At 57.1% G+C, this 110509-nt stretch carries 120 protein-coding genes, 5 tRNA genes and 1 pseudogene (1 of these 126 cut by a window edge); 78 read left to right on the top strand and 48 right to left on the bottom strand.

The features are described 5' to 3' along the window. Positions 1-652: the beginning of a heavy metal sensor histidine kinase gene (locus CQ009_RS05710; RefSeq protein WP_105705159.1), read on the bottom strand. 695 nt of this gene lie to the left of the window's left edge; the window shows 652 of its 1347 coding nt (coding positions 1-652); its start codon is at positions 650-652; its stop codon lies beyond the left edge, outside the window. Next, positions 652-1332 carry a heavy metal response regulator transcription factor gene (locus CQ009_RS05705; RefSeq protein WP_064392816.1) on the bottom strand — a complete coding sequence of 227 codons (681 nt, stop codon included), beginning with the start codon at positions 1330-1332 and terminating at the stop codon, positions 652-654. The genes CQ009_RS05710 and CQ009_RS05705 overlap by 1 nt, the downstream gene beginning before the upstream one ends. Before the next feature lie 165 nt (positions 1333-1497). On the opposite strand from CQ009_RS05705, the gene CQ009_RS05700 reads away from it, so the two are divergent. Next, entirely contained in the window at positions 1498-2031 is a 534-nt protein-coding gene (locus tag CQ009_RS05700) for a plastocyanin/azurin family copper-binding protein (RefSeq protein ID WP_105705158.1), read from the top strand. A gap of 61 nt (positions 2032-2092) precedes the next feature. Next, positions 2093-2923, top strand: coding sequence for an NADPH-dependent 7-cyano-7-deazaguanine reductase QueF (queF, locus tag CQ009_RS05695; protein WP_105705157.1), 831 nt, complete (start codon positions 2093-2095; stop codon positions 2921-2923). Positions 2924-3095: 172 nt separating this feature from the next. Here the strand turns inward: queF and CQ009_RS05690 are convergent, their stop codons facing one another. Both CQ009_RS05690 and CQ009_RS05685 read right to left on the bottom strand, forming a co-directional pair. Continuing rightward, positions 3096-3359, bottom strand: coding sequence for a DUF4404 family protein (locus CQ009_RS05690; protein WP_105705156.1), 264 nt, complete (start codon positions 3357-3359; stop codon positions 3096-3098). 108 nt (positions 3360-3467) lie between these two features. Continuing rightward, complete coding sequence (locus CQ009_RS05685; protein ID WP_105705155.1) at positions 3468-4088, bottom strand: phosphatase; 621 nt, start codon at positions 4086-4088, stop codon at positions 3468-3470. A 198-nt stretch (positions 4089-4286) separates the two neighbouring features. Here CQ009_RS05685 and CQ009_RS05680 point away from each other — a divergent pair, with 198 nt between their 5' ends. Further along, positions 4287-4976 (top strand): VacJ family lipoprotein, encoded by a 690-nt coding sequence (locus tag CQ009_RS05680; protein WP_064392808.1) that lies wholly within the window; start codon positions 4287-4289, stop codon positions 4974-4976. A 52-nt stretch (positions 4977-5028) separates the two neighbouring features. Here CQ009_RS05680 and CQ009_RS05675 read toward each other — a convergent pair whose 3' ends face one another. Next, the gene (locus CQ009_RS05675) at positions 5029-5328 is read right to left on the bottom strand and encodes a PilZ domain-containing protein (protein WP_105705154.1); all 300 of its coding nucleotides are present in this window, start codon (positions 5326-5328) and stop codon (positions 5029-5031) included. A gap of 276 nt (positions 5329-5604) precedes the next feature. Here CQ009_RS05675 and rssB point away from each other — a divergent pair, with 276 nt between their 5' ends. Further along, positions 5605-6786 (top strand): two-component system response regulator RssB, encoded by a 1182-nt coding sequence (rssB, locus tag CQ009_RS05670; RefSeq protein WP_064392805.1) that lies wholly within the window; start codon positions 5605-5607, stop codon positions 6784-6786. Continuing rightward, a complete protein-coding gene (rssC, locus tag CQ009_RS05665; protein WP_042560140.1) occupies positions 6786-7268 on the top strand; it encodes an anti-sigma factor antagonist RssC in 483 nt (160 codons plus the stop codon). Before rssB ends, rssC begins: the two co-directional genes overlap by 1 nt. Positions 7269-7483: 215 nt before the next feature. Here the strand turns inward: rssC and tal are convergent, their stop codons facing one another. Together tal and CQ009_RS05655 are read right to left on the bottom strand one after the other, a co-directional pair. Then, positions 7484-8410: a transaldolase gene (tal, locus tag CQ009_RS05660; protein ID WP_064392803.1), complete on the bottom strand. Its 927-nt coding sequence runs from the start codon at positions 8408-8410 to the stop codon at positions 7484-7486. Between the two features lie 202 nt (positions 8411-8612). After that, entirely contained in the window at positions 8613-9569 is a 957-nt protein-coding gene (locus CQ009_RS05655; RefSeq protein ID WP_064392800.1) for a cellulase family glycosylhydrolase, read from the bottom strand. A 293-nt stretch (positions 9570-9862) separates the two neighbouring features. Between CQ009_RS05655 and CQ009_RS05650 the strand changes: the two genes are divergently transcribed. From CQ009_RS05650 to CQ009_RS05615, 8 genes are all read left to right on the top strand, one after another. Then, on the top strand, positions 9863-10303 hold the full coding sequence (locus CQ009_RS05650) for a low molecular weight protein-tyrosine-phosphatase (RefSeq protein ID WP_064392799.1): 441 nt from the start codon (positions 9863-9865) through the stop codon (positions 10301-10303). A gap of 39 nt (positions 10304-10342) precedes the next feature. Beyond that, positions 10343-12571 (top strand): polysaccharide biosynthesis tyrosine autokinase, encoded by a 2229-nt coding sequence (locus CQ009_RS05645; RefSeq protein ID WP_105705153.1) that lies wholly within the window; start codon positions 10343-10345, stop codon positions 12569-12571. 40 nt (positions 12572-12611) lie between these two features. After that, positions 12612-13694: a glycosyltransferase gene (locus CQ009_RS05640; RefSeq protein WP_105705152.1), complete on the top strand. Its 1083-nt coding sequence runs from the start codon at positions 12612-12614 to the stop codon at positions 13692-13694. Between the two features lie 15 nt (positions 13695-13709). Next, positions 13710-14822, top strand: coding sequence for a polysaccharide pyruvyl transferase family protein (locus CQ009_RS05635; RefSeq protein WP_064392793.1), 1113 nt, complete (start codon positions 13710-13712; stop codon positions 14820-14822). After that, positions 14819-16051, top strand: a complete 1233-nt coding sequence (locus tag CQ009_RS05630) for a phosphoribosylaminoimidazole carboxylase (RefSeq protein WP_105705151.1) — start codon at positions 14819-14821, stop codon at positions 16049-16051. The genes CQ009_RS05635 and CQ009_RS05630 overlap by 4 nt, the downstream gene beginning before the upstream one ends. Then, a complete protein-coding gene (locus CQ009_RS05625; RefSeq protein ID WP_064392790.1) occupies positions 16042-17145 on the top strand; it encodes a hypothetical protein in 1104 nt (367 codons plus the stop codon). The genes CQ009_RS05630 and CQ009_RS05625 overlap by 10 nt, the downstream gene beginning before the upstream one ends. Before the next feature lie 12 nt (positions 17146-17157). Next, a complete protein-coding gene (locus CQ009_RS05620) occupies positions 17158-18204 on the top strand; it encodes an acyltransferase family protein (protein ID WP_105705150.1) in 1047 nt (348 codons plus the stop codon). Between the two features lie 186 nt (positions 18205-18390). Continuing rightward, a complete protein-coding gene (locus CQ009_RS05615; RefSeq protein ID WP_105705149.1) occupies positions 18391-19521 on the top strand; it encodes a GDSL-type esterase/lipase family protein in 1131 nt (376 codons plus the stop codon). Between the two features lie 142 nt (positions 19522-19663). On the opposite strand, the gene CQ009_RS05605 is transcribed toward CQ009_RS05615, so the two are convergent. Both CQ009_RS05605 and galU read right to left on the bottom strand, forming a co-directional pair. After that, a complete protein-coding gene (locus CQ009_RS05605; protein ID WP_064392785.1) occupies positions 19664-20068 on the bottom strand; it encodes a mannose-1-phosphate guanylyltransferase in 405 nt (134 codons plus the stop codon). Between the two features lie 29 nt (positions 20069-20097). Continuing rightward, on the bottom strand, positions 20098-20931 hold the full coding sequence (galU, locus tag CQ009_RS05600) for a UTP--glucose-1-phosphate uridylyltransferase GalU (RefSeq protein WP_042560129.1): 834 nt from the start codon (positions 20929-20931) through the stop codon (positions 20098-20100). Positions 20932-21322: 391 nt separating this feature from the next. Here galU and galE point away from each other — a divergent pair, with 391 nt between their 5' ends. The 6 genes from galE to CQ009_RS05570 all read left to right on the top strand — a co-directional run bounded on the left by galE (position 21323) and on the right by CQ009_RS05570 (position 27523). Next, complete coding sequence (gene galE, locus CQ009_RS05595) at positions 21323-22339, top strand: UDP-glucose 4-epimerase GalE (RefSeq protein ID WP_105705148.1); 1017 nt, start codon at positions 21323-21325, stop codon at positions 22337-22339. 231 nt (positions 22340-22570) lie between these two features. Next, entirely contained in the window at positions 22571-22807 is a 237-nt protein-coding gene (locus CQ009_RS05590) for a hypothetical protein (protein ID WP_007910552.1), read from the top strand. Between the two features lie 144 nt (positions 22808-22951). After that, on the top strand, positions 22952-24013 hold the full coding sequence (locus tag CQ009_RS05585; protein WP_105705147.1) for a polysaccharide biosynthesis/export family protein: 1062 nt from the start codon (positions 22952-22954) through the stop codon (positions 24011-24013). A gap of 11 nt (positions 24014-24024) precedes the next feature. Beyond that, a complete protein-coding gene (locus CQ009_RS05580; protein ID WP_105705146.1) occupies positions 24025-24690 on the top strand; it encodes a YjbF family lipoprotein in 666 nt (221 codons plus the stop codon). Further along, positions 24690-25448 (top strand): capsule biosynthesis GfcC family protein, encoded by a 759-nt coding sequence (locus tag CQ009_RS05575; RefSeq protein ID WP_105705145.1) that lies wholly within the window; start codon positions 24690-24692, stop codon positions 25446-25448. The genes CQ009_RS05580 and CQ009_RS05575 overlap by 1 nt, the downstream gene beginning before the upstream one ends. Beyond that, positions 25445-27523, top strand: a complete 2079-nt coding sequence (locus CQ009_RS05570; protein ID WP_105705144.1) for a YjbH domain-containing protein — start codon at positions 25445-25447, stop codon at positions 27521-27523. The genes CQ009_RS05575 and CQ009_RS05570 overlap by 4 nt, the downstream gene beginning before the upstream one ends. A 781-nt stretch (positions 27524-28304) precedes the next feature. Here the strand turns inward: CQ009_RS05570 and CQ009_RS05565 are convergent. The 3 genes from CQ009_RS05565 to CQ009_RS05555 form a co-directional block, all read right to left on the bottom strand. After that, positions 28305-29699, bottom strand: a complete 1395-nt coding sequence (locus CQ009_RS05565; protein ID WP_064392775.1) for an undecaprenyl-phosphate glucose phosphotransferase — start codon at positions 29697-29699, stop codon at positions 28305-28307. Between the two features lie 392 nt (positions 29700-30091). Continuing rightward, a complete protein-coding gene (locus CQ009_RS05560) occupies positions 30092-30733 on the bottom strand; it encodes a winged helix-turn-helix domain-containing protein (RefSeq protein ID WP_064392773.1) in 642 nt (213 codons plus the stop codon). Positions 30734-31010: 277 nt separating this feature from the next. Next, a complete protein-coding gene (locus CQ009_RS05555; RefSeq protein WP_105705143.1) occupies positions 31011-31748 on the bottom strand; it encodes a winged helix-turn-helix domain-containing protein in 738 nt (245 codons plus the stop codon). A 588-nt stretch (positions 31749-32336) separates the two neighbouring features. Here CQ009_RS05555 and CQ009_RS05550 point away from each other — a divergent pair. After that, positions 32337-33170, top strand: a complete 834-nt coding sequence (locus tag CQ009_RS05550; protein WP_105705142.1) for an undecaprenyl-diphosphate phosphatase — start codon at positions 32337-32339, stop codon at positions 33168-33170. Positions 33171-33221: 51 nt separating this feature from the next. Here CQ009_RS05550 and dusA read toward each other — a convergent pair whose 3' ends face one another. Further along, complete coding sequence (dusA, locus tag CQ009_RS05545) at positions 33222-34241, bottom strand: tRNA dihydrouridine(20/20a) synthase DusA (protein ID WP_105705141.1); 1020 nt, start codon at positions 34239-34241, stop codon at positions 33222-33224. 102 nt (positions 34242-34343) lie between these two features. Here dusA and CQ009_RS05540 point away from each other — a divergent pair, with 102 nt between their 5' ends. From CQ009_RS05540 to CQ009_RS05530, 3 genes are all read left to right on the top strand, one after another. Continuing rightward, positions 34344-35495: a site-specific integrase gene (locus CQ009_RS05540; RefSeq protein ID WP_105705140.1), complete on the top strand. Its 1152-nt coding sequence runs from the start codon at positions 34344-34346 to the stop codon at positions 35493-35495. A 178-nt stretch (positions 35496-35673) separates the two neighbouring features. After that, positions 35674-36561 carry a sce7726 family protein gene (locus tag CQ009_RS05535; RefSeq protein ID WP_158260950.1) on the top strand — a complete coding sequence of 296 codons (888 nt, stop codon included), beginning with the start codon at positions 35674-35676 and terminating at the stop codon, positions 36559-36561. Then, a complete protein-coding gene (locus CQ009_RS05530; protein ID WP_105705138.1) occupies positions 36522-37439 on the top strand; it encodes a sce7725 family protein in 918 nt (305 codons plus the stop codon). The genes CQ009_RS05535 and CQ009_RS05530 overlap by 40 nt, the downstream gene beginning before the upstream one ends. 34 nt (positions 37440-37473) lie before the next feature. Here the strand turns inward: CQ009_RS05530 and CQ009_RS05525 are convergent, their stop codons facing one another. The 7 genes from CQ009_RS05525 to CQ009_RS05490 all read right to left on the bottom strand — a co-directional run bounded on the left by CQ009_RS05525 (position 37474) and on the right by CQ009_RS05490 (position 40205). After that, the gene (locus tag CQ009_RS05525) at positions 37474-37740 is read right to left on the bottom strand and encodes a pyocin activator PrtN family protein (RefSeq protein ID WP_105705137.1); all 267 of its coding nucleotides are present in this window, start codon (positions 37738-37740) and stop codon (positions 37474-37476) included. A 426-nt stretch (positions 37741-38166) separates the two neighbouring features. Further along, positions 38167-38409: a pyocin activator PrtN family protein gene (locus CQ009_RS05515; RefSeq protein ID WP_105705135.1), complete on the bottom strand. Its 243-nt coding sequence runs from the start codon at positions 38407-38409 to the stop codon at positions 38167-38169. Further along, positions 38406-38789 (bottom strand): hypothetical protein, encoded by a 384-nt coding sequence (locus CQ009_RS05510; RefSeq protein ID WP_105705134.1) that lies wholly within the window; start codon positions 38787-38789, stop codon positions 38406-38408. The genes CQ009_RS05515 and CQ009_RS05510 overlap by 4 nt, the downstream gene beginning before the upstream one ends. Continuing rightward, on the bottom strand, positions 38786-39061 hold the full coding sequence (locus CQ009_RS05505) for a hypothetical protein (RefSeq protein ID WP_105705133.1): 276 nt from the start codon (positions 39059-39061) through the stop codon (positions 38786-38788). Before CQ009_RS05505 ends, CQ009_RS05510 begins: the two co-directional genes overlap by 4 nt. Before the next feature lie 10 nt (positions 39062-39071). Beyond that, positions 39072-39446, bottom strand: a complete 375-nt coding sequence (locus CQ009_RS05500) for a hypothetical protein (RefSeq protein ID WP_105705132.1) — start codon at positions 39444-39446, stop codon at positions 39072-39074. Next, the gene (locus CQ009_RS05495; RefSeq protein ID WP_105705131.1) at positions 39443-39649 is read right to left on the bottom strand and encodes a hypothetical protein; all 207 of its coding nucleotides are present in this window, start codon (positions 39647-39649) and stop codon (positions 39443-39445) included. Before CQ009_RS05495 ends, CQ009_RS05500 begins: the two co-directional genes overlap by 4 nt. A gap of 205 nt (positions 39650-39854) precedes the next feature. Continuing rightward, complete coding sequence (locus CQ009_RS05490; protein ID WP_105705130.1) at positions 39855-40205, bottom strand: hypothetical protein; 351 nt, start codon at positions 40203-40205, stop codon at positions 39855-39857. Positions 40206-40437: 232 nt separating this feature from the next. On the opposite strand from CQ009_RS05490, the gene CQ009_RS05485 reads away from it, so the two are divergent. Continuing rightward, complete coding sequence (locus CQ009_RS05485; protein ID WP_146117526.1) at positions 40438-41379, top strand: hypothetical protein; 942 nt, start codon at positions 40438-40440, stop codon at positions 41377-41379. After that, a complete protein-coding gene (locus CQ009_RS05480) occupies positions 41380-41766 on the top strand; it encodes a hypothetical protein (RefSeq protein WP_105705128.1) in 387 nt (128 codons plus the stop codon). 218 nt (positions 41767-41984) lie between these two features. Here CQ009_RS05480 and CQ009_RS05475 read toward each other — a convergent pair whose 3' ends face one another. Continuing rightward, entirely contained in the window at positions 41985-42662 is a 678-nt protein-coding gene (locus CQ009_RS05475; RefSeq protein ID WP_105705127.1) for a S24 family peptidase, read from the bottom strand. A gap of 102 nt (positions 42663-42764) precedes the next feature. On the opposite strand from CQ009_RS05475, the gene CQ009_RS05470 reads away from it, so the two are divergent. From CQ009_RS05470 to CQ009_RS05310, 34 genes are all read left to right on the top strand, one after another. Further along, entirely contained in the window at positions 42765-42962 is a 198-nt protein-coding gene (locus CQ009_RS05470) for a hypothetical protein (protein ID WP_105705126.1), read from the top strand. 316 nt (positions 42963-43278) lie between these two features. Beyond that, a complete protein-coding gene (locus tag CQ009_RS05465; RefSeq protein WP_105705125.1) occupies positions 43279-43767 on the top strand; it encodes a phage regulatory CII family protein in 489 nt (162 codons plus the stop codon). After that, entirely contained in the window at positions 43760-43966 is a 207-nt protein-coding gene (locus tag CQ009_RS05460; protein ID WP_105705124.1) for a TraR/DksA C4-type zinc finger protein, read from the top strand. The genes CQ009_RS05465 and CQ009_RS05460 overlap by 8 nt, the downstream gene beginning before the upstream one ends. Further along, positions 43963-46659, top strand: coding sequence for a DUF5906 domain-containing protein (locus CQ009_RS05455; RefSeq protein WP_105705123.1), 2697 nt, complete (start codon positions 43963-43965; stop codon positions 46657-46659). Before CQ009_RS05460 ends, CQ009_RS05455 begins: the two co-directional genes overlap by 4 nt. After that, complete coding sequence (locus CQ009_RS29765) at positions 46656-46994, top strand: hypothetical protein (protein ID WP_146117525.1); 339 nt, start codon at positions 46656-46658, stop codon at positions 46992-46994. The genes CQ009_RS05455 and CQ009_RS29765 overlap by 4 nt, the downstream gene beginning before the upstream one ends. A gap of 4 nt (positions 46995-46998) precedes the next feature. After that, the gene (locus CQ009_RS05450; RefSeq protein WP_256585376.1) at positions 46999-47469 is read left to right on the top strand and encodes a hypothetical protein; all 471 of its coding nucleotides are present in this window, start codon (positions 46999-47001) and stop codon (positions 47467-47469) included. 191 nt (positions 47470-47660) lie between these two features. Beyond that, positions 47661-48005: a phage holin family protein gene (locus tag CQ009_RS05445; RefSeq protein WP_034156347.1), complete on the top strand. Its 345-nt coding sequence runs from the start codon at positions 47661-47663 to the stop codon at positions 48003-48005. A 133-nt stretch (positions 48006-48138) separates the two neighbouring features. Beyond that, a complete protein-coding gene (locus tag CQ009_RS05440) occupies positions 48139-48729 on the top strand; it encodes a terminase small subunit (RefSeq protein WP_105705121.1) in 591 nt (196 codons plus the stop codon). Between the two features lie 4 nt (positions 48730-48733). Continuing rightward, complete coding sequence (locus CQ009_RS05435; protein ID WP_105705120.1) at positions 48734-50764, top strand: phage terminase large subunit family protein; 2031 nt, start codon at positions 48734-48736, stop codon at positions 50762-50764. Between the two features lies 1 nt (position 50765). Beyond that, the gene (locus CQ009_RS05430) at positions 50766-50972 is read left to right on the top strand and encodes a phage head-tail joining protein (RefSeq protein WP_008087653.1); all 207 of its coding nucleotides are present in this window, start codon (positions 50766-50768) and stop codon (positions 50970-50972) included. Then, a complete protein-coding gene (locus CQ009_RS05425; protein ID WP_105705119.1) occupies positions 50972-52453 on the top strand; it encodes a phage portal protein in 1482 nt (493 codons plus the stop codon). The genes CQ009_RS05430 and CQ009_RS05425 overlap by 1 nt, the downstream gene beginning before the upstream one ends. After that, complete coding sequence (locus tag CQ009_RS05420; protein WP_105705118.1) at positions 52450-53604, top strand: head maturation protease, ClpP-related; 1155 nt, start codon at positions 52450-52452, stop codon at positions 53602-53604. Before CQ009_RS05425 ends, CQ009_RS05420 begins: the two co-directional genes overlap by 4 nt. Then, a complete protein-coding gene (locus CQ009_RS05415) occupies positions 53601-53945 on the top strand; it encodes a head decoration protein (RefSeq protein WP_105705117.1) in 345 nt (114 codons plus the stop codon). The genes CQ009_RS05420 and CQ009_RS05415 overlap by 4 nt, the downstream gene beginning before the upstream one ends. A 62-nt stretch (positions 53946-54007) precedes the next feature. Then, entirely contained in the window at positions 54008-55003 is a 996-nt protein-coding gene (locus tag CQ009_RS05410) for a major capsid protein (protein WP_105705116.1), read from the top strand. A 2-nt stretch (positions 55004-55005) separates the two neighbouring features. Continuing rightward, entirely contained in the window at positions 55006-55326 is a 321-nt protein-coding gene (locus tag CQ009_RS05405) for a hypothetical protein (protein ID WP_105705115.1), read from the top strand. Then, a complete protein-coding gene (locus CQ009_RS05400; protein WP_105705114.1) occupies positions 55323-55988 on the top strand; it encodes a hypothetical protein in 666 nt (221 codons plus the stop codon). Before CQ009_RS05405 ends, CQ009_RS05400 begins: the two co-directional genes overlap by 4 nt. Further along, positions 55981-56493, top strand: a complete 513-nt coding sequence (locus CQ009_RS05395) for a hypothetical protein (RefSeq protein WP_105705113.1) — start codon at positions 55981-55983, stop codon at positions 56491-56493. Before CQ009_RS05400 ends, CQ009_RS05395 begins: the two co-directional genes overlap by 8 nt. After that, positions 56490-57065, top strand: a complete 576-nt coding sequence (locus CQ009_RS05390; protein ID WP_105705112.1) for a phage baseplate assembly protein V — start codon at positions 56490-56492, stop codon at positions 57063-57065. The genes CQ009_RS05395 and CQ009_RS05390 overlap by 4 nt, the downstream gene beginning before the upstream one ends. 51 nt (positions 57066-57116) lie before the next feature. Next, positions 57117-57368 (top strand): hypothetical protein, encoded by a 252-nt coding sequence (locus CQ009_RS05385; protein WP_064391007.1) that lies wholly within the window; start codon positions 57117-57119, stop codon positions 57366-57368. 5 nt (positions 57369-57373) lie between these two features. After that, positions 57374-57700 (top strand): GPW/gp25 family protein, encoded by a 327-nt coding sequence (locus CQ009_RS05380; protein ID WP_105705111.1) that lies wholly within the window; start codon positions 57374-57376, stop codon positions 57698-57700. Then, complete coding sequence (locus tag CQ009_RS05375) at positions 57697-58584, top strand: baseplate J/gp47 family protein (protein ID WP_105705110.1); 888 nt, start codon at positions 57697-57699, stop codon at positions 58582-58584. Before CQ009_RS05380 ends, CQ009_RS05375 begins: the two co-directional genes overlap by 4 nt. Then, a complete protein-coding gene (locus tag CQ009_RS05370) occupies positions 58581-59189 on the top strand; it encodes a phage tail protein I (RefSeq protein ID WP_105705109.1) in 609 nt (202 codons plus the stop codon). Before CQ009_RS05375 ends, CQ009_RS05370 begins: the two co-directional genes overlap by 4 nt. Continuing rightward, a complete protein-coding gene (locus CQ009_RS05365; RefSeq protein WP_105705108.1) occupies positions 59182-60735 on the top strand; it encodes a phage tail protein in 1554 nt (517 codons plus the stop codon). Before CQ009_RS05370 ends, CQ009_RS05365 begins: the two co-directional genes overlap by 8 nt. A gap of 8 nt (positions 60736-60743) precedes the next feature. Further along, positions 60744-61286 carry a DUF4376 domain-containing protein gene (locus CQ009_RS05360; protein ID WP_064391012.1) on the top strand — a complete coding sequence of 181 codons (543 nt, stop codon included), beginning with the start codon at positions 60744-60746 and terminating at the stop codon, positions 61284-61286. Positions 61287-61389: 103 nt separating this feature from the next. Continuing rightward, positions 61390-62556, top strand: a complete 1167-nt coding sequence (locus CQ009_RS05355; protein WP_105705107.1) for a phage tail sheath family protein — start codon at positions 61390-61392, stop codon at positions 62554-62556. A gap of 12 nt (positions 62557-62568) precedes the next feature. Further along, the gene (locus CQ009_RS05350) at positions 62569-63072 is read left to right on the top strand and encodes a phage major tail tube protein (RefSeq protein WP_105705106.1); all 504 of its coding nucleotides are present in this window, start codon (positions 62569-62571) and stop codon (positions 63070-63072) included. 11 nt (positions 63073-63083) lie between these two features. Then, entirely contained in the window at positions 63084-63395 is a 312-nt protein-coding gene (locus CQ009_RS05345) for a phage tail assembly protein (RefSeq protein ID WP_105705105.1), read from the top strand. Between the two features lie 145 nt (positions 63396-63540). Further along, a complete protein-coding gene (locus CQ009_RS05340; protein ID WP_105705104.1) occupies positions 63541-66213 on the top strand; it encodes a phage tail tape measure protein in 2673 nt (890 codons plus the stop codon). Positions 66214-66225: 12 nt separating this feature from the next. Further along, positions 66226-67071: a phage tail protein gene (locus CQ009_RS05335; protein ID WP_105705103.1), complete on the top strand. Its 846-nt coding sequence runs from the start codon at positions 66226-66228 to the stop codon at positions 67069-67071. Next, a complete protein-coding gene (locus tag CQ009_RS05330) occupies positions 67046-67252 on the top strand; it encodes a tail protein X (protein ID WP_064391018.1) in 207 nt (68 codons plus the stop codon). The genes CQ009_RS05335 and CQ009_RS05330 overlap by 26 nt, the downstream gene beginning before the upstream one ends. A gap of 98 nt (positions 67253-67350) precedes the next feature. Then, positions 67351-68400 carry a phage late control D family protein gene (locus CQ009_RS05325; RefSeq protein WP_105705102.1) on the top strand — a complete coding sequence of 350 codons (1050 nt, stop codon included), beginning with the start codon at positions 67351-67353 and terminating at the stop codon, positions 68398-68400. Between the two features lie 57 nt (positions 68401-68457). Continuing rightward, positions 68458-69021 carry a glycoside hydrolase family 19 protein gene (locus tag CQ009_RS05320; protein ID WP_105705101.1) on the top strand — a complete coding sequence of 188 codons (564 nt, stop codon included), beginning with the start codon at positions 68458-68460 and terminating at the stop codon, positions 69019-69021. After that, positions 69003-69539 carry a lysis system i-spanin subunit Rz gene (locus tag CQ009_RS05315; RefSeq protein ID WP_105705100.1) on the top strand — a complete coding sequence of 179 codons (537 nt, stop codon included), beginning with the start codon at positions 69003-69005 and terminating at the stop codon, positions 69537-69539. The genes CQ009_RS05320 and CQ009_RS05315 overlap by 19 nt, the downstream gene beginning before the upstream one ends. Before the next feature lie 148 nt (positions 69540-69687). Then, a complete protein-coding gene (locus CQ009_RS05310; protein ID WP_105705099.1) occupies positions 69688-70482 on the top strand; it encodes a DNA adenine methylase in 795 nt (264 codons plus the stop codon). 666 nt (positions 70483-71148) lie between these two features. On the opposite strand, the pseudogene CQ009_RS05305 reads toward CQ009_RS05310, so the two are convergent. Then, positions 71149-71832: pseudogene (locus CQ009_RS05305) on the bottom strand (SOS response-associated peptidase family protein). Between the two features lie 95 nt (positions 71833-71927). Between CQ009_RS05305 and CQ009_RS05300 the strand changes: the two are divergent. Continuing rightward, positions 71928-72353, top strand: a complete 426-nt coding sequence (locus CQ009_RS05300) for a LexA family transcriptional regulator (protein ID WP_105705098.1) — start codon at positions 71928-71930, stop codon at positions 72351-72353. Then, positions 72346-73623 (top strand): translesion error-prone DNA polymerase V subunit UmuC, encoded by a 1278-nt coding sequence (gene umuC / locus CQ009_RS05295; protein ID WP_105705097.1) that lies wholly within the window; start codon positions 72346-72348, stop codon positions 73621-73623. Before CQ009_RS05300 ends, umuC begins: the two co-directional genes overlap by 8 nt. A 568-nt stretch (positions 73624-74191) precedes the next feature. Here the strand turns inward: umuC and CQ009_RS29760 are convergent. Together CQ009_RS29760 and CQ009_RS05285 are read right to left on the bottom strand one after the other, a co-directional pair. Further along, positions 74192-74566, bottom strand: a complete 375-nt coding sequence (locus CQ009_RS29760) for a hypothetical protein (protein WP_146117524.1) — start codon at positions 74564-74566, stop codon at positions 74192-74194. A 523-nt stretch (positions 74567-75089) separates the two neighbouring features. Then, positions 75090-75320, bottom strand: a complete 231-nt coding sequence (locus CQ009_RS05285) for a hypothetical protein (protein WP_105705095.1) — start codon at positions 75318-75320, stop codon at positions 75090-75092. Between the two features lie 553 nt (positions 75321-75873). Between CQ009_RS05285 and CQ009_RS05280 the strand changes: the two genes are divergently transcribed. Beyond that, the gene (locus CQ009_RS05280; protein WP_105705094.1) at positions 75874-76809 is read left to right on the top strand and encodes a hypothetical protein; all 936 of its coding nucleotides are present in this window, start codon (positions 75874-75876) and stop codon (positions 76807-76809) included. Further along, on the top strand, positions 76806-77369 hold the full coding sequence (locus CQ009_RS05275; protein ID WP_105705093.1) for a hypothetical protein: 564 nt from the start codon (positions 76806-76808) through the stop codon (positions 77367-77369). The genes CQ009_RS05280 and CQ009_RS05275 overlap by 4 nt, the downstream gene beginning before the upstream one ends. A 412-nt stretch (positions 77370-77781) precedes the next feature. Here the strand turns inward: CQ009_RS05275 and CQ009_RS05270 are convergent, their stop codons facing one another. Further along, entirely contained in the window at positions 77782-78879 is a 1098-nt protein-coding gene (locus CQ009_RS05270; RefSeq protein WP_105705092.1) for a hypothetical protein, read from the bottom strand. A 501-nt stretch (positions 78880-79380) separates the two neighbouring features. Beyond that, positions 79381-79593: a hypothetical protein gene (locus CQ009_RS05265; RefSeq protein WP_105705091.1), complete on the bottom strand. Its 213-nt coding sequence runs from the start codon at positions 79591-79593 to the stop codon at positions 79381-79383. A gap of 610 nt (positions 79594-80203) precedes the next feature. Between CQ009_RS05265 and CQ009_RS05260 the strand changes: the two genes are divergently transcribed. Next, positions 80204-80566 carry a DUF6124 family protein gene (locus tag CQ009_RS05260; protein ID WP_105705090.1) on the top strand — a complete coding sequence of 121 codons (363 nt, stop codon included), beginning with the start codon at positions 80204-80206 and terminating at the stop codon, positions 80564-80566. 86 nt (positions 80567-80652) lie between these two features. On the opposite strand, the gene CQ009_RS05255 is transcribed toward CQ009_RS05260, so the two are convergent. The 3 genes from CQ009_RS05255 to CQ009_RS05245 all read right to left on the bottom strand — a co-directional run bounded on the left by CQ009_RS05255 (position 80653) and on the right by CQ009_RS05245 (position 84333). After that, positions 80653-82068, bottom strand: coding sequence for an amino acid permease (locus CQ009_RS05255; protein WP_105705089.1), 1416 nt, complete (start codon positions 82066-82068; stop codon positions 80653-80655). A gap of 127 nt (positions 82069-82195) precedes the next feature. Further along, complete coding sequence (locus tag CQ009_RS05250; RefSeq protein ID WP_105705088.1) at positions 82196-83248, bottom strand: ornithine cyclodeaminase; 1053 nt, start codon at positions 83246-83248, stop codon at positions 82196-82198. Positions 83249-83298: 50 nt separating this feature from the next. Beyond that, positions 83299-84333 carry a histone deacetylase family protein gene (locus CQ009_RS05245; RefSeq protein ID WP_105705087.1) on the bottom strand — a complete coding sequence of 345 codons (1035 nt, stop codon included), beginning with the start codon at positions 84331-84333 and terminating at the stop codon, positions 83299-83301. 119 nt (positions 84334-84452) lie between these two features. Between CQ009_RS05245 and CQ009_RS05240 the strand changes: the two genes are divergently transcribed. Further along, positions 84453-84953: an Lrp/AsnC family transcriptional regulator gene (locus CQ009_RS05240; protein ID WP_093433799.1), complete on the top strand. Its 501-nt coding sequence runs from the start codon at positions 84453-84455 to the stop codon at positions 84951-84953. 77 nt (positions 84954-85030) lie between these two features. On the opposite strand, the gene CQ009_RS05235 is transcribed toward CQ009_RS05240, so the two are convergent. Both CQ009_RS05235 and pseH read right to left on the bottom strand, forming a co-directional pair. Beyond that, positions 85031-85399, bottom strand: a complete 369-nt coding sequence (locus tag CQ009_RS05235) for a hypothetical protein (RefSeq protein WP_256585375.1) — start codon at positions 85397-85399, stop codon at positions 85031-85033. A gap of 17 nt (positions 85400-85416) precedes the next feature. Beyond that, positions 85417-85968: a UDP-4-amino-4,6-dideoxy-N-acetyl-beta-L-altrosamine N-acetyltransferase gene (gene pseH / locus CQ009_RS05230; protein ID WP_105705086.1), complete on the bottom strand. Its 552-nt coding sequence runs from the start codon at positions 85966-85968 to the stop codon at positions 85417-85419. 133 nt (positions 85969-86101) lie between these two features. Between pseH and CQ009_RS05225 the strand changes: the two genes are divergently transcribed. Further along, complete coding sequence (locus CQ009_RS05225) at positions 86102-86314, top strand: hypothetical protein (RefSeq protein ID WP_064389097.1); 213 nt, start codon at positions 86102-86104, stop codon at positions 86312-86314. A gap of 3 nt (positions 86315-86317) precedes the next feature. Here the strand turns inward: CQ009_RS05225 and CQ009_RS05220 are convergent, their stop codons facing one another. The 6 genes from CQ009_RS05220 to CQ009_RS05195 form a co-directional block, all read right to left on the bottom strand. Further along, positions 86318-87109 carry a transporter substrate-binding domain-containing protein gene (locus CQ009_RS05220; protein ID WP_105705085.1) on the bottom strand — a complete coding sequence of 264 codons (792 nt, stop codon included), beginning with the start codon at positions 87107-87109 and terminating at the stop codon, positions 86318-86320. A 58-nt stretch (positions 87110-87167) separates the two neighbouring features. Next, on the bottom strand, positions 87168-88037 hold the full coding sequence (gene copD / locus CQ009_RS05215) for a copper homeostasis membrane protein CopD (protein WP_105705084.1): 870 nt from the start codon (positions 88035-88037) through the stop codon (positions 87168-87170). Between the two features lie 3 nt (positions 88038-88040). Beyond that, a complete protein-coding gene (gene copC / locus CQ009_RS05210) occupies positions 88041-88415 on the bottom strand; it encodes a copper homeostasis periplasmic binding protein CopC (RefSeq protein ID WP_105705083.1) in 375 nt (124 codons plus the stop codon). 31 nt (positions 88416-88446) lie between these two features. After that, entirely contained in the window at positions 88447-89316 is an 870-nt protein-coding gene (locus CQ009_RS05205; RefSeq protein WP_105705343.1) for a copper resistance protein B, read from the bottom strand. 11 nt (positions 89317-89327) lie between these two features. Next, complete coding sequence (locus CQ009_RS05200; RefSeq protein ID WP_105705082.1) at positions 89328-91025, bottom strand: copper resistance system multicopper oxidase; 1698 nt, start codon at positions 91023-91025, stop codon at positions 89328-89330. Between the two features lie 102 nt (positions 91026-91127). After that, complete coding sequence (locus CQ009_RS05195; RefSeq protein ID WP_016984581.1) at positions 91128-91598, bottom strand: hypothetical protein; 471 nt, start codon at positions 91596-91598, stop codon at positions 91128-91130. A gap of 165 nt (positions 91599-91763) precedes the next feature. On the opposite strand from CQ009_RS05195, the gene CQ009_RS05190 reads away from it, so the two are divergent. After that, positions 91764-92429, top strand: coding sequence for a ribonuclease T2 (locus CQ009_RS05190; RefSeq protein ID WP_064389102.1), 666 nt, complete (start codon positions 91764-91766; stop codon positions 92427-92429). 70 nt (positions 92430-92499) lie between these two features. Here the strand turns inward: CQ009_RS05190 and CQ009_RS05185 are convergent, their stop codons facing one another. Then, positions 92500-92829 (bottom strand): hypothetical protein, encoded by a 330-nt coding sequence (locus CQ009_RS05185; protein WP_105705081.1) that lies wholly within the window; start codon positions 92827-92829, stop codon positions 92500-92502. 240 nt (positions 92830-93069) lie between these two features. Next, the gene (locus tag CQ009_RS05180) at positions 93070-93456 is read right to left on the bottom strand and encodes a hypothetical protein (protein WP_256585374.1); all 387 of its coding nucleotides are present in this window, start codon (positions 93454-93456) and stop codon (positions 93070-93072) included. Positions 93457-93756: 300 nt separating this feature from the next. Between CQ009_RS05180 and CQ009_RS05175 the strand changes: the two genes are divergently transcribed. Then, positions 93757-95325 (top strand): GGDEF domain-containing protein, encoded by a 1569-nt coding sequence (locus tag CQ009_RS05175; RefSeq protein WP_105705080.1) that lies wholly within the window; start codon positions 93757-93759, stop codon positions 95323-95325. A gap of 53 nt (positions 95326-95378) precedes the next feature. Here CQ009_RS05175 and CQ009_RS05170 read toward each other — a convergent pair whose 3' ends face one another. Together CQ009_RS05170 and CQ009_RS05165 are read right to left on the bottom strand one after the other, a co-directional pair. Then, entirely contained in the window at positions 95379-95690 is a 312-nt protein-coding gene (locus CQ009_RS05170) for a hypothetical protein (RefSeq protein WP_064389105.1), read from the bottom strand. Between the two features lie 85 nt (positions 95691-95775). Then, positions 95776-96357, bottom strand: a complete 582-nt coding sequence (locus tag CQ009_RS05165; RefSeq protein ID WP_105705079.1) for a GNAT family N-acetyltransferase — start codon at positions 96355-96357, stop codon at positions 95776-95778. A 122-nt stretch (positions 96358-96479) separates the two neighbouring features. Here CQ009_RS05165 and xth point away from each other — a divergent pair, with 122 nt between their 5' ends. Further along, a complete protein-coding gene (gene xth / locus CQ009_RS05160) occupies positions 96480-97274 on the top strand; it encodes an exodeoxyribonuclease III (RefSeq protein ID WP_105705078.1) in 795 nt (264 codons plus the stop codon). Between the two features lie 101 nt (positions 97275-97375). Further along, the gene (locus tag CQ009_RS05155; RefSeq protein WP_064389108.1) at positions 97376-98203 is read left to right on the top strand and encodes an arylamine N-acetyltransferase; all 828 of its coding nucleotides are present in this window, start codon (positions 97376-97378) and stop codon (positions 98201-98203) included. A 3-nt stretch (positions 98204-98206) separates the two neighbouring features. Here the strand turns inward: CQ009_RS05155 and CQ009_RS05150 are convergent, their stop codons facing one another. Both CQ009_RS05150 and CQ009_RS05145 read right to left on the bottom strand, forming a co-directional pair. Continuing rightward, on the bottom strand, positions 98207-98536 hold the full coding sequence (locus CQ009_RS05150; RefSeq protein ID WP_064389109.1) for a BrnA antitoxin family protein: 330 nt from the start codon (positions 98534-98536) through the stop codon (positions 98207-98209). Positions 98537-98539: 3 nt separating this feature from the next. Next, positions 98540-98824 (bottom strand): BrnT family toxin, encoded by a 285-nt coding sequence (locus tag CQ009_RS05145; RefSeq protein ID WP_105705077.1) that lies wholly within the window; start codon positions 98822-98824, stop codon positions 98540-98542. Between the two features lie 254 nt (positions 98825-99078). Between CQ009_RS05145 and CQ009_RS05140 the strand changes: the two genes are divergently transcribed. After that, the gene (locus CQ009_RS05140; protein WP_105705076.1) at positions 99079-100602 is read left to right on the top strand and encodes a nucleobase:cation symporter-2 family protein; all 1524 of its coding nucleotides are present in this window, start codon (positions 99079-99081) and stop codon (positions 100600-100602) included. 226 nt (positions 100603-100828) lie between these two features. Here the strand turns inward: CQ009_RS05140 and CQ009_RS05135 are convergent. Next, positions 100829-100904 (bottom strand) — tRNA-Asn (locus tag CQ009_RS05135). Between the two features lie 220 nt (positions 100905-101124). Here CQ009_RS05135 and CQ009_RS05130 point away from each other — a divergent pair. After that, positions 101125-101355 (top strand): hypothetical protein, encoded by a 231-nt coding sequence (locus tag CQ009_RS05130; RefSeq protein ID WP_064389112.1) that lies wholly within the window; start codon positions 101125-101127, stop codon positions 101353-101355. On the opposite strand, the gene CQ009_RS05125 is transcribed toward CQ009_RS05130, so the two are convergent. Next, positions 101352-101552 carry a hypothetical protein gene (locus CQ009_RS05125; protein WP_016983541.1) on the bottom strand — a complete coding sequence of 67 codons (201 nt, stop codon included), beginning with the start codon at positions 101550-101552 and terminating at the stop codon, positions 101352-101354. The genes CQ009_RS05130 and CQ009_RS05125 overlap by 4 nt on opposite strands. 225 nt (positions 101553-101777) lie before the next feature. Then, complete coding sequence (locus CQ009_RS05120; RefSeq protein WP_105705075.1) at positions 101778-102974, bottom strand: amino acid aminotransferase; 1197 nt, start codon at positions 102972-102974, stop codon at positions 101778-101780. 337 nt (positions 102975-103311) lie between these two features. Between CQ009_RS05120 and uvrB the strand changes: the two genes are divergently transcribed. Then, entirely contained in the window at positions 103312-105327 is a 2016-nt protein-coding gene (gene uvrB / locus CQ009_RS05115; protein ID WP_007913411.1) for an excinuclease ABC subunit UvrB, read from the top strand. Between the two features lie 113 nt (positions 105328-105440). Here the strand turns inward: uvrB and CQ009_RS05110 are convergent, their stop codons facing one another. Together CQ009_RS05110 and CQ009_RS05105 are read right to left on the bottom strand one after the other, a co-directional pair. Beyond that, the gene (locus tag CQ009_RS05110; RefSeq protein ID WP_177431013.1) at positions 105441-106931 is read right to left on the bottom strand and encodes an MDR family MFS transporter; all 1491 of its coding nucleotides are present in this window, start codon (positions 106929-106931) and stop codon (positions 105441-105443) included. 49 nt (positions 106932-106980) lie between these two features. Beyond that, the gene (locus CQ009_RS05105; protein WP_064389115.1) at positions 106981-108030 is read right to left on the bottom strand and encodes an HlyD family secretion protein; all 1050 of its coding nucleotides are present in this window, start codon (positions 108028-108030) and stop codon (positions 106981-106983) included. 228 nt (positions 108031-108258) lie between these two features. Here CQ009_RS05105 and gltX point away from each other — a divergent pair, with 228 nt between their 5' ends. The 5 genes from gltX (at position 108259) to CQ009_RS05075 (ending at position 110508) form a co-directional block, all read left to right on the top strand. Further along, positions 108259-109740: a glutamate--tRNA ligase gene (gene gltX, locus CQ009_RS05100; protein ID WP_105705073.1), complete on the top strand. Its 1482-nt coding sequence runs from the start codon at positions 108259-108261 to the stop codon at positions 109738-109740. Between the two features lie 256 nt (positions 109741-109996). After that, positions 109997-110072 (top strand) — tRNA-Ala (locus CQ009_RS05090). Between the two features lie 79 nt (positions 110073-110151). Beyond that, positions 110152-110227, top strand: a tRNA-Glu gene (locus tag CQ009_RS05085). 53 nt (positions 110228-110280) lie between these two features. Next, a tRNA-Ala gene (locus tag CQ009_RS05080) sits at positions 110281-110356 on the top strand. A gap of 79 nt (positions 110357-110435) precedes the next feature. Then, positions 110436-110508 (top strand) — tRNA-Glu (locus CQ009_RS05075). The last annotated feature ends 1 nt before the right edge of the window (position 110509 follow it).

Raw genomic sequence — 110509 nt, 5'->3', positions numbered from 1 at the left:
TGGCGTTGAAGCTGTGGGCCATTTCCGCAAGCTCGGTCGGCATTTGCGCTTCCGGCAGTCGGGCATTCAACGATTGAGCGGAGATCCCACGGGCGACTGCACTCATGCGTCGCAATGGCCGCAAGCCGCTGCGTGCGGCCCAGGCACCGAGCAAAGCGGTGGCCAGCGCTGACAGCCCGACCGTCAGCCAGATCAGATGCTGCATGCGTTGCAGGAAATGCTGGTGATGGGTGATGTCCAGCAGCAAGGTCAGTTGCGGGGAATCGGCTTTGTCCGGGTAGAGCGGGGCGTTGAGCACGCGGTAATCGGTGCCGTCATGGCTTATGGTCGACAGGCCGGATTGTTGCGGCAAATCCTTGGGGATTTGCGTCGAACTGTCATACCAGCGCTGGCCGTCAGTGCCGGTAATGCGCAGCGACAGATCGGCCTGACGACTCAGCTCATCCGCCAGTCGCGCTTCACGCTGAGCAGGCTGAAGATCCTGCAGTGCGCGGCGCAGGCCGATCAGCTTGCCGTCCAGTTGTTGCTGGTCGAGTTCAATGAAGTGCGCTTCGCTGGCGCGGTTGAACAGCACCCCGGCGAACAGTGAAACCACAGCGGTGCAAGCGGCGAACAACAAGGCCAGGCGCGAGCTCAATGACAGCCGACGCATCAGGCGCCACGCTCTTCGAGCACGTAACCCATGCCGCGCACGGTGTGGATCAGTTTATTGGGGAACTCGTCGTCGATTTTCAGGCGCAAACGGCGGATCGCCACTTCAATGACATTGGTGTCGCTGTCGAAATTCATGTCCCAGACCTGTGAGGCGATCAGCGATTTCGGCAGCACCTCACCCTGACGGCGCAGAAGCATTTCCAATAGCGCGAATTCCTTGGCGGTGAGATCAATGCGTTGGCCACTGCGTTCGACCCGACGGCGAATCAGATCCAGGCGCAGATCGGCCAGTTGCAGACTGGTTTCCTGGGTTGTAGCGCTGCCACGACGCAACAGGCTGCGCACCCGCGCCAGCAGTTCGGAGAAAGCGAAGGGCTTGACCAGATAGTCGTCGGCACCGAGTTCGAGGCCATGAACCCTGTCTTCCACGGCGTCTTTGGCCGTTAGAAAAAGTACCGGCGTATCCAGTCCGGCGCTGCGCACCGCTTGCAGAATCTGCCAGCCGCTGCGACCGGGCAGCATCACGTCGAGGATCAGCAGCGCGTAATCACCGCTCAGCGCCAGTTGCTGACCGCTGTTGCCGTCGGCCACCAGTTCCGTATTGAACCCGGCCTCGGTCAGGCCCTGGCGCAGGTATTGGCCGGTTTTCGCTTGGTCTTCGACGATCAACAGTTTCATGGGCGACTCGGGTTTGTTCGGGGGTGTAGAAACGAAAGCTTTATACCGTGAGCGCAGGCGACAAACGCCAACCTGACAAAGTTGTAATCTGCCTGTCAGGTAGATGCCAGCGCAGGCCGGCTAAAGTTTCCCATAAGCTGAACCTTATCTTGTTGGAGAACGACCATGTTTTTACGCCAATCCGTGACGTTGGCAGCTTTCCTGTTGGCACTCGGTTCGCCAGTGTGGGCCGCGCCAGCGCACACCTACGATTTCGGCCAGCCAGCGCCTGCCGCCCAAGCCACACGCAGCATTGAAGTGGTGCTAAACGATATGTCCTTCGATCCCAAGGCCATTCAGATCAAGGCCGGTGAGACCGTTCGTTTTGTCTTGGTGAATAAAGGCCAGTTGTTGCACGAATTCAACCTCGGTGACGCGGCGATGCACGCCAAACACCAGCAGGAAATGTTGCAGATGCAGCAAAGCGGCATGCTTACGCCTACCGGCATGAAGGAAATGTCCCACGATATGGCCGGCATGGATCACGCAGCGATGGGCCATGGCATGAAGCACGATGATCCGAACAGCGTGTTGGTCGAGCCAGGTAAAACCGCCGAGCTGACCTGGACCTTCAGTAAGGCCACCAGTCTGGAATTTGCCTGCAATATTCCCGGGCATTATCAGGCGGGTATGGTCGGCAAACTGACGGTCAGTCAGTAAGCACTCAAAGGCGCGGGCAAAGGCTGGTAGAATCCGCTGATTATTCAGTCAGGTTTCCGCCATGCATCCCGCAGCCGAACATTCGCCGCTGGGCAAATCCAGCGAATACATCGCCACTTACACGCCGTCCCTGCTGTTCCCGATTCCGCGCACCGCGAAATGGGCCGAGCTGGGCCTGACCGCCGAAACCCTGCCGTATAAAGGTGTGGATTACTGGAACTGCTTCGAGTTGTCGTGGCTGCTGCCATCCGGCAAACCGGTGGTGGCAATCGGCGAATTCAGCATCCCGGCGGATTCGCCGAATATCATCGAGTCGAAGTCGTTCAAGTTGTATCTGAACTCGTTGAATCAAACGGCATTTGCCGACATCGCGACCCTGGAAGCGACCCTGATCAAGGATTTGTCGGCCGCCGCCGGCAAACCGGTGGGGGTGCGCGTTCGCAGCCTGAAGGACGTTGAATCGGAAGGCGTTGTGGCGTTGCCGGGCGTATGCATCGACGATCTGGATATCAGCGTCAGCAACTATGAACATCCGCGCCCGGAATTGCTGCGTTGCGATGATTCGCGGATTGTCGAGGAGACGGTGTATAGCCATCTGCTCAAATCCAACTGCCCGGTCACCAGTCAGCCGGACTGGGGCAGCGTTGTGGTGGAGTACCGTGGTTCGGCGCTGGATCATGCGAGTCTGCTCGAATACATCGTCAGCTTCCGCCAGCACTCGGACTTCCATGAGCAGTGTGTGGAGCGGATTTTCCTCGATCTGCAGCGCTTGTTGAAACCTGAGAAACTCACGGTGTTTGCCCGTTACGTGCGTCGCGGTGGCCTGGATATCAACCCGTATCGCAGCACCGAAAGCGTACAGCTGCCGAACCACCGGCTCGTGCGTCAATAAAGATCAACTGTAGGAGTGAGCCTGCTCGCGATAGCGGTGTGTCAGCAGACGATGATGTTAACTGACACACCGCTATCGCGAGCAGGCTCACTCCTACAGGGGAATGCATTGCCAAAGTTGAAATGAAAAAGCCCTGCCAGTGATGGCAGGGCTTTTTGTGTTTCGGGGGGAGTCAGATCCCCATGCTGCCCAGCGCGTTGACGATGTTGCGCAAGGTGCCGGCAATGGCCGGGTGTTCGAGTTCAAAGCGATCAACCGCCAGATTGACGCCGTCAGCGATGCTGGCGTCTTGTGTGGCAGTCTCCAGTTGAATTTCGGATTCAATCTGCGCCATCAGCGCATGCAGGTCTTCACGTTCGACTTCCGACAGCGGCGGATTCTGCTCCAGCTGCTCGCGCAGGGTATCGAGCTGTTTTTGCAGTTCTTGGGCGGGCATGGTGGTTTCCTTTTATCAATAGGCACTGGCATTGACCGCAGCCGCGCGCCAAAGGTCTATGGCTGACCTTTAGATTAATCCACTCCCGGCAAACCTGCATGATCCCGATCAGGGCTTTTCGCCTTTGAACCGGCGCAAGCTGATATCCGCCAGGCAAGTGTCGAGTTCGCCCAGATGATCGATCACCGAATGCACGCCCAGCCCGAAGAGTTGCACGGTGGCCTTGCCACGCAGGTGTTCGCGTTCTTTCTGGCTCAAGGCTTGCCATTCACCTGGCGCCAGGCCACACAGCGAGCCGCAGGAGGCCAGGCCGATGGTCCACAGCCCGGCATTCAGGCCAGCCTGCAACAGCCGCGGCTCACCGCTGACCAATACGCAGCCGTCCAGACTGGCGACGTTCAACTCCATCAGGGCTTGCCAGCAGGCATTCGGCGCAGGCCACGGATTGAGTGTTGCCGAATGTTGCGCAGGTTTGATTGACGCCGGCAGTGAGGCCGACAACGATTGGGCGAGGGCAGGGGGCAGTTCATCCAGCCAAGCACAGGGAATCTGCTGGCGCTGCAAACTGTGCAGACTGTCGAGCGCGCCCGGCGTGGCCTCGGCATATTCGGGCCGGGCGACGGTATTTAGACGAGCGCGAGCACCGAAATCCACCAGACAACCGCTGAGTCCAAACAGTACGGCGGTCAGGCTGGACGCAGTGAGGGGCAAGGTTTCGGCGTGAGTCATGGCAGCGTCCCTGAAATACCGATAAGGCTAGTCATTGCAGGTGACAGTAGCGTGACGGCTATGTGAAGCGCGGCGTGGGAAGCGTCCTACAACTTTGCACAATTGGCCGACTGTCCAAACCGGCGTTTACGCTTATACTAGCGACCTTAATGCCCGGGCCCCGATGTCCGCGACAGTACAAATCCAAGGAGTTTTTCTATGCGCTGGAGCTATCCGCTCGCTCAGCTAAGTGTATGTGCCGGCCTGTTGCTGGCGCCGTTCGCCACTCAGGCGGCAACAGAAGAAGACCCTTGGGAAAGCGTCAACCGCCCGATTTTCCAGTTCAATGACTTCGTTGACACTTACGCGCTGAAGCCTCTTGCGCAGGGTTACGAGTTCGTTACTCCGCAGTTTCTGGAAGACGGCATTCACAACATGTTCCGCAACGTTGGTGACGTCACCAACCTGGCGAACAACGTTTTGCAGGGTAAACCGGCTGCTGCTGGCGTCGACACCGCACGTCTGATCTTCAACACCACGTTCGGTCTGCTCGGCTTCTTCGACGTCGGCACCAAGATGGGCCTGAATCGCAGCGACGAAGACTTCGGCCAGACTCTGGGCTACTGGGGTGTGGGCAGCGGTCCGTACGTGATGCTGCCGCTGATGGGCCCGAGCACTCTGCGTGATGCGCCGTCGAAATACGTCGACAGCTACACCGGCATGTACCGCTACATCGACCACGTACCTACGCGTAACTCGATCTTCGGTCTGAACATCGTCGACACCCGCGCCAGCCTGCTGTCGAGCGAGAAGCTGATCAGCGGCGATAAGTACACCTTCATCCGCAATGCTTACCTGCAGAACCGCGAGTTCAAGGTGAAGGATGGCCAGGTCGAAGACGATTTTTAATCTCGACCGGTAAAAAGAAAGGCGACCTTCGGGTCGCCTTTTTTGTGTGTAGCTATTTCATCTTTACAATGATCAGGCCGAGCTTCTGGCCGCCGCCGTCCTGTGCCCGGACCCAGACCACTTCGGTGTCAGCTTCAAGGCCGCTGAGTGCCGCGTGATCGGAGTCGATGCGTACGCTCAATCGGTCGCCGACCGCAAAGAGCTGCGGCGCTTCGACCTGCATGCCGCTGCTGGAGAGGTCGATGCAAGCGCCTGAAACTTCATCTCCTTCATGAATCAACACGACATCGGCATCGACCCGCATGCGGATGAAATCGCGCTTTTCGCTGTAGTCCCGACCGGTTTGACTCATAGGTTCGTCCTTCCATTGGGTTACGGTTTGAGCTGTTCTTATAACTCTCGGTGATTTGACAAGTAAAGTCGTCAAGCGACCATCGGCGCATGCTTGAAACGCTCTGCGGATGGGAGTACCGTCTGCGCCTTAGAAGGGCACCTCTGGTGCAACCGCGTTCAAGGCCTATGCCCGAAAGCGGTGCAGCAGAGAGGCTAGAAAGCGAATCCAGTAGTCAGTGCAGGGCCATTAAGCTCCGCCAACTACGCCAACCTAATTCTGGCGCCGTTTGCCCACATGCCAAAAACCAGTGCCACGCTGCTGATAATCGATGATGACGAAGTAGTGCGCGCGAGCCTCGCGGCCTATTTGGAAGACAGTGGTTTCAGCGTCCTGCAGGCCAGCAACGGCCAACAGGGTCTTCAGGTATTCGAGCAAGACACGCCCGACCTGGTCATCTGCGATCTGCGCATGCCGCAGATGGGCGGTCTCGAACTCATCCGTCAGGTCACCGAACTCTCACCGCAGACACCGGTGATCGTGGTCTCGGGTGCCGGCGTGATGAACGACGCGGTCGAAGCCCTGCGCCTGGGCGCAGCGGATTATCTGATCAAGCCTCTCGAAGATCTGGCTGTGCTCGAGCACTCTGTGCGCCGGGCCCTGGATCGTGCGCGTCTGCTGCTGGAGAACCAGCGCTACCGCGAGAAGCTGGAAAAGGCCAACCGCGAGCTTGAGGCCAGCCTGAACCTGCTCCAGGAAGACCAGAACGCCGGTCGCCAGGTGCAAATGAACATGCTGCCGGAAAGTCCGTGGAGCATCGACGAGTTCAAGTTTGCCCACCAGATCATCCCGTCGTTGTACCTGTCGGGTGATTTTGTCGACTACTTCCGTGTCGACGAGCGCCGGGTCGCATTCTACCTGGCGGATGTATCCGGGCATGGCGCCTCTTCAGCCTTCGTCACCGTACTGCTGAAGTTCATGACCACGCGCTTGCTGTTTGAATCCAAGCGCAACGGCACATTGCCGGAATTCAAGCCTTCGGAAGTCCTTGGTCATATCAACCGGGGGCTGATCAGTTGTAAGCTGGGTAAACACGTCACAATGGTCGGTGGAGTCATCGACGAGGAGACCGGTTTGTTGACCTATAGCATCGGCGGCCATCTGCCGTTGCCTGTGTTGTACACGCCTGACAGTGTTCGTTATCTGGAAGGACGTGGTCTGCCGGTGGGGCTCTTCAATGAAGCCACCTACGAAGATCACGTGCTTGAGCTGCCGCCGACGTTCAGCCTGACGCTGATGTCCGATGGCATTCTGGATCTTTTGCCAGAACCTACGCTCAAAGAAAAAGAAGCCGCTTTGCCTCAACGGGTGAAGTCGGCGGGCGGCAGCCTGGATGGTCTGCGGCAAGTGTTTGGATTGGCCACGCTAGGGGAGATGCCGGATGATATCGCCCTGTTGGTGTTGAGCAGGAATCTTTAATGAGTACCGGTAGAATCCAGTTCGCCGAGCAGGACGGCACCTTCGTCCTGAAGTTCGTCGGTGAAGTTCGCCTGACCCTGTGTTCGGCGTTGGATGCGACTATTGAGAAAATCTTCACCGCGCTGAATTTCAACGCGATCGTGATCGATTTGACCGAAACCCGCAGCATCGACAGCACGACATTGGGCCTGCTGGCCAAACTGTCGATCCTGTCGCGGCAGAAGGTCGGGCTGTTGCCGACCGTCGTCACCACCCACGATGACATCACTCGTCTGCTGCAATCGATGGGATTCGAGCAGGTGTTCAACATCGTCAATCACCCGGTGCCATGCCCCGAGTGCCTGGACGACCTGCCGGATCAGGACCAGTCGGAAGAAGTGGTGCGGATCAAGGTGCTCGAAGCGCACAAGATCCTCATGGGCCTGAACGATTCCAATCGTGAGGCGTTCCATGACCTGGTGAATGCCCTCGAAAGACATTAATGGCCTGAAATGGGGTAGGGGCTGCTGGCCCTATCGCGAGCAGGCTCACTTCTACAGGGTTCTTCATTCAACACACAATCGCAATCACTCCACAGATCCCCTGTAGGAGTGAGCCTGCTCGCGATAGCTTCGGCAAGAACACCGAATATTTCCAGCAGCCACTAAAAAGGGCGAACCCTCACAGGTTCGCCCTTTTTGCATTTCACCAACTCAAATCACAGCTTGGCTTGCAACAACGCCTCAAGCTTCTCCTGGTCGCGAGCGAACTGACGAATGCCCTCAGCCAGCTTCTCGGTGGCCATCGCGTCTTCGTTGGACAACCAGCGGAATTGCGCCTCGTTGAGGCTCAGACGCGCTTCACCGGCATGTCCCGGCGCCAGTTTGCGTTCCAGCTTGCCGGTATCGGCTGCCAGCTTGTCGATCAGGTCCGGGCTGATGGTCAGGCGGTCGCAACCGGCCAGTTGCTCGATCTGGTTGAGGTTGCGGAAGCTCGCGCCCATGACCACAGTCTTGTAGTCATTGGCTTTGTAGTAGTTGTAGATGCGCGTCACCGACTGCACGCCCGGGTCATCGGCGCCGGTGTAGTCGTTGCCGTTGGCCTTCTTGTACCAGTCGTAGATGCGGCCCACGAACGGCGAAATCAGGAACACGCCGGCATCGGCGCATGCAGCGGCCTGGGCGAAGGAGAACAGCAGGGTCAGGTTGGTCTGGATGCCTTCCTTCTCCAGCACTTCGGCGGCGCGGATGCCTTCCCAGGTGGAGGCGATCTTGATCAGTACGCGATCACGGCCAATGCCGGCCTTGTCGTACAGCTCGATCAGGCGATGCGCGCGTTTCAGCACGGCATCCTTGTCGAACGACAGGCGCGCATCCACTTCAGTGGAGATACGGCCCGGAATCACTTTGAGAATTTCCTGACCTACCGCGACGCCGAAACGGTCGCTGGCCAGGCCGACATCGCCCTTGCAGTCGCTGACGCAAGCATTCAGCAGCTCGGCATAGGCCGGAATCGCCGCGGCTTTGAGTAGCAGGGAAGGGTTGGTGGTGGCGTCTACCGGCTTGACCCGGGAGATCGCTTCGAAGTCGCCAGTGTCGGCAACAACGGTGGTGAACTGTTTGAGTTGTTCCAGCTTGGAAGTCATGGGCGTGCTCTATCCTATGGGTCTGATGACATTACCCGAGCGTTGGCGGTCACTCAAGGGCGTGTGCGTGTATCGATGGCCCCTGCGGCAACAACCTGAAAACAATTGTTTGAAAGGCGGGGCGCGCTATCGATGAATACGATGCCAAAACGACCAACAGGTTCAAAGCAACCGACCTGCGTATAGATCGGTTGCACAAGCGCTATTGGGCGTTCAGCAGGGTTTCGACCGACATTCGCGCCGGTTTGGGTTGCCCATCGGACGTCAGCAGGCCGAAGTTCTTCTCGCGTTCATTGCTGCCCGAAGCGCTGTTCTTCCATTCATAGATGGACGTCAGCGGGATGTTGAGTTTTTTAACATCGCCGATAAACGCGTTGATCTTGCTCGCCTGACCTTCGGCACCGCCATTGGACGCGAGTGCCGAGATGCCCCATTCACTGATGACCCCCGGCAGATGAAAGTTCTGCTGAATGAATGCCTGCGCATTGCTGATCTGCGTGGCCGTCATGCCATACGGGTGATAGGACACGGCATTCAGGCATTTCGGGTATTCGCTGACGATACGGCTCAGTGCCACGGTGGAGGCCGAACCTGCGCTGGGTGGCCGGGCGAAGCCGTAACCGACCACCGGCGTCGATGACGGTTGTCCTTGCAGCGTCTTGCATACGGCGCTCATGAACGGCACAAACGTGGTGTCGAACTTGCCCGTCGGCCAATAGGTTTCCAGATCGGGTTCATTCCATAGTTCGATCGCCACCAGTTGCGCGCTGTACGACTGTTGCAACCCCGTCACTGCTTTGGCAAAGCCTTCACCGGCCGTCGCCAGATCGGCAGCAGACCCGGCGGGCAACGGTTTGATGGCGCGAACCGTCAGCAGAACCGGCAGGCCCGCCGACCTGGCCGCGGCAAAAGCGTCACTGACTTGTTGCTGATAAGCCTTGGCCGTCAGGCTGTCGCTCCACACACCGAAGCGTACAAAGCCGAAGCCAGCCGTTTTGATCTGCGCAGCATCGGCGGCGGAGAAGTTCTGAATCTTCACCTGAACGCCGATGTTCTTTGCAGGGAGATTGGGGAACGTTTCACTGGCGTGAAGTTGAGTCGTTGCACCCAGTGTCATCAGCGCCAGCGCGCCGAGTCGTTTGAGATGTGCTGATTTCATGTCTGCTCTCCCGAAGAGAAGTGACAACTACGAATATTGATCTCGTTACCCCGTTTTCGAACAAGATGATGGCACTTAGTGCGCGAATGTTATTTTTTGTCGGAAATCAAACAGCCGAAAATCACAGTTATTTTTAGTCCGTTAATTGTGGTTGGGGTGCTTTTAAACGCTGTGGTACTTAATGCTTCGGTACTAACAGGGCGAATCTATTTCTGAGTACAGGAAGTTCTTGAGGGTTCACTCAAATGCTCTCTGGATGTTGGCCGTTTGACATTACACAGGAAAGTAAAACCTTGTTCAGAAAGATCCTAGTCGTCTGCGTTGGCAATATATGCAGAAGTCCGACGGCAGAGCTGTTATTGCGCAATGCGTTGGCCTCCTCGGCGATTACCGTGACGTCTGCAGGCCTTGCCGCACGGGTCGGCGAAGGTGTCGAGGCGTCGGCCCGGCAGGTCCTCGAAGATCACGGGCACAGTGCCGAAACGTTCAAAGCGCGGCAACTCACAGCCGACATCGTCAATGAATCGGATTTGATTCTGGTGATGGAAAAGCAGCATGTAAATCAAGTGCTGAACATTGCCTCTCACGCCAGAGGTAAAGTGTTTCTGCTCGGCAAGTGGCAGAGCGAGCGCGAAATACAAGATCCGTATCGTCAAGGCAAGGCCGCTTTTATTCATGCCCATGCATTGATTGAAGATGCTGTCAGCTCATGGGCACAACGCCTCGCGCGTTGATGAATATTCTTCAGATCAATGAATGGTAAGAACAGACTTATGCAGTTACCGTCCGTAATCGGCACCCGCGACAATGATCAAGACAGTATTGATCTGCTCGGTATATTCGGCAGTTTGATCGACCAGAAATGGTTGATCGGCGCACTGACCGGAGCCTTTATGGTCACCGGTGTGGCCTACGCGGTGTTGGCCACGCCCGTGTACCTGGCGAACGCGCTGGTGCAGGTCGAACCGAAAAAGAACGACATGCTCGGTTTCTCCGACCTCAACAGCATGCTCGGTGGGCAATCGCCGTCGGTGACCGAAATCGGCATCATCAAATCCCGCGCGGTGATCGGCAAAACCGTCGACGACCTGCGCCTGGACATCGATGTCACCCCCAACACCTTCCCGATGATTGGCGGTTTTCTCGCCCGGCGTTATCGCGGTGAAACCGAGACCAGCGTCGCCGCGCCGCGTTTCGGCTTGAACAGTTACGCCTGGGGCGGTGAGCGTCTGGAGTTTGCCCGACTGAACCTGCCGAAAGAACTGCTGGGCAAGAAACTCACCCTGATCGCTGGCGAACAGAAGCACTTCCAGTTGCTCGATGACAACGACAACCTGCTGGTCGACGGCGTCGCCGGTGAAGCCTTCGCACAAGACGGCGTAGAAGGGCAGATCACCCAACTGCAGGCCAACCCCGGCACCCGTTTCGAAGTGGTGCGCAACCCACGAATCGTGACCATTCAGGGTTATCAGGACGCGCTGGATATCTCCGAGCAGGGCAAGGAATCGGGGATTATCAAACTGGCGCTGGCCAGCAGCGACGCCGCTGAAGCGGTGAAGATTCTCAACAAGATCGCCGCACTTTATGTCGATCAGAACGTGCGTCGCACCTCGGCGGAAGCGGCGCAGAGTCTGGCCTTCCTGCAAAGCCAGTTGCCGCAGGTCAAACGTGATCTGGCCAAGGCCAGCGATGCGCTGAACGCCTACCAGACCCACGGCAAAACCGTGAACATCTCCCTGGAAACCCAGTCGGTACTCGGTCAGTCGGTGGCGCTGGAAACACGGATTTCCGAGCTGAAAATGCAGCAGGCGGAGATGGATCGCAAGTTCACCAAACAGCACCCGGCCTATCGCGCGTTGATGAGCCAGATCGGCGAACTGACCCAGCAACAGAAGTCGCTGGAAGGCAAGGTCGGCGATCTGCCCGCGACACAGCAGGAATTGCTCAACTTGACCCGCGATGTCGAAGTCGCCTCGCAGATCTACACGCAGTTGCTGAACAAATCCCAGGAGCTGGACATCGTCCGCGCCGGCGCCGTGGGTAATGTGCGTTTGGTCGATGCGGCGGATGTCGACCTGACCAGCCCGGTCAAACCGAAAAAAGCCCTGATCGTGCTGATCGCCACCTTCCTCGGTGCCTTCGTTGGGGTGGCGCTGGTGCTGCTGCGCAAATCCCTGAGCCGTGGCCTTGAAGGCCCGGAAGCCATCGAACAACTCGGCTTGCCGGTGTATGCGTCGATTCCGTACAGCGCCTTGCAAGATGAAGAAGACAACAAAAAAGGTCGCGCCCGCGACGGCGTCGATAAGCCGGCGTACTTGCTGGCCCTGCGTAATCCCACGGATCTGTCGATCGAATCGATCCGCAGCCTGCGCACTTGCCTGCACTTTGCCGGGCTCGATTCGACCAACAACCGCATCATGATTTCCGGGCCGAGCCCGCAAGTCGGCAAGACCTTTGTCTCGTCCAACCTCGCCGCGGTCATGGCGTTGAGCGGTCAGCGCGTGGTGCTGATCGATGCCGACATGCGCAAAGGCCACCTGCATAAAACCCTCAACACGCCGATCACCAACGGCTTGTCCGACCTGCTGGTCAAGCGCTGCAGCATCGATCAGGCGATCAACAAAGTCGAAATCGACAACCTGCACTTCATCAGTCGCGGCCAGGTGCCGCCGAATCCTTCCGAGCTGTTGATGCACGCCAACTTCCGCGATTTGCTCGCCGAACTGAGTGAGCGCTACGACCTGGTGATCATCGATACGCCGCCGCTGTTGGCGGTGACCGATGCGGCCATCGTTGGCCGTGAAGCCGGGATCAGCCTGATCGTCACGCGCTTCGGGGTGAACCCGGCCAAGGAGATCGAACTGACCATTCGCCGCTTCGCGCAGAACGGCATCGAGTTGAAAGGCGCGGTGTTCAACGGCGTCGAGAAGCGTGCGGCCAGCTACTACGGCAACGGCGGTTACGGCTATTACAACTACGAATACGCGTCCGACAAATCCTGACTGTCAGCGACTGTTTTTTCCTGTTTGAAGTGGGTGATTTGTGAAGAAAATACTGCACGTGGCAGAGACGATCAAAGGTGGCGTCGCGACCGTTATCCGTACGATTTCGGCTTCACCGGAAGGCGATGCGGCGAACTACGAACTGGTGTATCTGGTGCCGGAGGATCAGGCCAAAGAGTTGCACGGCATTGGCGCGCAACAGATCCGCACCTTCCCTCGCACCGGGCGCAACGTGCCGTCGTTGCTGCGTTTCGCCTGGCGCCTGACGCAGGTGATGCTCAAGGAAAAACCCGATGTGGTGCATTTGCACAGCACCTTTTCCGGGGTCATCGGCCGTTGCGTGTGCGTGCTGTTGCGACCGTGGCGCAAGCCGAAAATCGTTTACTGCCCGCATGCGTTTTCGTTCTTGATGGAAAGCTCGCCGATCAAGCAGAAAGTCTATGCGTGGATCGAGCGAGTGCTGCAGAAAGTCACCGACGTGATCATTTGCGTCAGCCAGTACGAGCTCGACAAAGCCGCGCGTTTTGGCATCGAGCGCAAGCGCATGAAGCTCATCTATAACGGCATTCATCACCGCGATGACGCGCCGAAGGCTGACAGCCCTGCGCCGATTCATCTGCTGTTCGTCGGTCGCCTCGATTATCAGAAAGGCTTCGACGTGCTGCTCAAGGCCTACGCCAAGGTTCAGCGCAGCGATATGAAGCTGACCGTGGTCGGTAGCGCCGTCAACGAGGACGCGGTCGAGTGCCCGCCAATGGACGGCGTCGAGTACCTGCCGTGGGTCACCCCGAGCGAAGTGCAGGCGCTGTATCAACAATCCGATGCGCTGATCGTGCCGAGTCGCTGGGAAGGGTTTGCCATGGTGCCGCTGGAAGGCATGGCCATGGGCTTGCCGGTGATCGCCAGCAACTGCACCTCGCTGCCCGAGTTGGTCACCAACGAGGTGTCCGGCTACGTCTTCCCGTCCGGTGATTACCAGGCGCTGGCCGACGTGCTGAAAAAAATCCAGAAGCCGCGCCTGCTCGACCTCGGCAACGAAGGGCGCAGCATCGTCCGCGAGCGTTTCAGCGCTGCGTTGATGATTCGCCAGACCTACGACCTGTATCGCGCTCCCACTTTTTAAGTAGAACTCAAGCATATGAACGTAACGATTTTGCATGGCTACAGTGCGTCCAACTCCGGTGACGGCCTGCTCGTCGATCTGGCCATCGCCCTGGTGCAGCGCAACTTTGGCGAAGACACCGCGATCAGTGTGGTGGCTTCCGACCCGGACTCTTTCAGCTACTTGCCGCACCCGCGTTTCGATGCGCCGGTGATGGCGGCCAAAGGCCTTGGGCGGGTCAAACAAGCGGTGTTTCTCAACCAGTCCTACGCCGGGCTGGCGGATCTGTTGAAAAAAACCGATCTGATCGTCGGCGTCGGTGGCGGCTATATGCGCTCGAAAAGTGCCTTCGAACACGTCAAGTTGAAACTCGGCCACGCCAAACAACTGGAAACCGCGATCCTCAGCAAAGTGCCGTCGGTGTACTTGCCGCAAAGCATCGGCCCGTTCCATGGCGAGAGCAGCAAGATTGTCGAGCACTACGCCAGCGCTGATGCGGTGTTCGTGCGCGACAATCGCTCCTCGGCGATTTTCGACGCCTGCGAAAACGTCTATCGCGCACCGGATCTGGCGGTGCAGTCGCTGGCGAGCAAGATCCTCCTGCAGCCAAAATTCACCCGCTGCGCCGCTTCGCCGGCCACGGTTTGCGTGGTGCTGCGCAAGCCGCCGGAGTGGAGCAAAGACAAGAAAGTCGCTTACGTTGCCAACCTGAAGTTGCTGCTGCAGCGCCTGAAGCAAAAAAGCAAAGTGGTCTGCGCGGTGCAGAGCGCGGTGCGCGGCAACGATGACGGCGCGTTCTATCGCGAGTTGGGCATCACTGAAGACCTGCTGTCGTTGAAGGCGACGATTGCCAAGTATCAACCGGACCTGGTGATTTCCGTGCGCTTGCACGGCGCCATCGAATCGCTGCTCTCCGGCGTGCCGGCGTACCACATCAGCTACGAGCGCAAAGGCTTTGGCGCCTATCAGGACATGGGCGTCGAGGACTGGGTGATCAATGGCGGCGACATCGATGTCGATAAGATCATCGACACGGTATATGCGCCCAACGCGCTGTCGAATTTCGGCAAACGCCTGACCGACACCTGCCGGGAAATCGAAGCGAAAACCGTGGCCATGGACGAGATCATCAAGGGTGTCGTTCGATGATATTTCGGCTGCTGCTTCGCGGCGGAGCGTTAGGCGCGAAGTTTTTGCTGGTGTTGGCGATCACCCATTACCTCGGTTATGAGGCGCTGGGCTTTTACGGCGTGGTGGTCGCGGCCTCGTTGATCGCCTCGAAGTTCTACAGCGTCGGTTTCAGTTCCGAGATCAATCGGCTGATCAGCGTCGGCGGCAGTTCGCGCCGGGTGGTCGACAAAGTCCTGCTGCTGTATCTGGCGGTGGGATTGCTGCTGTCGGTGGTGACAGTGCTGATTTATTCACTGTTCCAGCAGGTTGCAGCGACGGCCATGCTGATTCTCTGCGTGACTTTGGCGTTGCTCACTGAGCACCTGTCGTTCGAGATCAACTCGTTCGTGTTTTCCGCGCAGAAAGCTACCGCCGGCGCGCTGCTGTTTTTCATCAAGACCGGCCTGTGGGCGGTGCTGGCGGTGGGCGGGATGATGCTCGGCTGGGTGTCGGGCATCGCCAGCGTGTTGTGGCTGTGGGTCGCCGCCAATGTGCTGGTGATCATTGCCGGTTACCTGATTGTGGTGAACGTGCACAAGGGCCGCGAAAGCGGCACGTTGGCGACGGGCACTGTGTGGAAGGCCGGCTTACCGTTCTACCTCGGCACCGGGCTGATCGCGTTGAGTCAGTACGCCGAGCGCTTTCTGATCATCGACCTGGAACCCTACGCCAGCCTCGGTAAATACGTGTACGCATGGTCGGCGGCGAACACCTTGCAAGCGTTGTCGTACGCGGTGGTGGCGGTGGTCGGGATTCCGGTGCTGGCCAAGCGTTTTCAAGCTGATCAGCAGGCGTTCACGGTCAAGCAGTTGTTCGTCAACAAGTGGGTGATGCGCTCGCTGGTGGTGTCGGCGGCGGTGGCGGTGGCGATCTATCTGTTCTTCAACGTCGTGCTCGATTACGTCGCCACCAGCGTGCCGCGTCCGGACAACGCCATTCTCGGTGTGCTGATTTTTTCCTTCGCCTTGCGCGCGATTGGCGACATTGTCTGGGGCGGTCTGATTGCTTCGAAAAACAGCCGGGTGTCACTGGCTAGCGCGGCCATTTGTTTGTTGATTTCGGTGCCGGTCAGCTATCTGTTGATCAAGCACTATTCGATTTATGGCGCGGCGTGGGGCAACGTCTTCGCGATCATCGTGCAGCTCGTGGTGATTGCCGTGCTGACCCGCGCAACCGCTGCGAAAAAGGCTGCGTTGTCATGGGCCTGAAACTGCCGTGCATCGAGTTTCGTGGCAAGCGACTCGATTCGTATGTGTCGTTCCTGATCCTCTTCACCGGGCTGTTTCTGTCGGTGGCGATGCCGCTGCTGATCCCCCGTGATCCGGGCCCGGATGCGATGACCTTGTGGTCGTCTTACGCCCGTGCCGACAACTGCAATTTCTGGAACCCGTTCTCGCCGGATCGCTCGTCCTACGAGTGTTCGGCGTTCCTGCTGCGGCCCACCGGGATCAACCTGACCAATGCCTGGGCCTACGGCATGTTCTGCAACTTTTTCCTCACGGCGATTCCGGTGGTGGTGTTTCGGCGCATGCCGTTGGCGATCTTCGGCACCTTGTGTCTGTGGGGCATCGTGCGCTCGTTTTTCCTGGAGAACCTGACCAAGGAAATCATCGTGTCGGTGGCGGTGTTGAGCATTTTGCTCAGCTCGCTGACGCGCAAATATCGCGGCGGCTTTTTCCTCTCGGCGGTGATCTATGGCGTGCTGATCCGGCCTTACTGGATTCTGTTTTCGCTGTCGTGGATCGGTGTCTGCGTGATGAAAAAGTATGTGTCGCGCACGACCTTTTTCTTGATGTTATTCCTGTTTTATCTGGCCGTGGCCATGGCGATTCAGGTCGCTTTGGGGTTTCCGGTGTCGTCGATTCGCGCCAGCAACAACGAACTGCGCACGGCGGGCGAGGAGGGCTCCAAATCCTTGATCGTCTCGTGGCTCACCGGTAGCGACTTCGTTTCGCAAGCGCTGGACTCGATGATCATCTTCTTCCGCTTATCCTTCCCGGTGGAGCTGATTCTGCTGTCCGGCCCGGGTCAGGTGATCTTCGTGGCGTTGATGATCATGACAGCGCTGCTGCTGTTCAAAGTCATCACCTCGACCGACTACAAAGGCGCGCCGATCCAGACCAAACCCAAGGAACTGATCGCGATTCCGCTGGCGTTTCTGCTGGTGCAAGGGTTGTTCGAACCGGACTTCGGCTCTTTCGCCCGGCACTTCTCGATGGTGGTGCCGGTGTTGTTCGTGGGGCTGGGCTTGATGCTGCGGGCGAACAAACCGGTGCAGGTTGAATCACGAATTCTGAATTGAGGCAGGTGCTTTATGTCGAGCAAGAAAAAGTCCCTGGAGATTGAAACCCTGCGTGGCCTGGCGTGCCTGCTGCTGGTGCTCTATCACGTCATCGGGCCGTTGGGCGGTGGGTTGAAGATCGATATCGGCTCGCCGTTCCGGGTGATCGCCGATTCGATGGTGTACGTGCGCATGCCGCTGTTCACCTTTATTTCCGGGTACATCTATTCCATTTATAAAATTCGCGGCAATGACTTTTCCGCGTTCTTCAGCGGCAAGGTACGTCGCTTGATCGTGCCGCTGTTTTGCGTCGGTGTGCCGTTCTCGGTGCTGCAAGCGGTGGGGCCGGGGGTGAACAAGGACGTAAGCGTGCTCGACGCGTTGTTGTCGTTCTGGGTGCCGATCAACCACTTCTGGTTCTTGCAGGCGGTGTTCATCATTTTCATGTTCGTCGGGCTGCTGGAGTGGCGCGGGATGTTGCGTTCGGCGATGCGGTTGTATGGGTTGTTTGCGTTCGCGGCTGTGTTGTTTCTGCTGCCGCCGTTCAAGTTCGATGCGTTCGGGATCAACGGCGCGATTTATCTGTTGCCGTTTTTTGTCGCGGGGATGATTGGTCAAGAGAACGTCGATGCGCTGAAGCAGCGCTTCAAGGTGATCGGGCCGTTGGTATTTGTGCTGATCTCGTTGACGTTGCTGTACGTGGCGGCGATTGATCGCGAGTTGATTGTTGATCGCCGTAGCCTGATCGGATTGACCGTGGGTTGCGTGTCTTGCATCGCGTTGCTGTCGAGTGATGTGCGCTCGAAAGCGCTGACGTGGCTGGGTGGTTATTCCTATGCGATCTTCCTGTTTCATGTGCTGTTCGCGGCGACGTCGCGGTTTGTGCTGGGGCGGTTGGGGGTGAAGGATGAGAGCTTGCTGGTGCTGGGCGGCTTGAGTTGTGGCTTGCTTGGGCCGGTGGTGTTGTCGATGGTTTTCAGTCGGTTCAATTTCACCTCGGTGTTGTTTCTTGGTGAGCGGGCGGCGAAGAAGAAACCGTTGGTGTCCGTTACCCCGGTGGTGCAAACCCAGAGCAGCTAAGAGCTTCGCGAGCAGCGGATCTTTGTCGAACACAATCCCTGTAGGAGTGAGCCTGCTCGCGATAGCGGTCTGTCAGTCAGCATTTCATTACCTGACCCACCGCTATCGCGAGCAGGCTCGCTCCTACAGTTGATCTGTGTACATCCCGGTATTCAGTGGGCCATTCCAGACTGAAGGAAATTTTGCATGTTGGCAGTAGATGACGCACAACCCGTCGCAGCGTCGGTGGTTCAGGTGGGCGATGCCCGTGAGCGTTTTGCGCAGTGGCGCGAAGGCAAGGCCGGCAACGTGTTGTCGGTCTCGGTGATTGGCGACAGCTACAGCGCCGGGCAGGATTTCTATCTGAACAAACTGGTGCAGCGCGTGGCCGGGGAGGTCGGTTTTGCCGGGCCCGGTTATGTCGGCTTCAATCACGGCGCGGCGCTGGGCGGCACGCATTTCAAATACACCCGCAGCAGTGAAAAGTACTTTGGCGGTGACTGGAAAGTGTCAGACCTGGGCCAGGCGAGTCCGGACAGTCGCACGGTAACAGGCCGACCCGGTGCATGGTTGCAAGTGGATGCGACTGCGACGCCGCGCATCGATACTGCTGTCACTCAGGTGAAATTGCTTTATCTGGGCAACGGCGAATCCAGCGAGATCCGCTACCGCTGGGCGCCCGGGCAAGACTGGCAACCGTTGAAGCTTGAGGGATCGGGCGTTCAGGAAGTGCCACTGACAGGCCTCTCGGCGGCGAAAGACTGGTCCTTCAAACTGGAAGTTGTGAGGGGCTCGCCGACGTTGTTCGGCTTATGGATGAGCAACGATCAGAAAGGCGTTCGGGTTTCGAAGCTCGCGGCCTCCGGTGCGGCCTCTGCGGACTTCTATCACCAGGACCCGCAGTGGCAGGTGCAGTGGAAAGCCGCGGTATCGAAGATTCCTGCGGATGTTTATCTGATCATGCTCGGTGGCAACGATCAGGGCTTCGGCGTGAAGCCGGCGCAGTACCTGCAGAACGTTCAGGGTCTGGTGGGCATGCTGCGCGAGATTCAACCGCAGGCGAGCATCAACCTGATCATGCGTCAGGACACCACGCGCTCCAGCGCTTACCCGATGTCGGCCTATGCGCAGGTGCTGGAACCGTGGGCACGCGAGCAGCGTCTGGGGTATGCCAATCTTCAGTGTGCGTTTGGCTCTGACGTCAAACGTTACGCGGCGGCGATGATTGGCCCGGACAAGATTCACCCGGTGCCGGCCACGGGCGGGAAGGTGATTGCCGATTACTTTTATGGCTGGATCACGGGCGCCAAGGACCGTTGCGACGCCTCCCCTAAATAACACGAAAACCCCAGAGCGGTGATCGTTCCCACGCTCCGCGTGGGAATGCCGCCCGGGACGCTCCGCGTCCCCTCGCTGTGTGACGCAGAGCGTCACTGGATGCATTCCCACGCAGAGCGTGGGAACGATAAGGTGAGGGGAGTTATTCGAAGGCGTCGACTTGCTCGAGCAACTCGGCAATCTTCTGCGGCATCAACCGCGTATCGCACCGGGTCTCAACATTGATGATGATCGCCGGGTCGTTGCAGCAAATCCGCACGCGAAAACGCCAGTCACCAAAGATCACCTTCAGCCCATCACGGTCATCCATTTCCAGCGCCTGCTCGCCATACAGCTTTTTCAAATGCGCGAGCAGCGGATACGGATCGCGCAGCGGCCGGCGGATATCCCCGGAGGCGGGAAACACGCCAATCCGCTCCACCAGCAGAATCGTGCCCAGCCAGGTTTCGTTGGCGCTGGGCAACGGCTGATGGCGGGACAACCAGCTCATCACCCCGAGGTTACCCACCTCGCGTTCAATCTCTACGGAATGTTGTGCAATGTTCATGGTGGCCTCGTTGGGTGGGGGGAGCCGTCTCAGCGGCCCTTGAGATAGACGTTTTCGTAGCAGAAGTTGGTCGCCTGCAAATAACCTTCTGCGTCGCCGCAGTCGAAGCGCAGGCCTTTGAACTTGTAGGCCAACACGCAACCGTTCTGCGCCTGTTTCATCAGCGCATCGGTGATCTGGATTTCGCCGCCCTTGCCCGGTTGGGTGTCGGCGATCAGGTCGAAAATATCCGGCGTGAGGATGTAGCGACCGATGATCGCCAGGTTCGACGGCGCGTCTTGCGGTGCCGGTTTTTCCACCATGTTGTTGACCCGGTAGATGCCGTCGGAAATCAGCTCGCCGGCGATCACCCCGTACTTGTGCGTCTGGTCAGCCGGGACTTCCTGGATGGCGACGATTGAGCAGCGGAATTTCTTGTACAGCTGGATCATCTGCGTGAGTACGCCGTCACCTTCCAGGTTCAGGCACAGGTCATCGGCCAGCACCACAGCAAACGGCTCGTCGCCGATCAGCGGCCGACCGCTGAGAATCGCGTGGCCCAGGCCCTTCATTTCCACCTGACGGGTGTAGGAGAAGGTGCAGGTGTCGATCAGTTCACGGGTGCCGGCAAGGAACTTCTCTTTCTCGGTGCCGCGAATCTGGTGTTCGAGTTCGTAGCTGATATCGAAATGGTCTTCCAGTGCACGCTTGCCGCGACCGGTGACGATGGCCATGTGTTGCAGACCGGCGTCCCGCGCTTCCTCAACGGCATATTCGATCAACGGCTTGTTGACGATCGGCAGCATCTCTTTCGGCATGGCTTTAGTGGCCGGCAAGAAACGCGTGCCATAGCCGGCAGCGGGGAACAAACATTTACGAATCATAAAAGTATCCTGGACAGTCATGGAACACAGGCGACGGATGCGCGCACTAATAGAGGGCGTGCAAGTTTCAATAATTATTGAACGAGTGATTTAATACCTGAGTCAGGTTATTCATGGCAATGTGCAGAGGTGTTAAAACATGGCAATGTTATGAGATGTCGGTTAGTGCGCTGTTAGTTATTTTTAGTCGGTAAGCGTTGATAGTGGTTAGTGCACAGGGAGTGCTAATAAGTACCCGGCAATACAGTTTGACCTGCAAAAATATTTATTGCCAGTCGTTGAACTAAATTTGTTTGAGGTTGTTGTCGCCTTATTTGTGTGGATTACGACACATATCCCATGCAAGAGGCTTGACACACCACGGGGCACTTATCCACAGACGGACCGCGCTATGAAGATTCTGGTAACGGGTGGCACCGGTTATATCGGCTCGCACACCACACTCGCGCTGCTTGAAGCAGGTTATGAAGTTGTTGTGCTGGATAATCTCTGCAACAGCAGCGAAGCGGCCCTGCACGCCATTGAAGGCATCTGCGGCAAGAGTGCCTGGATGATCCGCGGCGATGTCTGTGACCGGGCACTGCTTGACCGGATTTTCCGCGAGCACACCATCGACGCCGTGTTGCATTTCGCCGGGCTGAAGGCGGTCGGCGAGAGCGTGCGCAAGCCGCTTGATTACTACGAGACCAATGTCGGTGGCAGTATTAATCTGTGCCAGGCGATGGCGGCGGCGGGGGTGTTTCGCCTGGTGTTCAGTTCGTCGGCCACGGTGTATGGCGAGCCGGAACAGATGCCGATTCGTGAGGATTTCCCCACGGGCACACCGACCAATCCCTACGGCCAGTCCAAGCTGATCGTCGAGAATGTCCTGCGCGATCTGGCTCAGGCCGAGCCGCGCTGGAGCATCGCGCTGCTGCGTTATTTCAACCCGATCGGCGCGCACGACAGCGGCCACATGGGCGAAGACCCCAATGGCATCCCCAATAATCTGGTGCCATACATCAGTCAGGTCGCGGTCGGCAGCCTGCCGGAGTTGTCGATCTTCGGTAATGATTACCCAACCATCGACGGCACTGGCGTGCGTGATTACATCCACGTGGTTGATCTGGCGGATGGGCACTTGAAGGCGTTGCAGTCGATCTCGGATCGCAGCGGCATTCATACCTGGAACCTCGGCACCGGCGATGGTTACAGCGTGCTGCAAGTGCTCCACGCCTTCGAGCAGGCCTGCGGGCAAGCGGTGCCGTATCGCATGATGCCGCGTCGCAGCGGTGATATCGCCGAGAGTTGGGCCGACGCTTCCAAGGCTGAAAAAGAGTTGGGCTGGAAAGCCACGCGCAACTTGCAGGACATGGTCACCGATACATGGCGCTGGCAATCGAATCATCCCAAAGGCTACTTGCGATGATGGCCATTTAGTTCGATGTTATTTTCAGTCAGGTTGTTAGATAACGTCGGGAAATTACACTGGCAATGCCTTTTGCAAGTCCGTAGATATAAACCTGCCGTTCGACTTTTATCAGTTGGGTAAGACTGTGAAAGAACGACGGATCATGTTCGCGTTTTTTGCGGACTTGAACGCTACCAACTCTGACTCAGACCGGTTTTTTAACAGGTCGAATGTTAGAAAGGAGTTGTTATGAAGAAAGTGATGGCAGTTGCCCTGTTGACGATGTTGAGCAACTGGGCTGCCGCAGCTGAAGCACCGCTGACGGCGGTAACCAATGTAGGTGGCAATGTGGCGGCTTCTCAAGCGCCGGCAGCCAGTACTGCAATGGTTGCCAGTGCAGTAGCGGCGTCCAACAGCGGTGGCAGTGCCAACGGCGGTACTACCGGTACCACAGGTACCACCGGTACAACCGGCACGCATAACTAACAGGAACATTTGTTAGTGCAGTACAAGGTCGCCCGACGCAAGTCGGGTGACTTTCTTTTTGGATTCGCCCTTGAATAGCGTAGTGCCATTATGACTCGTAGTGTTTATCTTTTAATGTTGGCAAGTCTCGCTTTGCAAGGTTGCATGTTTTCCCCCGGTCAATACCTGAGCACCAGTGACATCACCCGTCAGGGCGCCAGCGAAAGCAGCCGGGTCGAGCTGATTCCGATCACCCCCAAGCTGATTGCCATGAACCGCGCCACGCAAAAGCGTGAGTCGCTGCCAGCGGAGCTGTTGGCGACCCCGGCCGAGTACCGCATCGGCAACAACGATGTCCTGTACATCACGGTGTGGGACCACCCGGAGCTGACGGCCCCGTCCGGCGCGCAACAACAGATCGATGCCAACGGCCGTCTGGTGCGCTCCGACGGCACGCTGTATTACCCGTTCATCAAGGAAGTCCAGGCCGCCGGCCGGACCATCCAGCAACTGCGCTCGGATATCGAACAGCGGCTGTCGGCGTTCATCGCCGAGCCGCAGGTGGATGTCGCGGTGTTGCGTTTCGCCAGCCAGAAAGTCGTGGTCACCGGTGCGGTGACCAAGGCCGGGCCGCAAGCGATTTCCACCAACCCGCTGAGCGTGGTCGAAGCCCTCGGCTCGGCCGGTATCGACACCAACAATGCCGATTTGTCCGGGCTGCTGCTGACGCGCAAGGGCCGCACCTATCCGCTGAATCTCGACTCGCTCAATCAACAGGATTCCGAGTTGCAGAACGTCTACCTCAAGGGCGGCGATCAGCTGTATCTGCCGTACAACGACAACAAGCGCATCTACGTGATGGGCGAGGTCAATCAGCCACGCGCATTGAGCTTCAAGACCGCAACCATGAACCTCACCGACGTGCTCGGTTCGGTCGGCGGCCTGGCCCAGACCACCTCCAATGGCAACGCGGTGTACGTCATTCGTGGCGTGGAAAATCTCGACGTTGAGCCGGCCAAGATCTATCAGCTCGAAGCCGAGTCACCGACCGCCATGGCGCTCGCTTCGCACTTCGAAGTTCGCCCGCAGGACGTGGTGTATGTCGGGCCTGCCAACGTGACTCGCTGGAACCGTCTGATCAGTCAATTGGTGCCGTCGGCATCGATTGTCGGTACTGGCGCTTCCGCTGCGAAGAACTGGAGCGAATACAGTAACAACAGCAAATAAGGTCGCCGACTTTGAACATTCTGAAAGTTGGCCTGTGCCTGATGGCGGCCTCGTTGCTGTGTGGCTGTAACCCTTTGATGAGCGCTTCGCTGAACAACCTCAAGGCTGCGGTCGTCGGCCCCGACGAAGTGGACGTGACGGCCGCCGAAGTGGCTGCGGTCAACTATCCGCAACTGAAACTGACCACGCCGTCCGGCTCCGGGGTGTTGGCGCTGATGCGCGAGCGTGAAGACCTGCAGTTCTGGGTCGCGTCCGGCAAACAGGTGCTGTTGCTGCGCGATGGCCTCGCCGTGCGCAGCGTCGGCCTGGGCCTGGAAGGCGATCTCGATGGCACACGGCTGTCCGACGATTCGCCGTTCAAACAAGGTCTGCATCACGTGGCGGACGGTTTCACCACGCGGCGCTGGATCGACCTCTACAAGGGCCAGGAAGTTGGGGTGATCGTCAACAGCCGCTTCTCGCGCCGCTCCGAGCAAACCCTGCAGATTCTCGACAAGGAATACACCGTGCTGCGTGTCGATGAACAGATTGACGCGCCGGCCATCGGTCTGAGCGCGACCAATCATTACTGGGTCGACCCGCGCGACGGTTTCATCTTGCAGAGCGAGCAGCAACTGACGTCGCAGTTGCGCGTCAAGGTCGTGCAGCTGACGCCTGATCGCAGGCACCTGCCGTGATGCGCCTGAGGATGTTATCGGCGGGCCTGATGTTGCTCGCCAGTGTCAGTCAGGCGGCGGTCACGGTGTCGGGCGATGTCGCCAACCCCGGGCCGGTCCCGCTGCCACCCGGCGGGCGCCTGCTCGATGTGATCGGCGAAGCCGTGCCGAATGCCGAAGGCTATTGGCTGGCGGGCGGATTGCTGCGTCAGTCGCTGATTGAGGAGCAGACACGGCTGAAGGTCGGCGTGCTGTTTGATCTGGATGTGCTGCAGCGCATGTCGATGCTTTTCGATCGTCCGAGTCGAGCGGCGTTGGCGCAGCGCATGGCCGAGGAAGTGCGGCAGATGCCGGTAACCGGGCGGCAGATCGCCGATCTCGATCCGGTGGCGTTGGAAGTCGGCTTCGCACGCAACATTCGTCTCGACGATGGCGATCGTCTGGTCTATCCGAAGCGCGTCGACGAAGTGCAAGTGCTGGGCGCCGTCGCCGAGCCGTGCCACTTGCCGTATCAGCCGTTGCAGGAGGCTCGTGAGTACCTGCAAGGCTGCTCGATTCTCAGCGACGCCGAGGCCGATTATCTGTGGCTGATTCAGCCCAACGGCGCCTCGCAACGGGTCGGCATCGCCCACTGGAATCGCGAGTCCGGGCACTTTCCCGTGGCCGGCAGCAAGATTCTGGTGCCGCTGAAAAATGATGATCTGGATCCGCCTCTACCTGAACTGAATCAGCAGTTGGCCGAATTTATTGCCACGCAGCTGGCCGAGGTGGTTCGTTGAAGTTACGTTTTGCAGCTGTGTTGTTATTGCCCTGCGGTCTGGTCCATGCCGAGCCGCGCATCACCCAGAATGACTTCGGTGGCACCGGTCTGTTGCAGACGCCGACCGCGCGTATGGCGCCGGCCGGCGAGTTGAGCGTCAACGCCAACCGCACCGAACCGTACAGCCGCTACAGCGTTTCGTTGCAACCGCTGGACTGGCTCGAAGGCTCGTTTCGCTACACCGCGATCACCAACCGGCCGTACGGCTCGGAGGCCCTCAGCGGCAGCCAAAGCTATAAGGATAAGGCGGTCGACGTCAAAGTCCGGCTGTGGCAGGAGAGTCACTGGCTGCCCGATGTGGCGCTGGGTTTCCGAGACATCGGCGGTACGGGTTTGTTCTCCAGTGAATTTTTCGTCGCCAACAAGCGCTATGACAATTTCGATTTCAGCGCCGGGATTGCCTGGGGGTATCTCGGCAATCGCGGCGACATCGATAACCCGCTGGGCTATGTCAGCGATCGCTTCGACACCCGGCCAGAGCTGGAAGGCACCGGTGACGTCAACTCGGGTTCGTATTTTCGTGGCCGACCTTCGTTTTTCGGCGGCGTGAGTTACCAGACGCCGTGGGATCGCCTCAGCCTGAAACTCGAATACGAAGGCAACGATTACAAGAACGAACCGAAGGACAACATCATCAAGCAAGACTCGCCGATCAACCTTGGCGCGGTGTTCAAAGTCACCGATTCGATCGACCTCAGCGCTGCGTGGGAGCGTGGCAATACGGCGATGTTCGGCGTGACCTTCCACACCAATTTCGTCAGCCGCAAAGCGCCGGCCAAGACTTACGACCCGACCCCTGAACCGCTGCCGGCGAAGGTACCGACCACGGCGATGGATCAGGTCGATTGGGCCAACGTTTCGCAGCGCCTGCAGCAGAACGCCGGCTACAAAGTCGAGCGCATTACCCAGCGCGATTCCGAGTTGATCGTCTACGGCGAGCAGCAGCGTTACTTCCATTCGCCCAAGGCTGTCGGGCGGGCGAGCCGGGTGCTGGATAACAGCGTCAACGACGACATCGACTGGTTCACCGTGGTCAACAAGCGCTACGACTTGCCGGTGGAAGAAACCAGCGTGCCGCGCCAGACCTTCCGTGAAGTGATCAACAACGAAGAGCCGCTGGTATCGCTGCACCGCACCACCGAAATCAACCCGGCGATGCCGCACAACGAGAAAACCCTCTACACCGAAGCACCGCAGCATTTCAGTTATGGCGTGGGCCTGGGCTTCAAGCAGAACGTCGGTGGTCCGGATGGTTTGCTCTATCAATTCACCGCCGATGCCGACGCCGAGTACCGCTTCAATCGCAACACCTGGTGGAACGGTTTGCTCAGCACCAACCTGATCAACAACTTCGACAAATTCGTCTACGACGCACCGAGCGGTTTGCCCCGTGTGCGCACGGATTTGCGTCAGTACCTGACCACCTCCAACACGACCATGCCGTTGTTCCAGGTCAGCCATGCCGAGCAATTGGATAAAGACCTGTATGGCATGGTGTATGGCGGTTATCTGGAGTCGATGTTTGCCGGTGTGGGCGGTGAAGTGCTGTTCCGTCCGACCGGTGAGCGCTGGTCGGTGGGGGCGGATATCAACTGGGTGCGTCAGCGGGATTTCGATCAGGGCTTTGCGCTGCGCGATTACTCGGTGGTGACCGGGCACATCACTGGTTATACGGATCTGCCGTTCGATACGCTGGCGGCGGTGAGCGTCGGGCGATACCTGGCCGGGGATTGGGGCGGCACGCTGGACATCTCGCGCGAGTTTTCCAATGGTGTGCGCTTTGGTGCCTGGGCGACGATCACCACGGCGAGCAGCGCCGAGTATGGCGAGGGTAGTTTCGACAAAGGCCTCTATCTGTCCATCCCGTTCGACGAAATGATGAGCATGTCGACCATGCGCCGCGCCAACCTGGTGTGGGCACCGCTGACCCGTGACGGTGGTGCACGTTTGAACCGCAGCTTCCAGCTGCACTCGATGACCGATAGCCGGGAAGGGGACATGTTCTATCGCAATTTCGAGAAGATCACCGAGTAAGCGCGGATCTCCGAAGCACCTCTGAAACCTGTGGGAGCTGGCTTGCCAGCGATGAGGTCGGCACATTCAATATTGATATTGGCTGACCCGCCGCCATCGCTGGCAAGTCGAATCGTCGCACCGCAGCTCCCACAGGTTATGTGTCTAGCCACAAGGCTTGAGCCAACCACAAATCCCCTGTAGGCCTTCGCCTGCTCGCGATAGCGTCAAACCAGTCGACAATCCCTGTTGCCTGACACACCGTCATCGCGAGCAGGCTCACTCCTACATTGGTTATTTGTCACGCCACAAATCCCGAGCCAATCCCGAATCCCTGTGGGAGCTGGCTTGCCAGCGATGAGGTCGACACGTTCAATATTGATATTGGCTGACCCGCCGCCATCGCTGGCAAGTCGAATCGTCGCACCGCAGCTCCCACAGGTTATGTGTCTAGCCACAAGGCTTGAGCCAACCACAAATCCCCTGTAGGCCTTCGCCTGCTCGCGATAGCGTCAAACCAGTCGACAATCCCTGTTGCCTGACACACCGTCATCGCGAGCAGGCTCACTCCTACATTGGTTATTTGTCACGCCACAAATCCCGAGCCAATCCCGAATCCCTGTGGGAGCTGGCTTGCCAGCGATGAGGTCGACACATTCAATATTGATATTGGCTGACCCGCCGCCATCGCTGGCAAGCCAGCTCCCACAGTTTTTGCATCCATCCAAGATCCGATTCCATCCTCAAATCCCAGGCACAAAAAAGGGGACTTTCGTCCCCTTGCGGTGTGCAGCGTTGAACCTCAGTAAATGTCCTTCGACAGCAACGTAAACGGCGTCTTCACCAGGATCTTCAGATCCAGCCACAACGACCAGCTGTTGATGTACTGCAGGTCAATCTCCACACGCTTCTGCATCTTGTCGAGCGTGTCCGTCTCACCACGGCAGCCGCTGATTTGAGCCAGCCCGGTGATCCCCGGTTTAATCCGGTGACGCGCCATGTAGGCGAGGATTTTCCCCGAGTAGAAATGGTTGTGCGCAACCGCGTGCGGACGCGGGCCAACCAATGCCATGTGTCCCTGCAACACGTTGAACAGTTGCGGCAATTCATCCAGCGAAGTGCGGCGAATAAAGCGACCGACTGCGGTGATGCGCGAGTCATTGCGGCTGGCCTGTTTCACGTCACGGTCATCGTGAACACGCATCGAGCGGAACTTCCAGACCTTGATCACCTTGCCGTTCCAGCCGTGGCGATCCTGCTTGAAGAACACCGGCCCCGGCGAGTTGATCTTCACCGCGAGGGCGATGATCAGCAGGATCGGACTCAGCGCAATGATCGCCAGAAACGCCACGGTTTTCTCAACCAGACTCTTGCTCAAAGCCGCAGTAGGGCGGCTGGTCAGCGGACTCTCGTTGAGGTAAATCGCCGGCAGGCCGTCCACGACTTTCACCGAGTGATTGAGCAGCGTCAGTGCGTTCAGATCCGGCACCCAGACCACGTCGACGTTGGCACCCAGCAAATCGCCATAAATCGCTTCGATTTTCGCGGCTTCGCACAGCGGCAGGGTGATGTACAAACGACGGATGTCATGGGCTTCAATCAGCTTCAGCAAGTCTTCCTGAGCGCCGACCACACGCGGTGCATCTTTACCCAGCGCCGACACATCACCGTTGCTGACCAAACCTACCAACGGCAGATTCTCCAGCTGACTGAGCTTCTTCGCCAGACCCAGCGCCAGGTCGCCCGTGCCAACGATCAGCGTCTTGTGTTCACTTTTGCGCGAGCGCTGGTAGTACTTGGAAAACGCATGCAACGGCGCATAGAGAAATGCCTGACCGAGGAAGCCATACACCGCCCAGCTCAGAATCACCTGCCGCGAAAACAGCTCATCGGCCTGGCAAACAAACGCAATGCAAGCCAGCGCGGCCATGGTCATCGACCACCCCATGAACAGCCGACCCAGACCGGTCAGGTAGTTATCGCGTTTGCGATAAACACCGCTGAACGTATACGCCGGCACCGAGGCCAATACCGCAAGAGTGGCGCACATTCGGTAGTAGAACGCGACCGTCCCGGTGTGATGCTCGGCGAGGATGAACAGCAGCGTCACGACAAAGCCCTGCGCCAGCGCCCATTGGCCCCAAAAGGTCAGTCCCTTGAGGCCTGTGCTTCGATTGATACTTAGAGAAAGATCCATACGGTATCCCCAAAAGACGTCCATTCAGGTTTCAACAGTTGAAATCCGAGTTGTTATGCAGACTTATTGTTTTTGTTTTAACGAGTGTCCTGAGGTAACAACATCGATATGCCGAACTGTCGTCAGTCAATAGACTAAGTTATTGGCTGGAATGGTGTCTGACGAGTTCTAACAAGATGGCACAGTGCCAACTTTTTAATAATTAAATAGAGCAGTGTTAGAAAAGGTCGCAGAGCAGGGGGTGAATAAATGATGTTGTATTTGTTACTGTTGGAGGGTGGAGGCAGGGAATTGTCAATTCAGGGAGGAAGATGAAGCCAAACAGAGTGCTCTTGTTGTTTTTGTAATCGCACTTGTATCTGTTTGTTTTGTTCGCGGAATCGGCTGCGTGTTTACGCAACGATTTCCTGAATGAGGCAGTAACCGCGATTTCTTACAGCACGAAACAGGCGCTCACCATTACTGGCGCTTTTGAATTTGTCTTGAAGGCGACTCAGGCACATTTCCAGACCGCGATATTGCTCGGGCTCTCGACCGATACTGAGGATCAACTCGTCTCGGCTGACAACGCGCTCTTCATGATTGAGCATTTTCCTCACCAAAGCTGTTTCCAGACCAGTCAGACTGATCTCGATACCGTCTTTGACCAATGCACCCTGATCATTGTCGAGATGCCAGGTTTCGCTGCAAGGCAGATCGCCTTCAATGGCTGGTGGCATATTGCTGCTTTCGCCAGTCAGTGCCGGGATGCTTTGAAAAGGATTGGCGGTTTGCGCAGCCAGCCATTCGGACTCAAGAGTCGCTAGGATTCGCTGGGTATCATGCTCAATACTGCGAGCAACATTCTTTCGACTGACGCTTGGATATGTGAACTCCATCACCATTGGCGCGGAGGAGGGCGATGCAACACCTTCAGAGTTGCCAAACGAATTGAAGCGTTCGCTGGACAACATGCTTTCCAGTTCACGTTGCGACGTTGTGCTGTGAGTCACGACAACAAAATATTTCCTTGGGAGGGTTGTACTAGTTTCCATGTCTCTCTCCTAAATACACACCAAAATTGGCTAAAAGATAAATCGGCAGGCGAGCAATGACTTCCTCGGAAGTAATCGATAGGCAGGGTCTGGGCCCAAGAATGGCCTCGATAAATTCCACTCGAACTGCTGCTATGTTATGGAGTTTTATTGTTATGGGTCGTGTTGCCGCGCTCATTCAATTGCTTGATTTCTAATAGGCGTGAGATGCAGATAGAACGATATGGTTGCATTAGACGATCCTTCGTACGCATGCAAAAGGGTGGCTGCCCTTGAGTCAGGCAGTCGATATCAGACCCCGCAGCAGGCGATAGCCATAGCCGCGAATGCTCTGAATCGCGTTTGTACCATACATGTCCTTGATTTTTCCACGCAAGCGGCTGATCGATTTTTCCAGCGCTCGAGGGTCGTAGAAATTGGTGTTCAGGCCCATGATGCTGGCGATTTCATCATGGCTGAGTATGTGATTACTGGTTTGCGCAAAGGCTTCGAGGATCTTCATCTCGGCAAACGAGATGTCGAGTTTCTTGCCGGTGTCCATCAGGCAGATACGCGTCGGATCAAGCGTGAGGTTGATATCGCGCTGCCACTCTTCACTGCTGAAGAACTCACTCAGCAAATCGGCACCGTCATCGGCAACGGTATTAAGTTTGATACACGCGTCCGCGCCGGCAAGATAGTATTTGATCTTGTTGAATGCACCACGACCGGTGATGACCGCGCAAATGATCGGTTTCAAGTTACCGTTGCGCAGGTTCTGCACCAACGCCAGATTGTCTTCCAGCGCCTGTGGGTTGTCGATGACCAGAAAGATGGCCCGATAAGAGCCGCAATATTCATTCAGCTGATATGAGCTAGTGTAGGAACTAGCCTCAAGTGCCATCTCAGTGTGCACATGCTTGGCGACCAGCGCTCTAAAATGTTCAGCCACGCCACGGGTACGACCCAGAGTGAGAACACCAGGTTCGTCATTTGTCGGGCGCGGGCTTCTAGTCGCTAAGTTCCCTGAGAGCATCGTGCATTGACTCGAATTAGTGCTGACATCGGGATGTTAAAGCACCGGTTCTCATCTGTGACTGACAATTGGTAACATTTGCGCGGATTTTAGACGTGTCTCGCGAGTTTTCTAACAATAATTAAGCTTTTCAAGCTTTTAGTTGATTTTCTCGGAGGGGTGAACTACTGCTTAGATGGTGGCGATATGCAATGGTGCCACTATTTTGAGCTTATTGCGATGGCTTTGTCCATGTCCAATTGCCACTGTCTGGCCATCTCTGGATAATGTGATATTGATCACACTTTATTGCCAGGGCAACTTTTTTCTGCAAAAAGGCCTAAATATTTTCTGAGTAGTTCGTCAGCCGACGATTACTAACATGGCTTGAGTGTGACAATTCATAAGACCTATTCTTTGTGATCAAAAGATCGTCCGATCGCGGCCCGAACCTTCGGCAACTCCTACAGGAGAATGCATTACAAATGTAGGAGCTGCCGAAGGCGGCGATCTTTTGATCTTCATATGCGCCAATTGTGTAACTTCAGATACTCAACCCCTGAGTGTTATTACCCGGTCGCTCGCCAAGAGCGCTCTGACGGAGGATTAATGGATTTCTGGACCCTTTTCCAGGTGTTGATATTAGGTGCGGTAGAAGGCCTGACCGAGTTCTTGCCGATCTCGAGTACCGGCCACCAGATCATCGTCGCCGACTTGCTGGAATTTGGTGGTGAACGCGCCATGGCCTTCAACATCATTATTCAACTGGGTGCCATCCTTGCCGTCGTCTGGGAGTTTCGACCGAAGATCTTTGAAATCATCAAAGGCCTGCCAACTCAACGCAATGCACAACGCTTCACCCTCAACTTGCTGATCGCCTTCCTGCCCGCCGTGGTCTTGGGCGTGCTGTTCGCCGACGCGATCCACGAATACTTGTTTAACCCGATCACCGTCGCGGTGGCCCTGGTCGTCGGCGGCATCATCATGCTGTGGGCCGAACAGCGCAGCCATGTGATCAGCGTCGAACACGTCGACGACATGCGCTGGTCCCACGCACTGAAAGTCGGATTCGTACAATGCCTGGCGATGATTCCCGGCACCTCACGCTCCGGCTCGACCATCATCGGCGGCCTGCTCTTCGGCCTGTCGCGCAAAGCCGCCACCGAATTCTCGTTCTTCCTCGCCATGCCCACCATGGTCGGCGCCGCCGTCTACTCCGGCTACAAGTACCGCGACCTGTTCCAGCCCAACGACCTGCCAGTCTTCGCCCTCGGCTTCGTCACCGCATTTGTCTTCGCGATGATCGCCGTGCGTGGGTTGCTGAAGTTTATTGCCAACCACAGTTATGCCGCGTTCGCGTGGTATCGGATCGCGTTTGGTTTGTTGATTCTGGCAACGTGGCTGTTTGGCTGGGTCAACTGGACCGCAGCAGCGGCCGCCTGAATGCTGACGCCAGGCGGAGCAATCCGCCTGGCGCAGTGTAAGAGGAGGGGATTAACGCCCTTCAAGCAACTCGGCAGCCTGATCCAGCAACGCCAACGGATCCTTGGCCTTGTGAATATCCACCGACAACAACTGACGGAATTTGCGCGCCCCCGGGAACCCCGTGCCCAGGCCCAGCACATGCCGGGTAATGTGATGCATCGCGCCACCGGCCAGCAAATGCTCGGCTATATAAGGACGCAACTGCGCCAACGCCTCAGCCCGACTGATCACCGGCGCCGAACTGCCGAACAACTGCTGATCCACCTCCGCCAGCAAATACGGATTGTGATAAGCCTCACGGCCCAACATCACACCGTCGAACGTCTGCAAATGCTCATGGCAAGCCTCCATCGTCTTGATCCCGCCATTCAGCACAATCTCCAACTCCGGAAAATCCGCCTTCATTTGCGCCGCCACGTCATAGCGCAACGGCGGAATGTCACGATTCTCCTTCGGCGACAACCCCTCCAGAATCGCAATCCGCGCATGCACGGTAAAACTGGTGCACCCGGCATCGCGGACGGTGCCGACGAAATCACACAACTCCGCGTAACTGTCCCGACCGTTGATGCCGATGCGGTGCTTGACCGTCACTGGAATCGACACCGCGTCTTGCATTGCCTTCACACAATCCGCCACCAGTTGCGGGTGACCCATCAGGCAGGCGCCGATCATGTTGTTCTGCACACGATCGCTTGGGCAGCCGACGTTCAGGTTCACCTCGTCGTAGCCGTGTTCCTGAGCCATGCGCGCGCAGGCGGCCAGATCCAACGGAACGCTACCGCCCAACTGCAACGCGAGAGGGTGCTCGGCTTCGTTGTGGCGGAGGAAACGCTCGTGATCGCCGTTGAGCAGCGCGCCGGTGGTGACCATTTCGGTGTAGAGCAGGGCGTTCTTCGACAGGAGGCGTAGGAAGAAACGGCAGTGACGGTCGGTCCAATCCATCATCGGCGCAACACTGAAGCGTCGAGACGGCTCGGAGCGGGGCTGGCTAGTATTTACGGGCGCTTCAGGTTTTTCGAAATTCATTGATACTGGTCTTTTATACAGCGGTTTTTACCCATTTTTCCTTGTTTTTCGAAGTCGGTTGCTACATTGTAGCAAGTGAATTCGGCAATGTAGCAACTGGAAATGGGCACGATCACATCACGCAAGCGCAAGGACAACTCGACGGCCTACACGGCGCAGATACGGATCAATCGGGATGGGCGCACAGTTTATCAGGAAAGCCAAACCTTCGACCGCAAGCAGGTCGCTCAGGCATGGATCAAGCGGCGTGAGACGGAGCTGGCCGAGCCTGGTGCAATTGAGCGCGCGAACCGCAAGGGCGTAACGATAAGGAAGATGATTGAGCAGTATCTGGACGAGTACGAGAAGATCCGGCCGCTGGGTAAGACAAAAAACGCAACACTCAATGCGATCAAGGACACATGGTTGGGTGATCTCGACGACTCGGCGCTGACCAGTCGGAAGCTGGTGGAGTTTGCACAGTGGCGGATGAGCAAAGAGGGCGGTGGCGTTCAGGCGCAGACGGTCGGCAATGATCTCTCGCACTTGGGCGCGGTGCTGTCAGTGGCGCGGCCTGCATGGGGCTATGAGGTTGATCCGCTAGCGATGCCTGATGCGCGCAAGGTGTTGCGTAAGCTGGGTATGGTGAGCAAGAGCAAGGAACGCAACCGGCGGCCGACGCTCGAGGAGCTGGACAAGCTCATGGCGCATTTCTTCGAAATGCAGGAGCGCCGCAAGGCTCAGATCGACATGCCGAAGGTGATCGCCTTCGCGCTCTTTTCGACACGTCGGCAGGAAGAAATTACAAGGATTCGCTGGGATGATCTCGACGATTCGCGACAGGCTGTACTGGTGCGCGATATGAAGAATCCCGGTCAGAAGATCGGCAATGACGTGTGGTGTCATCTGCCAGATGAGGCATGGGCAATTCTGCAGAGCATGCCCAAGGTCGAACGAGAGATCTTTCCCTACAACGCAAAGTCGGTCTCGGCCTCTTTCACCAGGGCGTGCCCAATGCTCGGCATTCAGGATTTACATTTCCATGATTTGCGGCATGAAGGGGTGAGCCGGCTGTTTGAAATGGACTGGGATATTCCGAGGGTGTCGAGCGTGTCTGGCCATCGAGATTGGAACTCACTTCGTCGCTACACGCATCTGAGAGGTCGCGGGGATATATATAAAAGCTGGGCATGGCTTGAGCGAGTCCTGTCGGGCATGAGGAAGGCAGGAGTTTCCATTTCCTCCCTCACGGTCGATAGGCATGATCAAGTATAAAAAGATTGACATGTTTTCGTTTTGAGGTGATATCGTAATGATGTCATTGAGCTGCGCATCTCGTCTCAAAATTCGATGGCGCTGGAGGGAATCTTGCTAAACTGCGAGGTTGGCGGCGCTGTTAATGAGTAACGCCCGTTTTTAGGGGCTTGAGATGGGTCTGATAGGTAAGCATGAGATGTTGAGTACCAAGGACGCTGCGAAAATTTTCAGCAGCAAAGGTATAAATGATGTTGCTCATGGCGACTTTGATTTTGTATTAAAGGTTGCAAATGCATTTGGTGATGCTCTAGGAGACGTTTTCAGTGTTGAGGACGTTTTTCAAGAGTGCTATCGGCGGCTAAAAAGGAGCTATAAGTTTGAGTACTATATAAAGAATGTAATCGCCGAGAAAATTTTACTTGGTCGTTATTCCTTGAATACGGCTACGCTCTTGAATGAGTTCCGCGTTGGGGAAAGCAAGGCGGATAGTGTAATTCTAAATGGCATTAGCACGTGCTACGAGATTAAATCCGAGTACGACAGTCTCAATCGGTTAGAACTTCAGTTGTCTTCTTATTTGAAAATATTTGACAAGGTAAATGTTGTCACTACTGAAGGGCACCTGGGCAAGGTTGAGAAGATAGCTCCAGAGTCTGTAGGAATATTACGTCTTGGTAAAAACGACGTATTAACTGCTATTCGGCCGGCATCACTTTCTTCAGAACCCATGGATGTGGATATTTTGATGGCCTCGCTGCGTCGCAACGAGTACCTTTCCTTGGTCTATGAGTTGTGTGGGCAGATTCCTGTCTCAACAAATACAGGAATTTATGATGAATGCAGGACGCTCTTGCGTTCCGTGGATTCCGCTAAGTTACGACCCGCATTTTGCCGTGTTGTCAAAAAGTCGCGCAAAATCGACAAAGGTTATGTCGAAAATTTGCCAAAAAGCTTATTAGTGGCGGGTATTGAGTATCGCGTTCCGGTTGCTAGTAAGGCTCAGTTGCTGCAGAACTTGAAAATACATTTCAGTAAGGAAGCTCTATGTACTACCCCATACTCAAGGCGAAGCGTCACGAACTAAACACTTTATTCGATCTTGCTCCGATTCTGCCTGCAGCTAAGTACAGGCCCGTAATTGAGCCTGTGAATGCGAAATATAAATCACTGATCGAAACTATCGAGCAATTACACAGTTATTCTGTATCGCCGCTAGTAGTGATTAATCCATCGCAAGGGCACTTTTCCAAGAACTCGTCTGCTGGGCTCTTCGGTCAGCTACAAGCAGATCCTAAGTCGGCAAATAAATTCGTCCCCTGTATCAAAGTGAAGGATGCTGCGGACAGTGTAGCGCTAGGCTTGCTTGCATCCTACCCTAATGCCGCTCTATATCTCGAAAACGATATCGGTGCTCGCTCCCTAAGCATTTTGAATAGTGCTTCCTGCGTGCTGCTAAATCAGCAAAAGGTTGATGACACTATTGTCGATAAGCTGAAAAACGTCGTGGTGTATGCAGATAGCTTCGCTAAAAAGAAGCGTAACGCCGACTATACTTCCCAATCCTTCTATTCTGGATTACATGTTTCTTACAAGAAAAAAAGCAACGTATCTGGTTTTGGTGATTTTACGATCATGGGGGAGGAGTACCTAGATTCCGGCGGCCCAGCGTATGTTGTAGCCATACATGTTTCCTATATTGATGGTGTTGCTCCTAATTCGATGTATGTGCATCATTACTGTTCGACGGTTGATGATAAGCTTCCTACAAACGCAGGCGGTAAATATAAAGAAGCGTTGGTGAAAATGTTCAAATTCATCGCTGCCAATCCTACGGTTTATGACAATACATTAGGTTTGAGCGAGTTCCGTGCGTCTCATTCTGTGATGCATTTTCCGGGGCTGGGGTTGGTCAAGGAAATGTCTATGAAGCATCATATCGAAAGCCTTTGTAATTATATTTAGAATGTAGGAGGCGTTATATGACGCCTCCTTAATGCTAATTACGATTCATTAGTTTATTCTGTTCCGTAGTGGCCAGCTCCCGCTGTCGATCAATATAGTTCGCCAAGTCGTTTAAATGGATTCCGAGCGCCGCCTTCTGGGATCTAGTGCCCAGACGCATTAGCGGAATATCAATGTCGCCACTCAGTCTCTTAAGCTTAAATTTCTCCACGGTGAGATGCAGGTAGTCTCGACAGACTACCTCAATCGGTATAACAGCCTGTCCGCTATATTGAGCCATCAGAAGAAAAAGTGTGTTCATAGTTTTGTCTGCTTTGACTATTATCAGTTTGACTGTAGGAAGGTAGATCCGCAGCGTAGTGTTTCTAGTGCATCCAACGCTTCCTTAATTGTGTTTCCGTATGCTTTATCAAAGGGTTCTTCACTATCCCAGTAACGCCATATGTGACAACCTCCTTCGTACTCCCACGTGAGACATATACGCTCAGTCTGGATTTTATGAATGAGGTCGACTGTCTCTATATCCTGTGTTGAAGGTTCTTCTTTTTTGCTCTTGGAAAGGGCATCAATTTGCCCCGTGCGATAGCCCGACCAGTAAACCAAACCTAAGAGCAAGAGGAGCGTAATCAACGCGCCTATCTGTATTGCTGTCATATTTTAAATCCTCAATATAATCCGCATCGGTAAAGTTGGTTTCCCCCCTTAGCTAAGGAGGACTGAAGTTCACTCAAGCCGCTACCTTCGTTGCTTGGGCATCGAGATACTCGGCCAGGTTATGCAAGTACACCACCGGCTTTGCTCGTGTAGAGCAGTGAAGGCGCGTTACTACCAAGGCTATGCGCCCGGCCTTAATCTCAGCGAGCAAGTAACGGTCGGTACGGATGTGTGCGAAGTACTGTTCGCGTACTGCCGACAATGTTGGGCACGGGGTGGTGAACTGTTTGCGTAGTTGATCAAGGGTATGGCTCACGCTGCGTTCTCCCCGTACCCCTCCGATGGGGGCAGCAACTTGAGGCGAATCAGCTCGGCGAGGCCTTCTTTACTTTTGCCCATGGCAGCCGCGCAGATGTTGCCCTTGGCGTCAGCCACCACGGCGCCGAATGGGAACTCAGGCGAGTTGGTCGGCGTAACGTAGGCGACCTGCCCGTCAAGGATCACATTGTTGACGCAGCGAAATACCTCGGCCAGCTCGGTGCTTAGTACGGGCATGCTTTCCAGTAATTGGATGGCTTCCGTCGAGGCGCCAAGGAGCGTTGCGCGACTGACAACCCCCGGGCAGTTCAAGTAGATCGGGATCAGCTTCAAGGCGCCGAGGGCTTGCGTGTAGGCATTGAGGTTGTTGGTTTTCATGCAGCGGCGTCCTTTTTGGTAATGATGATTCCTAGCTTCTTGGCCAGCCATTCAATCCCTTCTTCCTTCACCATCACCACGGAGTAATGACGGCATTTGTTGAGGGACGGAATCACGGTGCTGCGCGGATCCGAATACAGATAGCCGCGATCACGGTGTTGGCTGGCAAGGTCGCCACTGGTATTCAAAATGCCCAACTCCCGCAACCTGATGCGGAAGGCGCGGGGCTTGAGGCCGAGCACTGCGGCGGTTTCGTCCAGGGTGCGGTTCATTGCGCTGTCCTTAGGCTGCGAGCAGTTTTCGAACGCTGTTAAGCAAGGATTCCGACTCGTCCAGCATTCGGTGTATTTGCTCAGCACGGCTGGGGTGTTCTGATGTTGGCGATGGTTGTGCCGACTCAATGCGACCGTTCGCAATGTCTTGGATGAAGTCCCGCAAGTGCAGGTGGTTGGCTCGGTCTGTACGCTTGAGGGTCAGTTCGCCCGTGTGACCGCCAAAGTCAACGCTGATGACTGCGCTCTCGTCGGTGAGCTCGACTTCAAAGCTCGCGTGGATGGTTTGCTCTGGTCGTTGAAGGGGGCAGACAGCGGAACCTCCTACCTGCAGCATGTGGTGCAGCAGCTCTTGTTTTGAGAGCGGAATGAGATAGCTGTTCATGCTGCATCTCCTCCGAACGGCCAGGTGCCGTCATCGGCTGCGACGGTGTCGGAAGGTTGGATGGCTTCGGTGCGGCCTTTGAAGATGGTGATGACCAGCAACCCGGTGTGGTGCTGGATAGCTTCGATGGCGGCACGACTACTGCGTGCGGCGGGATGCAGGTAGATAGGGCAGCGGGTGTTGCTGTGCTGTGTGGTTTGCATAAGTCGTACTCCTTTGGTGAGAGGTATACGATGCAAACGATACAAATACGTATTGATCCAGTCAATACGTATTTGAATTGATTTTCTCACTGAGCATAAAAAGCCCGCAAGGCGCGGGCAGCTGAAGCGGGAGCTTCCCAAAATTGACTAGATTTCCACCTTTTCCGTGCACTAGGAACTACCTGTTTTCCCCTCTGGCCTTGTCTCAATAAACCGGGTGCCAGCTCTTATTCCAAGCTTTAACCGTTTTCCCGGAGAGGCTTTTCGAAACAGGGGAGAACCGGCGCTGGTAACGCAGGCCTTCATATTCAACAATTTCTTTGGACTGGGCATCAGGATGTAGCCGATCCAAGGTTTTCTCGAGCTGCTCGTGATCCGTCAGAGGAATGGCGCCACTGGCCTTCAGGTCCGCGAGGATGATGGCAACCTTCGCCTGGCATTCAGCGATGGATGCCCGGTATTTATCGGGGTTGTTGCCGTCGTAGTTCTCCCAGCGCTTCTCGTAGAGTTCAAGCTCAGCCTTTGCTGCTTCTAGGTCTTCGATGGTGTATGTCATGGCATGCTCCAAAATGTAGCGCTCATTTAGACACTGAAAAATCAGATACGCAATGACTGATCCAAACAATAAATAGCTAACTAACTAATAAATCACCATGCCAAACAATTGCTTGAGTTGTAAATAATATAATTTGCAACAATGCTGGCGCTTTGCCTATAGGCGTCTATATTCAAAATGATATAGCTTTTATAACAAGTTCAATTTGTCTTTGGATAACATGGAGTGTGTTATGGATAATCTGCGATCAATCCGTCTATGTGCATCAATTGCTACAATTGCTGCAGTCGGACTTGGTGGTTGTACAAATATTGATTTTCGAGAGCCCGTTAGCTCCTACAGCAAAGGGATGGCGCTGTCTGGCGCAGTATTGTCAACTTATTATTCGGAACTAAATAACCAGGCTAGAGATACATATATTACTCAAGCCAAATACGATGAAACATTACCGATTTTGGAGACTGACGAGGATGGCGTTAGAACGCCCTTGGTATCATTATTTCCACCTGAGGCCATCAAGGTGCGGTTGGATTCCATAGGGCTGATTAGTCAGTATGGCTCTAAGCTGTCACAGTTGGCGGGATCGGATGCCCCAGAAAGGGTTGGTGCTGGAGTTGTTAAATTAGGTGATTCATATACAAAACTCTCTGACAGTTTTGCCGCGGCAGCTAAGCTCGGTAATAATGACACCAGCACTAAATATGTTGAGCCTGTAAAGACAATTGTATCTGTCATTTCAGAGAAGTATATGGATGATAAAAGAGATCAATTGCTTACCGAAGCTGTCGAAAAGGGTTATCCAGCCGTAGAAACAGTTCTTCTGTTGCTTGAGGGTGATATACCGTTGATCCATCAGTGGGCGGTAAACCAATCGAGCAATCAATTATCGCGAGCATCAACTTATTATAATGAAAATAAATCTAAAATGAGCTTTGAACAGCGATCTGCCCTTCTTGATCAGATTTCTAAGTATTCAAAAAATTATCAAGAACTTACAGTGAACCAGCCAACGGATGTCGTGGTGGCTATGCGTGAGGTCAACGCGGCACTGCTAACTTACGCCAGAAACCCAAAGGATGAAAACAGAATCGTAAGGCTGACTTCGGAAATTGATACATTTAATAGTAGGGTAGGCCCAATCGCAGAAGCAATCATTAAAATGAGGAGTAATTAAATGTCAAAGTCAGTTTCAGTAAATATTATGTTAATGCCGTTAACGTTCGATATTCTTGATGTAGATAAATTTCAGGTAGTAAATCTTCCTGAATTAATGGCAATCATTCAAGATTGTTTTCGGTTGAACAGGGATGGTCGGCAAAGTCCTGTGCAACGTAAGGAATACCTGCTGAAAGGGGAGGCGCTTTCCAAGAGGCAGAACAAGTTGATTAACGAGATTTTTACTAATGGTGTTGATGAGGTAAGAAAAGCGAACGCAGCAATCAAGAAGGTTAAGGATGCAACGAATCAAGCGCTGAAAGATATTGAAAAGACTGCCGATACAATTGAGCAGCTTGGAGCTTTAGTTAGCGCACTTGATGATGTAATAAAGCTTTTGGTTTAACGAAAATATTAATAATCTATATTTGCCACTCATCATGCATGTGGTGGCAAATTTTTAGTTGGCAGTGAACTAAGGGGTGAGCGTTAACTTAAAGTGGGAGTCTGCAAAGTTGGTCACTGCTTCGGAATTTTTCGCCGGTTTCCTATGGGACGAGCGGGATTTCTAAAAGTTGACAAAACTTCCACATTTCGGTGCATTTAGGAAATCCCGTCAGCGCTTCAGAAAATTTCTAGCTTCGAGAAGACAACGCCGCAAATCATGGCGTCGTCTCCTAACTCGATGATTGGCTCTGGCCAAGCAGAATTCAGCGGCTTTAGAAACCGACGCTTCCCTTCCATAACCAACTGCTTAAACGTTGCTTCTTGGCTATCAACTAATTTGGCGATAACAAGAGAGCCGTTCTCGGCGTCCTTCGCGGGGTCAACAAAAATGATATCGCCATCTCTGAAGGATCGACGTTCATGGTGGTTAAACATGGAAAGTCCGCGCACCCTGAGTGCATAGCTCTGACTGCTATGGGATGCGGCGCACGGCAGCCATATTTCCGCATCATCAAGGGTTCGAACGTCCTCAATCTCACACCAGGCGCCTGCTTGCACCCAAGAAATCAAGGGTACGTATCCTTTGATCGCCGGGCCTGGCTCAACATTGGAATCAGATGCAGAGGATGGCTCGATCTCAATGCTCGGATCCTTATGTTCGCCACCTTTCCACAGCCAGTTACTGCTGACCTTTAGGGCTTTGGCAATCTTCTCAACGTTTTCGTGGCGTGGGCTGGCAACCGCATTCGTCACGATCCTATGAATTGTTGGCTGGGGGACGCCAGAGCGGCGGCCGAGTTCGCCTTCGGATAGATCCAGTTCTTGCATGCGTTTCGCGATGCGGTCGCCAATCACTTTTTATCTACCTTGATTCAAAAACGTATCGGCGATTGTATTGAATAGATCAATACGTTTGTGTATTGTGTCGCCCAATGCGAAAGCGCATCGGTGAACGATATGAATATCCAAGAAATGCTCGCGGAGTTACTGAGATCGGGTTTATCCCAACGGGTTATCGCAGAGCGCGTAGGGACAACGCAGCCGACTATCAATCGTGCCGCTAAAGGCGCTGATGTTCGGTATGTAACCGGCAAGGCCATTGAGCGCCTTTACATGCAGGAAAAAGCTGCTGCTGGCCTGAAGTCGGCAGCTTAATGGATGCTGAACTGGGGCCTCTCACCAAAGATCCCCCAGCTCAGCGTGGCGATACGCAGCACATAACACACCGCCACATGAAACACCGGCCTGGAACCTCTCACCAAAGAAACGCCAGGCCAGCTAACGAATTACATGGGTACATGCAAGTCGCTACATAGCACGTCGGACCGGGACCTCTCACCATAAGAATCCCCGGATCGACTGGAACGATGAACCGTGCCGCACAGCACGATTAGCACAGCACATCGGTCGTGGTCATAGGATAGGGTTTGCCCTGGCCCGTGGCTACACCGTAAATGGGGGATTTACGGTAATGAGTAGAACAGATCTATTGCCGGACGCTGGTCCGGTCCTGCCACTACGCCAAGCGATTTATCGCGCTGGTCGTGACTACAAGGGCGGAATCACCGCCCTTGCCTTTGAAATGGTGTTGGACAACGACACCCTCCAGAAAAAACTCAAGCTCGATGAAGAACGCCGCTGGCTGAATCCAGATGAGCTTGAGGAGGTGATCAGGCTGACCGCTGATCCACGCTTGCTGGACGCATTGATGCGTCCAGCAGGTGCGGTTTGGTACCGGCCCGTGCCCGTACCGGCAACCCGTGATGCCTTGATAGCGGTTGGCAAGCTACTCGGGGAAACCGGTGAATTCGTGGCCAAGATGCACGACGGTGCGGCGGACAACGTCTGGGAGCTTCATGAAGTCGTGGATCTCGAAAAGCACGGAATGGATGTGATTCGCGAAGTCCTCGGCATCATGGCGGGTGCTCGTCAGGCGATGGAGGATCGCATCAATGGCTGATGATATCGACCGCGCAAACGAGCAGGCGCAATACCTGCTTGATATTGCTATTCATCGTAATCGCCGCGTGCCATCGAGCCGCGTCAGCGCGCAGTTCTGTGACGACTGCGACGAACCAATCCCGTTGCTACGACAGCAGAAGGTTGAAGGTTGCGAGACCTGCGTCTCTTGTCAGGAGCTGCGGGAGGCCCGGCGATGAGTGAATCGGGCAAAGGAACAGCCATCGCTACATGGGCAAAGCGTTACATCAGTACTTTTGACTTGGCACTTGTATCGATTGATCCAGGTGAAAAGGCTCCGAAAGGCCTAGGGTGGAATAAGCCCGGAGGCTATATCACCGACGCCGACACGGCCGAGGCGTTCTGGCAACGAAACCCTAATCACAACCTTGGCGTCGTGCTGGGGCCGAGCCGCGTTTGTTCATTGGATGTTGATGACGTTCAGTGGACGCGGCATGTTCTGTATGAACTGTTGGGCCTGGACCTTGATGCGATGGCAGTGGTGTTCCCGACTATTGTCGGGAATCCGCTGCGATTCCGGGTGGTGTTCAAGGTCCCGGAAGGCATCGAACTCACGCGTCACTCGCTTTCATGGCCGAATGAAAAAGACCCGGATGGTTCGATTTTCAAAGGGTTGATGGACAAGGCCAAGGCTGCGAAAGAGCAGGGTGATCTTGGCGCAGAAGCTGCTGCACGAACCGAAGCCGAGTCGTTCAAACGCTTCACGGTCTTTGAGCTACGTGCGGGACTGGTGCAAGACGTATTTCCACCATCAATTCATCCTGGTACCGGCAAACCTTACATCTGGAAAACCGCTCCAAGTGCTACTGACGGGCTGCCCACGCTGACCAAAGAGTTGCTTACCATTTGGCAGAATTGGGAGTTTTTTAAGCGAGATGCTGAAGCTGCGTGTCCATGGGCGATTGCGTCACCGAAGCCACCGGTCAAAGCCCCAAAGCGTCCTGCGCTCGGTGGAGGCAAACGGCCCTCGGTAATTGATGAATTCAACCGTTGTCACGATGTTGCGAAGCTTCTTCGCTCCCATGGGTACATCAATCGAGGCAATAAGTGGCTGTACCCTCAAAGCAGCACCGGTCTGCCAGGGGTGACGATCAGTGAGGGCAAGGTTTATTCGCACCACGGTGCTGATCCTCTCGCGAACGGACATCAGAACGACGCCTTTGAAGTGTTCTGCTTACTCGAGCACGGGGGCGACCAGTCGAAGGCTGTGAAGGATGCTGCGCGAATGTTGGGCATGCAACACGCCGCCCGTCCAGATCCTAATGATCTTCCCCCCACCCCATCCGGTGAATTGAGCGGGCCGACCTCCGACGAAACACGCCCGTCCAGCGAGGCCGCTCCTGCTCCTGATGGGGGGGCGGGGGAGGTCATAACGCTGGACCACATTCTGCGTCGTTTTGCGCTGGTAGAAGGCACCACGCACGTGTGGGATTGCGACCAATCGAAGGTAATGAAGAAGTCCGCCTTCGAAGCTCGTGTGGGCAAGCCACTGGCCAAAGCCTGGTTGGACGACACCGGAAAGAGACTGATTTCTGACGACCATGTTCGCGAGATCGAGCAGGCGCGCCGCATGGCTGGGAAGAAGGGCGGTGCATTGGGGATGTCTCCAACCGATCGTTACGTTTACATCGATGGCACCAAAGACGTTTGGGATCGCGAAAAGAAGCGGCGCATAGCCGAGGGCGCGGTGAAGATGGCGCTGGGTGACACTTACCCCTTGTGGCTGAACAGCAGCGAACGCCGCACCGTCGATGTTGAACACATCGTGTTTGATCCGACCATGACGAAGGATCCTGCGGTGTACATCAATACCTTTGACGGGTTGCCGCTTGAGCCAGTCAGGGATGATGCAGCGTGTGCCAACCTGCGTTGGCTGATCTCATTTCTTTGTAATCATGATGAAGCCGCGACCGATTGGCTAACTCGCTGGCTGGCGTATCCGCTGCAGCACCTGGGCGCCAAGATGGACACCGCTGTATTGATGCATTCGATCATGGAAGGTTCGGGCAAGAGCCTTTTGTTCGCTGACGCACTCGGCATGCTTTACGGCCAATACGCAGCGACTGTTGGTCAGACGCAGTTGGAAAGCAGTTTCAACGCGTGGCAAAGCCGCAAATTGTGGTCCGTCTTTGAAGAGGTGGTCAGTCGCGATCAACGTTACAACCAGGTGGGCAAGATCAAGCACTTGATCACTGGTAAAACGGTGCGGATGGAGTCGAAGTTCATTAATGGCTGGGAGGAAGCCAACCATATGAACGCGGTATTTCTCAGCAACGAGATTCTTCCGTGGCCAATCAGCGACAGTGATCGACGAATGCTTGTTATGTGGCCTATGGAGACCCTACCAGTCGCTCGGCAAAAGGCGATTGGTCGTGAACTGGAGCAGGGTGGGGTGGCGGCGCTCTATGGTTGGTTACTGTCGGTCGATCTAGGTGACTTCAACCAGCGCACGCGGCCGCCATCGACCGAGGCGCGTGAGCGTTTGGTGGGCTTGAGTCGGGCCGGCTGGCAAACATTCTTGCATTTGTGGAAGTACAGCGAGCTGGGGCATGGGCTTTGGGGGCCATGTCTATCGACCGACCTCTATTCGTTGTTTCTCGAATGGTGTCAGCGCAACAAAGAGCATGTGATGAGTCAGACGAAGTTCTCTCTGTTCATCAGTTCCGAGGTGGATAAATCGCGTGCAATACCTTGGACTGACGGCAATAACCGTCGTTTCGGCGCGTTTTTCTTTCCCGCGGACCTGGATGCTTCCCCGCCATCACTCAAGGCGGCCGAGCTGGGCAAGCAGGTGGAGAACTGGCGGGCGAAGGCCAGGCTGGCGGGCTGGCACGTGGACAGCTGGGATCACATCAAGGCGCTTGCAGCATGACTATTTTCAAAAGTGTGTTGGGTGTGTTGAGTGTGTGTCGGGTTGATTTTGAATACTCCACACAATTTGAGTGCCCGAAATACATGCCTCCGCGGGTGTTGTGTGGGGTGTGTTGGGTTTTGTGTCGCGCACGCGCATGCATGACGTTCTTTGCAAAGAATTCGGCGGAAGGAATTTTTTCTTATGCGAAGACTGATAAACCCAACAAACCCAACACACTCAACTCAAATCTACTTGAGGCATTGAATTTAAAGGGATTTATCTGTGTTGGGTTTGTGTCGGGTTGCGGTATTTCTGTGTTGGGTTCGGTTTTGTGGGGGCAGGGCAATGATTGAGGCGATGGAGTTGTTGCTGAACCATTGGGGCGAGCAATGCCGGAACGACGGTGAAGCCGGAGGCATGGGTAGCCCGATGGCGACGATCATGGAGTGGGGCGGTTGTGCGCCGCGGGGCACACCCGGTTCTCGGATCCTTCTCGGCGCTGGTGCGGGTCCAGATGCAATTGCGCAGGAAATTGGTGCCGCCCTTTCCGAGATCGCCCGGCAAGATGGTCGGGGTGAAAGGCTGCAACAGTTGGCAGTTATGCGTTACAGCTTTGACCCTGCACCGACATGGGCAGCGCAGATGCACGAACTGGGCTACGTCTCAAAGGCGAAGCAAACCTACTACGATCTTGTGCACCGTCTTCATGTCCGACTCTTTGAGGTGCTGACCGAGCGTAAAGATGCACGTAAGTGGCTGACCGTTGGTCGGGGTGCTCTACCTCAAAGTCTCCTCAAAGTTGCGTCAAAGTTGCGTCAAGTTGGATAACCGAAAATGCCCCCTTTTCGGTTCCGTACTCAGGGGGTAAAAAGTCCCCACGATATGGATTCTGCGCCTTGGCGCTCCCCCGAGCACGTGCTGTGCACTTCGTCCTGGCGTATGCCGCGACATTGAAAACCCTGCCCTCCGGCGGGGTTTTCTTTTTTGTGTTCGGCATGCTCCTTCACTTGAGGCACAACATGACAAATGAGCAGCAAGCGCTGGCAGAAATGCCGATCTGGTTGGTGATCGTCCTGGCTCTAGTCGGCGGCGTATCCGGTGAGATGTGGCGAGCAGACAAGGATGGTGCCCGGGGCTGGGCGTTGATGCGTCGGCTTGCGCTTAGATCCGGTGCCTGCATTGTCTGCGGAGTCTCGGCAATGATGCTGATGATCGCGGCGGGCATGTCGCTCTGGACGGCGGGCGCCTTGGGTTGTCTCACGGCAATGGCCGGTGCAGATGTTGCCATCGGCTTGTACGAACGCTGGGCTGCCAAGCGGCTTGGCGTGTGCGATGTCCCGCCGAATGGCGGCGGACCAGCCTGAAACCGCCGGGGACCCTAGGGTTATTCGGAGGGTACGGGGTCGGAAACCCGCGGGACTGTGTTAGCGGACGGTTCACCAGCTTAGTGAACTGAGGTGAACAGGTGAACTCGCGGGGTGAACTGGAGAATTAACCATGACAATCATCAGCAAAACGGAGTTTGCGGCCCGGCGCGGTTGGGCCAAATCCTATGTCTCAAAATTGGCCAGTCAGGATCGGCTGGTGCTTACCGAGAACGGCAAAATCGACCTTGAAGCCACCGAGGCGCTGCTCGATAAAACCAGCGACCCCAGCAAGGTCGCCGTTGCCGAACGTCACCAGCAAGACCGGATTCAGCGTGACGTATACAGTCAACTGTCCCACGTCAGCGAGCCGACCTCCACGGCTGCGCCGCCGCAACTGATACCCGTGGACGGCAAGCACCCTGACTACCAGCGGTCCCGCGCACTGCGCGAGCACAACATGGCCAAACTAGCCGAAATCGAGCTGGGCAAGGCGCAGGGTTCGTTGGTGTCCAGGGAGGCAGTCGAGACCGGTGCCTACGACGCAGGCAGATTGTTGCGCGACCAGTTGTTTGGGCCGCTTCCGCAGCTGTCCTATGACTTGGCGGCGATGACGGATCCTTGGCAAATCGAAAAACACCTGACGGCAACAATCCGTCGGACGCTGGAAGAAGCAGAACGCCTCTCTTCAGCGGATCTTGAACATGCCATGACAGCGGATTGAACCCATGCACACGGAATTTTCTGACGGTGCAAAGGTGTACCGTGAGAACTACTTCCGTGGACTGCGCCCTGACCCCGATCTCTGGATTGATGAATGGGCCGATGAGTACATGCGAATCCCGCGAGACACCGGCGCACCTGAGCCAGGCCAGTACCGCACCTCACGCACACCTTATGCCCGAGAGCCGATGCGCTGCCTGTCACCGGCTCACCCCTGCAGGCGCGTGGTCACCATGGTGGCCTCGCAGTTGATGAAAACCCAGATCGCTCTCAACTGGATGGGCGGACTGATCCACATGGCACCGTCGAACATCCTGGCCTTGCTGCCCAGTCTTGGATTGTCCAAGCGGGTTTCGGGGCGGATCAGCAAGACCATCAAAGCCACCCCGGTGTTACGCGAGCGCGTGGCAACGAGCCGCTCACGGGACGCGCGCAATACGATGGACACCAAGGAATTCGAAGGTGGTTCGCTGTACGTCACAACTGCAGGTTCTGCGGCCAACCTTTCGGAGCTGTCGGCACGTTACATCTACGGCGACGAAGTCGATCGCTGGGAGAACGATGTTGGCCAGGAGGGTGATCCCATCCGGCTGGCCGAAACTCGGGCAACCAACTTCGGTCGCAACGCCAAGATCTATTTTTCCAGCTCGCCGACAATCAAAGGCGCTTCGCGTATCGCAGATTTGTTCGAATCCAGCGACCAGCGTCACTACTACGTGCCATGTCCTACGTGCGGTCATATGCAGGTACTGGAGTGGGAACGGCTGCACTACAGCGCGGACTACGCCACCGTGCATTACGAGTGCGCCGCCCCTGAGTGCGACGTGCTGATCGAGGAGCACCACAAAAGCGACATGCTCGCCCGAGGTGAATGGCGTGCGCATGGTCGTGGCGATGGTAAGACCGTCGGGTTTCATCTCAGTGCGTTGTATTCGCCGACCGGCTGGATGGATTGGGCCTCGCTCGCCGTCGAGTTCGAGGACGCGAAAAAAGCCCAGGCGCAAGGCGATACCAGTCTCATGCAGGTGTTCTACAACACCCGACTGGCCAAGGTATGGGACAGCGCGCTCGAACAGACCAAGGCGGAAGTGTTGATCGCTCGGGCGCGTTTGGAAAAATACACCCTCGGCGCTATGCCGCTGGGCGTGCTGATGCTGACCGGCGCCGTCGACGTTCAGGCCAACCGCCTTGAACTGATGGTGATGGGCTTCGGCGTCGGCATGGAGCGCTGGGTGGTGGATCACCAGATCATATGGGGCGACCCGGCGGATGAGCGCACCTGGGCAGTGCTGGACGAAAAACTCAAGGCGCGGTACCGGCATCCCTGCGGTGTCGGCTTGGGGATTCTCGCCACTGGTGTCGACTCCGGCGGTCATCACACCGACGAGGTTTACCAGTTCTGCCGCGCCCGTCGTTGGCGTAACGTCTTCGCCATCAAGGGTGCGAGCAAGCCGGGTAGGCCGGTGATCGCTCAGCGCCCGTCCATGGTCGACGTGACCTGGAAGGGCCAGACCGAACGCAACGGCGCCGAGCTGTGGTTCGTCGGTACCGACACCGCCAAAGACTGGATCTACAACCGCTACCCGTTCCCGGATGGGCCGGGATCGCTGCACTTTGCCAACGACCTGCCGGATGAGTTCTTCGCTCAATGCGTGGCCGAACGTAAGGTCGCCCGTTACGTGCGCGGTCACAAGCGTATCGAGTGGGTCAAGGGCAAGGCGGAGCGCAACGAAGCGCTCGACCTGATGGTGTACTGCCTGGCCATGGCCCATTACTTGGGTATCAACCGGTATCAGGAACACGATTGGGAGCGGGTTCGACAGTCACTGGCACAGGCCGGTTTGTTTGATGACACCGCAGCTATAAAACCCGTTCAAAGCGAACGTATTGCCATCGCATTGCAGCAGTCATCTAGCAATGCGAAAGCGGAACTCGTACCCGCACCGCAACCCGCTGCACCGGTCGCAACGCCGCGACCGGTAGCCGCACCCCCTCAACGCCGCAGCTCTGCCAGCGGCTATCTGAAGAGACGCTGATATGTCCTTTACAAAAAAGCACCTCGACGCGGTTGAGGCGGCCATTGCTCGCGGTGAGAAAACTGTGCGCTACACCGACCGTACCGTGGAGTACCGCACGGTCGATGAACTGCTCAAGGCGCGCGAGGAAATACGATCGTCGTTGGCAAGTGCAGCTGGGCCACGTTCGCGCGTGGTCCGGCTGTACCATGCAGGGAAGGGGGTCTGATGGCTCGACACTTCCCAACGCTGACCCGTAACGGATTCGTGCTGCCGTCCAATATCAAGGCCAGTTACGAAGGCGCTGGAGAAGGGCGCCGCTCCGCTGGCTGGGACGCTCCCGACAACGGGATCAACAGCATCAACACTCCGGCCCTGCGCAATCTGCGGTCGCGTTCGCGGGCGGCGGTTCGCAATGACCCTTACGCCTTCAACGTCATCGACAAGCGCGTCAGCAACCTGATCGGCACCGGCATCACGCCTAGGCCAACGACGGATGATGATGCCTTGCGCAAACTGCTCCAGGAGCTGTGGGGAGATTGGGTCGATGAGTCAGATGCAGATGACCGCACCGACTTCTACGGCCAGCAGGCGCTGGTGGCGCGTACGGTGGAAACCTCGGGCGAATGCTTTGTTCGCTTGCGGCCACGCGGTCTGGATGAAGGCTTAGCAGTTCCGCTGCAGCTCCAGATCCTCGCACCGGAATTTGTGCCGCACGACAAGTTCGAGACCACCAATAACGGCAACGTCATCCGCGCTGGCATCGAGTTCACCCCAGGCGGGAAGCGGGTCGCGTACTGGATGTACCTGTCGCATCCGCGCGATGCAGCCTCCCTGAACGCCGGCTACAACCAGCTTGTGCGCGTGCCTGCTACCCAGGTGCTGCACATCTTCGAACCGGTTGAGCCTGGCCAGTTGCGCGGAGTGCCGAGATTGTCGCCGGTGCTAAAACGCCTGCGCAGCCTCGACAACTACGACGACGCAGTACTGTTCCGCCAAGAAGTGGCCAACCTGTTCGCCGGCTTCATCAAGCGCCCGGCGCCGGACTCGGGTCCGGCTCCACGCGATCCAGTTACCGGCGCGTTGCTGGATTTGGATCGTGACGGGTTCACCCCGATGGTCGCGCTCGAACCCGGCACCATGCAGGAGCTGGGGGCAGGTGAGGAGGTTGAGTTCTCCAAACCGCCAGACGCCGGCAACAACTACCCGGACTTTATGCGACAGCAACTGATGGCTGCTGCAGCGGGGTCGGGTACGCCTTACGAAATCCTCACCGGCGACATGCGCGGAATCAACGACCGAGCGCTTCGGGTGGTGCTTAACGAGTTTCGGCGGCGTCTGGAGCAACTGCAATTTAGCGTGTACGTGCACCAACTCTGTCGTCCTGTACGGGCGGCGTGGTTGGACATGGCGGTGCTGTCTGGCGTTCTGGTGCTGGACGATTACGCACAAAAGCGCCGCGAGTATTTACGGACCCGCTGGGTACCGCAGGGCTGGGCTTACATCCAGCCGGTGCAGGACGTGCAGGCACGCCGGATGGAAGTGCAAGCCGGGTTTGCGTCGCGCAGCGAGATGGTCTTGCGCACCGGCTACGACGCCGAAACGGTCGATTTGGAAAACGCCGCCGATCTGGCGCGGGCCACAGCGCTGGGCCTCAACTACAACACCCTGGATGCCGTCGAAGACACCGACGACAAGGAGCAACCATGAGCAAGAGCGCGAAACCGCGTATTTACAACCGCGCCGGCAAACGCGTCGAGGTCAAGGACAAGACCTGGTACGCCGTTCATGCCAGCGGCGAGGCCGCCGAGCGAGTGATCGAAGTCTTCGTCTATGGCGAGATCGGCGCGTGGGGTATCACTGCCAATCAGTTCGTGCAGGATCTGCGCGCCATGGATGATGGTGTGTCGCCGGTGGTCGCCGCGTTCAACAGTATCGGCGGTGACCTGTTCGACGGTCTAGCCATGCACAACGTGCTGTCGCGGCTGGGCGAGCGCTGCACCGGCCGGATCGATGCACTGGCAGCGAGTGCCGCCAGTGTGGCTGTGTGCGGTGCCCACCGCGTGGTCATCGCTTCCAACGCGATGTTGATGATCCATAACCCATGGACTTACGCCGCCGGTGATGCGGAGGACTTCCGCAAGGTGGCCGACGTTCTCGACCAGACCATGGAAGCGATCATCGCGGCGTACAAGGCCAAAGCGCCCGACATTGATGAGGTGGAACTGCGGCGTTTGGTGGCGGCTGAAACCTGGCTGACCGCCAACGAAGCGGTGGCCTTGGGGCTGGCCGATGAAGTGGGCGACGGCGTCAAGGTCAAAGCCTGTCTCGGTCAAGGCGCGGTGCTGCAACGATTCCAGAACGCACCGGCTGATTTGCTGGCCCAGCTCGACGAGCCACCTGAGGCGGATCCGGATCTTGATCCTGTCGATCCGCCGCTGGTGCCGCCTGTAGTCGACTCGGCCAAGTTGGCATTGATGGTCACTCAGCGCTGCACGGCGGCGGGCATCAGCAACCTGATCGAGCCGCTGCTCAAATCCACCCAGCTTGAAAGTGAGGAGATCGTTTTGGCGGGTCTGGCACGCGCCAAGGCGATTAACGACCTCTGCGTGGCCGCGCGGCTGCCTGAATTCAGCGCCGAGTTTGTCGCGGCAGGTCTGGATGCGCCGGCGGTGCGGGCGCGTCTGTTCGACAAGATTGTCACCAGCGGTAAGGGCTTTGAAATCGACAACAGTCTGCCGCTGGCGGACGACCTGGCGCCCAAGGTGCTGGCCAAACAACCTGATCCCAACTCGATTTGGGCCGCTCGCCAAGCGGCCCAAACTGGAACCGCGCAAAGCGCGAAAGGAGCACGAGCATGACCATCAAACAGGAACCGATGCACGCAGGTGAATTCCTGCTGTCCGAAGGCGCCGGCAATATTTCGCGTGAAGCGATCAACGTCGCGGCCGGTCCAGCGTTGTGGCCCGGGCAAATTCTCGGGCTGGTGACCGCCTCCGGCGAATTCGCACCCTACGAACCGACTGCTGAGGACGGCACCGAAAACGCTGTCGCCATTCTCTACGGCCCGCTGGGCGAATCCGATGTGGTGCGTCGCGGTCGTGCCGTGGTGCGGTTGGCCGAAGTCAGCGAAGCGCATTTGACCGGCCTCGATCTGGCTGCCGAGAAAGCACTCGCCACTCATTTCGTGATCGTCCGCTAAGTCGATCCTTCTTTTTTATGCATCCCGCCGCGAGCGGGATTTTTCGTTTCTGGAGAGTACCCATGGCCGATATCGCCATTTTTGACGACGAAGCATTCACTGTCACTTCGCTGACCGCTGCACTCAATGATCAACCCTACCTGCCGGGCCGCATCAGCGCCTTGGGCCTGTTCCGCGAGGAAGGGATTACTACCCTGACCGTGCAGATTGAAAAGGACGGTGACACCTTGGCACTGGTGCCGGCCGGTGAGCGCGGTGGTTCTGGCCTGGTGGTTGCTGCGAGCAAGCGCAACCTGATCCCGTTCAACACCGTGCACCTGCCGGAGCGTTTCACCATCAAGGCGGATGAGATCCAAGGCATCCGCGCCTTCGGCACTCGCACTGAGCTGCAGGCGGTGCAGGACGTGGTCAATGCCCGTCTGGCAAAGGCGCGTCGTCAATTGGACGCCACGCATGAGTTCCAGCGCATGGGCGCACTCAACGGCCTGATCCTCGACGCTGATGGATCGACCGTGCTTCTCGACCTGTATGAGCGCTTCGGTGTGCAGCGTCAGAGGCTGCCCATGGGCTTGGCAGACCCAAAAACAAAGCTTCGTGTTAAATGCGTTGAGGCGCTGGATATGCAGGAAGATGCTCTCGGCAGTGTGACTAGCACCGGCTCTCGCGCCTTTTGTGGCAAGACCTTTTGGAACAGCCTGATCGTCCACGATGCAGTCGAGAAAACGTATCTCAATAGTCAGCAGGCGGCAGCTTTGCGCGGCGACGCTCGGGAAAGTTTCGAATTCGGCGGCATCACCTGGGAGCGCTACCGTGGCAAGGTGGCGGGCGTGTCTTTCGTCCACGACGATCAGGCGCTCCTGGTTCCGGAAGGTGTGCCCGATTTGTACATCTCGGCGTTTGCGCCTGCCGACTACATGGAAACGGTCAATACGCAGGGCATTCCCTACTACAGCAAAATCGAGCCGATGCAGTTCGGCAAGGGCATGGCCGGTGAGGCGCAGTCCAACCCGCTGCACCTATGCACTCGACCGCGAGCCCAGATCACGTTGGAACTCTGACCATGGGCTTTCGCGACCTGGTCGCCGAGGTCGACGCGGTGGTGTTCGAAACGCTGGGCGATACGGCACGGATCGAAGGTCGCGAAGAGCCAGTGTTCGGCATGTTTGCCGCGCCCTGGCTGCAACCCAAGTTCGGCAAGCTCAACACCGGGTTGCGCGAGCCGCGCTTCGAAATCCGTGTCAGCGATTCGCAAGGTCTGGAACAGGGCATGCTGGTTAGCGTCGACTTGCCTGCCTTGGACGGCGGTGGTGACTACGACCTGATTCAGCTCGAGCCGAGCGGAGACGGTTTGGTCGCTTTGATCTTGAGGATGCGAGCATGAGCGTCGGCAGTTATTACAAATCCTCGGCCAGTGGCGGGATGCTGACAATTCAGTCTTCGGCGGCAGATTTGCAAGCCTTTGAAGGTTTCGCTGCATTGGTGCCGAAAGCCGCCGCTGCTGCTCAGCGTCGAGCCATCAACAAAACGTTGGGGTGGCTGCGCACTCACATTGCGCGTGCGGTGGGCCGGCAGGAGCGCATTGCCGTAGCAGCGGTGCGTCAGCGCTTGCGCAGCTACCCGGTCGCCGGCAGAGCCGCAAGCGGCAAATTGTGGTTTGGACTGTATGCCATTGAGTCCAGCCGGATCGGTCGCGCACGGCAAAATGGCAGCGGCGTGTCGGTGGCGGGGCGCCGTTATCAAGGCGCTTTCCTCAAACAGGTCTACGGCAACAAGCCCGACATCTGGATCCGTACCGCAAGCAAGCACTTCAATTCGAACGACTACCCCGATACGACAGCGTCGGCGAGGGGCGGTGCCAGTTCTGGATGGGTCGCGGAGAACGGCAGTCGCTTTCCACTGGCAAAGGCCAAAGTGTCGCTTGAGGGAGCCCGTCCGCACTTCGACGAGTGGGTCAAACGCGCCCATGGCCGTTTGCTGGAGATCCTGCAGCAGGAGCTGAACTTTGAGTTTCAAAAGTACCTGAAGGGGACGGCCAATGTCTGACGAACCATTCACCCTCGACGAGCTTTATCAGGCGATCGAACAGCAGCTATCGAGCCATCTGCCAGGTGTCAAAGCAGTCACGGCATGGCCCAACATCAAGGATCGCATTGCGCTGCCTGCAGTGTTCATCGAAATGGCAGAAATGGAACCCGGTGCTGACATCGGTACCGGGCAGACCTCGCTGATCTGCAGGTTCGAAGCGCGGATCATCGTCGACCCGATTCGTGCGCAGCATTGTGAGCAGGCCGCACACTTGGCCGCCCAACTGGCGGTGCTGTTGCGCCTGCAAACCTGGGGCGTTGCGGTCGAGCCTGCGGAGTTCGTTCAGGCCATGCAGGACTGGACCAAGCCGGAGCTGGATGGCTACACCGTATGGGTCGTTGAATGGACCCATAAGCTGTACTTGGGTGCGGAGGATTGGCCTTGGTCAGATGATCCCGAAGTGGTTCCCGAGAGCGGTGGTTATCCGGTGGAAGTTGTGTGGGCGCCGGAAGACTCGCCATGAGTTACGCCAGTGCAGAGCATGACCGAATGATCGCGGCCATGCTGATGCCTTGCGTAGTGGTGGGCGTGGATCTGCCAGCGGGGACGGTCCGGGTGTCGAGTGGCGAATGGACAAGTGCCTGGGTGCGCTGGCACAGCCTCGCCGCCGGCAAGGCGCGGCACTGGCGCGCGCCGAGTCCTGGTGAGCAGGGGGTGTTGTTCAACCCCAGTGGCCAGGCCGGCATGGGCACTTTCATTCCCGGGCTGTACGGCAATGCCGGCGCCCAGCCAGACAACCGCGACCACGTCGAGGTCTGGCGTTTTGATGATGGCGGTTCGCTGGTCTACGACTGGCAGGCCAAGAGCTACACCATAACCCTGCCGACCGGCACGGTGACGATCAAAGTCGGCAGTACAGAACTCGTCGTTACGGATAACGCGGTGACAGTGAAGTCTGGAACGATCGATCTTGAGGGCGCTGTGAACATCAAGGGGCCGGTCAATATCGACGGTACGTTACACGTCACCGGTAACATCGACGGCGACGCGAACATCATGGCCGTCGGCAGTAGCGACAATCACCACAAGCATTAATCACCCATCCAGCCCGCCCAGTGCGGGCTTTTTTATGCCCGGAGGAAACCCATGGCCAAGAACAATGAGCAAGCGATCGATGAGCAACTGCCGTCACCGATTCGCCAACCCGTGCCAGCTCAACTTCAAACGCCGGATCTGCTGTTGAAGTTCCGCGATACGGTCTTCACCTCGCGCACCTTGTGCATCCCTGGAACGAATCGAACGCTGTCGGTGGTCAAGGCCACTGTCGAGGTGTCGGCGTCTGATGAACAGGCGGTCACCTACCTGAAATCCCATCCCGAAATTGAACCGCCGGAGTGACGTAAATGATCGGAATGGATCGCCACACCGGCCAGCCCATTGCCGATTTGCCAAGCGTTATTCAGTCGATCGGCGACATTCTCAGCACGCCGATCGGCAGCCGGCGAAAGCGTCCGGAGTACGGCAGCAAGTGCCGTAGTTATGTGGACTTGCCGGTTAACGCCGGGTGGAAAAGCTCAGTTCAAGCCGAGGCGGCGCGCGCGATCGAGCGGTGGGAGCCGCGCGTGGAGCTTAAGAGCGTCCGTGTGAAATCGGTGCTGGGCGGACAGATTGATTTTGTTGTTGCCGGCAAGTACCTGGGCAACGACTTCTTGGCCGAGGTGAGTACATGAGTGTTCTGGATCTGTCCGCACTGCCGGCGCCGGACGTGCTGGAACCGCTGGATTACGAGCTGACCTTTCAAGATTGCCTCAGCACCTTTCGGGTCGACCTGGGCGACAACTGGACGGCCAACATGGAATCCGATCCGGTGGTCAAACTGCTGGAGACGGCGGCCTATATCAAGCTGGGCAACCGCGCCCGGGTCAACGACGCGTCCAAGGCGCTGCTGTTGGCCTACGCGATCAAGAGTGACCTTGACCACCTTGGGGCCAACGTCAATCTGCCGCGCCTGGTGATTCAAGCCGAGGATCTGACCGTCACGCCGCCGGTGCCTGAAGTGCTGGAGGAAGACGACCCGTACCGCGAGCGCATCCAGTTGGCTTATGAGGGGCTGACCACGGCCGGGCCGCGTAACAGCTACATCCTGCACACACGCAACGCTTCGGGGCTGGTGGCTGACGCCTCGGCCGAAAGTCCATCACCGTGCAACGTTACGGTAACGGTGCTCAGCACTGAGGGAAAAGGCGAGGCCAGCGCCGAGCTGCTGGACGTGGTGCGGTTGGCAGTGAATGACGAAGACGTTCGGCCGCTCGGCGATCGGGTCAAGGTGCAAAGCGCGGAAATCCTCGACTACAGCATTGATGCCATTTTGCACATGAGCAGTGCGGGGCCTGAGGGCGAGGCCAGCCGGGCGGAAGCCGAGCGACGACTGGCGGCATGGATCAATCCACGCAAGCGGCTGGGGGTTGAGGTGGCCCGGTCGGCGGTGGATGCGCAGTTGCACATTGCCGGCGTCTCGCGGGTTGAGCTGATCGGATGGGTCGATCTGGCCCCCACGAAGGCGCAGGCGGCGTTCTGTACGGGTTACACGGTGAAGCTGGCGGGGGAAGCATGAAAAGCCTTCTGCCGAGCAATAGCACGCCACTGGAGCGGGCAATCGAGGCGGCTTTTTACGAGCGCACGATTGTCCCGCTGCGCACGTTGTACGACCCCGACACTTGCCCGGCTCAGCTGTTGCCGCATCTGGCGTGGGCGTGGTCTGTCGATCGCTGGGATTACCGATGGTCTGAGGCAACCAAGCGCGCGGCCATCAAGGCCTCTTTCTACATCCACAAGCACAAGGGCACGATCGGCGCGCTGCGCCGGGTGGTCGAGCCGCTGGGCTATCTGATCGAGATAGTCGAGTGGTTCAACACCGTGCCCGAGGGCGTGCCGGGCACCTTCGCGCTGAAGGTCGGCGTTCTCGATACCGGCATCACCGAGGAAATGTATCAGGAGCTAGAGCGCCTGATTGATGACGCCAAGCCCGTCACGCGGCATCTGACCGGGCTGGCGATCAGCCTGGAAACACAAGGCGATTTGAATATTGCCGTGTCCCTTTACGAAGGCGACGAAATCGACGTTTACCCGCCCGTCATGCGTGACATCGAGGTCACCTGCAGCTTCGGCGTGGTCGGTCGCGAACACACCATAGACACCCTGGACGTTTATTATGATTGATGCGAATTCGCAGTTTTTCGCGATCCTCACGAACGTGGGGATGGCCAAGCAGGCGAATGCCGACGCGCTCGGCATTCCCTGGCTGATCACGCAAATGGGCGTGGGTGATGCCAACCCGAACGGGCTGGCCGACCCGCCCAACCCGGTGCCGGCCGCCGGACAAACCAAGTTGCTCAACGAATGGCGCCGCAAGCCGCTCAACCAACTGAAGATCGACCCGGTCAACCCGGCCGTGATCATCGCCGAGCAGATCATTCCCGCCGATGAGGGCGGTAAGTGGATCCGCGAAATCGGTCTGTACGACGCGGACGGGGATCTGGTGGCGGTGGCCAATTGCGCGCCTAGCTTCAAGCCGTTGCTGTCGCAGGGTTCGGGCCGCACGCAAATCGTGCGCATGAATTTCATTGTCACCAGCACCGGCAACATCACGCTCAAGATCGATCCGGCGATTGTTCTGGCCTCGCGGGCTTACGTCGACGCGGCCATTCTGGAGGTGTTGCCGAAGAACAAGACGCCGGGACAGTGGACGCGGGTCAAGACCAACGATCGGGGAATTGTGGTGTCGGGTGATAACCCGGAAACGCTAGCCGGCATGGGCATCAAGGACACTTACACCAAGACCGAAATCGAGGCGATGATTGCGCAGGCCTCGGCGCTGCCGGTGGGCGCCATGGTGGCGTTTCCGCTGGACAAGATCGCGCCCGGGTTTCTGGAGCTGGACGGCAGTGTTAAAAGCATTGCGGTCTATCCCGATCTGGCAGCGTTCTTCGGTACGGCCTTCAACAAGGGCGACGAGGGCGCCGGCAATTTCCGTATGCCGGAATCCCGCGCAGAGTTTCTGCGGGGCTGGGATCATGGGCGCGGGGTTGATGCTGGACGTGCGGTTGGCAGCTATCAAGTCGGCACTAAGATTCAAGGTGACGACGGTGTTGGCCCTACGATTCAAGGAATTGCCAACGTTTCGCAGATTGATGCTGATCCTGCGCCGGGCTTCGCGGCGGATATCAACTACACCTCGACAGGGATGCAATCTGGTTCGTTTGGCACGGCATATTGGCGAACTGTGCGCCCGCGAAACTTGGCCGTGATGTGGTGCATCAAGGCCTGGAACGCGCCGATCAATCAGGGAAATATCGACATTGCCGCGCTTGAGGCTTTGGCGACCCAGGCCACCGAAATTAAGCTCGGCACGGCCAAGATCGCCACGCAAGCGCAGGCCGACGCGGGCACTGATGACGCCACGATCGTGACCCCGAAAAAAATGCGCTGGGGGTTTCAAATCCAGAAGGCCATTAATGGCTACATTGTGTTCCCGTCGTGGCTCGGCGGCTTGATCATCCAGTGGGGCAATAACACCGTCAACGCGGCTGACGCTTTGGTGTCCTTTCCAATCCAGTTTCCGAATGCGCCGTGTGCGCTGGTGTTTGGGCAAAACGAGGCGACTCTGTCCTTTCACAATAACTATTTGGTGGCCACGGGGTTTAAGTACCGAAACGCTGCTGCGACTTATCCTGATGCGTTCTCCTGGATCTGCATCGGCTACTGAGGTGAGCTATGAAGTACGCAGTATTTAATGAGGATCAGACCTTACGGACGTGCCTGATTGATGGCGTCCATCAGATCCCCGCGTCGGCGATCAAGGTTGATGACAGCCTCTTTCTCAAGATTACCCAAGAGACTGACGGCATTTGGCGTCTGGTTGATGGGAAGGTGGTCAAGGGCGAGCGCCCGGCGCCGGTGCCGGATTATGCGCTGTTGGTCGCCCTGGAGCGCTACAAGCGAGAGGCGACGGGCGTGACCATTGACGGCCTGCAAATCGAGACGACGCGTGACAGCCAGGCGCTGATTGCCAGTACTGGATTGTCCGCCGTCCTCGATCCCGAATATCGCTGTAACTTCAAGACGGTGACGGGCTTTGTCGAGATCGGCTCAGCTCAGATCATCGCCATTGCCAAGGCGGTGCGGGCGCACGTCCAAGCCTGTTTTGACCGTGAGCTGACGCTGTTGCGCGCGATCGAGGCCGGTGAGTTTCACGACGACATGCTGTCGCAGGGCTGGCCGGATTCCTCGCCGCCAGATCCTGCCGAGCTGCAATAGACGCCCCGCACTGACGGGGCGTTTTCTTTTCCGTTACGCGTAACACGAACACCCTCACAGCCTCGCTTATGCGGGGCTTTTTCGTTTCTGGAGATTGACCCTTATGAGTGGTTTTTTTCACGGCGTCACGACCACGCTGATTGATACCGGTGCGCGCACTATCTCGCTGCCGTCGTCCTCGATCATTGGTCTGTGCGACACCTTCACCCCCGGCGTTCTCGGCGGCGGCACGGCCCAGGCCGGCGAGCTGATGCTGATCACGACCGAGCGCGAGGCGATCGCCGCCTTCGGTGCTGACTCGGCTATCACTAAGGCCTGTCAGGCGATCTATGTGCGTGCCAAGGCGGTGATCGTCGCCATCGGCGTGCCCAAGCTGGAAGACGCCGCGCTGCAAACCTCGGCGATCATCGGCGGCGTGTTGGCCTCGGGTCAGCGTACCGGCCTGCAAGCGCTGCTCGATGGCAAGAGCAAGCACAACGCGCAGCCCAAGCTGCTGATCGCCCCGAAGCATTCGGCGACTCAGGCGATTGCGACGGCCATGGATGCGTTGGCCGGCAAGCTGCGTGCTATCGCGATCATCGACGGGCCGAACACGACCGACGAAGCGGTCATTGAGTACGCCGAAAACTTCGGCAGCAAGCGCCTGTATCTGGTCGATCCGGGTGTGCAGTTCTGGGACACGGTCACCAGTGCGACGATCGACGCGCCGGGTTCGGCGTGGGTCGCGGGGTTGTTCGCCTGGACTGACGAGACTTACGGCTATTGGGCCTCGCCGTCGAACAAGGAGTTTGTCGGCATCACCGGCACCTCGCGCCCGGTCGAGTACCTGGACGGCGACGCCACTTGCCGGGCCAACCTGCTCAACAACGCCAATATCACCACGATCATTCGTGACGGCGGTTATCGCCTGTGGGGCAACCGCACGCTGTCGAGCGATTCAAAGTGGGCATTCGTCACCCGCGTGCGTACCTGCGACATCCTGATGGATGCGATTCAGGCGGGCCACAAGTGGGCGGTTGACCGCTCGATCACCAAGACCTACGTCAAGGACGTGACCGAAGGCCTGCAAGCGTTCATGCGCGACCAGAAGAACGCCGGCGCGATCATCAACTTTGAAGTTTATGCGGACACCGAGCTGAACACGGCCAGCCAGATCGAGCAGGGCAAAGTGTATTGGCGCATCCGCTTCACCGACGTGCCGCCGGCGGAAAACCCGAATTTCATGATCGAGGTCACGAACGAGTGGCTGACAGAAGTGCTTGAAGCCTAAGGGGGCTTATCAATGATTCCTCAAGTTCTGAAGAACATGAACCTGTTTGTCGACGGCGTCAGTTTCTCCGGCGACGTGCCGACCCTGACGCTGCCCAAGCTGACCCAAAAAGTCGAGGACTACCAAGGCGGCGGGATGTTCGCCCCGATCGAGTTCGCGGTGGGCTTAGAAAAAATCGAGTCTGCCTTTACCACCAACGGTGTGCGCCGTGAGGCGCTGAAGTTCTTTGGTCTGGCTGACCAGACCGCCGCCAATCTGGTGTTCCGTGGCGCCTTCGCGGATCTGAAAGGCCGCGTGACGCCGGTGATCGTCACCATGCGCGGCGGCTTGAAAGAGGTGGACATGGGCGACTGGAAACCGTCGACCGTGGGTGAAATCAAGCACGGCGTAAAGATCACCTATTACAAGCTCGAAATCGACGGGCGTGTGATGTTCGAAGTTGATCCGCTCGCCATGATTTTTGTGGTGGATGGCGTCGACCAACTAGCTGCCGAACGTTCGGCCCTGGGCATGTAAGGAATTAGAAAATGACTCAAGTAAACGAAGAAAAGAAAGTCCCTTCCTGGTTGCTCGTCAATGACGACAGCGTCGTTATTACCCTGAAGGGGGCTGCCGACTTCGGCGGCGTCAAGGTCGACAAAGTGACCATGCGTGCGCCGACCGTTCGCGATCAGCGCGCCGCTTCGGCGGGTGCGAAGGGTGACTATGAACAGCTCGAAATCAGCATGTTTTGCAGTCTGTTGCAGGCGACCGAGCCGGAGATTGCGGCCCTGACCACGCGCAACTACAACCGCCTGCAGGCCGGCTATTTTCGCTTGGTCGAAGAGGATGAGCTTTAACGCCGAGACCCAACGGGTGGCGGCCAAGACCTTGGCGAGAGAGACGGGTTTCTCTGCCGCCGAGATCGAGGCCATGCCCTTTGACCGGATGCTGTGGTGGCTCAGGGATTGAGCCGCTTTCGACTGAGCAAGGTAGGGCACGCATATGAGCAATAAACTCGCGCTCGGGCTGGTCATTGGCGGGGCGGTCAGTTCCACGGTGGGAGCGGCGTTCAAGGACGTCACCGGCCGCATCAAGAAATTGGAGGACACGGGCAAGCGCGCCCGGGTTCTTGAAAAGACCATTGGCGACACCATGCGTCTGCGTGACGAATGGCGCAAGGCGCATTTGGCGGGCGCGAAGGGTGCCGATGCCCTGCGCGAGAAGCTGGAAGCCAATCTAGCCGCGCTGAAGAAGCAAGGCGTCGAAGTTCGAAATCTGAGCAAGGCATACACTCAGATGGGCAGGACGGCGCGCGGGGCCGAGCTGAAGGCCAAAGGGCACATGCAGCTCGACGAAGGCAAGCAGCAGATGCGCAGCAGCGTCGGGCAGGCTGTCGCCGCCTCGGCCGCAATGGCCATTCCGGCCAAGATCAGCGCGGACTATGGCGCGATCATTCGTGACATCGCGATCAAGGCCAACATTGCCAACACGCCCGAAGAGGCGACGCTGTCCAAGACCGTGATCGACACGTCACGCGATACCGGCATGGCGCGCAATCAGGTGGCCGAGGTGGTCAACGCCCTGGTGGGCGCCGGCATGGAGCTGGACAAGGCAATGGCTTATGCGCCGACGGCGGCCAAGTTCGCCGTGGGTCAGGGTTCGGACGGTACTGAAACCGCGCGGATGATCAACGCCTTGGGGCAGAACGCCAAGATCACCGACCCGGCGATGATGCAAAAGGCATTGGAAGCGATCGCCTATCAAGGGCAGGCGGGTAGCTTTGAGGCGGCCGACATGGCGCGCTGGTTCCCGGAACTGCTCGCGGGGATGGGCAAGCTGGGCATTACCGGCATGGACTCGGTGACGCAACTGGGGTCGATGCTGCAAGTGCAGATGAAGACTGCCGGCGGCTCGGACGAGGCGGCCAACAACCTCAAGAACTGGATGGAGAAAATCGGCTCAGGCGAAACCGTCGCGGCGTACCAGAAGGCCGGCATCGACTATCAAGGCTCGATGAACACCGGGCTGCAGAATGGCAAGTCCACTCTGGAATCCAGCTTTGCACTGGCCCAAAAATACATTGAAGCGACCGACCCCAAGAAGGCCGCCGAAATGGCCAAGGCCACGGCGGCGATCAGCGAGCAAGCCGATCCGGAGAAAGCCAAGGCCATGATCGCCTCGCTGGAATCGGCGTTGCGAACGGGCGACCTGTTCGTCGATATGCAGGTCAAGGGCGCCTTGACCGCGTACATGCAGAACAAGGATCTGTACGACAGCTTGAAAAAGGAGTCGGCCAGCGCGACCGGGATTCTGGATAAGAACCTGGAAGAGCGCCGGCAGTCCTCGGCGCAAAAGCAGTCGGAAATGGTGCAGAGCCTTGACGACTCGATGCGCGCGATCGGCGATGCCATGCGCCCGGTAACGGACAAGGTGGTTGACGGGATTGGCTCGGTGGCGACGGGTCTGGCCAAACTCGCCGACGAATCGCCGCGACTGGTGACGGGTATCGGGCTGGCCACGGCCGGTTTGATTGGTCTGTCGACGGCCATGAGCGGCCTCAAGATGGCTAAGGGCTTGATGAACATCGGCCGTGGCTCGCTGATGGGCAATCCCAACATCCCGCAAAAGGTGATCGTGACCAACATGGGCGCCGGCGGTATGGGCGGCGGCTTGGATCCCGGCGACCTCGATGCCGGCAGCGATGGCAAAAAGGGCAAGGGCGGTAAGGGTGGTAAGGGCGTGAAAGGCAGCTACAAGGGGCCAAGCGTCGGATCCGTGGTCAAGGGTGCGGCGGTAGTCGCGGTGATCGATGCCGGCATGAAAGCCTACGACACCTACGAAAACGCCGAGACTCAGGACGAGAAGGCCGAGGGTTACGGCGCGGCCGCCGGTGGTTTGGCGGGCACGCTGGCCGGTGCGGCCGCCGGTGCGGCGATCGGTTCGGCGGTGCCGGTGATTGGCACAATCATCGGCGGGTTGATTGGTGGCTACCTGGGCAGTCAGGGCGGGGATGCCCTCGGCGGTTTCATGGGCAAAAAGATGTTCGGCACGCCCGAAGAGCTGAAGAAAATCCCGGACGCCGGGCCATTGATGATGGCAGATGCCGGCAAGAACATGGCGCCGAAGCTGGGGGATACCTCGTTGGGCGCTACGGCCAAGGCGTTCGCGCCGGCGACCACCGGCCCGCTGATGCTGACCAATCCCGGCAAGGGGCTGGATGTCGGCGCGACGATGGCGCCGGCCGCTCCGGAGGCGCCGCCGGTGTCGTATGACCCGCGCGACCTGAATTCGAAGGACGCCATGCTGTTGCCGCACTTTGCCAACAAGGTGCGCTTCCCGGGTTCGGAACTGCGTCGGCCGAAGGTGATTCGCTCCGGGCTGGAAGATCCTGAGCTGCCGCCGCAGATCGGCATGGCCGCCAAAGACATGATGATACCACCGGCCAGCGCAGACGCGGCGGCGGGGGCATTGGTCAAGCCGATGACAGCGGCGCCGGCGCCGCCAAAAGTCGAGTCAAGCGTGGCGATTCAGGCGCCGTTTTCGCTGGTGGTCAACGGCGACGTGAAGGATGGCAATCAGTTGTTCGCGCAGATCAAGCCAATGCTCGATCAGCACTATCGCGACATGGCCAAGCAGATGGGGGGCAATCAGCTCTATGACACGCCACACGTTTGATAAGGGGGGCACATGGAAGCATTGGGGCAGTTGCAGTCGGGGTTGAAATATCTGGCCACGGCAGGCGAAACCGGCCGCCGCAGTCTGGACGGAATGCTGTCACCGGTGAATGGCGCGATCGGCGAAATCACCGGCGCCGCGTCCGAGCTGGAAAGCCTGCCCTTTGTCGGGCCGGCGATCGGGGAAAAGCTTCAGCGGGCGATGCGCGGGATAAACGCCGCGCAGGCGCAAGTCGGGCGGGTGGTGGCCATGTACGGCACGGCCACCCGCGCGGTCGCCCAGGTGGAGGAACGTTTGGGCGTGCTGAAGGAACAGGCCGGCAAGGCCGCCACGGCCATCAACAAGATCGCCGGCAAGATCAGCCCGGCATTGGCCAACATCGTGCCCACCGGCACCTTTGCCACGGATCAGACGCCGGCGCCGGAAGCGGTGAAGCCGTTCCCGCACCTGCTGATCATCCAGCCGCAAGATCCCAAGGCGCAGCCGTATTTCTTCAACCTGGACACGGCGGCGTTTGACGAGCTGCGCCGGTCGACCAAATTCCGCTGGGCCTCGCAGGAGCGCCTATCGCGGCGCCCGGCGCAGCAGGGCGTGGGCATCGGTGACGAGAAGATCACCCTCAAGGGCGTGATCCTGCCGGGTCTGAAAGGCGGGTTAAAACAACTCGACACCCTGCGCACGATGGGCGGGAAGCTTCAGCCGCTGACCATGACCACCGGTTATGGCGACGTGCTGGGGACGTGGTGCCTTGAGAACGTCGATGAAGAACAAAGCGCGCTGATGCAGGGCGGTATCCCGCGCAAGCAGGCCTTTACTTTGGAGTTTGTGCGCTATGGCGACGACATGCAGGACGTCTGACGGGGATCTGCTCGATACCATCTGTCACAACTATTACGGGCATCTGGATGGCTGCGTCGAGGCGGTGCTTGATGCCAATCAGGGGCTGGCCGATGAAGATCAACCCTACCGCGCCGGCGTGGTGATCGTGTTGCCGGATCTGCCGCAGCCGGTGACCGAGGCGATTACCTTGTGGAACTGACCCCGTCCGAAGTCCTCGCCGGCGGATCCTCGCGTTACGCGTAACGCTCTTTGCTTGCTTGCCCCGTCCTGTGCGGGGCTTTTTTTTGGGAAAAATTCATGACGCCGCGCTTTCGTATTGTGGTCGACGGGACCGACATCACGGCCCTGTTGAATGATCGGCTGATTCAATTGAGTGTTACCGACAAGACCGGAATGGAGTCCGACGAATTCGAACTGCGCATTGACGATCGGGACGGGCTGGTGACGTTGCCGCGCAAAGGCGTGGGCATCGAGATCTATCTGGGCTATCAGGAGACGTCGCTGGTCCGGCTAGGCCGCTATGTGGTCGACGGGGTCGCGGTGTCCGGCCCGCCCGATACGATTGTGATCAAGGGCAAGGCCAGCGACATGCGTGGCAGTGGCAAGACCGTGCGCAGCGGGAGCTGGGAGGACGTGCCGCTGTCGACGATCGTTGGCGATATCGCCGCGCGCAACGGCTGGTCGCCGGCGTGTCCGGTCGGCACGAAGGTCGCGCGGGCCGATCAGCTCAACGAATCGGACTTCAATTTCGTCACGCGCCTGGCTAAGCAATACGACTGCACGGCGAAGGTTGCCGACGGCAAGTTGTTGGTCATGCCGCGTCAAGGCGGGCAGAGCGCAAGCGGCAAGGCGCTGCCGCCGATCGTGATCAACAAAAGCGACGTCAGCCGCTGGCAATTCAACTTTGAGGATCGCGATTCGCACAAGGCGGTCGGGGCCAAGCATCAAGACAAAAAGACCGGTGAGCTGGCTGTGGTGTCGCTGGAAAACGACGACGCCCCGGCCGGGCTGCCGGCGGTGCATACCGATCGGCATATCTACCCGAACAAGACCGCCGCCCAGGCAGCGGCACGGGCGCGTTTGGCGGCGTTCAACCGCTCCACCGCCGGCGTGCGCCTCGAAATGGAAGGGCGTACTGATCTGTTTGCGGAATGCCTGATCATCGCCCAGGGCTTCAAGGTTGGGCTTGATGGCGAGTTTCTTGCCGAGTCGGTGCAGCAGACGTACACCCAATCCGGCTGGTCGACCACCGTTGAATGTAACGGCGGCAAGAAGGGCAAGGCCAACGCCAAGGGCAAGAAAGGGAAAAAGCCGGCCAAGCCGGTCAAGATCGTCAACCTTGCATAACGCCATCAGCCCCACCCATTCGCCGCCTTGAGCGGCTTTTTCATGTCTGGAGTTTGTATGTCAATTACGGAGCAACAACTGCAAAGCATCATGCCCAACGCCCGCCGCCAAGCGGGCGTTTTTGTATCCGCCCTCAACGCAGCCATGGCCCATCGGCAGATCAACACGCCGAAACGCCAAGCCGCGTTCCTGGCCCAAGTCGGTCACGAGTCGGGCCAGCTGAAGTACGTCCGGGAGTTGGGTGGCGATCAATATCTAAGCAAATATGACACCGGCAACCTGGCTGCAAAACTGGGCAACACGCCGGCAGCGGATGGTGATGGCCAGCGCTATCGCGGTCGCGGCCTGATCCAAGTCACTGGCCACGACAACTACTTGCGCTGCAGCCTGGCGCTGTTCGACGACGAGCGATTGCTGCGCACGCCTGAACTGCTGGAACTGCCGCAGTGGGCCGCCGAGTCGGCTGCGTGGTTTTGGTCCATTAATGGGCTGAATGCGCTGGCCGATCAAAATGAATTCAACACGATCACCCGCAGGATCAACGGCGGCCTCAATGGCCTGCAGGATCGGCTGGAGTTGTGGGGGCGGGCGAGGGCGGTGCTATGCGTCTCGGCGAACTGATCCCGGCCCCGTATCGGCTGCTGGCAAAAGGAGTGCTGCTGGTCGTCTTGGTCGGTGGTTCCGCTGCCGTTACTTGGCGAGTCCAGGATTGGCGCTACGGCAAACAGCTCGGAGAGCAGGGCCGACTCCACACCGAAACCCTCAACCAACTGAATCTGGCTTCTGCCGCGCAGCAGCGTGCCGAACAGGAAAAACGCTTTGCGCTCGAGCAGCGCCTGGCTACCAGCGAACAAACCCATTACCGAGCCTTGAGTGATGCCCAACGTGATCAAGGTCGCCTGCGCGACCGCCTTGCCACTGCTGATCTGCGCCTGTCAGTCCTACTCGACGCCACCGCCGGCAACGGATCGGTGTCAGCCACCACCGCCACCGGCGGCATGGTTCATGGCACCACAAAAGCCGAACTTGACCCAGCGCATGCTCAACGAATTGTCGGCGTCACCGATGACGGCGACCGGGGGCTGATTGCCCTCGCGGCCTGTCAGGCATACGCCAAAGAAGTCTCAACACCGAAGTGAAAAGAGCGGCCGGTCCAGATGCGTCAACATCCGGATCGACCGCCGTCCCTGCAGATGGTCCCTGCAAGTCCAGCCAAGGCTCTTGCTCCGTGCACAAAGCGCGGCGAGCCTAGCACCTGTTTATCCATACAGTAAAGGTCTTGCTTTTATGTCCACACCCATCATCCCTTGGATGGGCGGCAAACGCCGCCTAGCCGACCGCCTCATTCCGTTTTTTCCGCCACACGAATGCTACGTTGAAGTCTTTGCCGGCGGTGCCGCGCTTTACTTCATGAAGCCCCAGCCATCGCCGGTCGAAGTCCTGAACGACATCAACGGCGACCTGGTCACGCTTTACCGCGTCGTGCAGAACCACCTTGAAGAATTTGTGCGCCAATTCAAATGGGCGCTCAGCTCGCGGCAAGTGTTCGAATGGCAGAAAATGACCCGCCCCGAAACTCTCACCGACATCCAGCGCGCCGCCCGATTCTTCTATCTGCAGCACCATGCCTTTGCCGGCAAGGTCTCCGGTCAGACGTTCGGCACGGCGACCACCGCACCGGCCATCAACCTGCTGCGTATCGAGGAAAATCTCTCGGCCGCGTGGCAGCGCCTGTCCGGCACCTACGTCGAAAATCTCCCTTGGCTTGAATGCGCGGAACGCTACGACCGTGCCCACACCTTCCACTACATGGATCCGCCTTATTGGCAGACCGCCGGCTATGGCGTGGACTTTCCGTTCGAGAACTATGAACGGATGGCGGATTTCATGCGTCGCTGCAAAGGCAAAGTGATGGTCAGCATCAATGACCATCCGGATATTCGCCGTGTGTTCGAGGGCTTTCACTTCGAGACTTTGGACATTCGCTACACCACTACCAACCAGCGGCAGGGGAAGGCCGAAATCAGTGGCGAGCTGGTGATCATGAATTGGGAGCCGATAGCGTTGGGCGGATTGTTTTGATCACCATGGTGCGTAACCAGGACATCCGATGCCCCACAGCTGCAAAAGCTCGGTGAGTTTGATAAGAAACTCGACAGTCGCCATCAGAAGAATCAGCACATTCATTTTTTATTCTCGCAAAGAAACATGCCGCGCTTATTGGCGCGGTAGCGGAAAGGAGGTAGGTCGATCTGTTTTTTTAAACTAATTGTTTATCGCGGTATTCGTCAATGGTTGATCAAAATTAATTTCGTCTGCTGCCGCAATCCCCTTCGGGGAAGTTGTAGTAGGGGTGAGTGTGTATGCGTTCGCATCAGCGTCTTTGTCCTAGGGCTAAGGGTGTATATGGCGTGCGGGGATTAGGGCAATGGGTGTATATGGCGGGTGGGGATTAGGGCAATGGGTGTATATGGCGGGCGGGGACCAGGGCAATGAGTGTATAGGGTCGTGATATCTTCAAGCTTGCACTGCGGCTTTTGCAACTCAGAATATGCAAAGGATATCGGAAGGATATCCGAAGGATATTTATTCAATGGTGGATTAACGAATTAACGAATTAATGAATTAACGAATTAACGAATTAACGAATTAGCGAATTAACGAATTAGCGAAATGACGAAATAAAGAAATAAAGAAATAAAAGGTGTTTTAGTTCGCCGACATCGCTCGAAAATCAACTATTTAGCCCTAGCCCTCTTTAGGGTTTAGCAAGTCCCTCCCTTGATTGCGCACATTGCCAATGGCTCGTTCGACCTTGAACCATTCGAAAGCTTCTGAGGGTTCGCCTTGTTGTAACACCAGTAGCTCGGCGCGGTCCTTAGGCGTGGCCGGGTCTAACCATTCCTTAGCGAATTCAGGCGAAAACGTCACTGAACGGCGGTCGTGAAGATCCACCATGCCCCCAGCACTGTCAGCGGTAATGATTACAAAGCCGTCGTGTTCGCCAGGTAGATGTTCTGCATTGGGATACTGCCCAATCGCGGCGCAGAGAATCGGCGCCCGGTCTCGCCTGCGAATCAAGTAGGGCTGCTTCTTGGGTCCGCCTTCATTCACCCATTCAAACCAATTGTTAATCTCAATGATCGCCCGGTGCGGCCAGATTGCCCGGAAGAAGGGGCCATGCGCGACTTTCTCTACCCGATCGTTGATAGGTGCAGCGCGATCCTTTGCCCAGTGTGGACGCTATCCCCAACGTACCATGTCGGCGTGCAGGTACTGACCTTCCTGATGGAAAATCGCCAGCTGGGTGGTGGGAGCTGCGTTGTAACGCTCGAAGGGTTGGTCGCCGGTGTGATTGACCAGCGCGTTGGGCATGCTCAGAGCGGCCACAAAGTCGTGGATGCCATTGTATTGTGAAAGTCGTCCGCACATAGCTCGCCCGCCTATCTGATATCTCCTGCAAAAATTGACCGCAGGCGCTTCTGAAAGTTAACTGTACATTCGTACAGTGTCGGAAGTGGTGCGTCATGAGCTATTCAATTTTAGGCCGTATTGCAGAGGTCGGCCGGAAACTGCCTCTATGTCTGTTCCAAGTGCCGGCTGGTTTTCCTTCGCCGGCGGCGGATCACATTGAGGCACACATCTCCCTGGATGAGGTGCTGAACATCCGCGCCCCGCATGTCTACCTGGTGAAAATTACCGGGGAAAGCATGCAGGGAGCGGGCATCTTTGACGGGGACCTGGCGGTCGTAGATCGTTCGCTGGAGCCGACTCATGGTCACATCGTCGTGGCGCTGCTGAACAACGATCCGCTGTGCAAACGACTATGCATCCGCGGAAAGGATGTGATCCTTTTGTCGGAGAACCCCAAGTATCCACCACGCTATGTGCTGGAAGGGGATGAGCTGGCCATCTGGGGTGTAATCATCGGCAGCGTGCGCAGCCATGTCTAAAGGAATGCCGGTGTTCGGCCTAATCGATTGCAACAGCTTTTACGCCAGTTGCGAACGCGTGTTTCGCCCTGACCTTGCCAAGGTGCCCATCGTGGTGCTTTCGAACAACGACGGCTGCGTCATCGCCCGCAGCTACGATGCCAAGCCCTACGTGAAAATGGGCGAGCCGTACTTTCAGATCAAAAACAAGCTCAAGCAGCACGGCATCGTCCCGTTCTCCTCGAACTACGCGTTGTACGGCGACATGAGCGAACGCGTCATGACCCTGATCGAGTCGATGGTACCGGCCGTTGAGGTGTACAGCATCGACGAAGCCTTCGCCGACCTCACCGGTATCAATGACTTGGACGGCCTCGGCCGCAAGATCCGCAGCCAGGTACTCCGCTGCACGGGCATACCTGTCGGTGTAGGTATCGCGCACACCAAAACCTTGGCCAAGCTGGCCAACCACACCGCCAAACGCCTGCAGGCGCAAACCGGTGGTGTTGTGAATATCTGCGACCCAATCAAGCGCGACTGGGTGCTGCGTAATACGGACGTAGCGGAAGTGTGGGGAGTAGGGCGGCGCATGAAATTGCACCTCGATGGCATGGGGATCAAGACCGCCATGGACTTGGCTAAGGCTGATGCTTGGTCGCTTCGCAAAAACTTCAGTGTCGTGATCGAGAAGACTGCCCGTGAGCTCGCCGGTACTTCCTGCTTGGAACTGGACGAGCCGAATCCGCCAAAACAGGAGATCTGTTGCAGCCGGATGTTCGGCAAACGGCTGCTGGAACTGCGGCCGATCAGGGAGGCCGTGGCGACTTACATGATGCGGGCATCGGAAAAACTCCGGGCACAAAAGTCGCTGTGCAAGAAGATTCGGGTCGGCATCCGCACCGGAATGTTCAATCCCGATGAGGCTAAATATGCGAGTGGTGTCGTGGTGGATCTGCCTTACCCAACGGATGACGTTCGGCTCCTGACGAAGGCAGCAATCGACGCGCTTGAACGTGTGTTCCGTCCCGGCTTCAGTTATAGCAAAGCGGAAGTAATGCTGCTGAGTCTATGTCAGCCAGGTCAGTACACGGACGATCTCTTCGCCACTTTTCAGCCTACTGAGGCGACAAGGGTGATGGCAGTGCTTGACGAAATCAATAGACGATGGGGGAGGGGAACACTCCGTTCCGCTAGCGTGCCGACCAATCCAGATTGGGGTATGCGGCAGAAAATGATGAGTCAAAGCTATACAACGAAATTGGATCAATTGTGGGGAGTTAAATGCAGATAATGAACGCCTGCACTTTCTTGGTAGGAATGCTCACTGGCGCTGATTTGACGGCAGGTATGAAACCCGAAAATATGTGATCTTTTATTTCACTCGTAAATGGTGTGAAGTTCGATGACATAGCCTCCAGCACGACCCGGGTGTAGAGCTGAGAGGCCACTTTTTGAATTTTAGAGGCTTCGGATGATAACAGAAGTTTAAGGGGTATGATTATATGGTGGCTAATTGAAGCTTGTTTTTTCATGCTTGCTTAAAGTATGTAATTAATGTTGGCGCAATATTCACTTTCCGGTTGGTTCGCAGTTATATTTGTTGTTTATCAAGAACCAAGTGTCGTTAAGCATGCGCCCCTGTGCGTTGGCTGTTACTTCAATGAACATAAATCTTCCGTTAGCCTTAAACTTTGATTCGAACTGGCTTGAAAGTACATGTGCGTCATAATATGATGTGACGTAGATAATGTGCGGCATGTCATATCGCCATGTAATGACTGAGGGCATATTGTCGAGTATTTTTGTTATCTGTGATGCAGTGCCAACTTCGTCGTTGTAAATGAACATATATAATTTAATCATTTTTGATTCTGTCCTGCGTCATGCTTAATACAATCTTGAACTGGGTTACTTGCAATTTCCAGGTTTCGAGGGTCTGAAGGTGGTTCGCCCTTCTGTTGAGCTAGTTCAATAGTGCGCTTTTGTATTTGGAACTCTTCAGACTGCAAGCGGTCGGGGTCGCGATGCATAAAAAATATATAGGAGTAGAGTGCAACAATCACTGGTGCGGAACCGATTATAATAAGCCAAGTTGGCAAGTTCGGGTTTAAAGCTCCATAACCAAAAGTTGGAGCAGAAATTAAACCGCACATCCAAAGCACAGGATTCAAAGCGCTTTTGACCTTCAGGCGCTGCCCTGATTCAACAGTCTTGCTGTAGTTTTTGTCTGCCATTTTGTCGTCTTATGGGAGGTTGGCCTTGTGACCGAATTGTAATTGGGGACTCATCAACCGGTTATCAATCCAATTGGATTCGGCGTGGCTGAATTCAGATTCTCTCATAGTCGAGGCTCACTTATATGTGCGCATACTCTCTTACGGAGTAGCTTATGAGCAAGTGCAGAAACAGTCGTGCAAAGATCGCGGGGATCTTGAAACAGACACCTCAGCAGACGCCTCGTAAAAATGGGATCGTCTGGAGGCCTTGAAATTAGTGGCGTGGGTGAAGGGAGTCGAACCCTCGTTATCAGCTTGGGAAGCCGATACCAGGGTCGTCGGGCGCAGCGTTTTTTTGACATTTTCCGCCTTGGACGGATTACGGTTAACCATGGTCGGGTTCGAATCCTATCGAAAATTCAGCAGCAACAATAGATCGAAAGGGCTGCGAGGTCAGGTATGGTAGGCCATTACCTGGAGGAATCTCCATATTCACATAAAAGGCTCCGCACCTTGCTATTGAACACAAACGGCATTCTATCTATCGAGGGGCACTCAACTGCCTAAGTCGCATGATCGCGTCAGTGATCGCTTGCGCATTTCGATCAAGCGTTTCCAGTGCCGCAACGGCATTATCGGCAACTGTGTCTGCGCCAATCCCTGAAGTCCAATGGGTGATCTCTTCGATTGCCGCACCAAGTGCATGCTGGTTGTGCAGGAGCAAAGTCAGAGCATCTGCCGCGATGATATTGAAATCTGAGCGATCTGGCATGGTTCTCGTCCTTGAAGTCTATTCTTGGCTGATCTATCGATCATTCTGCATGATCCTAGTCCCAAGCGAGCGAAGCCGGGTCGCGCCATTGCACATTATCACCTGCACTTTCTGCATGCTAGAAAATTGCTACAAAGAAATGGGCCTTCGCGGGATTAGCTAGGCAGAACGGAGGGCAAAGGGGCGACTACACCCAATTCATCAATGCTGCCAACCAGTTGGGCTGTCAGAAACCATGGAGCTAGCTTCGTTTTTGACCATCACCTGCGCGCCCGCAGCTTGGTGAGGTCGCTTGCATCGTGGCCACAGTGGCGGGAATGCCTTGGGGTCCTTATAGTTCAGTACCTCTCGGTCCATCCGAGGCATTGACGGGTAACTCTGTACTCGCGCTGGGGAGCGCAATGGCACGTGCGTGATGCACAACGGCTAGCTGGTGCTGGCTAAAACCCCCCACCAAGTGGTGGGGGCTTGGCTCAAAGCCTGATCTCCAGGTGCTCCAAATAAGGGCGAGACCAAGGAAGGTATATTAAATAAGTATAGGGCTGGGGCACAATTGAATACCATTTCGCCATACACAATTCGCTGTTTTAACCCTCTCCTGAAAGGAAAAAAAGTTGAAGACTCCTATTCGCCTCTCGGTGCAATTGGCCAGTTCGATATGTATGATATTTTCAAGGCGTTCATTAAAGCAAAAGGTACTGGCTACCACGTAATTCAAACTACCCAGCAAATATATGCGTTCGCCAGTTTCAAGTTTGATGATGCGAAGAGGGTGATTCGAGGTGTTGTAAGGGCTGGAAGTTACGGGTCTAGGACCGATATAGTTAATATCAAGACCGGTAAAATCGACTTTAAGCGTTTAGAGGAAAATGCTGAAGTCATAAATCATTATGTAAGGTTTTTTGTTCCGGTCGAACTTAACGAAGGTGTAGTTCTGTTACATAACCAAAAAAATGTCGGGGTCAAAACGTTAGTCTATGATCTGCTGCGGGAAGAGTTTACGCGAGTAACTAGTAGGGTGCTGCAAATGAATCCCCTCTCGTATGAAAAAGCTTTTGAAGAGTGGAAGAAGGCAACGACCAAAGAGATCAAGTTGGTTCGCTTTAGCGGCATGAATACCATCGAAGATCAAATTAAAAAAATGGGCCATGACGAAGCTGAACACGTTTATATTATCAAAGCGTCACGAAGCAACAATCTCGGAACACTTGTTGATTATTTGACACCGGGCACTGAGCAGAACGCCACCGTGGAAATTCTTGCACCGCTCTGTGCCGAGGTGAAGACCGTGGTGGAGATGAATGGTAGGAAACGAACCTTTCGACTCGGGAGCAGTCAAAATAGTCAAGTCTGTGAGGTTGATGTCGATGAAAGTGAAGTTACAGTTACTGCCGGCAATCCTGATATGAAAGAATTTGATGCATGGTGTAAGAATATTATGAATGAGTTTCTTTCGACTATGTATCCTGGGATGGGTATAAAAATATGAGCAGCAAAGTTAATATTAAGGATATTGTGTATGGCCACCTTGGCACCTTGTCGAAGGTTGATGGTGGTTGGTCGTGGTTCGACTTTTTAACATTTTGTTTTGTTCCTGTTGCTTTTAGTACTGCTAGCGCCATGATTGGGTTTTCCTTAAATAAAGATGTTTCCTCTCTTTTGGTAAACTTTGGGGCAATTTTTACCGCGCTTTTACTTTCCGTTCTGGTTCTAGTTTATGATCAAGAGAGTAAGCTTGATGATAAATATCAACGTGACATTGAGTTGAAACGCCCTGTTGATGCATTTTATAATGCAAAGAAGAAGCTTCTTGATGAGCTGTATTATAATATAAGTTTTTGCATTCTTTCCTCTTTGGTTCTTATTGCTACCTGTTTTGCTTTTTCGATGGCGGATAGTTTTGCTGATCCTAAGGCAACATCAACGTCTGTATCAGTGATTTTGTCTAAGCTGGTCTTCACACCAATAAGTGTTTTTATCACGTTGAACCTGTTGCTAACGATTGTCATGATTGTCAAGCGTCTTCATTCTTTGCTTCGGCCGAAGTGACAGTTAAAGTAAAGAAGGCTCCGTGAGGGGCCTTTTTTTTGCATCCGCTTTCACTCTCGATCTAGCACTATCCAGTACGGTCGGGGGGGCGGCGTCGAGGGCTATGCCCAATCCATCATCGAAGTTATGAGGCGCGGCAGGAGAGTTAAGTGGTTGGTAGGGGGGATTGCGAGTCTGAATCAACTAGGCAAATGGGGCGCAGTTCATCAGCGATGGATCTCGGGTGTCGGGGAGGGATGTATTACGCTCATCACTACCTGAAACGGGTACGTTGCATGTAGACCACGAGCCTAGGACCTGCAGGAGATCGTTGCCGGATAACGAGAGCCTGATTTCCCCCCTGATTATAGGAGGGAATCAGCAAGTCTATTTATTTAAAAGGGTTAAGAGTGGTGCTGCCACAAATCGCCTCTTAACTATTTTTTATTTTTTCGTACTCGATGAATTCACTAAGCAACTTCTGCTTTTTAGGGTCGATAACAACGGCGCCGCTCTCGTCTCTCCACACCATTTTTGAATGAGTCACGACTTGGGTCACCAAAATGCTTTGTTTGTTAAGCATTAAATACACTTCAATTGAATGGCTGAATTTTTCAAGAGGGAGATTAACGTTCAGTTTGCCGGCCATCAATGCAGTGTCCAGCTCGCCAGGGTTAATTAAGGTGGAAGAAATCATCCTCAATGATGAAATTCCGTTGACGATATAACAATCGAAAAAAATCTCACATTCTTGAGGTGTTTTGTTCCCATTATATACTTTAAAAAGTCTGACATTTCTTTTTCTGCGTGCTTTTTCTACGATGCTGAGAAGTCCAGCTATCGGAAGAGCTATGGCTAAAATCAATGCGATAAAGAAAAAGAAGTATATAAGGCTTCTAGTCGCTTGGATCGTTGGGGAGCCTGAAAAGGCCTTTGCGAAGAAAGAGTTAGTTTGTCCTTCCAATTCAGTGGAGGTAACTGGTATCGTCAGCATTCCGCCTACCTTGCCCCCAGTTGAAATTTTAGGAGTAGAACGTGCATCATGGATAACCAATAATTTTAAATTGTAACTTTCGCCTGGCTCAATCATTACTTTTGGCATCAAAATGCTCGATTCAGAAGCTTTCGTACCCAAAGCAAACTGTTCCAGATAATTATTTGACGCGCCGATTGTTTCAATCTTCAACAGTTCTCCTGCTGAAAGAATAATGACAAATGGTGATATTGAGTCGTAATTGTTTCCAAGGACTGAAACTCCTCCGATGTTTTTCACTTTTATCGTTATGACGGATAAATCTTTCGCGACACTTTTTATATTAACGTCCCCGTACAAAATATTGAGCTCTGGAACATTTTCCTTCAGGTCAAGAACGTTCGCGCTGCTCAGTACTTCCACGGTTAATTGTGGGTCTCGCACCTTTATAAATTCATTGTATAGCGTGAGTCCGCCAAAAAGTATGGCTAAAATAAAGCCAAGGAAAGACCAGGCAAATTTTTTATCTATTGCGGCAATTCTCTCTACTATATTCATCTGAATTCTTTTAATTTCCAAAAAGATTATATTTTATAGGTTGGAGTGCAAGTTCTCATTGTGCCACACAGAAAAGTTCTGTCACTCGGACAGACCTAGAATATACGATGCTTCCGTCACAGAAAAAGTGGAATGTGTAAACGCTGCAGCTTTTCCTGTATGATGAATAGCCTAAAGTTGTCAAGCAGCTTCGCCGTTACCATGATGCGCAAAACGCAGATCTTCCTGCCGAAGAGGTAGAGTTGCTGAACTGAGAGGCTGAGTCCCTGGTTCGTGGTGTAAACGAATATCTTTGTCTTGGGAGATCCTTCTACAGTAAGACATTAAGCGAAGGCGATCGTATTCATGGGGCAAAAATGGGGCAAACCGTACGCCAATCCATGCCGCTCAATGCCGAGGATGCGTTTGTGCATGTGGCTGTGATATACGCTGAACCCCCATAAGTACATGTGTTTGGGTCTTAAAAACCGAAATATTCCAGCACAATCGGGGTGTGGTCTTTCAGAGGTTTTTGCTTCGAAGTTTTGCCAGGCCCTGTTTAATGTGTCCAGCGTTCTCGCCAATCATCCACAAAGCACCCCGAACGTTGTCCCCAACCTCGGCCTGGCCTTGCTGTTCGGCACGAAGCGTAAGCTCCATCAAGGCTGCTTCTAGACCGAGCTGATTCTGATACATCCTCTCCAGCACATCCGCTAACGAATATTCGTCGGACATGGCTCGACTCCTTTCGAAAAAGGAAAGCATAGTACTGGCAGTGCCCTGTGTGGGTGGTAATTGCTGCATGCTTAGAAATTGCTACGAAGCATTGTGTATTTGAGGACAAGCCAGGCTGGCCGGGGTGCAAACCGCGTACTACGCCCAATCCATCATCGGGGCGACGGACAGTGCTTCAAGAAGAACGATGTGCTCTCTGCATTGGTGACAATATTTGGATCATTTAGCGTGCTCGTAGAGCCCTTTCAACAGAAAAAACCGTGCCTGTTTAAATGAAACCTGTTGCTGCAGTCCTAAGCCTACACTCCCTTGCGCCTCCCCCTACACCTAAGACAGAATCCCCCGGCTTGTGCCTCTAGCCCGCAGGTTCTATCGTCCCTACGTCACTGAAAACCAGTGATCGGGTTTGGTAGCCCGTCTCCGTCAGAAGCACAAGACTACTGTCTTGCGACGACGTTTCTCGTCTTCGTTTTATGGTGGTCATGCGCGGGGCGTCTTCGGATGCGCCGGGGTTCCTGACGACCGGTCTACCAACCTGCGTATGGCCTCCACCCTTCGTTTGGTAGCGAGAGTGATGGCTCCTTTTCGTTAATCCGTCAGGAGTTACACCATGTTCAAACCAACACCGAATCCACCAGAAACCGATCCCGCATCCCCCTACGAATCCCTCAACTCCAAAAAACTCCACGAAGCCGCCGAACGCGCCCTCGATCACTACCTCCTTCCCGCCGGCCACATCATGGCCAGCGTCAACGAACCCGAGCGCATGTACCTCGCCAATCCGAAGTACGACTCCGAATCTCTATTGGCCAATGCCAGTGAAACGCTGAGTTCCGCCTCGGAAATGCTCAACAACTTCGCCGCAGCACTCGACCCCTCGCACCGCAAAACCGCGCTGGGCATTGCGCAGGTGGTGATGTTGGGGGAGTTGGCGGTGAATCAGGCGTTGGATAACGTTGAGGTGAAGGCGTGAAGCCTGTCCCGCCATGGGCAGGTGAAATGCTCGTTCACTGATAACAAAAAGCCGTCACTTCCAGGTGACGGCTTTCGCTTGCAGATCTAGCCAAACTGACTAGCCGACTCAACCGCAGATTTCGGCTTCCTCAACCGCGTCAACTGATAAGCAATCCCCAACCAGACAAACCACCCCGGCATCACCATCAGCGCAATCCGCGTATCAGGCCGCAACGCCAGCAACCCCAGCACAAACCCCAAAAACGCCAACGAGAACCACGCCATCGGCACACCGCCGGGCATCTTGTAAGCCGACTTCGCATGCAGATCCGGACGTTTTTTGCGGTAGGCGATGTAGGACGCAAGGATGGTCGACCAGGTGAAAATCACCAGAATCGCCGACACGGTGGAGACGATGGTGAACGCGGTCATGACTTCCGGCACGATGAACAGCACCAGCACGCCGACCAGCATCAACAGCGTGGTGAACGCCAGGCTCAGCAGCGGCACGCTGTTGCTCGACAGTCGGCGGAATAGGCCGGGCGCGTTGTCCTGGTTGGCCAGCCCGAACAGCATGCGGCTCGATGAGAACACGCCGCTGTTGGCCGAGGAGGCCGCTGAGGTCAGGACGACGAAGTTGACGATGCCGGCCGCTGCGGGAAACCCGGCGACGAGGAACAGTTCGACGAAGGGACTTTTGACCGGGGAGACCTGTTGCCACGAGGTCACGGCAATAATGCAGGTCAGCGCGAGTACGTAGAACAGGATGATCCGCAGGGGAATCGAGTTGATGGCTTTGGGCAGGGTCTTCTCCGGCGAGCGGGTTTCGGCGGCGGCGGTGCCGATCAACTCGGTGCCGGCGAAGGAGAAGATCGCCATTTGAAATCCGGCGAAGAAGCCGAACAAACCGTTGGGGAACGCCGCCTGTTTGTCCACCAGGTGGCTCAGGGACGCGGTGACGCCACTGGGTGAGACGAAGGAGCTGGCGATCAGCACGGTGCTGACGCCGATCAGGGTCACGACGGCAATGATCTTGATGATCGCGAACCAGAATTCCACTTCACCGAATAGCCTGACGGTCAGCACGTTGAGGGCGAACAGGGTCGCCAGCATGCCGACGGCGGGTATCCACGCCGGGACATCGGGGAACCAGTACTGGAAGAAGCCGCCGACCACGACGGCGTCGCCGATCACCGCCACGCTCCAGCTCAGCCAGTACGACCAGCCGAGGAAGAACGCCGCGCGCGGGCCGAGGTAGGCACCGGCGAAGTCGGCGAAGGTTTTGAAGTTGAGGTTGGACAGGAGCATTTCGCCCATGGCGCGCATCACGAAAAACACGAACAGGCCGATGATCATGTAGATGAGGATGATCGACGTGCCGGAGAGGGCGATGATCTTCCCGGAACCCATGAACAGGCCGGTTCCGATGGCACCGCCCATGGCCATTAACTGGATGTGACGATTGCTGAGCGTGCGCTGCAGCGCGGGCTGTTCAGGCAGCCCGGAAGGGGTCGATTTCATTGCAAAACCTCTTGATTTTATGTTTTTGAGTTTTGGCAGAAAGTAGGTGTCGAGCGTTCTTGTTAGAGGTGCAGCGGCTAATCACAAAGTGAATCGCCCCCCGTGGCTTGGGGGCGGCGGTTAGCGATCAACTGACGGTGCGCAGACGCGAGGCTTTGGCCGGTTGCGGATCGAGCAGTTGGAAGAGGTTTTTGATGTTGGCCGGCGTCGGCACCAGGTGGATGCGCTGGCCGATTTGCTGTGCCTGCGCCAAGTCTTTCAGGTAGCGCAGTGAGGAAAAGTCTTCCAGGGCAAAGCCCACCGAATCGAACACCGTCACCTGCGCATGGTTTTCGCGTCCGGCGACTTCGCCCAGCACAATGCGGAAAAACTCGATCACCGGGGAATCGGCTGCCAGTTGCTGAATGTCGCCTTCAATGCGCGTTTGCGGTTCGAATTCGACGATGACCCGGGCGTTGCGCAGGATGTCGGCGTGCAGTTCGGTTTTACCCGGGCAGTCACCGCCGACCGCGTTGATGTGCATGCCTGGCTCGATCATTTCGGGGGTCAGAATGGTTGCGTAGGCTTTGTCGGCGGTGACCGTGGTGACGATGTCCGCACCTTTGACCGCTTCCTTCACAGAGCTGGCCAAAATCACTTCGATGTCCGGGAACGCCGCGAGGTTGTGCTTTAACTTGAGAGAAGCGTCGCGATCGATATCGAAGATACGGATTTCGCTGATGCCCAACATTTCATGGAAGGCCAGTGCCTGAAATTCACTTTGCGCACCGTTGCCAATGAGGGCCATCGAGATCGAATCCGGACGAGCCAGCGATTTCGCCACCAGCGCGGAGGTGGCTGCGGTGCGCACGGCGGTGGTCAAGGTCAGTTCGCTGAGCAGCGTCGGATAGCCACTCTGCACATCGGCCAGCAGACCGAAAGCCATGACCGTGAGCAAGTTCTGCTGGCCGTTGTTCGGGTGGCCGTTGACGTATTTGAACGAGTACTGCTGGCCGTCGTCGGTGGGCATCAACTCGATCACGCCGTCTGCCGAGTGGTTGGCCGTGCGCGGCGATTTATCAAACTGCGCCCAGCGTGCGTAGTCCGCTTCGATGTAGCCGGCCATTTCGCGAAGGGCGCGGCGGATACCGACCTGGGTGAACAGGCGTGCAGCATCATCGACATCAATAAAAAGCGTCATGGTCTTATTCTCCGATCCAGTCATTGAAAGGTTGTAGAGCGCGAGCTGGCTCAGCTGCGTTTGCTCTCGAAACCGTGCAGCACGTTGACGGCATTGATGCCGATTTCATCGACCATGTAGCCGCCCTCCATGACGAACAGGGTCGGGCAGCCGACGCTGGCGATCAGTTCGCCGATGCCGATGAAGTCATCGCTTTCCAACAGGAAATGGCTGATGGGGTCGTCCTTGAACGTGTCGACACCGAGGGAAATCACCAGCACTTCAGGGGCGAACTGCTGGAGCTTTTTGCAGGCGTGGAGCAGGGCGTTGCGGTAGCTCTCCCATGTGGTGTTTTTCGGCAATGGATAGTTGAGGTTGTAACCCTCGCCTGCACCCGCGCCGACTTCGTGGCTGTAGCCCGAGAAGTACGGATAGGACACCGCCGGTTCACCGTGCAATGAGATGAACATGACGTCGCTGCGCTGGTAAAAAATGTTCTGCGTGCCGTTGCCGTGATGGAAGTCGACGTCCAGCACCGCGACACGTTTGGCGCCCTGAGTGATGGCTCGTTGCGCAGCAATGGCGGCGTTGTTGAGGTAGCAATAACCGCCCATGTATTCGCGCGCGGCGTGATGGCCGGGCGGGCGGCACAGGGCGAAGGCGCTGTCGTGGCCTTCATCGAGCAGGGCCAGGCCGGTGAGGGCAATGTCGGCGCTGGTTTTCACCGCTTGCCAAGTCGTCGCGGTGATCGGCGAACCAGCATCCATGGCATAGAAACCCAGCTTGCCATCGATGAAGGTCGGCACCTCTTCGCCGGCCAGATCGCGCACCGGCCACACCAACGGCAAGGCGTCGTGAGTGCGACCGGTTGCGCTCCATTCGATCCAGGCACTTTCGAGAAAACTGACGTAGCGCTCGCTGTGCGCGTTGACGTAGCACGAGCGGTCGAACGCGCGCGGTTCGACGATCTGTCCGAGGCCGACCTGTTTGACGCGGTTATGCACGGTGTCGGCCCGACTCGGTTGTTCGAACGACGGTTTGAGCACGCCGTCTTTCAATTCGGTGCCGTGGTGCAAGCGGTGGGAATCACTGAAAACTGTAAACATTCTGCGCATCCGTTATTGTTAGCCAGTGCAAATATTCTGTTCCTGCTGGGCTGCGCTTTCTTTGCTTTGTGTTCGTGGTTTGGTCGATTATTCGGGCGTTTTTACTCAGGAATGGCGTCATGCAGAAAAAAATATCCAAACGCATCAGCCTCGACGAGACCGACCTGGCGATTCTCGAGTTGTTGCAGGAGGACGCCAGTATTTCCAACGCTGAACTCAGCGAGCGGCTGTCGCTGAGCCTTACGCCGTGCTGGCGGCGGCGCAAGCGCATGGAGGAGGCGGGGGTGATCAAGGGCTATCAGGCCAACCTTGATCGGCGAATGCTCGGGCTGGATATCATGGCGTTCGTGCACATTCGTTTTTCCACCCATGCCGACCACGCGCCGGACGCCTTCGAGGCGGTGATTGCGCAGTTGCCGCAGGTGGTGGCCTGCCACAAGATCACCGGCGATGCCGATTATGTGTTGCAGGTGTTGGCGGAGGATCTTGATAGCTACAGCGACTTCATCGAGCAGGTGCTCAGGCGTCAGGTGGGGATTGCCTCCATTCAGTCCAGCCTGGCGTTGCGCGAGGTCAAGACCGGGAGCCGGATTGCGATTCCTAAACCAGGAAAGGACTGAACGGGCAGAGGGGCAATCATCTTTTCAGTTTCAACGCGTTGTATGTCGTTGATGTGCCATTGCCACGCAGGGCTGTATTAATTCCAGCCTTTGCAGTGAGCGGTAATCTCTGCCCAGACTTCCCGATAGCTGAATCGCAACCACGCGGTGTGCAGCTTATGCAGTTGCCGCCGAATCCAGCTGTTCGTGTTTGCGAGCAGCATTTGCTCGATGTCCCTGTTCAACGCATCGAGTTCGAAACCTGTCCAGACCGGCGGGAGTACACATTCCAGGTTCCACGCGCAGACGACGGCAACTTCGGCATACAGAATGTCTTTAACCTGTTCCGGGTCGTAGCCTTCGACTTCGCGGGCGATGTAGGGATAATCGACGCCGGTGTCGACGAAAATATCGGAGAGGGCTGCGCGGATTTTGTATAGGTCGGCAGGGTTCAGTTCACGTTTCAATCGCAATGCTCCAGACCTTAAACGGCGTTGAGCCGCTCGATCACAGGCGCCAAAGCAGGGCGCTTGTGTTGCCATTCGTCTTTGGTAATACCTAGCAGAACAACGTCGATCCGCGCACCATCCCTGAAGATGTTCTGCCGGCGAACCCCCTCAACCTCAAACCCGAACTTCTGATGCATCTTCACCACCGCCGCGTTCATCGCCAGCACTTCACAATTCAGCTTCTCCAGCCCCGCCACGCCAAACGCATAATCCAGCATCCAGAATTCAACGACACTGCCCAAGCCCTTACCCTGCAACCCCACATCCAGATAAAACGCCCAATCCGCGCTCCTGTGCAAAACATTGATCGCATTCAACGAAACAACCCCCACCGCCTGCTCATCCTTGATCACCACAAACACTTGCTGGCGTGGATTGCCCTTTAACGAGTTCAGCCAATTCGCATGTTCCTGCTCGGAGATTTCATGCGACGTGTACATGAATTTGCGTACGTCCGGCTGATTGCGCAGGGTGCGGACGTGGGCCTGGACAGCAGGGCTGGCGTCGGTGAGGGGCAAGAATTGCATGGGGATGTCCTTTTCGGCGGGTAAGCGATTCTGAACCGGCGCTGTCGATCAGCAAAGTTTCATCTTGCCGATTGCGGCGCAGGCCTAGGATGTTGGCGAGATCGTCGCTGTTCATCCCGAGGGGAATCGTGCCATGCGCCTTAATGTCGTCAAAGTGCTGTTGATCGCTGCAACGGTATCGGTGTTGAGTGCCTGTTCGGGCGCGGGTGGCTTGACCACCACCCGTTGTTTCTCCGGCGATTGTCAGTCGCCGGAGGGGCGCAACGCCAATACGTTGAAGTTTGGTGGCAACAGTATCGGCAGCAGTCTCAATCAATACAGCTCCGGCATGTTGCATGACGATTGAGGATTACTGCGCGGCAGGCACGGCAATCCATTCGCTTAGCGTTTGCTGATACTTGCCGGTGACTTTGCTCAAGTGCAGCCACTGATCGACGTACAGTTTCCAGCTGATGTCATCGCGCGGCAGCAGATAAGCCTTCTCGCCATATTGCATGTACTGATGCGGATTGACCGCGCACAAACCCGGTTTGAGTTTCTGCTGGTACAGCGCTTCCGAGGCGTCGGTGATCATCACGTCGGCTTTGTTGTCGAGCAGTTGCTGGAAGATCGTAACGTTGTCGTGCAGGGCCAGTTGCGCCTTGGGCAGGAAGGCGTGGACGAAGGCTTCGTTGGTGCCGCCGGCGGGTTCGACCAGGCGCACGTTGGACTGATTGATCTGCTCGATGGTTTGGTACTTGCTGACATCGGCGCAGCGTACCAGCGGGATCTTGCCGTCGGTGTCGAGGGTGTTGCTGAAGTAGGCTTTTTTCTGCCGCTCCAGCGTCACCGAAATGCCGCCCATGCCGATGTCGCACTTGCCGGCCTGCATGTCCGGCATCAGGGTTTTCCAGGTGGTTTGCACCCATTGCACTTTGACGCCGAGGCTGTCGGCCAGCGAGCGCGCCATGGCGATGTCGATGCCTTCGAAGTCGCCGTCGGGGCGTTTGAAGGTGTAGGGCTTGTAGTCGCCCGTGGTGCAGACGCGCAGTTCACCCTGTTGCTGGATGCTGTCGAGGTGTGCAGGGTTTTGCTCTGCGTGAGCGCCGGCGGCCAGGGTCAGCAGGCCGCAGAAGATCATCGTGCTTTTTAGAATTGTCATTGCAAATGGGCTTCTGAAAAGGAAGGTGGCCCAGTGTAGTGAAAGGCTTTCCCGGGTGTCATCCCGCGTCCGGACTTAATGTGCCTAGCCACGCCACCAGTGCCACGATCAGCAATGCGATTGCCAGTTCAACGACAACGCTTCGTCTAAGCGCATTGACCGCGACGACATGCTGCCCATCGCGTAACGCTTGCGCCAATGCCGGCCCGAGATGAAAGCGGTTCAACGCCGCCAACACCAACATTGCGGCAAACAGTAAAACCTTGATCGCCAGCAGCATCCCGTACGTGCCGAGTAACACTTCATCCAGCCTCGGGCCGATGATGAACAAGTAATTCACCACGCCGGTGATCGACAGCGTCAGCACAATCGCTGCGCCGACCCACTCAAAGCGCCGAACCGCAAACGCCAGCGAACGAATGCGCGCTTCATCAACCAGCCCCCGCGCTATCAACACCAGCGCCAGCATCGCCCCCAGCCACGTACCCGCCGCCAGCAGGTGCAGAATGTCGCTGAGAAAATGCCAGAAGCGCAGCGCGCCCTCGTCCATCGCCCCATGCCCGCTCCAGGCCAGAGAGGCGAGGGCGATTGCGCCGGCAAACGATGCAAGCCACAAACCCGGCCGAATCACCACGACGATCAATGCAGTCATCCGCACGGCCCACGCCAGCCCGACATCCGTTTCCAACACCATCATTTGCACAGGCGGCCACAGCGCCGCGAGCGCGGTTTCGCCGCTCATGGCACTGGTCATCAGCACCAATCCTGCCACTGACAACAACGCCCCGATCAATGCCATCCCGCGCAGCATTGGCCGAAACCGCAGCAGCGTCTCAGCGCTGTACAGCGCAAACAACGCCAGCCCGAACACCAGCAGCAAATCCACATACAACGCAAACCGCAGGATGATGTTGATCAGTTCGCCCATCGCTCACTTCACTTTGAACGAGACGTTGCCGGTGATCGGGTGCGTGTCGCTAGACACCGCGCGCCATTGGACTTGATAAGTACCGGCGGGCAGCGGCGCGAGCGGGGTTATCAGCATGCTTTTCGGGTCGCTGCCGGCGCTGACTTTGGCTTTCATCGGCATCGGCGAATGGGCCATGCCGGGCATTTCGGTCATCACCAGTTTGGCGCCGGAGAATTGCGTCAGCAGGCTCTCGGAAAAATGCAGTTCGATCTTGCCGGGTGCGGCGCCGTCGGCCCCTTCGGCCGGGGTCGACGAGAGCAGTTTCGGGTGGGCCTGGGCGAGGTTGCTCAGGAGCAAGGCGCTGGCGAGTACGAGGGTGATTTTCAAGGTGCGCATGCAAGACCTCTGGGGTGTTTTCTAAGGGAATTCAGAACCACAGCCGCACGCCGAGCACGAGTCGCGCTTCGCTGCGATCCTCGCCTTCTTCACGGGCGTAATCGGCGCTGTTGCCGTAGGTGCGGTTCCACGTCACGCCGATGTACGGCGCAAATTCGCGGCAGATTTCATAGCGCAAACGCAGGCCGGCTTCAGTGTTGGCAAGGCCGGAACCGATGCCGCGTTGTGGATCGTTTTTACCGTAGACATTGAGTTCGGCGGTCGGCTGGAGGATCAGCCTATTGGTCAGGAGGATGTCGTAGTCACCCTCCAACCGGACGGCGCTCTGGCCCCCTTCACCGATAAAAGCGGTGGCCTCGGCTTCGAAGTTGTACAGCGCCATGCCCTGCAAACCGAACGCGGCCCAGGTCTGCGGCGCGCCGGGTTTGAAGTCCTGACGCACACCGCTGACCACGTCCCACCACGGCGAAATCGCATGGCCCCACAGCGCCTGAAGCTCGGCATCTTCGGTTTTGCCATTGCTGCGTTCGCCCTCGGAGCGCAGCCACAGCCGATCGATGTCGCCCCCGATCCAGCCGGACAGATCCCAGGCCAACGTGCTGCCGTCATCGGCGTCCTGCCATTCGAGTTTGTCGGCGAGGAAGTACGTGTGGATCGCGCTGTCGTGGACTTGATGACCGCCGGGGCTGGTGAATACGGCGGCGCGGTCGGCGTCGGTCAGTGGCGGTATTGGCGTGCGGCTTTCGGTCGGCGCGGCGGGCTGCATCATGCCGTCGTCGATGCTTTGCATGGCCGGGTGATCCATGCCGGACATCTGGCTGTGATCCATGCCCGGCATGTCGCCGGCAGCCATGGCCGAACTGCCGATCAGCAGCAAGGAAAACGCAGTGAATAGAGTCATCAACGGCCCCTTCATGCTTCCACCCGCACTTCACGGAACATGCCCATTTCCATGTGATAAAGCAGATGGCAGTGATAAGCCCAGCGGCCGAGTGCGTCGGCGGTCACGCGGTAACTGCGGCGCGTACCGGGCGGCATGTCGATGGTGTGTTTGCGCACCTGGAAATTGCCGTTTTCGTCTTCCAGATCGCTCCACATGCCGTGCAGGTGAATCGGGTGGGTCATCATCGTGTCGTTGACCAGCACCAGGCGAATGCGCTCACCGTACTTCAGGCGCAAAGGCTCGGCGTCGGAGAACTTGATGCCGTTGAACGACCAGGCGAATTTCTCCATGTGACCGGTCAGGTGCAGTTCGATGGTGCGGCTCGGGTCGCGGCCATCCGGGTCTTCGAAAGTGCTGCGCAGGTCGGCGTAGCTCAGCACGCGACGGCCGTTGTTGCGCAGACCGAGGCCCGGGTCGTCGAGTTTTGGCGCGGTGCTCATGGCTTGCATGTCCACCAGCGGATTGTCTTTTTCGCTGTCGGGATGGGCTTGCATCGGGCCCATCGCCGAGTGATCCATGGCGCTCATGTCCATCGAGCCGTGATCCATGCCACCCATGCCCATGTCGTCCATGGTCACCAGTGGGCGCGGGTCGAGTACCGGTACGGACGCAGATAACCCGGCGCGAGTGGCGAGGGTGCCACGGGCATAACCGCTGCGATCCATGGCCTGCGCAAACAGGGTGTACGCCTCGGCGTCCGGCTCGACGATGACGTCGTATGTCTCGGCCACGGCGATGCGCAGTTCATCGACGCTGAGCGGTTTGACGTGCAAGCCATCCGCCGCGACCACGGTCATTTTCAGTCCGGGAATGCGCACGTCGAAGTAGGTCATCGCCGAGCCGTTGATCAGGCGCAGGCGCAGCTTTTCACCGGGGCGAAACAGGCCGGTCCAGTTGTTATCCGGTGCGTGGCCATTCATGAGGAAGGTGTAGGTGGCGCCACTGACGTCGGCAATGTCGGTGGGGTTCATGTTCATTTCTGCCCACATCTTGCGATCGGCAATGGTGGCGCCCCAGCCTTTCTCGCTGACGTCACTGATGAAGTCGCCGACGGTGCGTTTGTCGAAGTTGTAGTAGTCGGACTGCTTTTTCAGGGTCTTCATCAGGCTGGTCGGGTCTTCGTCGCTCCAGTCGCTGAGCATCACCACGAACTCGCGGTCGTACTGGAACGGCTCAGGCTCCCGGGCGTCGATCACCAGCGGGCCGTAGACGCCGGCCTGTTCCTGCAAGCCGGAATGGCTGTGATACCAGTAGGTGCCGTTCTGCCGAAGCTTGAATTGGTAGACGTACACGCCGCCCGGTTCGATGCCGTGAAAGCTCAAGCCCGGCACGCCGTCCATGTTCGCCGGCAGCAGAATGCCGTGCCAGTGGATCGAGGTGCTGGCGCTGAGCCGGTTGCGCACCCGCAGCTTCACGGTGTCGCCTTCGCGCCAGCGCAGCAATGGGCCGGGCAGGCTGCCGTTGATGGTCATCGCCGTGCGAGGGCGGCCGGTGAAGTTGACCGGGGTTTCGCCGATGAACAGTTCGAAGTCGCTGCCGCTCAGTTCATTCACCTGACCTGGCGCGTCGAGCGCCCAGACCGGCGTGCGCCAAAGGCCGAGGCCGCCGAGCAAGCTACCGGCGGCGAGACCTTTGACGAAGGTGCGTCGTGATGGGTTGGAAGGCATGCGCTGGAAATCCCCGTTTGACTCATGACGGGGAGGCTAACCAGCGCCAGCTTTCAGTTGGCTGAGGCGGGGATTACAGTTTTGACAGTTTGATCATTTGCTCTACAGGCCGAGGCCTTCCTGCACCGCCAGCAACAGATTGTTTTCGGTCAGGGCGATGGCGTCCAACTGTTGGCCTGTTTCAATCGACTGCACCCACCAATGGCTTTCACCGTGTTCATCCACGGTACGCAGCAGGTAGGTGTCCGTGGCTGACGGGATGATCTGCACCCGCCCGGCGCCATCCTCGGTAAACCGCGCAATGGGATCGAATGTCAGGCTTTGATGATTGGCTTCGATCACCAGTTGGTCGATGGCGTAATCGTGGGATTCACCATCGGGAGACGTTTCGCAAACGTGGGTAGGATTGCGCCGAATCTTCAACCCGACCTCGGTGACTGGCTGTAACCAGGCTTCAATGCGGTGGTACAAGTCGTACACCTGCGCCGGCCAGCAATCGATCTCCAGCGCGGCATCCGCGTGGGTGTGCCGGGTTTGCTTGAGTTTGGCGGCGAGTTCGTCTGCTTTACTCATTTCGGATCCCTTGGTTTGATGTCTGCCTGTTAATCGTAGACCTTTCAACGGCGTACGGCCTTGCCTTGCGTCATGCGCTTGCAACACAAACATGGCGAAATCAGCGCTGGCCCAGTCTGGCCAGGATCGAAAACCACGGACGCAGGCGTCCCAAGGAGCGGGTAGATGAAAAAGCTGTTTACAATTTTCGCGGTGATCGCGCTGACGGCCGGTAGCATCGGCTTGAGTTCGGCGCGGCAATCACAGCCGAGCAAGGCGCAGACGGAATCGGTGGCGGGGGTGTTCGACTACTACCTGCTGGCGTTGTCCTGGTCGCCGACCTTTTGTTTGACGCACAAAGATGACTCGCAGTGCACGGGCAAAGGCTACGGCTTTGTGCTTCACGGTTTGTGGCCGCAATACGCCAAGGGCGGCTGGCCGGAATCCTGCCCACCGCTGACGACGTTGAATGCGGCGCAAACCAGCCAGGGCCTGACGCTGTTCCCGACCAAAAAACTGCTCGACCACGAATGGTCCAAGCACGGCACGTGCAGCGGTCTCGGCGCGATGGGCTATCTGGATGAAGCGGACAAAGCCGTGGCGGCGGTGAAAATCCCGGACGAACTGCAACCGTTCAGCAGTTCCTATTACTTCGAAGCCCAGGAAATCGCCGATCTGTTCCGCAAGGCCAACCCGGGAATTCCGGCCGATGGGATCGCGGTGATTTGCAGCGGCCCGGAACTGTCGGAAGTGCGCGTGTGCATGGGTAAGGATCTACAGTTCGGCGCGTGTGGCAAGGGCGTGAAAACCCAGTGCCGGGCGGGAGATATTCGGGTGCCGCCGTCGCGCTGATCGATTAATAACTCAAGACGATATGGTTTTTCAACGCGGTGGGCTATTGGTGCTCACCTCGTTCTTATCATTAGCAGGGCGTGATTTTTAGAATGCCGTCGCAGTTATTCAACTTCGATACATCGTTCAGTGGAAAGCTGACAGACTGTTTCTGATACGTGGAACTCGCCGGGCTGTTACCTGCTAGTGGGTCGGTTTTTTTAATCTTTTGGCAGGTCTGTTTCAAATTGCAAACACCTTCCGGACTTTGAGTGGTCCAGTCATCGCCGGTGCAGCTTCTGTAGGCTTTTGACTGGGCCCAAGCCCCTTGGTATTCCTGGTCGTGTGCCGCAAGAATTTGTGGGCTCTCGAGTGTAAATAGCAGGGCGAGTGCGCAGTAGGCAAGTCTTGTCGTTTGCATGGTTATTCCCTCGAAACCGATTCTGACCCGTGTCAGAGATTGCTGTGCTTTAAGCGAATTCTGAGCGGGTCTTGAGCGTCCTAGGGTCGGCGTATTTTTCGTAAGCCTCTACTGTAAGAAGTAAGAGGTTCGCGGGTTCATTTAGTTTTTTTACTCATGAGTCCACTATTTCCAACAGCTATATCGAATAACAACCAGGCTGCAATTTCTCCAAAGTTGGCAGTGAAGCCAGACGCGCCATCAGACTTGCCCATTTGCATCCACACCCAACTCCCCACGCAAAAACTCCACCAAGCCGTGCTGTAACCCGTTCAAGACCCCCTCACGGCTGATCAACGCCACCCGCCACGGCCCTTGCGCAACATTGAGCTCACGAATCGCCCGCTGCCGATACAGGCAGCCTTGAGGAAACAGCGCCAGCTGCAGCACGCCACTGGACGAATCGAAATCCACGCCTTTGACCCATACCAGCCGTTCCGGCCAGGTTGCCCATGTCGGGCCGCTGTCCGGTTCGCGTTTGATCAGGGCGATGTCGATGTCGCCAGCATCGAGCCGCTGGCGCAGCTCCAGGCTCATGCCGCTGATGGTTTCCAGACGCGTGCGGGTGGTTGCGGGTGAAGCCGGCAAGGATCAGCGCCATGCGGCGGGCATCGAAGTCTTCCGGCATGCCGATGCGCAGGATTTCCAGATCGAGGTCGCTAGCCAGCGCTTCACTGCACGGTGCACTGCGCCGCCTGGCACTTCACAACGGACTAACCGTAAAGAACAATCGAAAATAAATCGGCGAACAGCGATCATCCAAACTCGCTGCGCGCCGATACTACTGGGCGGGATCAGGGCGTTTGCCCGGTATGTCCCGGTGGGCTACGCTCATCAACACAAGGGTTTCGGGCGTTTGCCCCTGTCGTACCTGCCCAGGACACGTTTTTGCCTATCCCCATTCACGATCCGCAACAAGCCTCCGGCACGCTCAAGCGTCTGCCGCTGCGCAAAGCGGCGGCGCTGTTTATCGTTGCGGTATGTCTGTGCCTGTTCGGTTTGCTGTACCTGCAGCTCGAGCAGTCGCGCCGGCAGGATCTGGAAATGGCTGAAATGGTTTCGGGCAATCTGACCCGGGCCATGGCGCAACAGGCCGAGGACACCTTTCTGGCCGCTGATCTGGTGCTGACCAGCCTGGCCGACTGGATCGAGGACGATGGTTACGGTTCCGGCCAGAAGGCGCGTTTGCAGAAAACCTTTGCCCGGCGCGTGCAGCAACTGGATCAGTTGCATGGCATATTCCTGTTCGATCGCGAGGGGCAGTGGGCGATCACCTCGTTTACCGATCTGCCGCGCGACGCTGGTGTTGCGGATCGCGAGTACTTCAGATTTCATCAACAGAATGCCTCGACGCTGGCGCACATCGGCCCGGCGATTCGCAGCCGCGAGAACGGCGAATGGATCATCCCGATTTCGAAACGCATCAACGATCGCGCCGGCAACTTCCAGGGCGTGTTGCTGGCCGGGATCAAAATGTCCTACTTCGACCGGTTCTTCGAAAGCTTCAGCCTGGATAACAACGGCATCATGTTTCTCGGTCTGACTGACGGCACACTATTGGCGCGTCGACCTTTCGATGAGGGTTTGATCGGTTCTTCGCTGGCGCAGGGCAGGATTTATCAGTCGTTGTTGCCCGAGGCTTCGGCCGGTACGGCGATGATCAACTCGGTGGTCGACGGCGTCGTGCGTTTATATGGTTACCGGCAACTGGCGTCGTATCCGTTGGTGGTGGCGGCGGCGACGTCGCGCGACACGATTCTCAAGGGTTGGCACGCGCGCGCGTTCCAGTCCAGTGTGATCATCGCGTTGGTGATTCTGGGGGTCGGTCTGTTCGGCTGGGTGTTCATCCACCAGGTGCGTGACGGCGAACGGATCGAGAAAAACCTGCGCAAGGCACAACGTACGCTGGAACAGATTGCCACCCATGACAGCCTCACCGGGTTGGCCAACCGGCGGCTGTTCGAGCGTTCGCTGGACATCGAATTTGCCCGCGGCGCACGGCAGTCGAGCCCGGTCAGCCTGATCATGCTCGATATTGATTTTTTCAAGCGCTACAACGACGCCTATGGCCACGTCGCAGGGGATCATTGCCTGACCCAGGTTGCGCAGGTGGTGAAGAGTTGCTGTCAGCGCAAGGCTGATCTGGCCGTACGTTATGGCGGTGAGGAGTTTGCCGTGTTGCTACCGGACACCGACATCAATGGCGCACTGGCCATTGCCGGGCAGATCCGGCGTAGCGTGATGGACAAACGCATCACTCACAGCGGCTCGCCTTCGGGGTATCTCACGGTGAGCCTCGGTTGCTACTCCTTTATCCCTCTGGGCAATGACAGCCCCGAAGTGTTTATCCAGCGCGCCGATGCTGCACTGTACCAAGCGAAAAATGCCGGACGAAATCGCGCCGCCGTGTTGTCGATGGAAACCGTGATCGGGGAGCTGATGCGCTCGGATCGTTGATCGGCGCGCAATCAGACAAGCCATGGCGCTCACCATGGCCTGCTCTTGTTCGTTCAGCTGCCAGTACCACCCCCTGCGCCGCCGGTGCCGCCGCCCGCTGCACCGGTGCCACCCCCGGCACCTGAACCCGAGCCGCTGGCGCCACCGTTGGTGCCGGTGCCGGTGCCAGTCCTGGCCCCGTCATTGCCATTGCCAGTGCTGCTTGAAGGGGCGCCAGGTGTGCTGTTGGGTGGCATGTTCGAGCCGCTGGTGGCACCGGATTTGGTGCCGGTGGCATCCGCGCCATCGTTGGCGGCGAAGACTGCGGCGGAAGTGCTTGCCAGCAGGCCGGCAAGCACGAGTGACGTCAGTGTGCGGGTAGTCATGGTAGGTCTCCAGAATAGGGCCGGTTACCTGACATTGGTCTGAGGCGCGTCGCACTTGGTGCCTGTCGGGTGACGAGCGGTCGCCTCAGTCGTACGCCGCCAACTTCTGTTCAAGGCGCTGGCGAACCTGTAACCACTCGTCATCGATGATGCTGAACCTTACAGAGTTGCGCTTGCGTCCATCCGGCATGATCCGTTCATGGCGGACGATACCTTCCTGTTGTGCGCCCAAGCGCAGGATCGCCTGACGTGATTTCTGATTGTTTTCATCGGTGGTGAACTGCACGCGCACGCAGTCGAGCACTTCGAAGGCGTGACGCAGCATCAGGTATTTGGCTTCGGTATTGACGAAGGATTTCTGCCAGCGTTCGGCGATCCAGCTGCTGCCGATTTCCAGCTTGCGATTGAGCGGGTCGATCTTCCAGAACCGCGTTGAGCCGATGACTTCGCCGCTGTCCTTCAAGACAATGACAAACGGCATGACCGTGCCGGCGTCGCGGCCTTCCAAGGCTTTTTTCAGGTAGCTGTCGACGGTGCCCGGCGACGGCACGACGGTGACGGTGAGGTTCCACAACTCGCCGTCAGCGGCGGCGTGGAGCAGGGCGTCGGCGTCGGCATACTGAAGCGGGCGCAGAACGATGCGCTGGCCTTGCAGCGTAGTTTGCATGGATTCGGTTCTCGGCGGTGCGGGTGGATGGCCTATTACGCCGCAACGTGCCGATCCGATGCAACCGGCGCGAGTGACGCGGAGTCAGATTTTCTACAGACCATGGGCAGGAGCCTCAGCCAATGAAAAATCTGCGGATCGCCACTTACAACGTCAACGGTTTGCGTGCTCGATTGCCGAACCTGCTGGAGTGGCTAAAGCGCGAGCAGCCCGACATTGCTTGTCTGCAAGAGCTCAAGTCGCTCGACAGTGCGTTTCCCGCCGCTGAACTGGAAGCGGCCGGTTACGGCGCGATCTGGCAAGGGCAGGCGGCGTGGAACGGGGTGGCGATTCTCGCCCGCGATGCGCAACCGCTGGAGAGTCGGCGCGGGCTGCCCGGCGACCCTGATGACAAGCACAGCCGGTACCTGGAAGCGGCGGTGCACGGGGTATTGGTTGGCTGCCTTTATTTGCCCAATGGCAATCCGCAACCGGGACCGAAATTCGATTACAAACTGGCCTGGTTCGAACGACTGATCAGCTACGCGAAAGACCTGCAAGGCAGCGATCATCCGGTGGTGCTGGCCGGTGACTACAATGTTGTACCCACCGACATGGACATCTACAACACCCGTTCCTGGCTCAAGGATGCGTTGCTGCAACCCGAGAGCCGTGCGTGTTATCAGCGGTTGCTGGATCAGGGCTGGACCGATTCGCTACGCCATCTGTATCCCGAAGATCGTCTATACACCTTCTGGGATTATTTTCGTCAGCACTGGCAAACCAACTCCGGTTTGCGCATTGATCACCTGCTGCTCAACCCGGCGCTCAGTCCGTATTTGCATGAGGCCGGGGTAGACGCCTGGGTACGCAACGAGCCGCATGCCAGCGACCATGCGCCGACGTGGATTCGTATCGGCTCGCGCAAAAGGCGCTAGCTGACGATTGGCGAAATCAATTATCGAAACAGCTGCCCGATCCCGTATACATGGCGACCATCAACGCAGTGACCTGCGGCCCCATGCATAAGGATCGAGCAATGAGTGAGCCACGCCTGAACGATGTGAAACTGTATCTGCAACGCCTGGGTTTCGCTGCGCCGCCGGCGCCGACACTGGCGACGCTGCGTGAATTGCAATGGCGTCATACCGGCGCCTTTACCTTCGAAAACCTCTCGACCATTACTGGCGCGCCGGTACTGATTGATTTGCCGTCCATTGAACAGAAGGTCCTGCATCAGGGGCGTGGCGGTTACTGCTACGAACTCAATCACCTGTTTTATGCCCTGTTGCTCGAATTGGGTTTCGATGCTCGTGCGATCAGTGGTCGAGTGGTCATGAACCAGCCTGAAGGCACCTGGACTGCGCGCACCCACCGATTGAGTCTGGTGACCATCGATGATGTGCGTTACATCACCGACGTCGGGTTTGGCGGCATGGTGCCGACCGCACCGCTGTTGCTGGATTCCGAAGCTGAGCAGGTCACCCCTCACGAACCTTATCGCATCGAAAAACAGGCCGATGGCTACATGCTGCGCGCCAAGGTCGCCGGCGAGTGGCGGTCGATGTACCTGTTCGATCTGCAGCGCCAGGAAGACATTGATTACACCATCGGCAACTGGTACGTCTCGACCCACCCGCAATCTCCTTTCGCCACGCGCCTGATGGCTGCGCGTACTGGCGACGGCTGGCGTAAAACCTTGAACAACGGCAGTTTCGCCCTGCATCGCATGGGCGCTGACAGTGAGCGGCGCGAAATATCCGACGTCGATGAACTCATCGACGTGCTGCAACAGGCGTTCGGTCTGCGCGTGCCGGATCAGCCGCATGTACGCCAGTCGCTGGCGCGAATGCTCGTGCCTGTCTGACAATCAGGGTTTTGCATCCGGCTCCAGTACGCGACGGATTTCCCCGACGGCTGCCGACAGCTTTTTCTCGAGACTCTTGAGGTCGGCGGCGGTAATGCCCTGTTTGAACTGCCCGGAAAGGGCCGGATCATCGGCCGGCTGTGTGGCACCCTCGAGCAACGCCTGGCGCAGCGTGTTGTTGATCACCGTCTGATAACCGAAACCCTCGTTTTCCGCGACGTTGCGCGCCGCCTCGATGACAGCATCGTCGAGCATGATGGTGATACGGGTTTTGCCCTTGGCGGGCGCCAGTGCGCCGCGTTTGCCCTGGGAGAAGTCATATTCATCTTTCATCGGTCAAGCCTCCTGAAAATATGCGCTACGTTCGCTCGGTGTGGCGAGACGGGCAGAAATGATTCGTACGACATTCGCGTCTCGGTAACTGTACGCAACGACCAACAAGCGCCCTTTGCCGTTGAGGCCAATAGTGATCCAGCGCTGTTCGTCATGGTCGTTGTCCTCGATCGTCAGTGCTCGTTCGTCGTGAAAGACCGGTTCGGTCTCGGCGAGGCTGACGCCTTTGTGCTTGAGTTTGTTGGCCGCGTTCTTGCTTTTGTCGTACTGAATGTCCAATGACTTCATTATGCATACTTTATATGTATAAAAAACGATGCGACCGTACCGTCGGTCGCCATGAACAGTTCAGCCTAGTGGGGGTTGGCGCAGACGCCGGTAGGGATGTGTTGCCGGATTTGTGGGGGATGCAAGCGCCGGGATAGAAGGTTGGGTGGCTACCTATCCATTATGTGACTGACAAGTTGTATACAACTCTATGGACATTTGTCACGAGTATTGAATACAGTGTGCGCATAACAAAAACCAGGGAACCCCCCACCATGAAAACGCCCCATGTTTCACACCAACGGCCCGAGGACGAGAATCTCGGGGTCGGCGCGAATATGGCTTACGGCCTGCAACATGTTCTGACCATGTACGGCGGTATCGTTGCGGTGCCACTGATCATCGGCCAGGCGGCCGGCCTGTCGCCGGCGGACATTGGTTTGCTGATTGCTGCTTCATTGTTTGCGGGGGGGCTGGCGACGCTGCTGCAAACCCTGGGTCTACCGTTTTTTGGCTGTCAGTTGCCGCTGGTTCAGGGCGTATCGTTCTCTGGCGTGGCGACCATGGTCGCGATCGTCAGCAGCGGCGGGGAGGGCGGTTTTCAGTCGGTGCTGGGCGCGGTGATTGCCGCGTCCTTGATCGGGCTGCTGATCACGCCGGTGTTCTCGCGCATTACCAAGTTCTTCCCGCCATTGGTTACCGGTATCGTAATCACCACCATCGGCCTGACGCTGATGCCGGTGGCTGCACGCTGGGCCATGGGCGGCAACAGCCACGCGCCGGACTTCGGCAGTATGCAGAACATCGGACTGGCGGCGGTCACGCTGGTGCTGGTGTTGCTGCTGAGCAAGGTCGGCAGCTCGACCATCTCGCGTCTGTCGATCCTGTTGGCCATGGTGATCGGTACGGTGCTGGCGGTGTTCCTCGGTATGGCGGACTTCTCCAGCGTCACCACCGGGCCGATGTTCGGCTTCCCGACACCATTCCACTTCGGTATGCCGACCTTCCACTTCGCCGCAATCCTGTCGATGTGCATTGTGGTCATGGTGACCTTGGTGGAAACGTCGGCGGACATTCTGGCGGTCGGTGAAATCATCGGCACCAAGGTCGATTCCAAGCGTCTGGGTAACGGCCTGCGGGCGGACATGCTGTCGAGCATGTTCGCACCGATATTCGGTTCGTTCACCCAAAGTGCCTTCGCTCAGAACGTCGGGCTGGTGGCGGTGACCGGGATCAAGAGCCGTTTCGTGGTCGCCACTGGCGGTGTGTTCCTGGTGGTTCTTGGCCTGCTGCCGTTCATGGGCCGGGTCATTGCCGCAGTGCCGACGTCAGTTCTCGGCGGCGCGGGTATCGTGCTGTTCGGCACGGTGGCGGCGAGTGGCATTCGTACGCTGTCGAAGGTTGATTATCGCAACAACGTCAACCTGATCATCGTTGCCACCTCGATCGGCTTCGGCATGATCCCGATTGCTGCGCCGAACTTCTACGATCACTTCCCGAGCTGGTTCGCGACCATTTTCCACTCGGGCATCAGCTCGTCGGCGATCATGGCGATCCTGCTCAACCTGGCGTTCAACCACTTCACCACCGGTAACTCGGATCAGCAGTCGGTGTTTGCGGCGGCGGAAGAGCGCACCTTGCGTTATCGTGATCTGGATGCGCTGCGCGAAGGCGACTACTTCAGCGACGGCAAACTGCATGACTGCGATGGCAAGGAAGTGCCAGTGATCGAGCCGGATGATCACGACCATGGGCATGGCGCGCCGAAGGTGCAGGTGAAAAGCAGTGAGCATGTCTGACCGCTGTAGCTGAATGGAAAAGGGCCGATCTGTTAATCAGATCGGCCCTTTTTGTTTGAAGATCAAAAGATCGCAGCCTTCGGCAGCTCCTACAGGTTCAGCGTTCATCCGCAAAATGGGCGGAATACGAGACCTGTATAGGAGCTGCCGAAGGCTGCGATCTTTTGATCTTTTCGAGCGCCCACAAAAAAGCCCCTGAATCTTTCGATTCAGGGGCTTTGCTATTTGGCTCCACAACCTGGACTCGAACCAGGGACCCAATGATTAACAGTCATTTGCTCTACCAACTGAGCTATTGCGGAATTGGTGCGTATGTTACTGATTCAAAAAGAGAAGTCAAGCGCCGGTTGCAAAAACGAGTGAATTCCCGGGGCGGACGGTGGTTTGTCAGCGATTGGCGGTTACCAGAACCGTAGTAGAGGTCTACCATGACCGCCCGGAAGTGGTCACACGCGCTGCCGGCCATTCGCCGAAAAAGGTCCGCGTCATGAACCATTTGTCCCGCAACAGCGAGGTGTTCGCATGAGCATCGCGCAAATCAGCCTGCCCAAGGGTGTCGGTCCACATGCCGAAAAACTCTTCGACGCGATTACTCAGGCCAGCACCGCTGAAGAACTGAATCGTGCCGGCGGCAAGGCTGAAGGTTTTGTCCTCGGTCTGGAAAGCACCAAAGCGATCAAAAGCCAGATCGCCGAATCGCTGTACGTCGCCTATGACGATGCCGCGACTCAGCGTGCGACTGAACTGGCTTAACTGCCAAAGGTAATTGTGCCCAGCATCAGTTTGGCGTAGGCCGCAGTAGCTGCGAGTTGCACCAGCCACAAGGCCAGGCCGCCGAGAAACACCCCGGCCGCGACTTGCAGCACCAGGCTTTTTTCGCGCTTGGCCGAGGCGCGCGGGATGAAATCATCCAGATCGTCACGGTCGGCGCGCAGGTTGTCGTTTTTCATTTGGCTTCTCACAGAATTCCAAGGTGTACTCAAATCCCTGTAGGAGTGAGCCTGCTCGCGATAGCGGTGCGTCAGACAGTGATGCTTCGGGCGACAAGACGCTATCGCGAGCAGGCTCGCTCCTACAGTTTTGATTTGTGTGCAGTTTAGAGGGAATGTGGCATTCCTTCGGACAAATAAAAACGGGAAGCCCCAAGGCTTCCCGTTTTTCATCACGCAGCGTTATCAGATGACCTGAACGATCGCATCTGTCACAGCCTTGATGTTGCTCTGGTTCAGCGCAGCCACGCAGATGCGGCCGGTGTCCAGTGCGTAGATGCCGAACTCGTTACGCAGGCGATGCACTTGTTCAGTGGTCAGGCCCGAGTAGGAGAACATGCCGCGCTGACGACCGACGAAGCTAAAGTCGCGGCCCGGCGCTTTTTCCGCCAGCAGGGCAACCATCTGCTCGCGCATGCCGCGAATGCGCAGACGCATTTCGGCCAGCTCGGCTTCCCACTGCGCGCGCAGTTCCGGGCTGTTCAACACCGCAGCAACGATGCTTGCACCGTGGGTTGGCGGGTTGGAGTAGTTGGTGCGGATCACGCGTTTGACTTGCGACAGCACGCGCGCGCTTTCTTCTTTCGATTCGCTGATGATCGACAGGGCGCCAACGCGCTCGCCGTACAGCGAGAACGACTTGGAGAACGAGCTCGAAACGAAGAACGTCAGACCGGACTCAGCGAACAGACGCACGGCTGCGGCGTCTTCGTCGATACCGTCACCGAAACCCTGGTAAGCCATGTCGAGGAACGGCACGTGACCTTTGGCTTTGACCACTTCCAGGACGTTGTTCCAGTCCGCCGGGGTCAGGTCGACGCCAGTCGGGTTGTGGCAGCAGGCGTGGAGGATAACGATCGAGCCGTTCGGCAGGGCGTTAAGGTCGTCGAGCATGCCGGCACGGTTGACGTCGTGGGTGGCTGCGTCGTAGTAGCGGTAGTTCTGCACCGGGAAACCAGCGGTTTCGAACAGCGCGCGGTGGTTTTCCCAGCTCGGGTCGCTGATCGCCACAACGGCGTTCGGCAGCAATTGCTTGAGGAAGTCGGCACCGATTTTCAGTGCGCCGGTCCCGCCGACGGCCTGAGTGGTGATGACGCGACCGGCGCTGATCAGCGGCGAGTCGTTACCGAACAGCAGCTTTTGCACGGCCTGGTCGTAGGCAGCGATGCCATCGATCGGCAGGTAACCGCGCGAAGCGTGTTGAGCGACGCGAATCGTCTCGGCTTCGATTACAGCGCGCAGCAGTGGAATTCGCCCCTCTTCGTTGCAGTACACGCCAACGCCCAGGTTGACCTTGGTGGTCCGGGTATCGGCGTTGAATGCTTCGTTGAGGCCCAGGATTGGATCGCGGGGTGCCATTTCGACAGCGGAGAACAGGCTCATTATTGCGGCGGCTCTGAATGGAGAATGGAGGGACGTGTCGCGCTCCAGCCGGATGCACTAGAGCGGTGCACAAACGGGGAGCTAGTATAGAGGCCATTACGGAACAATGGCGACAGGCGATTCGGCTTTTAGGGTAAGTTTTTCCGATTATTTCTTGACCGTTAGTCGACTGCTCTTGTCAGAGTCTTTAGCTGATGTAGGACGTTTGCCTTGAAAGAGCGGGCAATCGCCACCACATTGAGCACAATCCAGGTTTTTTCTTGCGCGACACCGGTCGTTTGCGGTTGTCCCCGTAGTGCTCCGCTTTGCGCGGAACGCCGCGATCCCAGAGGTGTATATGTCCGAATTCCAGCTCGTCACCCGCTTTGAGCCCGCCGGCGATCAGCCGGAAGCCATTCGCCAATTGGTCGAGGGCATCGAAGCCGGGCTGGCGCACCAGACGCTGCTCGGTGTGACCGGCTCGGGCAAGACCTTCAGCATCGCCAATGTCATCTCGCAGATTCAACGGCCGACGTTAGTGTTGGCGCCGAACAAAACCCTCGCCGCGCAGCTGTACGGCGAGTTCAAGGCGTTCTTCCCCAACAACGCCGTCGAATACTTCGTTTCCTACTACGACTACTACCAGCCCGAAGCCTATGTGCCGTCGTCCGACACCTTCATCGAGAAGGATGCGTCGATCAACGACCACATCGAGCAGATGCGTCTGTCCGCGACCAAAGCGTTGCTGGAGCGCAAGGACGCGATCATCGTCACCACGGTGTCGTGCATCTACGGTCTCGGTAGCCCGGAAACCTATTTGAAGATGGTGCTGCACGTCGATCGCGGCGACAAACTCGATCAGCGCGCACTGCTGCGCCGTCTGGCCGACCTGCAATACACCCGCAACGACATGGATTTTGCCCGCGCGACCTTCCGCGTGCGCGGCGATGTGATCGACATTTACCCGGCAGAATCCGATCTGGAAGCGATCCGCATCGAGCTGTTCGATGACGAGGTCGAAAGCATTTCCGCATTTGATCCGCTGACCGGCGAAGTCATCCGCAAGATGCCGCGTTTCACGTTCTATCCGAAGAGTCACTATGTGACGCCACGGGAAACCCTGCTCGACGCCATCGAACACATCAAAGTCGAATTGCAGGAGCGTCTGGAATACCTGCGCAGCAACAACAAACTGGTGGAAGCCCAGCGCCTTGAGCAGCGCACCCGTTTCGACCTGGAAATGATTCTCGAGTTGGGCTACTGCAACGGCATCGAAAACTATTCGCGCTATCTGTCCGGGCGTCCGGCCGGCGCTGCACCGCCGACGCTCTACGATTACCTGCCGGCCGATGCCTTGCTGGTGATCGACGAGTCCCACGTCAGCGTGCCGCAGGTCGGCGCGATGTATAAGGGCGACCGTTCGCGTAAGGAAACCCTCGTCGAATACGGTTTCCGCCTGCCGTCGGCGCTGGATAACCGGCCAATGCGTTTCGACGAGTGGGAAGGGGTCAGCCCGCAGACCATTTTCGTCTCGGCGACACCGGGCAACTACGAAGCCGAACATGCCGGGCGCGTGGTCGAGCAAGTGGTGCGGCCGACCGGTCTGGTCGACCCGCAGGTTGAAGTGCGTCCGGCGTTGACGCAGGTCGACGATCTGCTCTCGGAAATCAGCAAACGCGTGGCGGTCGAAGAGCGGGTGCTGGTCACCACGCTGACCAAACGCATGGCCGAAGACCTTACCGATTACCTCGCCGATCACGGCGTGCGCGTGCGTTATCTGCACTCGGACATCGATACGGTCGAGCGCGTCGAGATCATTCGCGACCTGCGCCTTGGCACTTTTGACGTGCTGGTCGGGATCAACTTGCTGCGTGAAGGCCTGGACATGCCGGAAGTGTCGCTGGTGGCGATTCTCGACGCCGACAAGGAAGGCTTCCTGCGTTCCGAGCGCTCGCTGATCCAGACCATCGGCCGTGCGGCGCGCAACCTCAATGGCCGGGCGATTCTTTACGCCGATCGCATGACCGGTTCGATGGAGCGGGCGATTGGCGAGACCGAGCGTCGTCGCGACAAGCAGATTGCCTTCAACCTGGAAAACGGCATCACCCCGCGCGGTGTGATCAAGGACGTCGCCGATATCATGGAAGGCGCCACCGTGCCGGGTTCGCGCAGCAAGAAACGCAAAGGCATGGCCAAGGCCGCCGAAGAGAACGCCAAGTACGAAGCCGAATTGCGCTCGCCGAGCGAGATCACCAAGCGCATTCGCGCGCTGGAAGAGAAGATGTACCAGTTGGCGCGGGATCTGGAGTTTGAAGCGGCGGCGCAGATGCGCGATGAGATTGCCAAACTGCGTGAGCGGCTTTTGGCTGTTTGATCTTCATTGCCTTGGCGGGCCTCTTCGCGAGCAGGCTCGCTCCCACATTGGATCTGTGTCGTTCACAAACCCCCTGTGGGAGCGAGCCTGCTCGCGAATGGGGCGACGCGGTCTTAATGAGACTCCCCAGCCTTCAGTCCCTCTGGCAATTTCTTGGTCAACAAAATCGCCAGCATGCTGACCCCCAACGCAATCCCGACAAAATGAAACGCATCGTTGTAAGCCATGATCGCCGCCTGTTGATGGACGATCTCACTCAGCTTGCCCAACGCCGCCGTGTCACTGCCAAACCGATCCGTCATCGACGCCAGTCGCTCCGCCACCTGCGGATTTGTCGGCACTACCGCCTCGCGTAAATAATCGAAGTAAGTCTTGGTGCGCGCGTCCAGCAGCGTCGCCAGCAGAGCAATGCCGATCGCACCGCCAAGGTTACGCAAAATGTTGAACAGACTCGACGCTGACCCCGCGTCCTGCGGCAGGATGTACGCGGTGGCGATCAGCGAAATCGTCACCATGATCAATGGCTGCCCCAGCGCCCGAATGATCTGGATCTGATTGAATTGCGGTCCGGCAAAGTCCGGGTTGAGCACTCCGGAAGAAAAACTCGCCAAGCCGAACAACCCGAAGCCAAGCGTGCACAGCCATTTCGGCGAGACAATCTTCATCAGCTTCGGCACCAGCGGAATCAGAAACAGCTGCGGCACGCCCATCCACATGATCACTTCGCCGATCTGCAGGGCGTTGTAGTTCTGGATCTGCGCCAGATACAGCGGCAACAAATAGATCGAACCGTACAACCCGACGCCCATGCCCAGGCTGGAAATACTCGACAACCCAAAATTGCGATTGCGCAGAATGCCAAGGTTGATCAGCGGATTCGGTTTGGAGATCTGCACGATCACAAAAGTGATCAAGCTCACCAGCGCAATGCTGCCCAGCGTCACGATCAGGCTCGATTCCAGCCAGTCCTTGCGATGACCTTCTTCGAGAAAAACCTGCAAGCACCCGAGGCCGATGCCCAGCGTGAGGATGCCGGTGTAGTCAGTGCTTTTCAGCAATTCCCAGTGCGCTTCTTTCTTCTCCAGTCCGTACATCAGGCCGGCGATCATGATCAGGCCCGGCGGGATGTTGATGTAGAAGATGTATTCCCAGCCCCAGTTTTCCGTGAGCCAGCCGCCCAGCGTCGGGCCGATCGACGGCGCGAACGTGGCGGTCATGGCGAACATCGCCATGCCTTTGGCACGGTGGTGTTCGGGGAGTTTGATCAGCGTCAGGGTGAACGCCAGCGGGATTAGCGCGCCACCGGTGAAACCCTGCATGGCACGAAAAACGATCATGCTCTCCAGGCTCCAGGCCATTGAGCACAGCAGCGAGGACACCAGAAACCCCAGCGACACCCACACCGCCAGGCGCCGCGCCGAGAGCAACTGCACCAGCCACGCGGTCAGCGGAATCATGATGATTTCCGCGACCAGATAGGAGGTGGAAATCCACGAACCTTCTTCCAGGGTCGCCGACAGCGCGCCCTGAATATCTTTCAGCGACGAGTTGGTGATCTGGATGTCGAGCACCGCCATAAAGGCGCCGAGCATTACGCTCATCACTGCAATCCAGTCGCGCCGGGTCGGTTCGCCGACCGGTCGGATCAATGAATCACCGGCCATCTTCTGGGGCGTCTTTGATATTCACGGTGGCGGTGACGGACATGCCCGGGCGGATCTTGCCGTGTAGCGCGTTATCGGCCTTGAAGGTCAGTTTCACCGGAATCCGTTGCACGACTTTGGTGAAGTTGCCGGTGGCGTTGTCCGGCGGCAGCAAGCTGAACTGCGCGCCGGACGCGGCGAACAGACTGTCGACCCGCGCTTCGATCGGCGTGTCGCCATACGCATCAAAGGTCAGCTCGGCTTTTTGCCCGGGCTGCATGTGGCCGATCTGGGTTTCCTTGAAGTTTGCCTGCACCCAGATGTCTTCGTCCGGAACGATCGACAGCAGATAGGCACCGGCCTGCACCACTTGGCCGTTGCGGGCAGCGCGTTGGCCGACCAGGCCGCTGATCGGCGCGTGGATTTCGCTCCGGGTCAGATTAAGTTCGGCTTGCGCGAGATCGGCGCGGGCGTTCGCAATCTGCGCGTCGAGGCGTTTGATTTCCGCGTTCAAGGCGTTGACCTGCTGGCGCTGGCCCTGTGCATCGGCCTGCGCCTTGGCCACTTGCGAGCGAGCAATGTGTGTGTCGGCGGAGAGGGTGGTCACCCGTTCTTCGGAAACATAACCGGGTTTGCGCAGGGTTTCGGCACGTGACAAGTCCATCTGCGAACGGCCAAGCGTCGCCTGTGTGGTTGCCACTTGCGCGTCGCTGGCGGCGATCAGGCTCGATTGCTGGGTCAGTTTGCTTTGCGCTTGCAGGCGTTCGGCTTCGCGGGTGGCGAGGGCGGCGTTGGCACGATCAATAGCGAGGCGGAAATCATTCGGTTCGAGGCGCACCAGCAACTGGCCTTTTTCGACGTGCTGATTGTCCTGCACCAGCACTTCATCGATGCGCGCGCTCAGTTGGCTCGACACACGGGTGATTTCGCCCTGGACATAGGCGTTGTCGGTGCTTTCATAAAAGCGTCCCTTGAAAAACCAATGGGCGAAGAAGCCCCCGGCAATCAGCAGGACGAGCAGCAGGAAAATCAACAGGCGACGCTTGAGTTGAGCAGGCATGGGCAAACTGTAGTCGAGGAATTGTAAGGAAAGTTATCAGCCGGCGAATCTGGCATACAGCCGATAAACGGTAAATGCCATCTGCTGATATTCCGCCATTCATCACGGCTTACGGGCCTTACAGACGCAAACTTGGCTTAAATGCCCTGCCCGCTGGAGCGGGGCGGGTGTCGCCTGTTACCATTCGCCGCTTGATTGTTTTGCTTTTCATTCTTTTCGAGACATGCCATGACCACCGTCCGCACTCGCATCGCGCCATCGCCTACCGGGGACCCCCACGTAGGTACCGCTTACATCGCATTGTTCAACTACTGCTTTGCCAAGCAGCACGGCGGTGAGTTCATCCTGCGGATCGAAGACACCGACCAGTTGCGTTCGACCCGCGAGTCCGAACAGCAGATCTTCGACGCCCTGCGCTGGCTGGGTATCGACTGGAGCGAAGGCCCGGACGTTGGCGGCCCGCACGGTCCTTACCGGCAGAGCGAGCGCGGCGACATTTACCAGAAGTACTGCCAGCAACTGGTCGACATGGGCCACGCGTTCCCCTGCTTCTGCACCGCTGAAGAGCTCGATCAGATGCGCGCCGAGCAAATGGCCCGCGGCGAAACTCCACGCTACGACGGCCGCGCGCTGCTGCTGTCGAAAGAAGAAGTCGCGGCTCGTCTGGCTGCCGGCGAACCCCACGTGATCCGCATGAAAGTCCCGAGCGAAGGCGTTTGCGTGGTGCCGGACATGCTCCGTGGCGACGTCGAGATCCCGTGGGATCGCATGGACATGCAAGTGTTGATGAAGACCGACGGCCTGCCGACGTACTTCCTCGCCAACGTCGTCGACGATCACCTGATGGGCATCACCCACGTCCTGCGTGGTGAAGAGTGGCTGCCATCGGCGCCGAAACTGATTCTGCTCTACGAATATTTCGGCTGGGAGCAACCAGAGCTGTGCTACATGCCGCTGCTGCGTAACCCGGACAAGAGCAAGCTGTCCAAGCGCAAGAACCCGACGTCGGTGACGTTCTACGAGCGCATGGGTTTCATGCCAGAGGCGATGCTCAATTACCTCGGCCGCATGGGCTGGTCGATGCCGGACGAGCGCGAGAAGTTCTCGCTGCAGGAAATGGTCGACAACTTCGACCTCAAGCGTGTGTCCCTTGGCGGGCCGATCTTCGACATCGAGAAGCTGTCGTGGCTCAACGGCCAATGGCTGCGTGATCTGCCGGTGGAAGAATTCGCCAGCCGCTTGCAGACCTGGGCGTTGAACCCGGAATACATGATGAAGATCGCGCCGCTGGTTCAGGGTCGCGTTGAAACCTTCAGCCAGGTTGCACCGCTGGGCGGGTTCTTCTTCGCCGGTGGTGTTAACCCGGATGCCAAGCTGTTCGAATCGAAAAAGCTTTCCGGTGATCAGGTTCGGCAGTTGATGCAGTTGATCCTGTGGAAGCTGGAAAGCCTGCGTCAGTGGGAGAAGGACAACATCACTGCAACGATTCAGGCGGTGGTCGAATCCCTTGAGCTGAAGCTGCGCGATGCGATGCCGCTGATGTTTGCTGCGATCACCGGGCAGGCGAGTTCGGTATCGGTGCTCGATGCCATGGAAATCATTGGCCCGGATCTGACCCGCTTCCGTCTGCGTCAGGCGATCGACCTGCTGGGCGGCGTGTCGAAGAAAGAAAACAAAGAGTGGGAAAAGCTGCTGGGCGCTATCGCCTGATAGCTTAACCCCCCTGTAGGAGCTGCCGAAGGCTGCGATCTTTTGATTTTGGTTTTTAAAAACCAGATCAAAAGATCGCAGCCTGCGGCAGCTCCTACAGGGGCATGCTTTATCCCAAGTCCCGGATTTTCGGGAGGAGGGCGGTAAGTGATTGTTATGCCGACGAAAAACTTTGAAAAATTTCAAAAATAAGTTTGACAGGCTTTCGATACGCCCTTAAGATTCGCCCCGTCCTCAGCGATGACATCAACGATGAGGGGCTATAGCTCAGCTGGGAGAGCGCCTGCATGGCATGCAGGAGGTCAACGGTTCGATCCCGTTTAGCTCCACCAATTTACACTTCGAAGCCTGGCCACACCGGCTCCGAAGCGATCAACACTCAGCGTTGATCTGTTGTATAGAAGGGTTTGCGTCCCCTTCGTCTAGTGGCCTAGGACACCGCCCTTTCACGGCGGTAACAGGGGTTCGAGTCCCCTAGGGGACGCCAGTTTTACAGAAGTGATGTTGCAAGATGTCACTCCGCCGCGAGGCGAAAAATCCGGGGCTTTAGCTCAGCTGGGAGAGCGCCTGCATGGCATGCAGGAGGTCAGCGGTTCGATCCCGCTAAGCTCCACCAATTTACAGGTTCAAGGTCTGGCCACACCGGCCTTGAATCGATCAGCTCTCAGCACTGATCAGTTGTATAGAAGGTTTGTGTCCCCTTCGTCTAGTGGCCTAGGACACCGCCCTTTCACGGCGGTAACAGGGGTTCGAGTCCCCTAGGGGACGC

The sequence above is a fragment of the Pseudomonas sp. MYb2 genome (genome assembly GCF_002979955.1).
Classification (GTDB): domain Bacteria; phylum Pseudomonadota; class Gammaproteobacteria; order Pseudomonadales; family Pseudomonadaceae; genus Aquipseudomonas.
Note: the sequence above shows the minus strand (reverse complement) of the source record. Positions and strands in the feature narration are given on the sequence as shown.

Excerpts from the sequence above, each read along its gene's own strand:
- CQ009_RS05705 (WP_064392816.1), bottom strand. The coding sequence starts at position 1,332 with ATGAAACTGTTGATCGTCGAAGACCAAGCGAAAACCGGCCAATACCTG.
- CQ009_RS05700 (WP_105705158.1), top strand. The coding sequence starts at position 1,498 with ATGTTTTTACGCCAATCCGTGACGTTGGCAGCTTTCCTGTTGGCACTC.
- queF (WP_105705157.1), top strand. The coding sequence starts at position 2,093 with ATGCATCCCGCAGCCGAACATTCGCCGCTGGGCAAATCCAGCGAATAC.
- CQ009_RS05690 (WP_105705156.1), bottom strand. The coding sequence starts at position 3,359 with ATGCCCGCCCAAGAACTGCAAAAACAGCTCGATACCCTGCGCGAGCAG.
- CQ009_RS05685 (WP_105705155.1), bottom strand. The coding sequence starts at position 4,088 with ATGACTCACGCCGAAACCTTGCCCCTCACTGCGTCCAGCCTGACCGCC.
- CQ009_RS05680 (WP_064392808.1), top strand. The coding sequence starts at position 4,287 with ATGCGCTGGAGCTATCCGCTCGCTCAGCTAAGTGTATGTGCCGGCCTG.
- CQ009_RS05675 (WP_105705154.1), bottom strand. The coding sequence starts at position 5,328 with ATGAGTCAAACCGGTCGGGACTACAGCGAAAAGCGCGATTTCATCCGC.
- rssB (WP_064392805.1), top strand. The coding sequence starts at position 5,605 with ATGCCAAAAACCAGTGCCACGCTGCTGATAATCGATGATGACGAAGTA.
- rssC (WP_042560140.1), top strand. The coding sequence starts at position 6,786 with ATGAGTACCGGTAGAATCCAGTTCGCCGAGCAGGACGGCACCTTCGTC.
- tal (WP_064392803.1), bottom strand. The coding sequence starts at position 8,410 with ATGACTTCCAAGCTGGAACAACTCAAACAGTTCACCACCGTTGTTGCC.
- CQ009_RS05655 (WP_064392800.1), bottom strand. The coding sequence starts at position 9,569 with ATGAAATCAGCACATCTCAAACGACTCGGCGCGCTGGCGCTGATGACA.
- CQ009_RS05645 (WP_105705153.1), top strand. The coding sequence starts at position 10,343 with ATGCAGTTACCGTCCGTAATCGGCACCCGCGACAATGATCAAGACAGT.
- CQ009_RS05635 (WP_064392793.1), top strand. The coding sequence starts at position 13,710 with ATGAACGTAACGATTTTGCATGGCTACAGTGCGTCCAACTCCGGTGAC.
- CQ009_RS05630 (WP_105705151.1), top strand. The coding sequence starts at position 14,819 with ATGATATTTCGGCTGCTGCTTCGCGGCGGAGCGTTAGGCGCGAAGTTT.
- CQ009_RS05625 (WP_064392790.1), top strand. The coding sequence starts at position 16,042 with ATGGGCCTGAAACTGCCGTGCATCGAGTTTCGTGGCAAGCGACTCGAT.
- CQ009_RS05620 (WP_105705150.1), top strand. The coding sequence starts at position 17,158 with ATGTCGAGCAAGAAAAAGTCCCTGGAGATTGAAACCCTGCGTGGCCTG.
- CQ009_RS05615 (WP_105705149.1), top strand. The coding sequence starts at position 18,391 with ATGTTGGCAGTAGATGACGCACAACCCGTCGCAGCGTCGGTGGTTCAG.
- CQ009_RS05605 (WP_064392785.1), bottom strand. The coding sequence starts at position 20,068 with ATGAACATTGCACAACATTCCGTAGAGATTGAACGCGAGGTGGGTAAC.
- galU (WP_042560129.1), bottom strand. The coding sequence starts at position 20,931 with ATGATTCGTAAATGTTTGTTCCCCGCTGCCGGCTATGGCACGCGTTTC.
- galE (WP_105705148.1), top strand. The coding sequence starts at position 21,323 with ATGAAGATTCTGGTAACGGGTGGCACCGGTTATATCGGCTCGCACACC.
- CQ009_RS05590 (WP_007910552.1), top strand. The coding sequence starts at position 22,571 with ATGAAGAAAGTGATGGCAGTTGCCCTGTTGACGATGTTGAGCAACTGG.
- CQ009_RS05585 (WP_105705147.1), top strand. The coding sequence starts at position 22,952 with ATGTTTTCCCCCGGTCAATACCTGAGCACCAGTGACATCACCCGTCAG.
- CQ009_RS05575 (WP_105705145.1), top strand. The coding sequence starts at position 24,690 with ATGCGCCTGAGGATGTTATCGGCGGGCCTGATGTTGCTCGCCAGTGTC.
- CQ009_RS05565 (WP_064392775.1), bottom strand. The coding sequence starts at position 29,699 with ATGGATCTTTCTCTAAGTATCAATCGAAGCACAGGCCTCAAGGGACTG.
- CQ009_RS05560 (WP_064392773.1), bottom strand. The coding sequence starts at position 30,733 with ATGGAAACTAGTACAACCCTCCCAAGGAAATATTTTGTTGTCGTGACT.
- CQ009_RS05555 (WP_105705143.1), bottom strand. The coding sequence starts at position 31,748 with ATGCTCTCAGGGAACTTAGCGACTAGAAGCCCGCGCCCGACAAATGAC.
- CQ009_RS05550 (WP_105705142.1), top strand. The coding sequence starts at position 32,337 with ATGGATTTCTGGACCCTTTTCCAGGTGTTGATATTAGGTGCGGTAGAA.
- dusA (WP_105705141.1), bottom strand. The coding sequence starts at position 34,241 with ATGAATTTCGAAAAACCTGAAGCGCCCGTAAATACTAGCCAGCCCCGC.
- CQ009_RS05540 (WP_105705140.1), top strand. The coding sequence starts at position 34,344 with ATGGGCACGATCACATCACGCAAGCGCAAGGACAACTCGACGGCCTAC.
- CQ009_RS05535 (WP_158260950.1), top strand. The coding sequence starts at position 35,674 with ATGTTGAGTACCAAGGACGCTGCGAAAATTTTCAGCAGCAAAGGTATA.
- CQ009_RS05530 (WP_105705138.1), top strand. The coding sequence starts at position 36,522 with ATGTACTACCCCATACTCAAGGCGAAGCGTCACGAACTAAACACTTTA.
- CQ009_RS05525 (WP_105705137.1), bottom strand. The coding sequence starts at position 37,740 with ATGAACACACTTTTTCTTCTGATGGCTCAATATAGCGGACAGGCTGTT.
- CQ009_RS05510 (WP_105705134.1), bottom strand. The coding sequence starts at position 38,789 with ATGAAAACCAACAACCTCAATGCCTACACGCAAGCCCTCGGCGCCTTG.
- CQ009_RS05505 (WP_105705133.1), bottom strand. The coding sequence starts at position 39,061 with ATGAACCGCACCCTGGACGAAACCGCCGCAGTGCTCGGCCTCAAGCCC.
- CQ009_RS05500 (WP_105705132.1), bottom strand. The coding sequence starts at position 39,446 with ATGAACAGCTATCTCATTCCGCTCTCAAAACAAGAGCTGCTGCACCAC.
- CQ009_RS05495 (WP_105705131.1), bottom strand. The coding sequence starts at position 39,649 with ATGCAAACCACACAGCACAGCAACACCCGCTGCCCTATCTACCTGCAT.
- CQ009_RS05490 (WP_105705130.1), bottom strand. The coding sequence starts at position 40,205 with ATGACATACACCATCGAAGACCTAGAAGCAGCAAAGGCTGAGCTTGAA.
- CQ009_RS05485 (WP_146117526.1), top strand. The coding sequence starts at position 40,438 with ATGGATAATCTGCGATCAATCCGTCTATGTGCATCAATTGCTACAATT.
- CQ009_RS05480 (WP_105705128.1), top strand. The coding sequence starts at position 41,380 with ATGTCAAAGTCAGTTTCAGTAAATATTATGTTAATGCCGTTAACGTTC.
- CQ009_RS05470 (WP_105705126.1), top strand. The coding sequence starts at position 42,765 with ATGAATATCCAAGAAATGCTCGCGGAGTTACTGAGATCGGGTTTATCC.
- CQ009_RS05465 (WP_105705125.1), top strand. The coding sequence starts at position 43,279 with ATGAGTAGAACAGATCTATTGCCGGACGCTGGTCCGGTCCTGCCACTA.
- CQ009_RS05460 (WP_105705124.1), top strand. The coding sequence starts at position 43,760 with ATGGCTGATGATATCGACCGCGCAAACGAGCAGGCGCAATACCTGCTT.
- CQ009_RS05455 (WP_105705123.1), top strand. The coding sequence starts at position 43,963 with ATGAGTGAATCGGGCAAAGGAACAGCCATCGCTACATGGGCAAAGCGT.
- CQ009_RS29765 (WP_146117525.1), top strand. The coding sequence starts at position 46,656 with ATGACTATTTTCAAAAGTGTGTTGGGTGTGTTGAGTGTGTGTCGGGTT.
- CQ009_RS05450 (WP_256585376.1), top strand. The coding sequence starts at position 46,999 with ATGGAGTTGTTGCTGAACCATTGGGGCGAGCAATGCCGGAACGACGGT.
- CQ009_RS05445 (WP_034156347.1), top strand. The coding sequence starts at position 47,661 with ATGACAAATGAGCAGCAAGCGCTGGCAGAAATGCCGATCTGGTTGGTG.
- CQ009_RS05440 (WP_105705121.1), top strand. The coding sequence starts at position 48,139 with ATGACAATCATCAGCAAAACGGAGTTTGCGGCCCGGCGCGGTTGGGCC.
- CQ009_RS05435 (WP_105705120.1), top strand. The coding sequence starts at position 48,734 with ATGCACACGGAATTTTCTGACGGTGCAAAGGTGTACCGTGAGAACTAC.
- CQ009_RS05430 (WP_008087653.1), top strand. The coding sequence starts at position 50,766 with ATGTCCTTTACAAAAAAGCACCTCGACGCGGTTGAGGCGGCCATTGCT.
- CQ009_RS05425 (WP_105705119.1), top strand. The coding sequence starts at position 50,972 with ATGGCTCGACACTTCCCAACGCTGACCCGTAACGGATTCGTGCTGCCG.
- CQ009_RS05420 (WP_105705118.1), top strand. The coding sequence starts at position 52,450 with ATGAGCAAGAGCGCGAAACCGCGTATTTACAACCGCGCCGGCAAACGC.
- CQ009_RS05415 (WP_105705117.1), top strand. The coding sequence starts at position 53,601 with ATGACCATCAAACAGGAACCGATGCACGCAGGTGAATTCCTGCTGTCC.
- CQ009_RS05410 (WP_105705116.1), top strand. The coding sequence starts at position 54,008 with ATGGCCGATATCGCCATTTTTGACGACGAAGCATTCACTGTCACTTCG.
- CQ009_RS05405 (WP_105705115.1), top strand. The coding sequence starts at position 55,006 with ATGGGCTTTCGCGACCTGGTCGCCGAGGTCGACGCGGTGGTGTTCGAA.
- CQ009_RS05400 (WP_105705114.1), top strand. The coding sequence starts at position 55,323 with ATGAGCGTCGGCAGTTATTACAAATCCTCGGCCAGTGGCGGGATGCTG.
- CQ009_RS05395 (WP_105705113.1), top strand. The coding sequence starts at position 55,981 with ATGTCTGACGAACCATTCACCCTCGACGAGCTTTATCAGGCGATCGAA.
- CQ009_RS05390 (WP_105705112.1), top strand. The coding sequence starts at position 56,490 with ATGAGTTACGCCAGTGCAGAGCATGACCGAATGATCGCGGCCATGCTG.
- CQ009_RS05385 (WP_064391007.1), top strand. The coding sequence starts at position 57,117 with ATGGCCAAGAACAATGAGCAAGCGATCGATGAGCAACTGCCGTCACCG.
- CQ009_RS05380 (WP_105705111.1), top strand. The coding sequence starts at position 57,374 with ATGATCGGAATGGATCGCCACACCGGCCAGCCCATTGCCGATTTGCCA.
- CQ009_RS05375 (WP_105705110.1), top strand. The coding sequence starts at position 57,697 with ATGAGTGTTCTGGATCTGTCCGCACTGCCGGCGCCGGACGTGCTGGAA.
- CQ009_RS05370 (WP_105705109.1), top strand. The coding sequence starts at position 58,581 with ATGAAAAGCCTTCTGCCGAGCAATAGCACGCCACTGGAGCGGGCAATC.
- CQ009_RS05365 (WP_105705108.1), top strand. The coding sequence starts at position 59,182 with ATGATTGATGCGAATTCGCAGTTTTTCGCGATCCTCACGAACGTGGGG.
- CQ009_RS05360 (WP_064391012.1), top strand. The coding sequence starts at position 60,744 with ATGAAGTACGCAGTATTTAATGAGGATCAGACCTTACGGACGTGCCTG.
- CQ009_RS05355 (WP_105705107.1), top strand. The coding sequence starts at position 61,390 with ATGAGTGGTTTTTTTCACGGCGTCACGACCACGCTGATTGATACCGGT.
- CQ009_RS05350 (WP_105705106.1), top strand. The coding sequence starts at position 62,569 with ATGATTCCTCAAGTTCTGAAGAACATGAACCTGTTTGTCGACGGCGTC.
- CQ009_RS05345 (WP_105705105.1), top strand. The coding sequence starts at position 63,084 with ATGACTCAAGTAAACGAAGAAAAGAAAGTCCCTTCCTGGTTGCTCGTC.
- CQ009_RS05340 (WP_105705104.1), top strand. The coding sequence starts at position 63,541 with ATGAGCAATAAACTCGCGCTCGGGCTGGTCATTGGCGGGGCGGTCAGT.
- CQ009_RS05335 (WP_105705103.1), top strand. The coding sequence starts at position 66,226 with ATGGAAGCATTGGGGCAGTTGCAGTCGGGGTTGAAATATCTGGCCACG.
- CQ009_RS05330 (WP_064391018.1), top strand. The coding sequence starts at position 67,046 with ATGGCGACGACATGCAGGACGTCTGACGGGGATCTGCTCGATACCATC.
- CQ009_RS05325 (WP_105705102.1), top strand. The coding sequence starts at position 67,351 with ATGACGCCGCGCTTTCGTATTGTGGTCGACGGGACCGACATCACGGCC.
- CQ009_RS05320 (WP_105705101.1), top strand. The coding sequence starts at position 68,458 with ATGTCAATTACGGAGCAACAACTGCAAAGCATCATGCCCAACGCCCGC.
- CQ009_RS05315 (WP_105705100.1), top strand. The coding sequence starts at position 69,003 with ATGCGTCTCGGCGAACTGATCCCGGCCCCGTATCGGCTGCTGGCAAAA.
- CQ009_RS05310 (WP_105705099.1), top strand. The coding sequence starts at position 69,688 with ATGTCCACACCCATCATCCCTTGGATGGGCGGCAAACGCCGCCTAGCC.
- CQ009_RS05300 (WP_105705098.1), top strand. The coding sequence starts at position 71,928 with ATGAGCTATTCAATTTTAGGCCGTATTGCAGAGGTCGGCCGGAAACTG.
- umuC (WP_105705097.1), top strand. The coding sequence starts at position 72,346 with ATGTCTAAAGGAATGCCGGTGTTCGGCCTAATCGATTGCAACAGCTTT.
- CQ009_RS29760 (WP_146117524.1), bottom strand. The coding sequence starts at position 74,566 with ATGGCAGACAAAAACTACAGCAAGACTGTTGAATCAGGGCAGCGCCTG.
- CQ009_RS05285 (WP_105705095.1), bottom strand. The coding sequence starts at position 75,320 with ATGCCAGATCGCTCAGATTTCAATATCATCGCGGCAGATGCTCTGACT.
- CQ009_RS05275 (WP_105705093.1), top strand. The coding sequence starts at position 76,806 with ATGAGCAGCAAAGTTAATATTAAGGATATTGTGTATGGCCACCTTGGC.
- CQ009_RS05270 (WP_105705092.1), bottom strand. The coding sequence starts at position 78,879 with ATGAATATAGTAGAGAGAATTGCCGCAATAGATAAAAAATTTGCCTGG.
- CQ009_RS05265 (WP_105705091.1), bottom strand. The coding sequence starts at position 79,593 with ATGTCCGACGAATATTCGTTAGCGGATGTGCTGGAGAGGATGTATCAG.
- CQ009_RS05260 (WP_105705090.1), top strand. The coding sequence starts at position 80,204 with ATGTTCAAACCAACACCGAATCCACCAGAAACCGATCCCGCATCCCCC.
- CQ009_RS05255 (WP_105705089.1), bottom strand. The coding sequence starts at position 82,068 with ATGAAATCGACCCCTTCCGGGCTGCCTGAACAGCCCGCGCTGCAGCGC.
- CQ009_RS05250 (WP_105705088.1), bottom strand. The coding sequence starts at position 83,248 with ATGACGCTTTTTATTGATGTCGATGATGCTGCACGCCTGTTCACCCAG.
- CQ009_RS05245 (WP_105705087.1), bottom strand. The coding sequence starts at position 84,333 with ATGTTTACAGTTTTCAGTGATTCCCACCGCTTGCACCACGGCACCGAA.
- CQ009_RS05240 (WP_093433799.1), top strand. The coding sequence starts at position 84,453 with ATGCAGAAAAAAATATCCAAACGCATCAGCCTCGACGAGACCGACCTG.
- pseH (WP_105705086.1), bottom strand. The coding sequence starts at position 85,968 with ATGCAATTCTTGCCCCTCACCGACGCCAGCCCTGCTGTCCAGGCCCAC.
- CQ009_RS05225 (WP_064389097.1), top strand. The coding sequence starts at position 86,102 with ATGCGCCTTAATGTCGTCAAAGTGCTGTTGATCGCTGCAACGGTATCG.
- CQ009_RS05220 (WP_105705085.1), bottom strand. The coding sequence starts at position 87,109 with ATGACAATTCTAAAAAGCACGATGATCTTCTGCGGCCTGCTGACCCTG.
- copD (WP_105705084.1), bottom strand. The coding sequence starts at position 88,037 with ATGGGCGAACTGATCAACATCATCCTGCGGTTTGCGTTGTATGTGGAT.
- copC (WP_105705083.1), bottom strand. The coding sequence starts at position 88,415 with ATGCGCACCTTGAAAATCACCCTCGTACTCGCCAGCGCCTTGCTCCTG.
- CQ009_RS05205 (WP_105705343.1), bottom strand. The coding sequence starts at position 89,316 with ATGACTCTATTCACTGCGTTTTCCTTGCTGCTGATCGGCAGTTCGGCC.
- CQ009_RS05200 (WP_105705082.1), bottom strand. The coding sequence starts at position 91,025 with ATGCCTTCCAACCCATCACGACGCACCTTCGTCAAAGGTCTCGCCGCC.
- CQ009_RS05195 (WP_016984581.1), bottom strand. The coding sequence starts at position 91,598 with ATGAGTAAAGCAGACGAACTCGCCGCCAAACTCAAGCAAACCCGGCAC.
- CQ009_RS05190 (WP_064389102.1), top strand. The coding sequence starts at position 91,764 with ATGAAAAAGCTGTTTACAATTTTCGCGGTGATCGCGCTGACGGCCGGT.
- CQ009_RS05185 (WP_105705081.1), bottom strand. The coding sequence starts at position 92,829 with ATGCAAACGACAAGACTTGCCTACTGCGCACTCGCCCTGCTATTTACA.
- CQ009_RS05170 (WP_064389105.1), bottom strand. The coding sequence starts at position 95,690 with ATGACTACCCGCACACTGACGTCACTCGTGCTTGCCGGCCTGCTGGCA.
- CQ009_RS05165 (WP_105705079.1), bottom strand. The coding sequence starts at position 96,357 with ATGCAAACTACGCTGCAAGGCCAGCGCATCGTTCTGCGCCCGCTTCAG.
- xth (WP_105705078.1), top strand. The coding sequence starts at position 96,480 with ATGAAAAATCTGCGGATCGCCACTTACAACGTCAACGGTTTGCGTGCT.
- CQ009_RS05155 (WP_064389108.1), top strand. The coding sequence starts at position 97,376 with ATGAGTGAGCCACGCCTGAACGATGTGAAACTGTATCTGCAACGCCTG.
- CQ009_RS05150 (WP_064389109.1), bottom strand. The coding sequence starts at position 98,536 with ATGAAAGATGAATATGACTTCTCCCAGGGCAAACGCGGCGCACTGGCG.
- CQ009_RS05145 (WP_105705077.1), bottom strand. The coding sequence starts at position 98,824 with ATGAAGTCATTGGACATTCAGTACGACAAAAGCAAGAACGCGGCCAAC.
- CQ009_RS05140 (WP_105705076.1), top strand. The coding sequence starts at position 99,079 with ATGAAAACGCCCCATGTTTCACACCAACGGCCCGAGGACGAGAATCTC.
- CQ009_RS05130 (WP_064389112.1), top strand. The coding sequence starts at position 101,125 with ATGAGCATCGCGCAAATCAGCCTGCCCAAGGGTGTCGGTCCACATGCC.
- CQ009_RS05125 (WP_016983541.1), bottom strand. The coding sequence starts at position 101,552 with ATGAAAAACGACAACCTGCGCGCCGACCGTGACGATCTGGATGATTTC.
- CQ009_RS05120 (WP_105705075.1), bottom strand. The coding sequence starts at position 102,974 with ATGAGCCTGTTCTCCGCTGTCGAAATGGCACCCCGCGATCCAATCCTG.
- uvrB (WP_007913411.1), top strand. The coding sequence starts at position 103,312 with ATGTCCGAATTCCAGCTCGTCACCCGCTTTGAGCCCGCCGGCGATCAG.
- CQ009_RS05105 (WP_064389115.1), bottom strand. The coding sequence starts at position 108,030 with ATGCCTGCTCAACTCAAGCGTCGCCTGTTGATTTTCCTGCTGCTCGTC.
- gltX (WP_105705073.1), top strand. The coding sequence starts at position 108,259 with ATGACCACCGTCCGCACTCGCATCGCGCCATCGCCTACCGGGGACCCC.